Origin of the sequence: Bradyrhizobium sp. SRL28, from assembly GCF_018596315.1 — a bacterium.
Lineage (GTDB): Bacteria > Pseudomonadota > Alphaproteobacteria > Rhizobiales > Xanthobacteraceae > Bradyrhizobium.
Window position 1 is genome coordinate 1 of sequence record NZ_JAHEAG010000008.1, and the last position, 109,548, is coordinate 109,548.

Consider the following 109,548-nt stretch of genomic DNA (forward strand, 5'->3'; position numbering starts at 1 on the left):
CCCAATCTGGACGTTCTGAATGGAGGCGAGCCAACGCCTGCTGCCAAGGCGTCTCCCGACTGGCCTGCGTTGAAGGGCGCGTGTGCGTCGGCCGGCGGCGGTATCACTTACTGCGGCGAGCGCCACGACTCATATGCTTCTGCGCCCGACGCATTCTTGCGTCATCATGCCAGCCGCCATCACCGGTCGTGACTCGATCGCGCAGTACAGCGCTGCGCGCGGCCCCACGGCCGCGTGGCGCGCTGTGGCGCAAGGCCAACCTGATCAGGAAACGATGGCGATCTCTCTTTCCGATCCCGACTGCTCCCTCCAGATGACCAGGACGGCAATGAAGAGAGGCCCATGGTATGCGAACAGAAGTCGCCGATCACGGTGCCCAACGTTCCCAAGATCGCAGCGAACCAATTGAATATCTGCTAAGGGCGCCAACACCGGACGCAGCGGGCTCGTTCGATCACTTCGTCGGCGTGGGTGAGTAGCGGCCGTGTGGAACGCTCGGCCCTGTGTCTATCATGCCCAGATCCACGAGCGTGCGATGGAAGCGGCGCTTCTGTTCGGAAGGCGACGCAAAGTAGGTTTCCCGGCAATGGTCGAGCAAGCTGGCGCGGGTGGCAAATATCGGATCGAGCGGCAGACCTGCTTGCTGCAGGGCGACGGTTCCAAGGAAAGCGATATCCAGGTCCGCACCCGGTCCGGAAGCAAGGCGATCAGGGAAAATGTTCAGCGCCTCCATCGCATAAAATGTGCGGAACGCGCGCCGCGCATCGTTGGGGAGTTTGAGTTGCCGCTCGATCCGCTTCGCCACTACGGGCTGATGATCCCCGTAGTGCACGATGAGAACAGGACGTTTGGGAAAATTCGTTGTCAGCTCAAGCTTGAGCCTTTTCCAGGTTGAGGCTGTCTCCGCAAGCCTTGCGTAGTACTCGGCATATTGAGCGTCGGGAAGGCTTGAGGCGGCAAAGGCACGTTCCCTCTCGAACTGTCCGGACGCTGCCAGCCTTCGGTTGTGGGGGCCGTGATTGAAGTTGGTCAGTGCATATAGAAAGCGGGGCGCCGGGTCGTCAGCAATACCCTTCGTATGGGCTGCGAACGCCGCTTCCAGAAAAGTTGCATCGGAATTTGTCGTCTCGAACCGGCGGACGTCGAACGGTGGAGGGAAGTCGTCCGCAAAGATGCGTTCGCCAATGCCAATCGAACGATAAAATTCATCGTAGTTGAGAAAACTGCGACGGCAGCTCGACGCGAGCATGGTCCTGTACCCAAGCGCAGCCAACGCATGGGGAAGACTGTTGTGAAACCGGCCCGCGCCCTGCTTGAAAAGGTAATAGGCATTTGAACCGAAGCTTGCGCTTGAAAGACCGGTCAACAAACTAAATTCGGATTGCCACGAACCTCCGCCGAAAATGTCGACGTTAAGGATTCCATGGAGGCCATTCTTTGGGGATAGAAACGCTTCGACAGTCGGCTCAATCGGAAGTCCAAAAATGCGAGGATCGAAAATCGATTCATGCTGGATGACGATAATGTCGGGATATTCGGTTGTGCGCGCTGGTACGGCCGCCATTAGCGGCAACGGGTCATTTGCAATATCGCTCAGAGCCAATCCGCTGGCTTGCCGCCAGGAATGTGGATCGATTAGCGAAGCCATGAAGGTCGAGTAAAAGCACCGCCGCTGGGCCATGATCCGCTGGAAGGAAATGCCGCCGCCGCTTATCCTGAAGGCCGTTACAACGCAGATAAGCGTAACGCTGAATAAGAAAACTCTGACGTCTAAAGGAACTGGCGGCCCGGTCCCGTGGATCAGGGCAGCGATTGCGGCCAGGATGAGTGTGGCAGTTCCAGCCAGGACGGCAAATACGGCGCGCGGGTACTGCGATACAAAAAAGGGAGCTGTGCCTGCAAACATCAGTGGCAAGTCGGTTACGACAAGCTTAAGCGCGCTGTAATTATGTTTGATAGTTGATGCGGCGGTGATTGCTGCGGCCAGCACGCCGGCCAGCAGTATCGCTCTGTCGAAATCGCCAACGATGAATGAGATTGCCGCCGCGCTAAGGGAGAGCGTCGCGATCGCGAATGGCAGGTGCTCGGCGCTGCGTTCTGCCAGCAGAATGACACCGATAGCTGCGAGCAATATCAGGGTCAGGATCATGTGAGTAAGGTAGCTGGAGACGAGCGGAATTCAACCCGCGTCACCTGCCGGCAGCTTGCGATCTGATCGAGACGCCGAGTCGCATGGCCCTTTTCCGTATGCGTTCCAGCGATCGATCCATCGCCTTTGCAATCTGCTCAAGCGTCTTTTTGGATTTGGCTAATTCCAGCAAGCGACGATCGTCCTTGAAGGACCAGGATTTCCGAGCCATCGCCAAAAAGCTTCCTCTGCAGACAAACTGCAAGATGTGTACCCCAAGCAGTGAGTAGGTCGCCGGAAGCTCTCAAAGGTTCATTGAAGAGGGCGCCTGCGGCCTTGGGGAGCAAGCCTTGCCGAGGCTCTTGTAGAGCGCGCCGCTCGCTATCAGGCATTTTGTTAACCGCAGCTCTGTATCTTCGGGGCAATCGCGGATAGCCCCCAAGGCCCCGCGGGATTTAGTAACCGCGTAGGAAGCCCGCCAACTCAACCTGGCGGGCTTCTTTGGTTACGGGGAGCGTCTTGGCTGGTCGGCGGTTGTCTTGGCGGCGACGCAATCTTGCGAGGAGCGCGACAGTCCCGGCATCAGGCCATGCGGTGCAACGCCCGCGTGGCCTTTGTCTTGGGGGGGCGGGGCCGCCTCTAGGGTACGAAGCGGCCCCTGATCGCGCAGTACGCAGGCTAAACTTGGGGGGCCAATCTGCGCGACTGCAGCCACGCTAGGCTTGTTTGGATCGGCCGCAACAAAACTCGCATGTTAAGCTTGATGTTGGTCGCGGAGGTTAATTCTGGAACTCGGGAAGCATCAGGCGAACAGGTCCGGGGCCGCTGTCGGCATGATATCTGGCGGTTGCAGGCCCATCTCCTGCGCTGGCAGCAACACAATATGGTTGAGTAGGCCTGATGGTTGAGTAGGCTTGGCTCTACCGACGCGAGGGAGTGAACGATGAAGGTGCGTTGCTGCATCGTCGGCGGTGGGCCGGCCGGCATGATGCTCGGTTACCTGCTCGGACGCGCCGGCATTGATGTCGTGGTGCTGGAGAAGCACGCGGACTTCTTCCGCGATTTTCGCGGCGACACCGTGCATCCCTCCACGCTGCAGGTGATGGACGAACTTGGGCTGATCGACGGTTTTCTGAAACTGCCGCATCAGCGCCTGCAGAAGATGGAGGGGATGTTCGGCGGCGAGACGGTGCGGATCGCCGATCTGAGCCGGCTTCATGTGAAATATCCTTTCATCGCCTTCATGCCGCAGTGGGACTTTCTCAATTTCCTGCGCGAGAGCGGCAAGCGGTTTGCTTCGTTCAAGGTGATGATGTCGACGGAAGCGGTCGATCTGCTGCGTGAGGGCGAGCGCGTCACGGGCGTGAAGGCGAAGACGCCGGACGGCGTGATCGATATCGCGGCCGACCTGACGGTTGCCTGCGACGGCCGCCATTCGCTGGTGCGCGAACGCGCCGGGCTCGCGGTCGAGGAAATCGGCGCGCCGATGGACGTGCTGTGGTTTCGCGCCGGCAAACGCGAGAATGAAACCGAAAACCTGTTTGCCCGTGTCGATCCCGGCAAGATGATGGTGACCTTCGATCGCGGCGACTACTGGCAATGCGCCTTCGTCATTTCCAAGGGGCAGTACGAGGCCGTGAAGGCGAGGGGACTGCCCGCGCTGCTCGACGATATCGCGCGGATGGCGCCGATCCTCAAATCGGGGCTGGCCGACGTGAAGAGCTGGGACGACATGAAGCTGCTGACGGTGGCGGTCAACCGGCTGAAGCGCTGGACCCGGCCGGGACTCTTGTGCATCGGCGACGCCGCGCATGCGATGTCACCAATCGGCGGCGTCGGCGTCAATCTCGCGGTGCAGGACGCAGTGGCGGCCGCCAACCTGTTGGCGGCGAAGCTCGCGGGCGGCTGCCCGCCGGAGGACGAACTCGACGCCGTGCGCTGCCGCCGCGAGTTTCCAGTGCGGATGACGCAGCGGATGCAGGTCGTGGTTCAGAACAACATCGTCAGCGCCGCGCTCAAGCCCGGCAATCAGCCGCTGAAGGTCCCACTCGTCATGCGGCTGGTCACCGCCGTGCCATGGCTACAGGGCCTCACGGCGCGATTTGTCGGCCTCGGGGTGCGGCCCGAACATGTGCAGTCGCCGATTCGTGGTTGATAGGCCGATTCGGCGCCGCTGGAGGACGTTCCCCGGCGAGCAGGGCGGCAGCAAAAAGCCCCGGACGATGCCGGGGCTTTGAGCTCGCGAGAGGTAGTCGGGATCAGTATTTCGCGACGACGGGAGCCGCGCCTCCGAAGCGATAGTTGATGCCGACGCGGGCGATATGGCCCGTGTTATCGAATGATGTTGACGTCGAGAATGCCGGGGAGAAGATCGGCGAAAGCCCGGTCACCGTGGTATTGCCGAGATCATAGTAGAGGTATTCGGCCTTCAGGCTCCAGTTCGGCACGAAGCCCCACTCGAAGCCAGCACCGGCCGTCCAGCCGAAGCGGGTATCGTCACTGGTGCCCGTGAACACGCCGCCGCCAGTTGCGGCGAAGGAGGTCGTTACCGTGTGACGGACATCCGCATAGGCGAGACCGCCGGTGCCGTAGAACATCCAGTTGTTCACGGCAAAGCCCAGCCGGCCACGCACGGTGCCGAACCAGTTCATGTCAGTTGCAGCGGTTTGGAACGAACCCGGAATCGGGCCGCCCGCGAAGAAGTTAAGCGGCCCCACGGTGTAAGCGCGATCCCAGTCGACCCACGAAATGTCCGCCTCGACGCCCCACACCAGGTTGTTGACCTGATAGTTGAAGCCGATTTGCCCACCGGCCATTCCGCCATTCTGGCGTTGGTTTACGCCGAACGGCGCCGCGCCGAAAGCCGCCGGTGACGGAAGGAAATTGGTGAAGCTGTCGCGTTCATTCGAGCCCCAGCCGGCATGTGCACCGATATAGAAGCCGGTCCAGTTGTAGACGGAGGCAACGGCCACCGGAGCCTTCGTGTACGGGCGGGCGGCCAGATCGGCGGCCGAGGCGCTGACAGTGCCGACAACCAAGGCAGCAGCGGCGATAGCGAACTTTTTCATCATTTCCTCCAATCCAGACAAGCAACGCGAGCAATGCATGCTGTCATACATATCGCAGGAGTCGCGCCAAAGCTGTCACCGACACGCCACAGTCGTGGAACTTCCAACACCGTTACACCAATAGATTGCCGAAGGACGGCCGCTATTCGGCTCCGAAAGGTGAAAAAACGGGGAGATTTGAGCGATTGGGCTGTTCGGTCGGCGCCGGGAACTACTTTCCCGACGAATCGCGTTCCTTCAGCGTTAAGGGCGGCCTAACAAACAGCCCGCCTATCCCATAACAGAGTACCCGCCATCGACGGGAATTGCCGCGCCGGTGACGAAATCGGAGGCGGGCGAGGCGAGGAAGACCGCTATCCCGGCGAAATCATCGATGGCGCCCCAGCGCGCCGCAGGCGTCCGCGCCAGCACGCGGTCGTGCAGGCCGTCGATCTCCTTGCGGGCGCGCTTGGTGAGATCGGTGTCGATCCAGCCCGGCAGCACGGCGTTGGCCTGGATGTTGTCGGCCGCCCAGGCGCAGGCGCAGGAACGGGTGAACTGCACGATGCCGCCCTTGCTGGCGGCATAGGCCGGCGTGAAGCTGGCGCCGAAGATCGACATCATCGACCCGATATTGATGATCTTGCCGCCGCCGGCCGCCTTCATGGCGGGATAGACCGCCTGCGAGCACAGGAAGGCGCTGGTGAGGTTGGTCTGGATCACGCTGTTCCACTCGGCGATATCGAGCGCGTGCGGCGGCTTGCGAATATTGATGCCGGCATTGTTGACGAGAATGTCGATCCGGCCGAGCTCGCCGGCGACGCGGCTGACCATGGCGGCGACCGCGGCCTTGTCCGTGACGTCGGCCGCGACCGCAATCGCCTTGGCGCCACCTTGCTTAAGCTCCGCAACCGCCTCCGCCGACTTGGCCTCGTTGCGGCCCACCACCGCGATCGCCGCGCCGGCTTCCGCCAATCCCCTGGCCATGCCGAGCCCGATGCCGCCATTGCCGCCGGTGACGATGGCTACCTTGCCGGAGAGATCGAAGGGTTCTGTCTTCATGGTTGTTGTCCAACTTTCTGTAGGATGGTGGAGCGAAGCGATACCCATCGATCACAACGACGAAAGTTGATGGGTATCGCTTCGCTCCACCCATCCTACGAATCTAGCGGTTGCCCTGCCAGATCAGGATCAGGCCGACGGCGCCGAGCACCGCGCCATATCCGGCCCATTGCAGTTGGTTGATCATGAAGCTCGATGGCGGCCAGGGAATCGCGCCGGTGCCTTGCCCGATCCACAGCAAGCCGATGGCAAGCGCCAGAAAGCCGATGATCGAAAGCGATCTGGCCATGGATTCCTCCCGTCGTCATGTCGGCCCTGGGCGCAGCCGCGCGGCTTGTTGTGCGTCGCCGCAAGGAAACCGTTGCCCGCGGCGGCGCAGCTTCCGATCGAATACAAAGCCGGCCGGCTTCGCAAGGCCGGAAGTCGTTGCGCTGCGATCCCAGGTGCCATCACGAATCGCCGGACGGTCATCTCACGCTGGCGCTTGTCTTCGCGCTGGTCTTTACGCTTGTCACGCCTCATGGCCGCGGCATGCGGATTTGCGCGGCTTCGAGCCGGCTGAAATCGCACGGCTGGAGACGGCGACACCTACGGCAAGCGCGCGGACGACCCGTCGCTTCTGATATCAGGCATCGGCCGTGCCGAGGCGATGGCCTATCGCGATGCGCGCGGGCAGGCGATGACGGATCCGGACTGGTCCGAGATCGAGTGCTGGCTGCGGCGGGCGTACCGGTTGCTGAAGGCGGCCGTGGCTGGGGGGCTAAGAAGGTTCGAAAAGCTCCCAAATCCGAACAACAAAAAAGCCCCGGACGATGCCGGGGCTTTTGAGCTGCGATCTAGCAGAGATCAGTATCGTGCAGATCAGTACTTGGCCGCGATCGGGGCGCCGCTCCAGTTGAAGCGGTAGACCAGCGACGTGCTGATGGTCTGTACGAAGGGCTTGAAGGTGATGTCGAAGCCGGTCGGCACGTTAGTACCATCGACCCTTTCCTGAAGATTCTTGCGGTCAAGATAGGCCGCACGATATTCCGTCTTCATGAACCAGCCGGGAGCGTTGATACCGAAGAAGTTCAGGTTGTTCTCGACGCCGCCGCCGACGAACCAGCCGCCGGTATTGAAGCTGTCGGTGTGCAGCCCCACCGGAGTGCCGGAGTTGGAGCCCAGCAAGGTGCTGCCCGTCCAGTAGGTCCCGGTATAGCCGCCGTTGATGTACGAGAGAACGTTCGGAGCAACGAGGTAGCCAACACGAGCACCGGCTGCCCAAGCTGTCTCCATCTTTGTGGTACCGACAGCGAATATGCTTGCATCCCCGATGTTGCCCTTGAGGCTGCCGAACGTACCATCGCCGAAGATGCCGAATACCCACGACGGACCGGTCTGCCAATCATAGCCGGCACCCACGGTGCCGAACCAGCCATCTCCGCCCGTCCGGGTGTTGGTACAAACGACGCAAGCCCCCGTCGCGGTGTTATCCACGCCGCCATTCGCAGACCAGATTCCGCCGCCGCCGCCGCCGAAAATGTAGAAGCCAGTCCAGCTCGGAGCCATCGCCACCGGCGCTGGAGCCTTGGCGTAAGGGCGGGCACCGAGATCAGCTGCCGAGGCCGACCCGGTGAATGCCGCCAGCGCGGTCAGAGCGATCACTAACTTCTTCATGTCCCAATTCCCTTAGTTCAAAGCGTCAAAGCCGCCGCTCTAACAAGTGCGCGAGCACCCGATTCCCAAAACCCAGTGTCGTGACTATACGCGGTCTCGCCCAAAAAGCTGTTGCGGGGGGAGCACAGCTACCGGAAAACGAATGACCGCAAATTGCCCGGAAAACGGGCAAATTCGGGCGCTAACCGGCCGGAAATGCTGGAAATCGCCCGAAAGTTGCCTCTAACGGTAAAATCAGACGTCCAGCAGGTCGTCGCTGGCGAATTCCGCCTTGTCGGAGATGAAGGCGAACCGCGCCTCGGCCTTGGTTCCCATCAGCCGCTCGACAGAATCGGCGGTGCCTTCGCGGTCGTCGGCCAAGAGCACCACGCGGAGCAGGGTGCGCCTGGCCGGATCCATGGTGGTTTCCTTGAGCTGCGCCGGCATCATCTCGCCGAGGCCTTTGAAGCGACCGACATCGACCTTGGCGTTGGCGTTGAACTCGCTCTTCAAGAGCGTGTCCTTGTGGGCGTCGTCGCGGGCGTAGATCGTCTTGGCGCCATGGGTGAGCCGATAGAGCGGCGGCACCGCCAGATAGAGATGGCCCTCGTCGATCAGCCGCGGCGTCTGGCGGTAGAAGAATGTGATCAGGAGCGAGGCGATATGCGCGCCGTCGACGTCGGCGTCGGTCATGATGATGATGCGGGAATAGCGCAGATCTTCTTCGCGATAATGCGCGAGCGTGCCGCAACCGATCGCCTGCATCAGATCGGCGAGCTGCGCATTCGCAGTCAGCTTGTCCTTGCCGGCGGAAGCGACGTTGAGGATTTTTCCGCGCAGGGGCAGCACCGCCTGGGTCTTGCGGTCGCGCGCCTGTTTTGCGCTGCCGCCCGCCGAGTCGCCTTCGACGATGAACAGTTCGGAGCCTTCGGTGGCTGTGTTGGTGCAATCGGCAAGCTTGCCGGGCAGGCGGAGCTTCTTCACGGCGGTCTTGCGTGACGTCTCCTTCTCGGCGCGGCGGCGCAGCCGTTCGTCGGCGCGCTCGACGACGAAATCCAGCAGCTTGTTGGCCTGCAGCGGATTGCCCGACAGCCAGTGATCGAACGGATCCTTGATCGCCTGTTCGACGATCTTCTGCGCTTCCGCCGTGGCGAGCCGGTCTTTGGTCTGGCCCTGGAATTCGGGCTCGCGCACGAACACCGAGAGCATCACGGCAGCTCCCACCATGACGTCTTCCGACGTGACGGGCGCGGCGCGCTTGCCTTGGCCGATACGCTCGGCGTGGTCTTTCAGGCCACGCAGCATCGCGCTGCGCATGCCGGACTCGTGCGTGCCGCCATCCGGCGTCGGCACCGTGTTGCAGTAGGAGGAGAGGAAGCCGTCGGCGTCCGCCGTCCAGGCCACCGCCCATTCGCAGGCGCCATGGGCGCCGTTGCGGCCCGATTTGCCGGAGAAGATATCCGGATGCACCAGCGTGTCGGCGTGAATCGCGGCGCCGAGATAGTCCTTCAGGCCGCCCGGGAAGTGGAAGCTATCCTCGGCCGGCACATCCTCGATGCCCTTCAGCAGCGCGGGATCGCAGCGCCAGCGGATCTCGACGCCGCCGAACAGGTAGGCTTTCGAGCGCGTCATCTTGAACAGGCGCTGCGGCTTGAAAGCGGCTTTGGCGCCGAAAATATCGGTGTCCGGCTTGAAGCGGATGCGGGTGCCGCGGCGGTTGTTGATCTTGCCGAGGTCCTCGAGCTTGCCCTTGGGATGGCCGCGCTCGAAACTCATCCGGTAGAGCTTCTGGCTGCGCGCGACTTCGACCTCGAGCCGTGAGGACAGCGCGTTGACCACGGAGACGCCGACGCCGTGCAGGCCGCCCGAGGTCTCGTAGACCTTGGAGTCGAATTTGCCGCCGGAATGCAGCGTGCACATGATGACTTCGAGCGCGGACTTCTTCGGAAATTTCGGATGCGGATCGACGGGAATGCCGCGGCCGTTATCGGTCACGGTCAGAAAACCGTCGGCGCTCAATTCCACCTCGATGAACGAGGCGTGCCCTGCCAGAGCTTCGTCCATGGCGTTGTCGATGACTTCGGCGAACAGATGGTGCAGCGCCTTTTCGTCGGTGCCGCCGATATACATGCCGGGACGGCGGCGCACCGGCTCCAATCCTTCCAGCACTTCGATGTCGGCCGCGGTATAGCCGGCCTCGGCGCTGGTCGCCCGCGACGCGGTCTTGGGCGCGGCGCGGCCCTTCGATTCCGCCCCAAAGAGGTCGTTGGCAGATCTGGGTTTTGCAGCTGATTTCAATGACTTGGACATGGCTCTTTAGGTGTTGCGGCAGCGCGCGGCAGCGAATCGGTTGCTGTAACTATGCCACGGATGGGCTCAAAAAGTGACGGCTGGGCTGCAAAGCGTCGCGGCCGGGAGGTTCACGGCCGGACCACGCGGTCAAAATATCGCAATGCCAGCGAGGGCTCCCCCTTGCATTCTCGTCAGGGTTGCTCGAATGTTTTGCCGGGTGGGGGACTGTAAATGATCATCAGGCTATTGCTGGCCGTCGCAATCGCGGCGCCGTGTGTCGGTTGCGCCTCCGTGACGCGCGGAACGACCGAGAATATTTCCATTTCGAGCACACCGGCGGGCGCGACCGCCGAGATCGCTGGGCTAGATATTCCAACAAGTTGCGTCACTCCGTGCGTGGTTCAGGCGAAGCGCAACGCCGACATCACCGTAACGGTGAACAAGGAAGGATATGAGCCCCAGATCATTCCGCTGACCAAGGAAATCCCCGGTACCGGCGCGGCGGGTTTCGCGGGCAATGTCCTTCTCGGCGGCCTGGTCGGGATGGGCGTCGACGCCGCCACCGGTGCCGCACTGGATCACAAGCCGAATCCGGTCATCGTGACCCTGCAACCGGTCGCTCCGCAGGCCCGCCGGCCGCGGCCGCCAAGACGGGTGCCGCCGCCGCAGAGCTGAGTCCCGTTACTCAGCCTTTGCCGTCCGGATCGGGATTATCATCGTGGACGGCACCAGCGCCGCCGCCATGGGCAGCGCGCGCCATGGACGAGGTTCAAAAAGTGACAGTCGAGTCCCCCGGTAGCGGGGGCCAAAGACCCCTCAAGGTGGTGGAGTATGAGGTCAATCACGCCGCGTGCCGGCCTTTGTGACTTGAAGTCACGTAAGGGGGTGGCGTACCTGTTTCCGGGCTTTGAATCTGCGAAAGCTTCATCAGCGGAAACGGGGCGGGAGGGCCTTTCGGAATATGGAAGATTTTGCGCGTGCCCTGGTTGATTTCGTGCGCGACAATCAGGCCTGGGCCGCCCCGATCGTTCTCGTGCTGGCGTTTGGCGAATCCCTCGCCTTCATCTCGCTGCTCGTGCCGGCCTGGGGGGCGCTGGTTGCAATCGGTGCGCTGATCGGCGTCAGTGGCATCAGTTTCTGGCCGGTCTGGCTGGCCGGCGGCATAGGCGCGGCGCTGGGCGATTGGGTCTCGTACTGGTTCGGCTACAAATACAAGGAACACGTCGCCGAGATGTGGCCGCTGTCGCGCTATCCGGAGATCCTGCCGCGGGGCGAGGCTTTCGTCCAAAAATGGGGCGTGCCCTCGATTTTCATCGGCCGGTTCTTCGGGCCGCTGCGCGCCTCGGTGCCGCTCGCCGCCGGCATTTTCGAGATGTCCTACTGGCCGTTCCAGATCGCCAATTTCGTGTCGGCGCTGGTGTGGTCGGCCGTCCTGCTGCTGGTCGGCGACGTGATGGGGAAACTCGCCGAATGGCTGTGGCGGGTGACGTAGGGGCAGGCCGGAATAAGGCGTTGGTGGGGGTGTTAGCCACGAAGATGCGGGCCACGGATTGGAGCCACCTTTTGGCTGGCGTCGCTTTGCCGTCGTCGCGCTAGCGTAAAGCGTTAGTAGAATCGGCGGTAACCAAGAGGGCGCGTCAAGAACGCGGGGGAATCCCGCAATCGCACTCATCGACTCACTGGGAGAACATCACTATGGAATTGACACGTCGTCACGCACTCGCAGGCGCTGCAGCGCTCGCCGCCACGCCGCTCTTGCCGAAAGCGCCCGCCAGGGCGGCTGCGCCGGTGGCGGACAAGCAGGCGCCGAGTTTCTATCGCTACAAGGTGGGCGATGCCCAGGTGACGGCGATCTCTGATGGCGTCAACAACTTCGCGCTGCCCGATACGTTCGTGCTCAACGTCAAGAAGGACGAAGTCAACGCGGCGCTCGAAAAGAACTTCATGCCGAAGGACAAGATGTCGATCCAGTTCGCGCCACTGGTCATCAATACCGGCGGCAAGCTGGTCGTGGTCGACACCGGCAACGGCGCTGCCGCCTTTGCATCGAGCAAGGGCAATGTCGGGCAGTTCGGGGCCAACATGGTCGCCGCGGGGTTCGACCCCAAGGCGGTCGACATGGTGGTGATCTCGCATTTTCACGGCGACCACATCAACGGGCTCCTGACCGCCGAGAACACGCTGGCATTCCCCAATGCCGAGGTGCTGGTGCCGGCGGCGGAGTGGAAATATTTCATGGATGACGGCGAGATGAGCCGTGCGCCGGAAGGGCGGATGCAGACGGTGTTCAAGAATGCCCGTCGCGTGTTCGAGGCGGGACTGAACAAGAAGGCGACGCCCTATGAGTGGGGCAAGGAAGTCGCACCGGGACTGACGGCGGTCGAAACCATCGGCCACACGCCGGGCCACACCTCCTACGTTCTCGCGTCAGGCTCCGACAAGGTGTTCATCCAGTCCGACGTCACCAACCTGCCGGCGCTGTTCGTCACCAATCCGGGCTGGCACCTAATGTTCGACCAGGATCCGGCGCTGGCGGAAAAGACCCGCCGCCGGGTCTACGACATGCTGGTGGCCGACAAGATGCGGGTCCAGGGCTTCCACTATCCGTTTCCGGCCAATGGCTTCGTCGAGAAGGACGGCAACGGTTACCGGCTGATCCCGGCGCCGTGGAATCCGGTGATCTGACACGGAGTGTCATTCCGGGATGGTGCGTTAGCACCAGACCCGGAATCTCGAGATTCCGGGTTCGCTCGCTTCGCTCCCGCCCCGGAATGACGTGGAAAAACTTGACGTCAGGTGGGCGCGGCCTTATAGCCGCGCCCATGATTATCGCCGCGACCATGACCATCGCCCGCCGCCGCCGCATTATCGCGGTATGGGCGGACGTCTGCGTTTAAGATCGTCGCCTCTGCCGCCGGATCGGGTCCCGCGGCTTCTTCCTTTTCCAGAAAACGCGGTCTGAACTGGCGGCTCCTACGTCAAGCAGGAGTTTGAGATGTATACGCCTCCACCGTTCAAATCCGACCGCGCCGCGAGCCTGGCGTTCGCGGAAGCGCGCGGCTTTGGGCTGGCCTGCGCGTGGGACGGCAAAAAGCCGGTCGCCTCGTCGCTGCCGTTCTATCTGACCTCGGCCAATGACGGCACGCCGCGCGCAGCCTTCCACGTCGCGCGTCACAATCCGCTGATAAAGCTCGCGGACGGCACGACGTCCTGGCTGCTGGCCGTCAACGGCGCGGATGCCTATGTGTCGCCGGACTGGTACGTCTCGCCGGACCAGGTGCCGACCTGGCTCTATCAGGCGGTGCATCTGACCGGCCCGGTGCGGGCGATGTCCGACGACGAACTCGCCGCGCAGATCGAGGCGCTCAGCGCCAAGTTCGAGGAGCGGCTGTTGCCGAAAAAGCCATGGCTGTCGTCGAAGATGACGGCCGGGCGTCTGGAAGCGATGAAGAAAGCGATTGTGGGCCTCGAGATGACGGTTGAAGAAGTTGAGGGCAGCTTCAAGCTGAACCAGCACAAATCCGAGGCCGACTATGCGGCGGTTGCCGGATCGCTTGCCACGCAAGCCGACACCGGCGCGCAGCAGATCGCGCATTTGATGAAACAGGCACGGCCCAACGCGTTTGCAGACCAAGAGGCCTTTGCCAACGAAACGAACCAGTTCGAAAGGACCGTGCCATGACCCTCACCGACAGCCACCAGCCCAAGATCACCGACAAGACCGCCGGCGCCTCGACCAAGCCCGCCGTGTTCGTCGACGGCGCCTCCGGAACGACGGGGCTCGGCATTCAGGAGCGCCTTCGGCTGCAGAACGACGTCGTGGTGAAAAGCATTGCCGAGGACAAGCGCAAGGATGCGGGCGCCAAGCGGGCGCTGATGGAGGAAGTGGATCTCGTCATCCTCTGCCTGCCTGATGATGCCGCGAAGGAAACCGTAGCCTTGATCGACAGCATGGGCGCTGCGGCCCCGAAGGTGCTCGACGCATCGACGGCGTTCCGGGTCGCCCCCGACTGGGCTTACGGTTTTCCGGAGCTCACGCCTGATCAGGCCGACAAAATCCGGACCGCCCGGAAGGTCTCCAATCCCGGCTGCTATCCGACCGGCGGGATTGCGCTGCTGCGGCCGCTGGTCGATGCCGGACTGTTGCCTGCGGACTATCCCGTCACCATCAACGCGGTGAGCGGCTATTCGGGCGGCGGCAAGTCGATGATCGCAAATTTCGAGGATGGCAGCGCGCCGTCCTTCGAATTGTATGGCCTCGGCTTCGAGCACAAGCATCTGCCGGAGACGCAGCTTTACTCACAACTGACGCGGCGGCCGATCTTCGTGCCGTCGGTCGGCAATTATCGGCAGGGCATGCTGGTCTCGGTGCCGTTGCATCTCGACACGCTGACGGGCAAGCCGAGCGGTTCAGACTTGCACGCCGCGCTGGCGAAACGCTACGCGGGAAGCAAGTACGTCTCGGTCATGCCGCTCGAAAACGCGGCGACCAAGGGCGGACGGATCGAGCCCGAGGCGCTCAACGAGACCAACAAGCTCGAACTCTACGTCTTTGCCAGTGACAAACATCGCCAGGCCGTTCTGGTCGCGCGGCTCGACAATCTCGGCAAGGGCGCGTCGGGAGCTGCGGTGCAGAACATGCGGCTGATGCTGGGCCTTGCCGACAAGTAAGTGATCCAGCGTTCTCGCAAAGGAGAGCACGGTGGACGAGGACGCGCGTGCGTTCGCAGACTTGATGCGCGCGCCACGGCCGCGGGCTTTCGCTGCCGTGGCGGTACAAGACAAGCAAACGATTTCGCCTGAAAGGAGCGTGCGATGGGCATGAAGAAGATCGGCATTCTCGGTGCCTCCGGTTACACCGGAGCCGACGCGGTGCGCCTGTTGGCGCGGCACCCGAACGCCGAGATCACGGCGCTCACCGCCAACACCCATGCGGGCAAAGCGATGGGCGACGTCTTTCCGCATTTCTTCATGCTCGATCTGCCGAAACTGGTTGAATGGGAGAAGGTCGACTGGAGCAAGCTCGACGCGGTGTTCTGCGGGCTGCCGCACGGCACCACGCAGGAGATCATCGCGGCGGTTCTCAAAGCCAACCCCAGGATCAAGATCCTCGACATGTCCGCCGATTTCCGGCTGCGCGACAAGGATACTTACGCGCAGTGGTACGGCCATGAACACCGGGCGCTGGAATTGCAGGGCGAGGCCGTCTACGGCCTGACCGAGTTCTACCGGGAGAAAATCGCATCCGCGCGTCTCGTCGCCTGTCCCGGCTGCTATCCGACGGCGGCGCTGCTGGCGCTCGTGCCGCTTGCGAAAGCCAAACTGATCGATGTCGATGACATCGTCATCGACGCGAAGTCGGGCGTCACCGGTGCCGGCCGCGGGCTGAAGCAGAACATGCTGTTCAGCGAGGCGGGCGAGGGGCTCTCGCCCTATTCGGTGGGCACCCATCGCCACGCGCCTGAAATTGAGCAGGAGATCGGCGTCGCCGCTGAATCCGCAGTGACGGTGAATTTCACCCCGCATCTGATCCCGATGGCGCGGGGCGAACTCTGCACGTCCTATGTCAGGCTCAACGGCGCGACGCCGGACGATTTGCGGGCTGCGCTGGAGAAGGCCTACGCCAACGAGCCCTTCGTGCGTGTCGCGAAGAAGGGTGTGCTGCCGCAGACCCAGAACGTGCGCGGCTCCAACTATGTGCAGATCGGCGTGGTCGCCGACCGCATCAAGAACCGGGCGATCGTGATTTCCACGCTCGACAATCTGGTAAAGGGTTCTGCTGGTCAGGCGATCCAGAACATGAACCTGATGTTCGGACTGCCCGAGACGGCAGGGCTGGAACAGATCGCGCTGTTTCCGTAACGCGAGGTGCTGTGGTGGACGAAGCCACGCTGCAATTCTACCGCGGCAACGCCGAGGCCTATGCCGGGCGCGAGATCACCTCGCGTCAGGCGAGGCTGACGTCGTTTCTGGCGTTGCTCCCACCGGGCGCTTGCATTCTCGAACTCGGCTGCGGCGCCGGCGGCGACACCGCGGTAATGCTGGCGCGCGGGTTCGACGTCCGCGCAACGGACGGATCGCCGGAAATGGCAGCTGTCGCTTCCAAGCGTCTCGGCCGCACCGTCGAGACGCTGCTGTTTCATGACCTCGGCGAGGTCGAGGCCTATGATGCCGTCTGGGCCAATGCCTGCCTGCTTCATGTGCCAAGGTCGGAGCTTGCGGATGTACTCGCGCGGATCTGGCGCGCGCTGAAGCCTGCGGGCTATTTCTTCGCAAGTTACAAGGAAGGCGATGGCGACGGCCGCGACACGCTCAATCGCTACTACAATTATCCGTCACCGGACTGGCTGCGCGCGACCTATGCCGAGGCGGGGAGCTGGAACTCGCTGTCGATCGAGAGCGGCGAAGTCAAAGGATTCGACGACAAGATGGCGTCGATGTTGTTCGTCGTGGCTCGAAAAGGCGGCTGAAGAACGGCTTCCAAGCCCGTGATATTGCCCGGATATTGCCCCAGTTCGTCGCGTGAGAGAAATCCCCGGAGGATGTGGCTGGCAGGCTACAGCTTTAAGATACGAATCCAGTAAGCACATCCCGAGTGCCAACAGCGCGTGTGTTGGAAAGTTTTGGGAATGCCGGACTGGGAATGCCGTAAATGAAAATGAAGAAGTACCTGTTGGCCACCGCTCTCGTTGGCCTGGGATCCGCCCCTTCGATCGCCGCAGACCTCGCCGCCCGCCCTTACACCAAAGCTCCCGCACTGGCCGCCGTCTACGACTGGACCGGCTTTTACATCGGCGTCAACGCCGGCGTCGGGCTTGGCCGTGATCGCTTTCAGCACGACTGGATCGGCGCAGGATCGCCCTATTCGTTCTACGTCTCGCCGCAGGGGGGCTTCGGCGGCGGCCAGGTCGGCTACAACTGGCAAACGGGTTCGGTGCTTGGACCCATCGTCTTCGGTGTCGAAGCTGATATTCAGGGTGCCGGCCTGAGCGATGATCGCACCAATTTTGCGATTCTCGGGGTCAATACAGCCTATCGCCAGAAGCTCGACTGGTTCGGGACCGCGCGCGGGCGCATCGGCATCGCCAATGGTCCGGTGCTGAGCTATGTGACCGCCGGCTACGCGTTCGGAAACGTCAAGACCGATGTGACCCAGTCGGCACCGGGCCTCACCTCGACGTTCTCGACTGACCGCACGCAGGGCGGATGGGTGGTCGGCAGCGGCGTCGAAGCGGCGCTGGGCGGCAACTGGACCGGAAAGATCGAGTATCTCTATCTCAATCTCGGTAACAAGACCGACGCTTCCACGCTGTTTGCTGCGGCTCCGATCAACACCGAAATTCGCGAGAACATCTTTCGGGTCGGCCTGAATTATCGGATCGGCGGCAAGGCTTCTGCGCCGGTCGCCACTGCCAATTGGGCCGGTTTCTATCTCGGCGGCAATTTCGGATCCGGCACCGGGCGCGATCGCAGCTCCATGAGCATTCCGGGGGCGGCGGTGCTTGAGACGTTCAACCTAGCTCCTGACGGGATCAATGGCGGCGTCCAGGCGGGTTACAACTGGCAGGCAGCCAGCTGGGTGGTTGGTCTGGAGGCCGATATTCAGGGCAGCACGCAGAAAGACAACAAGACTTGCGTGACCTTCTGTACCCCGGGTTTGGTTCTCGCGGCCTATGACGCCACGCTGCCGTGGTTCGGCACGGTGCGCGGGCGGCTGGGCTATTCGGTAGGCTCAACCCTGTTCTATGCGACCGGCGGTCTCGCTTACGGCAGCATCAAGACCAAGATCGCCACGAACTCGTTCGTCGGCCCGGTGACGCAATCGTTCTCGAACACCAATACCGGCTGGACCGCAGGTGCAGGCATCGAAACGCCCTTTACGCTGCTGGGATTGCTGGGCCCGAACTGGACCACCAAGACCGAGTATCTCTACGTCGACCTCGGCTCGACGTCGGACAGCTTCATCTTCGGTGTCGTTCCGGCGACGACAACCCGATCCGTGACCGAGCACGTCTTCCGCACCGGCATCAACTACCACTTCAATTCGCCAGTTGTTGCGAAGTACTGAGTGCTGCTTCAGAAGCGCCAACGAAAAACCCCGGGGCCGATGCCCCGGGGTTCTTGCTTTGGATTCGTGTACTGAGGTCGCCTCACACCACCTTGAAGATCGCCAGCGCCAGCACGGCTTGTGCGAGGAAGCCGACGGTGAAGGCCAGCGTGCGGAATACCGGCAGGCCGAGCGTGTAGACGATCAGATGGGCGACGCGGGCCCAGAAATACACGGCGCAGGCCATCACGGTCCATCTGTCGGAATAGTCGATGGCGTTGAGGATCAGGACCAGCGGCGCGAAGATGATCAGGTTTTCGATTGCGTTGTCATGCGCGAACATCAGCCGGTTGGCCCAGTCTGCGTGCGGCTTGTCGTTGCGCGAGGGGTTGGCCATGGCGCCGGAAAGGCCGCGTATCTGGCAGCGGTTGATGATGTAGGGAACCCACAACAGCCCGGTCAGAATCACGGTCAGAGTCAGCCAGAACAATTCGCGCGTCATTGGTTCCCCCTCAAACGATTTCGAATCCCGGCACGGGATGCATGATTATACCCAACAACGCGAGTCGGCGCTACGCGCGGACCCGGACGTAGCTGCCGGGCGCATCCTCGATCGGCGGCATCTCCTCGCAGCCGACCGCGCGCGCGGGCACCTGCTCGGCGTCCAGGCTCTCCAGCCATTGCCGCCAGTCGGGCCACCACGAGCCCTTGTGCTCGGTGGCATTCTTTAGCCAGTCGGCCAGCGTGACGTCCTTGATGTTGTCGTTGGTCCAGTACTGGTACTTGCCGCCGGCCGGCGGGTTGACCACGCCGGCGATGTGGCCGGAGCCGGACAGCACATATTTCACCGGGCCGCCGAAGAATTGCGAGCCGTAGAGCACTGAATCCGCCGGCGCGATGTGATCCTCTTTGGTCGCCAGATTGTAGACGGGCACCTTGACCTTCGACAGGTCGAGCAGCGTGTTGTCGAGCACCATGCTGCCGGTGGAGAGCCGGTTCTCCAGATAGCAGTTGCGCAGATAATAGGAATGGTTGGCCGCCGGCATCCGCGTGGCGTCGGAATTCCAGTGGAGCAGGTCGAAGGCGGAGGGCGCCTGTCCCTTCAGATAGTTGCTGACGACATAGGACCAGATCAGGTCGTTGGAGCGCAGCATGTTGAAGGCCATCGCCATCTTGCTGCCTTCGAGCACACCGGCGGCGTGCATGTCGCGTTCGAGCGCCGTGATCTGGTCTTCATCGACGAAGACCAGGAGATCGCCGGCATGGGTGAAGTCGACCTGCGCCGCAAAGAACGTCGCTGACGTGACGCGCTGGCGCCGCTTCTCCGCGAGCCAGGCCAGCGTGGAGGCGAGCAGGGTGCCGCCGACGCAGTACCCGGCGGTGTGGACCTTCATCTCGCCCGTTACCTTTTCGATGATGTCCATCGCGGTGAGCGGGCCTTCCTTCATGTAGTCGTCGAAGGTTTTCTTGCCGAGTTCCTTGTCCGGATTGACCCAGGAGATCACGAACACGGTGATGCCCTGGTCGACGCACCATTTGATGTAGGATTTTTCCGGCTTGAGATCGAGAATGTAGAACTTGTTGATCCAGGGCGGCACGATCAGCAGCGGCGTGCGCAGCACCGTCTCCGTGGTCGGCGTGTACTGGATCAGCTGCATCAGCTCGTTCTGGAAGATCACCTTGCCCGGCGTCGTCGCCATGTTGATTCCGACGACGAGGTTCGTCGGGTCGGATTGGCGGATGCGCAGGGAGCCGCGGCCGGCTTCGATGTCTTCGGCCAGCATCCTCATGCCGCGCACGAGATTGTCGCCGTTCGATGCCAGCGTCTCGCGCAGCACTTCGGGGTTGGTGAGAATGAAATTCGACGGCGCGATCGCGTTGGTGATCTGCTGAACGTAGAACTCGGCCTTCTTGCGCGTGTGCGGATCGACGCCTTCGGCGTTCTTCACCAGTTCTTGCGCCCATTGCGCGGTGAGCAGATAGAGCTGCAGCACGAAATCGAAGAACTGGTTCGACTTCCACTCCGGATCCTTGAAACGCTTGTCGCGCGGCGACGGCTCGATCGCAGGCTTGGCCGCTTCGCCGGCCATGCGGCGGGCGGCCTGGCCCCAGAGATCGAGATAGGCCTTGCCCATCCTGGTCTGCAGGTCTTCGGCGCGTTGCGTGTCCGTCAACCAGTATTCGGCCACCTTGGTGAAGGTCTTGATGACCTCACCGATTTCGTTGGGCGGCTTGTCCTTCGGCTCTCCACCCTCGCGCGGCTTGAGATAGGCCGCGAGCGCCTGGCCGCTCGTCTCCATCGCCTTCGCGATGTTCATGGCGAAGGCTTCGGCGTTGAAGGTTTTCGCAGACTGCGTTTCGGAGTTGACGTCACTCATATCAAGGACACTATAGGTTCATTTCGCGTTCGTCACCGCGTCGATTGATGGCAAGAGGGTTGGGGTTAACCCTGTTGCACTGCGATAAAGTTTGTGTGTTCACACAAGTTGCACACATTGCGGCCGCACCGATCACATTTGCTCTTTGGGCTTTAATCGTTTCGAGCGACAATGGTTTGAACGGTTCTAGCGAAATCAACGCCGCGGGACGATTTGGCGTTGCAAGGCTCGTACCAGCGCATAGATCCATCGCGATGCAGGGGTGCGCAGGTAGTTGGGGATTTTTGGACGGATGCCGGCTGATCGAACGATAAGGCTGTGGTCGATTGCCGCGCTGGTCGCATCGGCATTGGCGCTCGGCGGCTGCTCGACCCAGATCGCGGATATGCCGGGCGTTGGCCTGCCGGTCGACGCGCCCGAGCGTCCGAAGGAGGCCGGTGGCTATCTACCGGTTCATGACTTGCCGCCGGACCGCAACGAGGAGGCCATGAAGCCAGCCGAACTGGCTAAAATCCAGTCGGAACTGACGGCCGCCCGCGACCGTCAGGCGACGGCTTCCACCCCGCCGGCTTCCACCTCGCCAAAGCCCGCCAAGAAGTAAGAAGGCCGTCATTTCGACGCGCTGTCCTGGCGCGAACCGGCCGCCCCCCGGATCAGGTCCGGAGCGGAGGTGCTTGAAAACGCCATAAAAACTGGCGCCGCCGGGCTCCCGTGGTAAAAGAACCCAATTCAACCGCATTGCGGGTCCAGAGCTCAGAGGATCTCGCGCCTGAATTCGCTCTAAATCCTTGATTGAGCGCGACTTCTGACCGAAACCCAATCCGGTTTCGATAGCCGCGAAGGTTCCGTCCGATTCTGTCCTGCCGGTTGTCGGAGCAAGGGTCCAATGGAAGATTTTTATCGCATCCGTCGTCTGCCACCTTACGTATTCGAGAAGGTCAACCAGGCCAAGGCGGCCGCGCGGAATGCGGGGGCCGACATCATCGACATGGGCATGGGTAATCCGGACCTGCCGACGCCACCCCATGTGATCGAGAAGCTGAAGGAGACGCTGGGCAAACCGCGGACCGATCGCTACTCGGCCTCACGCGGCATCAACGGGCTGCGCAAGGCACAAGCCGCCTATTACGCGCGGCGGTTCGGCGTGAAGCTCAATCCGGACACCCAGGTCGTCGCCACGCTCGGTTCCAAGGAAGGTTTTGCCAACGTAGCCCAAGCGATCACCGCGCCCGGCGACGTCGTGCTGTGCCCCAATCCGAGCTACCCCATTCACGCCTTCGGCTTCCTGATGGCAGGCGGCGTGATCCGCTCGGTGCCTTCGGAACCGACGCCGCAGTTTTTCGAGGCCGTGGAACGCGCGATCATCCATTCGATCCCGAAGCCGATCGCGCTGATCGTCTGCTACCCCTCCAATCCGACCGCCTATGTCGCCGACCTCGATTTCTACCGGGATCTGGTGGCGTTCGCGAAGAAACACGAGATATTCATCCTGTCGGACCTGGCCTATGCCGAGGTCTATTTCGACGAAAATAGCCCGCCGCCCTCGGTGCTGCAGGTTCCCGGCGCGATCGACGTCACGGTCGAGTTCACCTCGATGTCGAAGACGTTCTCGATGGCGGGCTGGCGCATGGGTTTTGCCGTCGGCAACGAGCGGATCATCGCAGCCCTGGCGCGGGTGAAATCCTACCTCGACTACGGCGCGTTCACGCCGGTTCAAGTCGCCGCCACCGCCGCGCTGAACGGGCCGGACGATTGCATCAAGGAAATGCGCGATACCTACCGCAAGCGCCGCGACGCGCTGGTCGAATCGTTTGGCCGGGCGGGCTGGGAGATTCCGCCGCCGCAGGCCTCGATGTTCGCCTGGGCGCCGCTGCCCAAGACCTTCGAGAGCGTCGGCAGCATGCAGTTCGCAACCCTGATGGTGGAGAAGTCAGGCGTGGTGGTTTCGCCCGGCGTCGCCTTCGGCGAGCATGGCGAGGGCTATGTCCGCATCGCCATGGTGGAAAACGAGCAACGTATCCGCCAGGCCGCCCGCGGGGTGCGTCGCTTCCTTGAAAGCGGCATTGAAACGTTGCACAACGTAGTTCCTCTCGCCAACCGGCGCTAATTCCTTCTATTGCAGGTTCTCTCATTCATGGTCGCACCCCTGAGAGTGGGTATCGCGGGGCTCGGCACCGTTGGTGCCGAAGTCGTCCGCCTCATCGAAGAGCAGTCGCGGACGCTGTCCGAGCGCAGCGGGCGGGGTGTGCGCGTCGTTGCCGTCACCGCGCGCTCGAAGGCGAAAAAGCGCTCGCTGGACCTGCGCGGCATCGACTGGGCCAAAAGCCCGCTGGCGCTGGCCTCTGACCCCAACGTCGATTGCTTCGTCGAACTGATGGGCGGCTCCGGCGAGCCGGCGCTGTCGGCGATCGAGGCCGCGCTGAAATCCGGCAAGTCGGTGGTGACAGCCAACAAGGCGCTGATCGCCAAGCATGGCGTGCGGCTGGCAAAGGCGGCCGAAAAGCACGGCGGCGCGTTGAATTACGAGGCGGCGGTGGGCGCTGCCATTCCGGTCATCAAGACCCTTCGTGAGGGGCTTTCCGGCACCGGCGTCAACCGCGTCTACGGCATCCTCAACGGCACCTGCAATTACATCCTGACCCGGATGGAGCAGGAGGGTCTGTCGTTTGCCGAATGCCTCAAGGACGCGCAGCGGCTCGGCTATGCCGAGGCCAATCCGTCGTTCGACGTCGATGGCCACGACACCGCGCAGAAGCTGGCGATCCTGGCGAGCCTCGCCTTCGGCACCAAGGTGGCGCAGAGCGCGGTCTATGTCGAAGGCATCTCCTCGATCGCGCCGGAAGATCTGCGTGCGGCCGAGGAACTCGGCTACCGCGTCAAACTGCTCGGCGTGGCGGTGCGGACCGCCAAGGGCATCGAGCAGCGGGTGCATCCGACCATGGTGCCGAAATCGTCCTCGATCGCGCAGGTGATGGGCGTCACCAATGCTGTCACCATCGACGGCGAAGGCATCCCGCCGATCACGCTGGTAGGGCCGGGCGCCGGCGGTGCCGCGACGGCGTCTGCCGTGGTGGCCGATATCGCCGACGTCGCGCGCGGCATTCGCGCAAAGCCGTTCGGGCGACCGGTGGAGCGGCTGCGCGAAACCAGCAAGGCGCCGATGGAGCGCCACGAGGGCGGTTACTACATCCGCCTGATGGCGCGTGACCTCGCCGGCACCGCCGCCACTATCGCCACCCGCCTTGCCGAACAGAAGATTTCGCTGGAATCGATCGTGCAGCGCCATCCGGAAGGCGTCGATGCGAACGGCTCTGCGAAGAAAGCGTCACCAGTTCCGGTGATCCTGATTACCTACGCCACGTCAGAGGATGCGGTGTATCGTGCGCTCGAAGCCGTTCAGCGCGACAAGGTGATCAGTGGCCGGCCGCAGGTGATACGGATCGAGAAAAACTGACGCGGGATCCGAATGGATCGCGCGCCAAATTGATGGCGGACCGAGAGGCCCGTGCAGGTTTTAGAGGAGTAAGCCGATGTCGACCCATATTTCCGTTCCGCCGCAATTGCTGCTCGAGCGCATCCTGACGCTCGAAATCGTGCGGGTGACGGAACGTGCCGCGGTTTCGGCCGCGCGGTTGCGCGGCCACGGCCAGGAGAAAGCGGCGGACCAGGCTGCCGTCGATGCGATGCGCCGCGAACTCAACAAGCTGCCGATCGAAGGCACCATCGTGATCGGCGAGGGCGAGCGCGACGAGGCGCCGATGCTGTTCATCGGCGAGAAGGTCGGGCTGAACGCAGGTCCGCAGGTCGATATCGCCGTCGACCCGCTGGAAGGCACCACGCTCTGCGCCAAGAACATGCCGGGCGCGATCGCGACCATGGCGATGGCCGATGGCGGCACGCTGTTGCATGCGCCCGACGTCTACATGGAGAAGCTCGCGGTCGGCCCGGGCTATAGCAAGGGCGTGGTCGAGCTCGACGCGTCGCCTGCCGACAATGTCCGTCGCCTGGCGAAAGCCAAGGGCGTCGAGCCTGCCGCGATCACGGTGCTGGTGCTCGATCGCCCGCGCCACGCCGATATCATCGCCGGCGTCCGCTCGACCGGCGCCGCGGTGCGGCTGATCACCGACGGCGACGTGGCGGGCGTGATCCATTGCGCCGATCCTGACAATACCGGCGTCGACATGTATATCGGCACCGGCGGCGCACCCGAGGGCGTGCTGGCCGCGGCGGCGCTGCGCTGCATCGGCGGCCAGATGCAGTGCCGGCTGATCCTCGACAGCGACGAGAAGCGGGAGCGCGCGCGCAAGATGGGCGTGATCGATCCGAAGATGATCTACGGCATCGAGGACATGGTGCGGGGCGACTGCCTGTTTGCGGCAACCGGCGTCACCACGGGCTCGCTGCTGTCGGGCGTCAAGTTCCGCAAGGACGTCATCGAGACCGAAACGGTGGTGATGCGCTCGGTCACCGGCACGGTGCGCTACATCAAGGCCGAGCACCGGCAGCTGGATAAGTTTCACCTGGATTGAGTTGTCATTCGCCGGTGCGCGATTGCGCACCTGAGGGCGCGAAGCGAACCCGGAATCCATTCATCGGCGGAGCTGGCGGCAAAATGGATTCCGGGCTCGCGCGTTGCGCGCCCCGGAATGACAGAAGTGGGGAGGCGACCAATGTCCGACGTGTCCGCGGTGAAGGCCCTGGTGTTCGACGTGTTCGGCACCGTCGTTGACTGGCGCACCAGCCTCATCAACGATTTCACCAAATGGTCGGAGACCTCGGGCATCCGGGCGGACTGGACCGCCTTGGTCGATGGCTGGCGCGGCGTCTACATGGCCTCGATGGACGAGGTCCGAAAGCATCCCGAGCGTGGCTATCAGATCCTGGATACGCTGCACCGGCGGTCGCTGGAAAAACTGGTCGCCGATATGTCGATCCAGGGACTGAGCGACGTCGATCTACACTACCTGACGATGGGCTGGCACCGCCTGCATCCCTGGCCCGACAGCGTGCCCGGCCTGACTCGGTTGAAGAAGAAATACATCATCTCGCCGCTCTCCAACGGCAACGTCGCGTTGTTGACCAACATGGCGAAGTTCGCAGGTCTTCCGTGGGACCTCGTCATGTCGGCGGAATTGTTCGAGCACTACAAGCCCGATCCCGAAACCTATCTCGGCGCCGCCAAACTGCTTTGCCTGCCGCCGGAGCAGGTGATGATGGTTGCTGCCCACAACGGCGACCTGAAGGCTGCGCAGCAGAACGGCCTCAAGACCGCCTTCGTCGCGCGTCCCACCGAATACGGCCCGCACCAGAAGTACGATTTCGAGGCCAAGGGCGACTGGGACATCGTCGCCAAGGATTTTGGCGGGATTGCCGACCGGCTGGGGTGCTAGCGAAGACAAGCCACGTCAGCACTTCGGCGTCGCTATGCGCTGCCTCCCACGTGCAGAAGGCCTCGACTGCATCTCCACGGTCCGCGCCAGACGTTCAACCGCGGGAACGATCGTCTGACGCGAGTGGCCACTGAAACCAAGCACCAGTGCAGATCGCGGCGATGCAGCAAGGTATAGGCGGCTCATGGGCCGGACGACGACGCCATGTTGGCGTCCGGCGCGCTCGATGGCCACGTCCGAGAGGCCTCGCCGCGTGAAGGCCACGAGGTGCATACCCTGGTCCGGCGCATTGACCATCAGGTCGGTGCCGAGTTGGCTCTCCAGAGCGGCAACCAGCTCATCGCGCTGGTCCCGATACAGCAAGCGCATGCGACGAATATGCGCGGCGAAGTGGCCTTCTTCCATGAAGGCGGCAACCACGGCTTGGCTTAAGGTCGATGGCTGCCGGTCCATCAAATAGCGGGCGGCAACGAACGACCGCAGCAGCGCATGCGGGATGACGGCGTAACCGATCCGCAAGCCTGGAAAGAGCGCCTTGTTGAGTGTGCCGACATAAAGGACACGCTCGCCTTCATCGAGCCCCTGAAGCGAGGCAAGCGGCCGGCCGCCATATCGGAATTCGCTGGCATAGTCGTCCTCGACGATCCATGCATTCTTCTTTCGTGCCCAGGCGAGAAGTTCAAGACGACGGGCCATCGAGAGCACGACACCTGTCGGGAATTGGTGGGAGGGCGTCACGAACACGGCACAGGCGTTCGGCGCCGATTTGATACCTGAGCCGACGTCGATGCCTTGTGCATCGACAGGGATCGGATGGACCGTGGCGCCCGCGGCCAGCAGGGCCTGTCGCGTCAGCGGATAGCCTGGGTCCTCGACCCAGACCTCCCTGTTCCGGTTCGGAAGGATCCGGATGACGATGTCGATCGCCTGCTGCGTTCCGGCCGTTACGACGATCTGGTCGGGATCGCAGTTCACCGCCCGCGCTGCCTGCAGATAATCGCAGATTGCTTTTCGAAGTTCGATCGAGCCGCGCGGGTCGGAATATCCAAAATGGTTCGGAGCTAGCGACCGAAAGGTACGTGCGCTCAGTTTGCGCCACAGCTCGAGCGTTCTGTCGTCGATCAGCGTGCGCCCCAGGTTGAATGGCCGCTCATCGCTCTGCACCGTGACGTCGACGAAATCGCTGAAGGGCTGCATTTGTACGGCGCTCGGCGTGATCGCCGCCGCGGGTTTCATGCGTCTTTGTGGGTTTCCCACGATCGGTTCGGGAAGATCAGGCGATATGTAGGTGCCGGACCCGTGCTGGCCGGACGTATACCCTTCGGCGAGTAGCTGCTCGTAGGCGGCGACCGCGGCCGAACGTGAAACGCCGAGCTGCGTGGCAAGCTCTCGCGTGGATGGCAATTTCGTTCCCGGCCGCAAGCGTCGTGACAGGATCGCCGAGCGAAACTGCAGATAGAGCTGGCGGAAGAGCGGCGTGTCGCTCGTGCGGACGATCTCGAACGCATAAAGGTCTGCCCAGCTTTGTCGGCTTTTCATGTCGGCATCCGGTTTTGGGTCAGCGCAAAAGTGGTATCGCAATCTTGCGAGAAGTGGACCTTTTCGACAAACCACTAGTCAGGCTATGCCGACGTGAAGGGCGCTTCAAGCCGGTGCGACCGCCGGGTGCGCGCTTTCAACCCCGGCTTCACGGAGGTCTGCATGAGTTCGCCTCAACTGCGCCGCGCCGATCGCGCGATGTCCGAGCCGCGAGCATATGCAATGCTGGAGCGCGCGTTCAGTGGACAGCTCGCGACCATCGGGGCGGATGGCTATCCCTATTGCATTCCGCTGCTCTACATCTGGATGGACGGCGAAATATACGTTCATACCGGCAGCGCCACGGGACATTTGCGGGCGAACGTCGAACGCGAGCCACGGATTTGCTTTGAGATCGACGAGCCGAACGAGGTGTTCGATTACGGCCGTTTTGAATGCGATTCCGGTTTGGCGTATCAAAGCGTGATCGTGTTCGGAAAAATTCGGATCGCCGAGGAAAGGGCGGTCAAGCAACGCTTCTGCGAGGCGCTGATGGAAAAATACGGCAAGCCGGACAGCAAGCGGCCCAAGGGCTTTTTCCCGCGCATCGACATGATCACGGTTTACGCCATTGCTGTCGAGCGGATGACGGGCAAGGAAATGGCTCTACCAGCGCTCTCCGAGCAATGGCCTGCGAAAGACAGAACCAAAACGCCGAACGCGCATCCGTGACGCCAAGAATGCGCTGCCTATCCCGCTCCGCCCTGGATCACGCCGAACCAGCCGAGCCCTCTATACGTCTCGTAGCCAGGCGTAGCGTGGAAGGCGACCAGCGCGCCGGAGCGGTCCTGATGGAAGCCGGAGCGCCGGCCCTCCAGGGGAAGCGAGACGCGTTCAGTGAGCAGGCCCTGGCCGTCGGACGCCGCGATCACCCGGAAATTCGAATCGACCAGCAGCACGCGGGCCTTGTCGGCGGCGCCGACGCGCACGCCCTGGACGATGGCGCGGGCTTGCGGCTCCCAATCGAAATGGACCGCCAGCACGCCGGTCGGCTTGCCGTTGGCTTTGCCGCCTTCGCGAACGCTGGCGCAATAGGTGACGACCTGGGCGTTGCCGAGCAAAGGCTGGCATTCGACGTCGCCGACGGCGTATTCGTCGCCGGTTCGCAAGGCACGCGCCGCCCGGAACCACTTGGTGTGCGCCACGTTCTGGCCCACGACGTTGAAACGACCGGCGCGGCCATTGGCGCGCACAGTGCCGTCGAGATCGCACAGCCAGAGATCGAGATAGACGGTGTAGGCACCGAGGATCACGGCCATCCGTTCCGAGACATGGGCAACAGTGGCAGCCTCCGGCGCGGACGCGCAATCGACGACGGCCGAGTCGGTCGCCCACCAGCGCACGTCGCAGGTGCGCTCATAGAGATTGCGGTCGATCAATTCGATGGCGTTCAGCGACAGGTCGACCATGCGCTCGCCGCGCGAGCGGTCGGCCATCTGCGCGATCGAGTTCATCAGATTGCCGGTCCGGTTGGTGAGCTGGCTTTCGAGCTCGCGGGCGATGGTTTCGACCTGCTGGCCGACGTTGCGGACTTCCTGCGCCACCACGGCGAAGCCGGCTCCTTGTGCGCCTGCGCGCGAGCTCTCGATCAGCGCGTTCAGCGCCAGCATCTTCATCTGGTTGGTGATCTTCTGGATCGACTTGGTCTTCTCGCAGGCGACCTGGTTGACCTCGGCGGTCAATCTGGCGATCAGCGCGGAAACGTCGGCTTCATCCTCGGCGCCCGCTGAATTACCGGGCTGTTTTGCGATGGTTGCGGTCTGGGAGCGAAGCGCGACGGACATTGGCGGGACTTCCTCAGTCTTTGTGCGGCCAATCTTCTGCGGATTGGCGAGACTCAACGGGAGTTTGTTGGACTCCTTTGTCGGGGATCATGGCTAACGATTGGTTTATGTTTCGCCGTCCCGCGGGTAGTATTGCGGGGACAAGTTGCATCTTCTTTGTGCAAGTCGTTTTTGTCGGCATAAGCTCAAAGCTGACGTGGCCGAGGTTGTGTCAACCTGGCCGTAGCGATTCGTGCGCCGCGGCGCCACGCCATCGCCCCGGCTTGCGTTTGCCGAGCGGCGGCTTTGCCCCTATGTCTCGAAGGCATCATGACGCTCCCCGCATCCGCACTTCCCGTTGAACTGCCGCCGGCGTTTCTCGGCGTATTGCGTTCGGCAACCGGCAAATTGTGGCGCGACCGGCTCGATGCCCGGGGGGCGGCGCGGGCGCTGGCGATCACGCAGCGCTACCAATTACCGGAGATGCTGGCGCGCCTGCTGGCGGGCCGCGATGTCGGGATCGACGAGGTCGAGGACTTTCTCGATCCGACCATCCGCAAACTGATGCCCGATCCCCATACCGTGACGCAGATGGAGACGGCGGCGAGGCGCATTGCCGACGCGGCCGCGCGCGCCGAGAAGGTCGCGATCTTCGGCGATTACGACGTCGATGGCGCGACCTCGGCGGCGCTGCTGGCCTGGCATTTGCGCCATTGCGGGCTCGATCCCTTGATCCACATCCCTGACCGCATCTTCGAGGGCTATGGCCCCAACGTCGAGGCGGTGCGCGCGCTTGCCGGCAAAGGCGCGACGCTGCTCGTCACCGTCGATTGCGGCACCACCAGCCTTGAGCCGCTGGCGGAAGCACGGAAGCTCGGCATGTCCGTGGTCGTTATCGACCACCACCAGACCGGCGACGAATTGCCCGAGGTCGACGCGCTGGTGAATCCGAACCGGCCGGATGATCTCTCCGGCCTTGGCCATCTCGCAGCCGTCGGCCTCGTGCTGATCACGCTGGTGGCGGTGAACCGGGAACTGCGCGGCCGCGGCTTCTGGACCGCCGAACAGCCCGAGCCGGATCTGCTCGGCATGCTACACCATGTGGCGCTCGGCACCGTCGCCGACGTCGCGCCTTTGACAGGGCTCAACCGCGCCTTCGTCGCCAAGGGCTTGATCGCGATGCGCCGCCGCGACCATGTCGGTCATACCGCGCTGATGGATGTGGCGCGGCTGAACGGCCCGCCCGAAGCCTGGCATCTCGGCTTCATGCTGGGGCCGCGCATCAATGCGGGAGGGCGGATCGGGCGCGCTGATTTAGGCGTGCGGCTGCTCCTGGAAGGCGACGTCTCGGAGGCCGCGCGGATCGCGGCCGAACTCGACCGGCTCAACAGCGAGCGCCGCATCATCGAGCAGGCGGCGGAGGCGCAAGCCGAGGCTGAAGCGTTGGCTTCGCTCGGGCTTGAGGACAAGGGCGCGGTGATCGTGACCGCCGCCGAGGGCTGGCACCCCGGCATCGTCGGGCTGGTCGCCTCGCGGCTGAAGGAGAAGTTTGCACGTCCCGCCTTTGCGATCGCGCTGGAGCCGGGCGGCATCGGCACCGGCTCGGGCCGCTCGATCTCGGGCGTCGATCTCGGCAAGGCGGTGCGGCAGGCGGTGAAGGAAAAACTGCTGATGAAGGGCGGCGGCCACGCCATGGCCGCGGGCGTGACGCTGCGCAAGGAGAAGCTTGCGGAATTTCGCGCCTTCATGGAAAGCGCGCTGGCCGAGGACGTCGCCAGTTCCCGTCACGAGAACGAGTTGTTTATCGATGGCGCCGTCAGCGCGCGCAGCGTCACCGTGGAGTTCGCCAACATGCTAAACCGCGCCGGGCCGTTCGGGGCGGCCAATCCGGAGCCCGTGATCGCGCTGCCGGCGCATCAGCTGGTCTATGCCGATGAAGTGGGACAGGCGCATCTGCGCGTGCGCTTCAAGTCAGGCGACGGCGCCATCGTCAACGGCATCGCGTTCCGCTCGATCGGCCAGAAGCTCGGCCACGCGCTGACGCAAAACCGCGGCCAGCCCCTGCATGTCGCGGGCTCGCTCGCGGTCGATCGCTTTCAGGGCTCGGAACGCGTGCAATTGCGCGTGGTCGACGTAGCGGTGCCGGACCCGGGACCGGCCGTGATCAGGTAGTTCAATAACCAAGAACAACAAACGGGAGAAGACATGACAGGGCAGGTTCAGGGCAAGGTCGTGCTGGTGACGGGCGGCGCATCCGGCATTGGCGAAGCGGTTTCCGAATTGCTGGCGCGCGAGGGCGCCTCGGTCGCGGTGACCGATGTCGACGATTTGAAAGGCCCCGAGGTCGTGGCGCGGATCAAGAAGGCGGGTGGGGAGGCGAGCTTTTGGCATCACGACGTCACCAGCGAGGAGCGCTGGATCGAGGTGGTGGCCGATGTCATGAAGCGCTACGGCCGGCTCGACGTGCTGGTCTCGAACGCCGGCATCGGCATTTCCGTACCGTCGATCACCGAGATGTCGCTTTCGGACTGGAGGCGGCAGACCGCGATCAATCTCGACGGCGTGTTCCTGTCGGTGAAGCATTGCCTGCCACTGATGCGCAAGACCGGCGGCGGCTCCGTCATCATGATGTCGTCGCTCGCGGGCCTGCGCGGCGCAGCCGGCCTTTCCGGCTATTGCGCGACCAAGGGCGGCGTGCGGCTGTTCGCCAAGGCGATCGCGATGGAGTGCGCCACGTTTGGCGACGGCATCCGCGTCAACTCGGTGCATCCCGGCATTATCGACACGCCGATCTGGGGCAAGATTCCGACGGAGGCCGCGGGCGCCGGGCAGAACGCGCCGATCGATCCCGAGGAGCGTGCGAAACTTGTAACGCCGCTCGGCCGCGCCGGGGAGGCCGAGGAGATCGCGCAGGGGGTTTTGTATCTGGCGTCCGATGCCTCGCGCTACGTCACGGGGACTGAGCTCGTCATCGATGGCGGCATGCATGCAGGCGGTGTCGTGCGGAGGGCCTAGCCGTCATTGCGAGGAGCGTAAGCGACGAAGCAATCCATCCCACCGTTATGCCCTTCGCTCGCAATGACGGCTGGACTTAACCGCCCTGCCTCAACCGCGCCAGCACCTTCAGCCCGCCATAGCCGTCGGCAGGCAGCAGCCCCATCTTGGTCTGATAATCTTTCACCGCCTTCATCGTGTCGTTGCCGACACGGCCGTCGGTGCCGCCGGTGTCGAAGCCGGCCTTGGTCAGCCGCGTCTGCAGCTCCTGTACTTCGGGAAGCGTCAGCGCGCGCTCGGAGCCGGGGAACGGGTTGATGAACGGCGGCGCTCCTAAAATGCGGTCGCCGAGATGGCAGATCGCCAGCGCGTAGTTCATCGACGGGTTGTAGCTTTTTACCGAATAGAAATTCGGACCCAGCAGGAATGACGGACCGCCGGCGACCGGCACCCACATCTGTGCGGATGCATTCGGCTGCGGGAACGGCTTGCCATCGGCGCGCGTCACGCCGGCGCTGGCCCATGCCGCGTAGGTCCGGCTGCCGCTCGAAGACCCTCCGGCGCTGCGGACTTCATAGCCCCAATGCTCGCCGCGGTGATACTTGCCGCGGTTGAGCAGATAGCGCGCGCTGGAGCCGAGTGCGTCGTCGGGCTTGCCGAACGGCGAGACGCGGCCGTCCTTGTCGTAGTCCATGCCGACGTTGAGCCAGACTTCCGGCATCCATTGCGTGTGGCCCATCGCGCCGGCCCAGGATCCCCGCATTTCCTCCGGCGTGCCCCAGCCGCGGTCGACGATCTTCAAGGCATTGATCAGCTCGGTTTCCCAATAGGCGCGGCGGCGCGGTTCGTTCCAGGCCAGCGCTGCAAGCGCCGGAAAGATCGGACGCATGTGGTTCTGCTGCACCAGCGGATCGCCATAGGCGGATTCAACGCCCCACAGCGCCAGCAGCGTGCCGCGCTCGACGCCAAAATCCTGCTCGATCCGCGCAAACAGCGCCTCGTGCTTCTTCAGGGCCTCGCGGCCGTGGATGATGCGCCAGTCGGAGGCGCGGCGATTGATGTATTGCCAGATCTGCTCGTGGAACTCCGGCTGCTTCTGCATCTGCCGGAACACGCTCATGTCGGGCTCGATGCGGCCCATCACCCGCGTCCAGGTCCCGTCCGAAATGCCTTTTGCCAGCGCGCGCGCGCGAAAATTGTCGCGCCACTGGTCGAAGCCGGGCGGCGCCGCGAACGCAGGAAGCCCCGTGGCGAGCAGGGCGCCAGCGCCGATGCCTCCTTGCAGCACGGCGCGGCGGGTTGGGGTCTGGGAATCAGGCTGTTTCATGCCCGCAGTCTAGCGGCGCGGCGGGCCAGCGCCAAAAGCCATGACGCCGCGGGAACCCGAGATTCCTCACAGATCGGTGGCGATTTTGGCCAGCCAGCGGCGGATCATGGCCTGGTCCTTGGCGGACAGCCCGGCCACCAGCCGCCGCTCGATTATTTGCGCGTGCCGCCGGCATTTGTCGAGCAGGGCTGCACCGCGTCGCGTCACCGTCCACTGCAGCACCCGGCCATGAACGGGGTGCGGGGTCTTCTTGATGGCGCCGTCGCGCTCGAGATTGCGGATGATGACACCTGTGGTCTGCGGCGTCAGCATCGCCACCCGCGCGAGATCGGCACCCGACAGGCCCGGATAAGCGCGCAGCATGGTCAGGACGACGAATTGCGGCGAGGTGACGCCGAGTTCGGCCAGCGCCCGCTCCATCGCCAGCCGCGTCGCAGCCTGGGCTTGCCGCAGCAGGTAGGCGAGGTAGCCTTGCTCGCCGCGCTTGCCCTCGCCGGGCGGCGGCGGTCGCTGCAGCGGCGCGGGATTGTCGGCGGATGCTTGCCGCGATTTTTTCGCCGGTGCATTTCGCGATCGTGCCGTCGTGTTCCGTAGTGCCTTGCGCGGCATATCAGTGCTCTTATAATAAATCAGAGCACTGATAACACGAGGCACAAAAGATGTCACACGCCCGCAAAGAGTACAAAGACTTCATGTCGCTGACGCCAGATGCCTACGAGGCCGTGCTGGCGCTCAGCCAGGTCGCGGGCAAGGCTGGCATAGACAAGCAACTGCTCGAACTGATCAAGCTGCGCGCCTCGCAGATCAATGGCTGCGCCTTCTGCGTGCAGTATCACATCCTGGAGGGCGAGAAGCTCGGCGTGCCCACCGACAAGCTCAACCTCGTGGTGGTCTGGCGCGAGGCGCCGCAGTTCTCGCAGCAGGAGCGTGCGGCACTGGCCTGGACGGAAGCGCTGACCTTGCTCAGCGACGGCGTCAGCGACGAGGTCTATGCAGAGGCGAGTAGCGAATTCTCCGAGAAGGAGCTCGCCTATCTCACGTCGGCGGTGGCTTCGATCAACGTCTGGAACCGGTTCGGCGCGGCGTTCCGCTGGACGCCGCCGACGCGGAAGCAGTCTGTCGGCGCGGCGGCTTCGTAAAAACTGGCATGACGATGGCGCCGTTCGCTCGCCTGCGCGCCGGCTCCCAAAATCCGCAGTTGCTATGCAACGGTCGGAAGGAGCCGCCCCACTTCTTCCTGCAGATCGGCAATCGCCCTACGATCCCCGGAGAGGTGTCGCAGCAGGCATCGCTGGAACAGCCCATCAAACAGTGCATAAAGGGCCCCCGGGGAGACGGCAGGCTGTCGACCACCGAGTGAGGCAAAGCGCGACGCGATGCGCCACACCATGTCTTCCAGGCTCTTGTCGATCTCGGTTACGTCGTCGCGAAAGGCTTCTTCAAACAGAGACTGCGAGCGAAGGTCGTACCAAAGGCGATGCATCTGCGCCTCGTCGCGAACCGTCTCACCGAGCTTTTCCAGAAAACCCTTCAACAATTCGTCGCGGCTTTGCGCCGCCGACGTGATCCGGTCGTACCGCGTAACGCACTTCGCCTTGTAGTGACGAACGCAACAGCAGATCAGGTCGACCTTGTCGGTGAAGTAATAGTGCAGCACACCGTGCGTAAACTCCGACTTCTGTGCGATCTCGCGCAGGCTGGTCCTCGCATAGCCGAGCTCAGCCAGGGTTTCCAACGCAGCCTCGGCAAGTTCGATTCGGCGTGCACTGAATTTATCGACACGCGATCGTTCGATTCGATCCGACGGTTTGCTTAGCCGGCTCGGCGTTTCAATTTTCCGCTGCCTCTCTGCAAATTGCTTGCGCACGTCCAAAACTCCGAATCGCCGCGTCACTTCGGCGGCAATAATGCCCTGAAGTGCCTTCCGAAATCATCCTCGTCCCTCCCTGTTAAGGATTGCTTGACAAGTGTCAAGATTTTTGACAATCGTCAAGATAATCTTGGACATTTGTCAAGTTTTCGGAGTTCACGGCCGGAAGAAGCCGTTCATCGGGAGAAAGCGATCGCGGCGCGCCTCGGCGCGCCACAACGGAAATCACAAGGGGAGGAGCTACGATGAGTGCGAAGAATCTGGCTGGCCGCAAGGCTCTGGTCACTGGTGGCGCGCGAGGCATCGGCGCTGCGATAGCAGAGGCGTTGGCGAACGCCGGCGCGTCGGTGATGATCGGCGATATTCTCGCCGATCTCGGCAAAGACACTGCCGGCCGTCTTGCAAAGACAGGCGCCAAAACAGGCTTTGTGGAACTGAACGTCACCGACGACGCGCAATGGGAAAAGGCTGTTGCAGCCACCGTCGCCACGCTCGGTGGCTACGACATCCTGATCAACAATGCCGGCATCGAGATTACCTCGCTCGTCGTCGATCTCAAGGCTGAGGATCTGCGCCGGATGTGCGACGTCAACATCGTCGGCACCGGTCTCGGCATGAAACATGCGTTTCGCGCGATGCGGCCTGGCGGAAGTGCAGGTGCCGGCGGCGCCATCGTCAATATCGCATCGGTCGCAGCTACGATCGCATTCCCGGCTATTGCCGGGTACTCCGGCACCAAATCGGCTGTCGACCGCATGACGCGGATAGCCGCCGTCGAAGCCGGCAAGCTCGGTTACGGCGTGCGGGTCAACTGTCTCTATCCCGGGCTTGTTCCCACCGACATGGGAATGCAACTGGCCAACGACATCGTTGCCGCAGGACTAGCACCGGACGTCAGTGCCGCCGTCGGCTCGGTCGTCGAACAGACACCGCTTGGCCGGTTGGGCGAGGTCGGCGACATGGCCGACGCCGCTGTTTTCCTTTGCTCGAACGAGGCGCGCTTTATCACCGGCGCCGGCCTGCCGGTCGACGGCGGCATGGGCACGTAAATTACCAAGCGCCAAGACCAAAAATTCGAACAGAAATTCGGGAGGATATGGACATGAGCGAGAAGAAGCCTGTCGTCGTCTATGGCGTCTCGGGGTATACGGGGCGTCTGGTTTGCGAATATCTGCGGGAATACAACATTCCCTTCATTGCCGCCGGCCGCGACGCCGCCAAAGTGAAAGCCGTCGTCGAGAAAATTCCCGGCATCGAAACCGCGGACTATGAGATTGCCGAGGTTGAGCACACGGTCGAAGCGCTGACCAAACTGTTCAAGGGCGCGAAGTTCGTCAGCAATATGGTCGGCCCATTCATCAAGTATGGCCCGGAAGTTGTCGAAGCTTGCCTTGCCGCCGGCTGTCATTATTCCGATACGACCGGCGAGCAGGACTGGGTGCTGCTGGCGCAGGAACGCTGGGGAGAAAAATTCGCGGCAAAAGGATTGCTGCTCGCGCCCAACATCGCGCAGATGTACACGACGGGTGAAATTGCAGCGAACATATGCCTCGAAACGCCCGGCCTCGATACGCTCGACATCCTCGTGCTGTGGAAGGGGTTTCCGACCTATGCCTCGACGCAGACGATTTTCACCATCCTCAAGGCGAACTGGTACTATCTCGTCCAGAACAAATTTGTCGAATGGGATGTGACGGCCAATTTCGAGGTCAACGTTCCCGGTCAGCATGAGGGCGCCATCGCCGTGCCGTGGGGCGGCACTGCGCATCCGGTCTGGTTCAAGAACGATCCACGCGTATCCAACTGCAGGGTACTCGGCGGCGTCATGCAGCGCGATGTCATGCTAGGCGTGGTTCAAACCCAGCAGATGGTGAAAGAGAAGATCAAGCCGCTGCCGCCCGACCAGCAGGAGAAGGCGCTGGCCGACATCGCAGCAACGGTGCAAGCAACCATGCCGCCGCGCGAAAATCCGCGCATCAACACCTCGATCGATTCGGTCTATGCATCGGGACCGCTCGGTCGCGCCCATTGCGTGATCCACGGGAACTGCAACTACAAGCAGACCGGAATGCTGCAGGCCTATGTAGCCTTCTCGCTGCTGCAGACCGCTCCCAGGAAGGTTGGCTTTGCCTCCGCTTGTCAGGCGTTCGGGCATCGGGAACTGCTGGGCCAATTGCGAAGCTTCGGATTGGTGATGAACCCAATTCTGACGGTGCACAATTGATGCAACCGGGTGGCGCGCACGACGGCGCCATCCGCCTTCTTTCCGGGAGGTAGTCCATGCGACTTGTCGACTATCTGGATAAGGGCGCGTCGCTTGGTGCTGATGCGCCATGCCTGACCATGGACGGAAACGACCTGAGCTATGGTGACGTGCAGCGCCTTAGCTATCGGATCGCGCGCGGACTCGCCAATTCCGGCGTCGCCCCGGGGGAGAAAGTCGCGATCCTGTCCGGCAACGATCCGACCGCCTTTGCCTGCGTGTTCGGTATTTCGCGCGCCGGGGCCGTCTGGTGTCCGATCAATCCACGTAATGAGGCCGCGGAAAACCAGTTCATTTTAGATGCGTTCGATTGCAGCCTGTTGCTGTTTCACAGCGGCTTCGCGCCGATGGTCGACAAAATGCGGCCTGACCTGCCGAAGCTGCGCAAGCTCGTATGTCTCGACACCGAGACGTCTTTCGCGCCGTCGTTCGAGCGCTGGCTTGCCGATGTCGATGACCAGCCATTTCATCGCGATCCCATCGACGATCTTGCGCTGATACCCGGCACCGGCGGAACGACCGGTAAACCCAAAGGTGTGATGCTCTCGGGGCGCAACATCGAAACGATGACTGCGTTGACCCTGATGGGCTATCCGTTCAAGGGGCGTCCAAGCTATCTTGCACTCGCACCGCTGACGCACGCCGCCGGCGTGCTGTGTTTTCCCATCATGACGCTCGGAGGCCGGGTAGTGATCATGCATCATCCGGACATCGGGGAGTTCCTCGATCTGATTGCACGCTACCGGATCACGCACACATTCCTCCCGCCAACCGTCATCTACATGCTGCTGGACCATCCGAAGCTCGGAAGCGCCGATCTCAGCTCGCTGCAATGCTTCTGGTACGGCGCGGCCCCGATTTCGGTGGCGCGCCTGACCGAGGCGCTGGAACGGATCGGCCCGATGGCCCAGCTCTTTGGGCAGACCGAAGCGCCGATGATGATCTCGATGATGCCGCCTGGGGACCATTACAACGCCGACGGTTCGGTCGCTACTGGACGTCTGTCGTCGGCGGGCCGTGTCGGGCCGCTGGTTCAGGTTGCGATCATGGATGGCGACGGCAATCTGATGTCTACCGGAGAACGCGGCGAAATCGTCGTTCGTGGGTCGCTGGTGATGGATGGGTATTACAAGAACGCCGAAGCAACGGCGGAGGCCTCCGTGCACGGTTGGCATCATACGGGTGACATCGGATACCTGGACGCGGACAATTTCCTCTACATCGTCGATCGCGCCAAAGACATGATCATTACTGGCGGCTTCAACGTCTATTCCGTCGAGGTCGAGAATGCTCTTCAGGCCCACGAATCCATTCAGGATTGTGCCGTCATCGGTTTGCCGGACGAGAAGTGGGGCGAACGTGTTGTCGCTGTGGTGCAGCCGAGAGCAGGGCGCACCGTCGATGTCGCCGCGGTATCGGCTTTTGTGAAGCAGCGGGTCGGAAGCGTCAAAACGCCGAAGCAGATTGAAGTCTGGGATGACCTTCCGCGCTCCAAGGTCGGCAAGGTGCTGAAATCCGACATCCGCGCCAGAATGCTGGCAAGCGGGAAGACATGAATATGGCTGGGCAAGGTAATCCTTAGCAGGGTCTGCATCAGCCGCATCGAGGCGAATGCTGGCGCAGCTTCGGTGTGAGTTGATGGAGGGCAGATGGTTGGCCGCCGGCTTGTCGTCTTGCGGGCGCGGTGATCGATGGACAAACACCCGCCGACGTTATCGCGCGCTTTTCCAATCTCGCCTTTATTTCTGCACTATTTGAGCAGCAAATGGTGCCCAGTGTGACGCTTTGGAGGACTGGCTGTGCCGAAGTCCGGGGTGGCGTTGTTACTTGTGGGGTTACTCGGGTCTGTGCTGGGCGGTTGCATGCAAGCGACGCTCTCCCCAACGTCGAATGCCAGCTTGACCCCAAGGGACCGGCAGTTGCTGGCCCATCCGCCTTATGCGCGGGCGGACATTCCCGAAACCTATCGCCGGCATATTGTAGACTATATGCGCAAAGAGCAGCCGGGCACGATCCTGGTCGATAGCAATGCACGCTATCTGTATTACGTCCTGCCGGGAGGCAAGGCGGTCCGCTACGGCGTGACGGTGGGAGAGGAAGCGCTGGCCTGGTCCGGTGTCGCGACCGTTGGCCGTATGGCTGAATGGCCCGACTGGATTCCGACAGCGGAGATCCAGGCTCGGCTTGGCCCTTACCCAAAGCGAATCGCCGGAGGCCCGGAAAATCCGCTCGGCGCGCGGGCGATCTACCTTTACCAGGGCAACAAGGACACCCTGTACCGTATCCACGGCACCAACCAGCCGGAATATATCGGCCAAGCCATCTCGTCCGGCTGCATCCGCATGACCAACGAGGACGTCATCGATCTCGTGAATCGGGTGAAGCCAGGTGCGATCGTCGTCGTCCTCCCGCCAGGTCGGAGTGCGTGAACGGGGCCTATAGACCTGCAGATGGGACGCGCATGACGTCTCGTTGCGTGAATCCGAAACGCAAGCACACGTGGCAGCGGCGTGTGTATCTTGCCGCTGCGAGTCTGGCCGTGCTGGTCGCGGCCGGGGACGATGCGGGCGCGAGAGGCGGCGAACGCGCGATTGAGTCCATCGAGACGCGCAGCGCCAGCGAGCCGCTCATGGCCATCGTTTCGCTCCGCAACCAGCGGATCTCCGTCTATGATGCCAAGGGGTGGATCCTGCGGGCGCCGGTGTCGAGCGGCACGAAGGGACGCGAGACGCCCGCCGGGATCTTCAGCGTCATTCAGAAAGTAGAGGAGCATTACTCGAACCTGTATGACGACGCCTTCATGCCGCACATGCAGCGCATCACCTGGTCCGGTATCGCACTCCATGGCGGCGTCCTGCCGGGGCGTCCGGCGTCCCATGGCTGTATCCGGCTGCCCTTCGACTTTGCCGAACGCCTGTTCGACGCGACCGCGATGGGCATGCGGGTGATCGTGGCGCCAACCGATGTAGCGCCCGTCGAGTTTGCCCATCCGGTTCCATTTCAACCCAAGCCGGAAGCCGGCGCCATGGCCGCGGCTCGCACGGCAGAGGCGCAAGAGGCGGCGAGGAAAGCGGCCGAGGCGCGATTAGCCGCCGGGACGGCCTTGCGCGAGGCCACGCAGGCCAGGGCGCCGGTTCGCACTGCGGAAAATCTGAAGCGCAGGGCCGAGGCGCAACTGGCGGCCGCCGAGACCAAACTTGGCGCTGGCCTCTCGGCGGAGGTAAAGGAGCAGGCTGAGGAGGCCAAGGCGCAGGCCGTCGCCAAAATCGCGGAGCTGCAGCTGCAATGGAACGTCGCCAACGCGGATCTGCAACAGAGGCTCGACGCCGTCACGCTTACGCGTGAAGCCGCCGTCGCGGCCGAGGCTGCGCGCGTCGCGGCAGCCGAGGCGGTGCGCGAGATCGCACGCGAACTCCAGCCAATATCAGTGTTGATCAGCCGCAAGAGCCAGCGGCTTTATGTCCGTCAAGCATTCAAGCCCATCCTCGAAAGTCCGGTCACGATTGCAGATCCCGACCGTCCAATCGGTACGCATGTCTTCACCGCCACCGAGCGCGCGACCGACGATGCCAAGGTGCGATGGAGCGTCGTCTCATTGGAGGGCGGTCGTTCGGCCAATGCCGCGGTTGAGCCCCGCGACCGGGCGCGCGGGAGCAGCGGTCGCGACGTTGAGCCGGTGCCGACGGACCCGGACAGCGCAAAGGCCGCGCTCGGCCGCATCGCCATTCCGCAGGACGTATTGGATAGCATCGGCAACATTACGCCGCGATCTTCCGTGATCGTCACGGACGAGGCGATGAGTTCGGAAACGGGCAAGGGAACGGAATTCGTGGTGCTGTTGAGCGGCGAGCCGCAAGGCGGCATCAAGAGGCGGCGACGCAGTCCGGGGGCTGACTTCCGCTATTCGCGCCCACGCAGCCAGCCTTTCTGGCACACGCCGTTCGGGCACTCGCCTTTCGGGAATCCCATGACCTGGTGAGCCCGTTCTTCTTGCGGCAACTCGAACTTCACGTCGAGTGCAGGGCCACATCCTAGTTCTCCCGGCCTTCCCGGGCATTGTGGCGAAGGACGTCCTCCGGCAACGCGTGCGCCACCGCGGCGGCGACCGGAGGATCGGTGCCGATCTCGCGGCCGCGGGCGCGGATCAGCCGTTCATAGGACGCGATCAGGGTGCTGTACGGGTTGACCCAGATCCAGCCGTCGCGCGTGAACACCTGCACGTCGAAGTGAAGATGGTAGGACGTGCCGTTCGGAAAATCGAGATAGTTGGAGACCACGCCGATCTTTTCGCCCTCGGCGACCCGGCGGCCGTTGAGAATGCCGTCTGCGTCCATCGCTGACGGGTTCATGTGCATGTAGCGAAAGCGGATGTGCTCGTTGCGGGTGTTGATCTGCAGCGTGGCCGCCTGCTGCTTCAGGGAGCGGATCAGGATGCCGTCGCGGACGGCCACGACGGCCTGCTTTCTCGGATGGCAGCTGCTTTCGCTGTTGCTGTTCGGCGGGCAGGGTGCCGGACGGACGTCCTGGCCCTGGTGCCCAAAGCCAGCGGCGCATTGCCCGACCTGAAAGCTGCGGGCTTCGCAAAAATTGTCCCGCCACGGATAAACGCCGCGGCCCACCTCGGAATTTTTCCTGCTGAAGGATTGCGAGCGGATCGCGGCCGGGGCTTTCTCGAGCGGAAAGCGGATTTGCGAATAGGCGACGAAATCGGCGCGTCCGCCGCGCCGGCGTACGCTGCTACGGGCGATGATGTCGCCGCCCGGGTAATAGGTGAAGTCGGGCGAAAGCGCCGTCGGGCGTTCAGCGATCTCCGACGGAATGTCGCGACGCGGCTGCGCCGGTTGTCCGCCCGCGATGCGCAAGGCTTTCAGAAAGCGCTCGGCTATGGGATAGGCCTCGCGGCAGGCCAGCCGCCGCGCCCGCGGCGTCGAGTCGAGACACTGGATCGACACCACATAGGGCACGCCGAAGCGCGTGAAGGCGTAGCGCACATAGCCTTCGCGGATGAAGCGGCGCATGCCGGGGAACTGCGCCGCCAGCGCCTTGACCGGCTCGCCCCTGCCGCCAAGCGGATCGGCGAGGTCGTAGGCGAGGATCGAGCCGGTGATCTGCACTTCGACCGGCTTGGCGAAGGTCCGCGAGCCGCCTGCGCCGGGCTGCAGCGAAAACACCGCGTCGTAGCCGGCCGGACCGGCGTGAAACAGATCTGCGGGGCGGAAATCGGCCTGGTAGCGCGACAGCGGAAGCTGTGTGCCGTCGGCCTGGCCTTCGAGGTAGCCCGCGGTATCGAACGGCAACAGCACCGGCACCGAACTGCGTCCGATCCCGGCGAACAGGCTTGCGTTGACGGCGTTCAGTTGCACCAGCGCGGGCGTTGCGCGCGGATCCCATGCCGGCACGCGCCGCTGGCCGGCGAACGTGAAGCGGGAAGCGATCGCTGGTCGGGTGCCGATCTCGGTGCGGAGCTGATCGACAACCGCCCGCCATTCGACGCGGACGGCTGATATCGAGGGCGTCCTGAACTCTTCGGCGGCAGCGCCGGTGACCGCTGGTGCGAGCCAACACAGGGCTGCCAGCCAACGCCCAAGCAAGCCGACAGCTTTCCTGCCCACTGCATCGCCCCCCGGCGCGTGCCCCGTAGTTCTAGAGTTCCGGTTCTGATTGAATCAGAACGGAAACTCTAGCTTCTGTCTTGACGCGTTTTCTTCACGCGAACCGGTGCCCACTTCGCTTGAAAACGCTATAGCGCGCGGTCTCAATCCTTCGCGCGTTCGACGTAAGAGCCGTCCTCGGTCATGACCACGATCCGCGTTCCCGTTCCGATATGCGGCGGCACAGCGGTGCGAACGCCGTTGGAGAGGATAGCAGGTTTGTAGGAAGAAGACGCGGTCTGACCCTTGGTGACCGGCTCGGTTTCCACGACTTCCAGCGTCGCGCGCTGCGGGAGCTGGATCGCGACCGGATTCATGTCGTGAAGCGACAGCTTCACGGTCATGTTCTCCTGCAGATAGGGCGCGGACGAACCGACGATTTCCTTGGAGACCTGGACCTGATCGTAAGTCTCGGCATTCATGAAATGGAAGCCGTCGGCATCTTCATACAGATAATTGAAATTGTGATCCTCGACGGTCGCCTTCTCGACCTGGTCGGTGGTCTTGTAGCGTTCCGAAATCTTCACGCCATCGCCAATCCGGCGCATTTCGATCTGGCTGACCGGAGTTCCCTTGCCGGGATGAATGTTTTCGGCGGTGAGGACGACATAAAGCCTGCCGTCCTGCTCGATGATGTTGCCCTTGCGAATAGAACTGGCGATGACTTTCAAAGCTGTTTTCCTGAATTTCTGGCCTTCCGGCCAATCCGGACATCGTGTCCAAGGGGCCAAATCGGGCGGTTTCGGGCTGCAACATACTGATTTTGCCCGTCGATGCCAGCGTTTTGCGGCCATTCCGGCGGGTCGCCCGAGGCCGCAAACGGCCCGGTTTCACCGCGTTTATTGGAAGACGCTGCAAGGCCATGACGATCCGCGACGATGCCGATGGCCTTGCAGGTAAATTTCCAAGGGCACGCAGAAGCCCGAAAGCTCAGCGAGTTACGCTGGGTTTCTAAGCGAATGGACAAGGTGCGTATCTTTCGACATGAAATGACGGGGTTTAGCTGAATCGCGTCGCCTCCCGGCCCTTGGCGGGGTGATGCAAAGAAAGTCGAATAATATCAATGGCGTTAGTCGGTTCCCTGCACCTGTTGATTGGTTCGGTGGGCGCGCCTCCGCGGTGGCCGGCTCGGAAGCATTGCTGATGGCAGACATCGACCAGCCGTCGCCATGGTGGTCGCCCGCGCGGCATGCCGATCGAAAGCCGTTCCTGATGGCCCGGAGCGCGATCACGAGGGCGGTGCGGGCCTGGTTCGACGAGCAGGGTTTTAGCGAAGTCGAGACCGGAATTCTCCAGGTGTCGCCCGGCAACGAGACGCATCTGCATGCCCCGCGCACCGAGATTGTCGGCGGCGACGGCACGCGCGCGACGCGCTATTTGCGGACCTCGCCGGAGTTCGCCGCCAAGAAACTGCTCGCCGCCGGTGAAGCCAAAATCTTTGAGTTCGCGCGCGTGTTCCGCGACCGCGAGCGCGGCGATCTGCATTTACCCGAATTCACGATGCTGGAATGGTACCGCGCGGAAGCGAGTTACGATGCGATCATGGCTGATACCATCGTCGTGATCGCGCATGCGGCGCAGGCGACCGGAATCGGCCGGTTTTCGTTTCGCGGCAGAACGGCCGATCCATTCGCCGAGCCGGAACTGTTGACGGTGGCACAGGCATTCGAGCGCTTTGCCGGGATCGATCTGTTGGCCACGATCAGCAATGGCGAGGGCGATCGTGGGGCGCTTGCGGCCGGGGCGAGCGCGCGGGTACGGGTCACGGACGACGACACCTGGTCGGACATTTTCAGCAAGGTGCTGGTCGAGCATGTCGAACCGAAGCTGGGGCAGGGGCGTTTGACTGTGTTGTTTGAATATCCGTCGCCGGAAGCAGCCCTTGCGCGGACGAAGGCGGCCGATCCGCGCGTCGCCGAACGTTTTGAGGTCTATGCCTGCGGCGTCGAGCTTGCCAACGGATTTGGCGAATTGACCGACGCGGCTGAGCAGCGCCGCCGTTTCGCCGCAGCCATGGACGAGAAGGCGCGGCGCTATGGCGAGCGCTATCCGCTCGACGAGGATTTTCTCGCAGCGGTCGCTGCGATGCCGCCATCGAGCGGCGTAGCCCTCGGTTTCGATCGGCTGGTGATGCTGGCCAGCGGCGCGCTGCGGGTGGATCAGGTGGTGTGGACGCCACCGGCAGGAGAGCCATGAACAGGATCGATCCGAAACTGGCGGCAACGCTGCGGCAGCCCGCCGATCTCGTCGAGCGCGGGTTGGCGAAGGCTGCCGATCTCGCCGACCTCGAACGTGTCGCCGCGCGCTATGCCATCGCCGTGACGCCCGATATCGCCGGCCTGATCGACACTGGAAATCCCGATGATCCGATCGCGCGGCAATTCATTCCGAATGCGCTCGAACTGGTGGAAGCTCCCGGCGAGAACGCCGATCCGATCGGCGACGACGCGCATTCGCCCGTTCCCGGCATCGTCCACCGCTATCCCGATCGCGTACTGTTCAAGCTGGTGCATGTCTGCGCGGTCTATTGCCGGTTCTGCTTTCGCCGCGAGATGGTCGGGCCGGGCAAGGCCACGGCGCTGTCGGAGGCGGCCTATCGCGACGCTCTGGACTATATCCGCAGCCACACGGAAATCTGGGAAGTCATCCTGACCGGCGGCGATCCGCTGATGCTGTCGCCTCGGCGGCTTTCCGAGATCATGGCAGACCTCGCGAGCCTCGATCACGTCAAGATCGTTCGCATCCATACCCGCGTGCCGGTGGCGGCGCCTGCGCGGATCGATGAGGACATGATCAAAGCGTTGCGCGTTGACGGCGCGACGACCTGGATCGCCGTTCATGCCAATCATCCGCGCGAACTGTCGGGCGAGGCGCGCTTAGCCTGCGCGCGGCTGGCTGATGCCGGCATTCCCCTGGTGAGCCAGACGGTGCTGCTCCGCGGTGTCAACGACGATGCGGCTGTTCTGGAAGCGCTGATGCGGGCCTTCGTCGAAAACCGGATCAAGCCGTATTACCTGCATCATGGCGACCTTGCGCCGGGAACCGCACATCTGCGCACCACGATCGCAGAGGGCCAGGAACTCATGCGACGCTTGCGGGGCCGCGTCTCGGGCCTGTGCCAGCCGGAATATGTGCTCGATATTCCCGGCGGCCACGGAAAGGCGCCGATTGGCCCGAATTATTTGTCGCATGCAAGTTCCAGGGAATCTGATCTATCCTCGGAAACGCAGTATCGTATCGTCGACTATTGCGGCGACGTTCACCTCTATCCGCCAAAGCCGTGACCTGCGATGGCGGAGGACGGCGAGGGAAAACGGGAGCCGCCGGAAGATGAGGGCCATCGCGGAATCGAAAACGCCGTGCTGCTCGGCTTCTTCGTGGTGCTGGTGGCCGCCGGAATCTGGTTGCTCGGCACCATGGCCGATGTACGAAAGGCGCAGGACTGCGCCGGGCAGGGACGCCGCAATTGCGCAACGATCGACGCGCCGGAACGGACGCGATAAATGAACCTAGTAGGCGGGAGATCAGGATGCAAAAAACAGTCTTGTCAGTCGCGCTGATGGTCCTGCTCGGCATGCCTGCCGCGTTCGCACAGGGTGGGACGTCGACAATGCCGAAGAGTAGTCCGAGTGCCGGCGGAGTTCCGGAGGCGCCGATCGGACACCGTCAACCCCGCCGCGGCGACGTTCCCAGCGAGAAGAACCTTAGCGATCCCAATGATCCGCTGAGCAAGGAAAACGCAGCGCTCGACCGCAAGATCAAGAGCATCTGCCGCGGCTGCTAGACGAGTGAGCGGCTACACCGCCCAAGCAGCAGTTCCAAGACCGCGTCGGCAGGCATGCCCACCGTTCCCAGGTATGTCTGTTTCGGGCGATAAAACGGACATTCGCCCCGGACGCAGCAAGCAGCCATGAAAGTCAGAAGCAGGGCGGGCGCGCAGACCGCGTGCCCCGCTTCACGATGATTCAGTCCGAGCGGCTAGGCCGAACGCTCACGGAATTCGCCGCCTCGCGCTTCCCGTCTGGTCTCGACCGCGTCAGCCAACAGGTTCAGCGCGGACACCGTCGTATCCCAGTCGATACAGCCGTCAGTGATGCTCTGGCCGTAGGCGAGCTTCTTTCCCGGCACCACGTCCTGGCGGCCGGCGACGAGATTGCTCTCGATCATCACGCCGGTGATGCGTTGTTCGCCGTCGGCGATCTGGCGTGCGATATCGGCAACGACGACCGGCTGGTTCTCCGGCTTCTTGTTGCTGTTGGCGTGGCTGGTGTCGATCATGAGCCGCGGCGCCACGCCGGCACGGACAAGTTCGACGCAGGCGGCATCGACGCTTTCCCGGTCGTAGTTCGGCTGGTGGCCTCCGCGCAGGATGATGTGACAGTCCTCGTTGCCGGTGGTTGCAGCGATCGCCGAGCGGCCACCCTTGGTGACCGCCATGAAATGGTGCGGATGCGAGGCCGACTTCACGGCATCAGCTGCGATGCGGATATTGCCGTCGGTGCCGTTCTTGAAGCCGACCGGGCACGAGAGACCGGACGCCAGCTCGCGATGGATCTGGCTCTCGGTCGTGCGCGCGCCGATCGCCGCCCATGCCATCAGGTCGGCGATGTATTGCGGCGTCGTCATGTCGAGGAATTCGGTCCCGGCCGGCAGGCCGAGATTGTTCACGGCGGACAGCACGTTGCGGGCAAGCCTGAGCCCCTTGTTGATATCGAAACTGCCATCGAGGTTGGGGTCGTTGATGAGCCCTTTCCATCCGACCGTAGTACGCGGCTTCTCGAAATAGACGCGCATCACGATCTCGAGGCGGTCGGCGAGTTTTTCGCGCAAGGCGGCGAGGCGCTCGGCGTACTCGACGGCGGCGACGGGATCGTGCACCGAGCAGGGGCCGACCACGACCAGCAGGCGGTCGTCGGTCCCGTTCAGGATGGCGTGGATGGCGTTGCGCGCCGCCATCGCCACCCGCGTCGCGGTCAAGGTGCGCGGTATCTCACCCATCACCTCCTGCGGCGTACTCAGCTCTTTCAGTTCGCTAATTCGAAGATCGTCGGTGGTGCTCAACACGGCTGTGGCTCCTGTTCGTTGGGAACCTGCCGGCCAATAAAAAAGCCGCCAGGTTTGGCGGCTGTTCGGACATCTTGGCTTCAATTCGTCAGATTGAGCACGATCCTCCCACCGCCAGCGAGCTGTCGTAGCTAAAATACCAAAAGCTGTTGGCGGCGATCATGATCATGGCGGGCTCTATAGCGTACCGGTCCGGGCTTGTCACCCCCATAATCGGCGGCTTCAGAACTTGCGCGGGGCGAGCGCCATGCCGGAAGCCGACGACGTTCAGCCTGGCTCGGGCGCGGACGAAAATCCCTCCGAGGACGTCCTGATGCGGTTGCGGCCGAACACATAGACCGCCGACGTCGCGAGCAACAACGCCAAGCCGATCAGAATGGAGGTCAGGCCGAGCGGAATGAGAAGCAGCGACGCGTTGCGGTCGGGATTGACGAACCAGTGATGGAGCGAGGTCAGCACGAAAGCAGCCCCGGCGAAGCCGGCCCCGCTGCCCACGAGCAGCAGGGCCCACATCCGCCGCAACTGGCTCAGCCGCTCACGCGCGATCTCTGTACGCGGCGCATGGTGGCGGCCGACGCGCCGCACCAGCCGAATCGCAAACCCGATCGAACTGAAGCCGATCAGCAGGCTGGCCGTTCCGAGCAGCATTCGCGTATTGGGGCCGAGATCGGGATGTTTCTGCAATGTCAGCAGCGGAAAATCGAATGCGGCATGCAATGCGATCGGTGCGAACAGTGCCAGGCACCAGCTCGAGATCCGGGCCCAGTCGCGATGATGCCGATGCGCGCCGAGCGCGGTGCCGGCGCGCGCGATCGCGATGTAGGCGCCTGCGATGATGCCGAGCGCACCGTGAAACGGCACCGTCAGCACGCTGCGCAACGCGGCGAGCGAACGCCACATGTCGGAGTGCTGCACGAGATAAGCGAGGTTTTCGTAAGCCGCGAAGCCGAGGCCCGCCGCCGCGCCGTAGACTACGGTGTCCATCGGGTCCGCAAAGGTGCGGCGACGGATCGAGACGAGGATGATGACCAGAATTTTGACGATCTCTTCGGGCGCGGCGACCCCGAAGATCGAACGCAGGCCCTGCGTCATCCAGGGGTTTCCCGGCACCGCGAGGATTGCCGCAAACGGGGCGCGCGCAATTCCCAGCAGGGAAATGCTGGCGGCTCCGAGTATGAAAGCGAGCCATACCCGCGCGGGCGAGCCCGGGCGCTCGTCGGCGGCGATGACCAGCCAGAGCAACAGCAACGCCGGTGCGATGGCGGCAACGCCGATCGATGTGGGGAGGGCCTGCAGCAACAACATGTGGGAATTTTACCTCGTCAGGCGATCAAATGGCCGCAAATTCAGTTGTTTGCAAGAAAAGCTGAACGCGACTCGTTGTCGCCAAGCGTAATTCGAAATCCGGCCCTTGGGAGGCTATGCGGCCTTGCTGCTGATCTTGCCCCGGACCAGCAGCAACCCCGCCAGCGCGACAAGCGCGAAGCCGGCGCCGGCCAGGAACGTGCCCTGCGGCCCCGTGATGTCCCAGAGCGCGCCTGCAATGATGCTGGCCGCAAGCATCGCCAGACCGCCGAGCAGGTTGAAGAATCCGTAGGCCGTGCCGCGCAACTCGGCCGGCGCGGTATCCGCAACGAGGGCGGCCAGCAACCCCTGCGTCAGTCCCATGTGCAGGCCCCAGAGCACGACGCCAAGCGCAACGCCGCCGATCGACGGCAGCAGGGCCAACGCGATGTCAGCGGCGATCAGCACCAGAATGCCGGCCGCCAGCACGGCCGTGCGGCTGATGCGATCCGAGATCACGCCGGCGGGATAGGCCGCGACGGCATAGACCACATTCATCGCCACCAGCACGGCGGGCACCAGCATGATCGGCAGCCCGACATTCTGGGCGCGCAGAATCAGGAATGCCTCGCTGAAGCGCGCCAGCGTGAATACGCTCGCCACCGCCACCACCCACCAATAGGCCGGCCCGAGGTTCCTGATCTCAGCCAGGCTGATCGGATTGCGCACGGCGCGCAGCTCTTTCGGCCGCTCGGGCTCACGCACGGCGAAGACGATCAGCGCCAGCGCCAGGAAGGCGGGGATCACGGCAAACCAGAACACGGCCTTGAAGTTGTCCGCCGTCCACCACATCAGGCCGATGGCGAGCAGGGGGCCCACGAAGGCGCCGACCGTGTCCAGCGATTGGCGCAGGCCAAAACTTGCGCCGCGCAGATGAACTGGCGTGAAGTCCGCCACAAGCGCATCGCGGGGGGCGCCGCGAATGCCCTTGCCGATCCGATCGACGAAACGCGCGGCGACCAGCCACGCGATGGTTGGCGCAAGCGGAAAAATTGGCTTGGTGAAGGCGGCGAGACCATAACCGAAGGCTGCGAGCCATTTGCGCTTGCCGAGCCAGTCCGAGAGCGCGCCGGAGAAGATTTTAACGATAGAGGCGGTCGCCTCGGCGATGCCTTCGATGACGCCGACCGTCACCATCGATGCGCCAAGCACCGTAACCAGGTAGATTGGCAGCAGGGCGTGGATCATCTCCGACGAGATGTCCATCAGCATCGAGACAAACCCCAGGGCCCATACGCCTGCCGGAATATCCCTGATCGAATATCTCGGCTTGGTTTCAGCAGCCATGTCGTCTCTCGCACCGCCTCATCGCGCCAACAGCCGCCGGCACGCTTCGACAAAGACTTCGGCCCCCGTGACGATGTCGGCGTCAGCGGTGTTTTCGGTCCAGTGGTGCGAGATGCCGCCGATCGAGGGCACGAACAGCATGCCGGCCGGCATCACGGTCGCGAGGGTCTGGGCGTCGTGACCGGCGCCGCTCGGCATGCGGAGTGACCTGCCGCCGGCAAACGTTGCGCTGGCTTGTTCGATGGCTTCCTGAAAGGAGATATCCATCATCGCGGGCGCACCGGTGCGAATGCGCTCCACGGCGACGCTGCAGCGGCCCTGCTTGTCGACTTCCGCGGCCATGCTGCGGAGGAGATCCTCCAGCCGCGCTATCACGGCCGGATCATCGTCGCGAATCTGGAACAGCATTTCGGCAGCGCCCGGGATGATGCTGGGCGCGCCGGGATCGAGGGTAATGCGGCCGGTGGTCCACACCGTGCGCGGACCGCAGGCGGCGGGGAAGCGATCGTCGATATCGACGCAAAACCTCGCGAGCGCGAGGCCCGCATCCCTGCGGATGGCCATCCGCGTGGTGCCGGCATGGTTTTGTTCGCCGGTGAAGGCGATGCGGTATTGCCAGATCCCGACGATGGACGTGACGATTCCGATTCCGAGACCGCTGCTTTCGAGCGTCTCGCCCTGTTCGATATGGGCTTCGAGATATCCGATATGCCGCCCGCGTTCGCATCGCGCGCGGGCACGGCCGGCGAGGCCGGCCTCGCGCAGTGCGTCACGCATGCTCTTGCCGCTGTTGCGGTCGCGGGCTGCGTCGATATCGGCTTCGGTGACGCCGCCGACATAGGACCGGCTGCCGAGGAAGTGTCCGAAATGCGCTTCCTCGTCGCACCAGGACGCAACTTCGACAGCGCCGTTCATATTCGGATCGCGATTGATGACGCGGGCGGCTTCGAGCGCATAGACCACGCCCAGCGGGCCATCGAGCCAGCCCGCGTAGTTCTGGCTTTCCAGATGCGACCCCGCCAATAGCTTCGGTCCGGGCTTCGTGCTGATGCCGAGGACGTTGCCGATGCCGTCGATCTCGCCTGTGAGGCCGGCCTCGGGAAGGCGCTGCTCCAGCCATTGCAAAGAACGTATGTGCGGTTCCGAGAACGTCGGCTTGTGGACACCGGTTTTATACGCGCCGATTGCACGCAGTGCGTGAAGATCGGCGAGAACACGCGTGCCGTCGACACGCGAGAGATGGTCAATCATAGGATGTAGTACCTGCTAGCCCGTAGTTCTCCGGGGTAGAACAAAGTTCCTCACGTTTTCGCGATAGTAGAACAAAGTTCCGTGAACGTCGCCAGTCCGCGTCGATTATCCCCCTGACAGCAGCGCCAACGCGATGATTGCAAGCCATGCCACGATGACGAGCGCCGCCACTGCGCCAGCGGTTATCTTCGCTTTCTCCTTTAGCGTGTAGTCGTGCATTTTTCTCGCAAGCGTATGGGAGGCGTTCAGGCTTTGCTGGAGGATATTCGATCACTCGCATCAAAGAAATAGTTCGCGTTTTGCGAGTGGAAGCGCGGTGCGAGCAGGAAATGGCCCCAGCGCCGTGGGAGCGCCAACGGCCGCCGTTTCGGCCGGTCGTCGACCGCGGCTGCGAGCGAACCGAAAGGCCTTACTTCAGGCGTGATGGAAAGCCGCTTCTAGCGCCCGGAACGGGGCTCTAGATTTTTTTATTTGACGCGTTTTCTTGACGCGAACCGGTCTCCACCCCGGATCAAGTCCGGGGCAGGCTTTCGCTGGAAGACGCTCTAGCGGCGCTGGGAGAGTTCGCCTCGCCGCATGCCGACCATGGCGCGATCTTCGGTCAGCCGGTTTTTCATGGCGGCGACGACCTCATTGGCAAACGCAATTTGAGGATCGGTCGGCCTTCGGTGGGTATCATGCCCGGGCTTCGAATGCATCGAGCCGATGCTCGAAGTTCGCGAGATTAGCGAATTCTTTCGCGCGGGGATCGACGTCAGGCTGGACTTAGGCCAGGCGAACGCGGCCTTGATTCTTCCGTCGATAGGCCAGGAAGCCAACGCCGAAGAAGCCCAATACCATCATTGCCCAGGTAGAGGGTTCGGGAACGGTCGCAACTGCGGCCACCGCGTTGAAGCTATCCGCGCCAGCATCTACGTTCGACAGGCTCGCAGAAATGCCGATTCGGAAGGCGCCTGACCCAGCTAAATTGAAGACTGCGTTGAGGGCCGCTTGCTCGTCAGCAGAAACACCGATGACGTAGCCGGCCTTACCGTTTCCGGGATCACCACTTGTGATGTGAATCGGAGCATTGATGCTGATCGATCCAACGGCGCCAATATTGTTATAAAACGTCAACGTCAGGGCATCGATATCAATCTGTGACTTACTCGCATTGCCCGGTTCAATCGCATTGAAAAGCAATTGCACCTGCGATGCGTTAGTCCAATGAAGATCATTAAGGGTCGGAGCCCCGAATTTTTGGTTATCACTGGTGGGGCTCGCAAGATCGGGGCCCGTAAACGTCAACACACCGTTGACAACTGACGTAGCGCCCGTTTCCGTCGATTGGTTGCCCTTCGAGTCGAGGGTAATGATGCGGTTGGCGTTCCCAAAGCCCTGAGCAGTAAGCTCTGAAACACCAATCAAATAGAGGTGGGCGTTGGCCTGCGATGCAGTGAGCGAGGTGGAAGCAAGCACAGTAAGGGAAGCAATTGCTGCGAACCTATTTAATTTTCCCATGACTCAACTCCATTAAATTATCCGCGATAAATTAATTAATTCTTGTTATTATATTGCCCAACTTTAAGGCAGTCAATTGGGTCGGGAAAAAGTGGTAATTACCTCAGTATCGCGTGGATTGCGCTCATGAAAGCAATGATTTGTGGGATTGCGGGGTCGGAAAATAACGCGCTACCTTTAAATGCCTATTTTTTTGCCTGCAACTCGCACTTGCGGGTTTCGGGCTGGCGCTCGAAAGGGCAGGCCGCTTCCCTGATTTAATTTTAGGTGGCCGGCGGCGGCTCGCCGGCATCGCCGACGCTCCGCGCGACGGTGCCGACACGTCGCCGATAAGTCAGCCGGCTCAAGCACTCGCTTGATGAACTCGTCGTCGGTGAAGAACAATAACGCGGCCAAGACTGATAGGAAAACACGACGACAGCGACGACCCGATGGGCCAAAAAATAATCGCGCGATAGCAGCGGGTTTGCCACTTTTCCACATTTCGTTTGGCGCATTGTTGTTGCAAGCCTTTTCCCGAACCTGGCAAACCGCAGGGGCGAGCAAGCCGAAATTGGTGGCTGTTCGGAGCGAGACGCATGTGACTGGCGCGAGATGGCAGAGCTGACTGTTTCTTCCCGTAACTTGTCCGTTGACGATGCGCCGAAAGTTGCGGCCGCGATTTCGCAGCTTGAAAAGATCGGATTGAAGCCGCTTTTCCCGCAAGGGGAATTCCCAAGGCTCGCACGCGAGATGGCGGAGGAATTCGAAGGCACCAGCATTCCGGAGCCGCCCTTGCCTGTGACTTGGGTCGATCTCGCGCTGAGCGGACCGGCGCAGGTGTTTGCGAATGCGATTCACTTCCAGGACCACTGTTTCGACGGGGCGGGCGAGGCTGACTATGCTGAGGTCGTGGCCTCGATCATGGCCCTGGCGGGAGAGGAGTGGCCCGGCGCGACCGTCTCTGCGACAAAAGTCATGAGGCAGGCGCCACACGGCCCCTCCGCGCATGGAGATTGCTATTCACGGGCAGGGGAGCAGCGCGCCCTTTGACCTGGTCGCGGCCAAGGACTTCGACTGGTCGGTTGTGACCCGTCTCAACGAGCGACTGCCAGCGGGGCCAACAGGCCGGTTCGCGGCATTCTTCGACGGCAATGCCATCATCGTCTACCTGACGCCCGATCAGATCGAGGCGTTGGGCAAGGTATTCGGGCACGACTTTATTTCCGAGATAAAGCCGCTGGAGGAACGACTGCCTCCGCATGGCCCCAGACAGCGAATTCCAAGCCTTCTGAACCGCTGCCTGTCTGGGCAATGGTCATCGGTTTGCCGATAGGTCTCTTTGCAGGAAGTCAGCTGACTGCCATGATGTTGAGAGGAGCGCCGTATACTATTTCGGGCTCAGCCCCCGTCGCCCTTGCAAACGCGCCGCTCGAATTCACGTTCCTGGTCGCGATGTACATCGGCGGCGTTGGACTCTTTCTCGGCTGCCTCCCTTATCTGATGGCCAGGAGATGGCGTGCTCTCAGGCGGTCACGCAGAGGCGCGGCCTTTCGGACAGCCAAGTTTCCCTGATGTCGCCGGCCGGCGTGATCGAGCCGCCGGCAACAGCGGAAACGTCACCTGCCTCGTCGGGCGCGTGTTTTTGAGAAGTCGGCTGGTGGGTCAACGAGCTTGGGGGAGGGGCCTGGCAATATTCAGTCCCGCACATCAAACCCCGAGCCTCGTGAGGAGGGTCCGTCAGGTATCTGGCGGAAAGTAGCACCGCAACGTGACGCGAAGTGCGAGGTAAAGCCCGACGCAGGTCGTGATTGCAATAGCGGCCGTATTCATTTCCTGTCCTTCCTTCTGGCGCACTGATGTCTGTTTTTCCCGACTATGCAGCGGACGGAACTTGGACCGGGAAAGTGGTTCCCTTAGGCCGTGAAAATGGTCGCCTTGGGCTTTGAAAGTGTTTGCAACGTGATAGCGCTCCCTGGCGAAAGGGATTTCAACTTCGGCTTGATGCTTGAAAAGTCGATATCATTTTGGATTTCTTCGTCTTCTTGAACTTGCTTGCAGCAGTTTGTGTGCAGCATAACGTGCAACAGTGTGGGGCTGTCATCCGCCACTCGGTGCGCCAGAGCGTCGCAACGTTGTCCAAGTAATCAAGGAATAGCGCCTCCAACCGCGTCGTAAACGGCGATCGACAGCGTGCGGTCAGGAAGTCGGTAGCCGGCAGGAAGTGCAGTTCTTGCGCGGTCGCCAAAGCCTTGTGAAACGAGTCCGAGCCATTCGAATTTAAACGGCCCCCACCGGGGGCCGCCAACCCGAACGATACGGGTTTTCTTCCAGCAGTCGGGGGGGCGCCTTTCGGCTGGAAGCACTGGAATCGACGCTCTGCCAAGCCGATTGTTCCTTGGTCAACAGTTCGGGGCACGGAAATTCAGGATTACGCCCTGTCCTCTCGCCACTTGCAATTTTTTCCCACTACATTGCTCCGACGGAGCGGTCCAAAGGGGACCGTCTAAATGCCCATTTTGGCGCCGGACATGGTTCACTACGATCTGAAGCGGCGGGGGGAATTTGCTGGCAGGGGGTTGCTCGCCCCGTCCGCCCGCGACGGCACAGAGCCTGAAGCCCAATGCACGCTGGGCCAAGCCATCGGTCGGACTGCCAACCGGCTCCCAAATCAGCCTGCGATCGTTTCCGCCACGTTTGCGCCTCTGACGTACCGCGATCTTCAGCGCCAGTTGGACGGCATCCGCCGGCAGTTGCGTTTGGCTGGGTTCGATTGCAACGCCCGGATCGGGATACTCATGCCGAACGGCGCGGACGTGGTTCTCACCATCGTTGCAGTAGCCTGCTGCAGCATCGCGGTTCCTCTTGATCCGCGGCTGTCCCAAGTGGAGATCGATCAGCGTCTCGACATGCTGCGCCTGAACGCTCTTCTCGTGCCGCAAGGCAGTGTCTCTGAAGCTCGCCAGGCCGCCGAGCGGAGAAGGCTCGCCATCATCGAAGCCGCTCCGGTCGGACACGGTCAGCTTGGACTTAATATCGCAGTGCGGGTCTCCGACTTCCCTGCGATCGACGCTGAGCCTGATCCAGGCTCGCCCGCCTTCATCCTGCAGACGTCGGGCACGACCGCGCAGCCAAAGCTCATTCCGTTCAGCCATAGCAATATGCTGGCGGCGGCCGCACGGCTTCAGGCCTGGTTCGGCCTCACACACTGGGACCGTTGCCTGAGCGTGTCGTCCCCTTACTATTCCCATGGACTCAAAGTAACGGTCTTCACACCGCTGCTGACGGGCGGCAGCATTGCCATCCCGACCAACAATGCTGTCGTGGCGCTGGATGAGTGGCTCGATGTCCTGCGGCCGACTTGGTACTCAGCAGGTCCTACGCTTCACACGGCTGTGCTGGACAAGGCAACAGGCCTTGAGAATGCGCGGGCGGCGCACACTCTGCGGTTCGTCGTATCGGGTGGCGCGCCGCTGCTGAAGGAGGTGCAGGACGACCTGCAGCGCATTTTGGGCGTGCCGGTGCTGGAGCATTACGGCTCCAGCGAAGCCGCGCAAATCGCCGCCAACCTGCCGCCGCCCGGGCCGAACAGGCCAGGGACTTGCGGGCAACCCAGGCCTGATACCGTGGCCATTGTTGGTGAGGATGGACAACCCTTGCCAGCCGGCGAGCGGGGTGAGATCTGGGTGCGTGGTCCCACCGTGATATCTGGCTATCTCGATGCGCCGGAACTCAATCGAGCTGCTTTCAGAGAGGGCTGGTTTCGCACGGGCGATATCGGCAGCCTCGACGGAGATGGCTTCCTGACCCTGCACGGCCGCCTGAGTGAAATAATCAACCGCGGCGGTGAGAAGATTGCCCCTGCTGAGATCGAAGCGGCGCTACTACACCATCCAGCCATAGCTGAAGCTGCCGCTTTCGCAATCGCCCATCCACGCCTTGGCGATGACGTCGCGGCCGCCGTCATTCCACATCCTGGCGCGCAGACGACGCCTGCGGAGCTACGACAGTTCCTGCAACGCGAGTTGGCCTCGTTCAAGATTCCGCGGCACATTCTGTTCCTCGACCAACTGCCAAAGGGAGCGACGGGAAAGGTCCAACGGCGACGGCTGCGCGAGCAGCTCGACGAGCAGTTGGTTAATCAGCGGGCGATGCCGCTGCCTGCGGTGGAGAAAGGGCCATTGGATCTGGAGGCTGAATTGCTGATCTTATGGCGTAGGCTGCTCAAGTCCGAGACTGTGACGGTCGACGATGATTTTTTTGCCAGCGGGGGTGACTCCCTTCTGGCGATGGAAATGCTCATCGAGGTCGAGCGGCTCGTCGGCCACCCCGTACCGGAAACGATCCTGTTCGGGGCAGAAACCATCCGGCAACTTGCCCCCAAAATCGCCATGCAGACGGGCACGCCGGCGACGCCGTTCTTCCAGCTCCATACCGGTGGCGATCGGCCGCCCCTGTTCTTCTTCAATGGGGACCTCGTCAGCGGCCACGCGGGTGTGCGGCGGATGGTGGAGCTTTTCGCGCCCGATCACCCGATCATCTCCATCGATCCCCATGGTCTTCGTGGGGAGCCGATTCCGCTGTCGATCGAGGAGATGGCCGCCGACCGCCTGCCGCATATTCTGGAGAGGCAGACCAGCGGTCCTTTCCTCCTGGGCGGCAAATGCAACGGCGCCATGGTGGCGTTCGAAACAGCCCGCCTGCTGATGGCAGCTGGCCACAAGGTCGATATGGTTGCGATGGTCGACCCGCCGACCGTCAGTGCCCGTCCGGTGTCGCGGGCGATCATCGGGCTGATGAAGCCCATAGTTTCGCCTTACCTTCTGCGCTGGACGTTTGAACGAATGGCGCAGCTGGAGCGAGATGCCAAACGATATTCCAAGGCATCGATGAGCGAGCGGAATACGATTGCCAAGCCGGAGATTCCGCCGGTGTTGTGGGACGCTTATTCAACCGCAATGGCGCAATATCTTCCGGCACCGCTCGAGGTCCCTGTGACTTTTTACGCGGCCGAACACGACGGCCAGGCGTGGCGGCATCTCAGCTCTCAACTCGAAGTGATCCAGGTGCCTGGGGGACATCATGGCTGCCTGACTATCGGCGCTGAACTGCTGGTTGACCATCTGCGGCAAAGAATTGATGTTCTGGCTGACGGCGCGCCTCCGCCATTGAACCGCACACGTCGCGGACGCCCGGCTGGATTGGCATGTGACGATAATCAGGACGCTCGTGAGTCGCGAGGTCGATACATTCAGTCCGCGAGATGACGGTGACTTGAAAGTCCAGTGCACGAACCGACCTGATGCCGCGATGGGCCAATGTCGGCTTTGACCTCGGTGACGGATGTCCTCTGGTGCGGTATGTCCGCGAAGTGCAAGGAGCCGTCATTTCAGCAGACCCGAGGCACCCAGCGGGCGACGCTCGGAAGCACCATCCGTAAAGTGCCGCGAGAATGATCCGACGGCGGAGAGGCGCAAAGCTAACGCGGTACCCCTAATAGAACTACAACCCAACATTGCTTTAGCATGCCCAACATAATAGGGTCGGGCATCATGACGGGAAATGTCGAAATCACCGTGTGGTAGACAACGCGAGTGCCGTCGGCAGGCATCGAGCTTGAAGGAGGCCGCACTTTTTTGTCGGTCTCATGTTCTCCGAAAATGCAATCCATTGGAGCGCAATGAGGCGCGCGTTGCTGCGCCTTCAACCAATCTTCTCGGGAGGACGCTATGAAGCGCACTTTGATCTCAGCAATAGGCTTCGCTTTCCTTCTGACGTGGGCTCAGCCAGCGCCAACGCAGGATTTAGCCTCTCAGCTTGTTGGAGTGTGGAAGTGGACCAGCCAAAGCGTCAAAGAAGTAGCGACAGGCAAGATTAGCCACCCCTACGGAGAGAAGCCGGCTGGCCACATCGTGTACACGAAGGGCGGACACGTTGCGTTTGTCCTTGCGGGCGACAACCGCAAAGCCCCCGCGGGGGCCAGTGCCACGGACGCCGAACGTATCAACTTGTTCAACACGATAGCCGCCGGCAGCGGGACCTATAAGGTCGAAGGCAACACAATAATCGTGACCTACGAGGCGTCATGGAACCAGACGTGGACCGGCATCACTCAAAAGCGCCAGTTCGAGATCGTGGGAAATAAGCTTACGGTGACATCGGAGCCGACCAAAAATCTGTCAGGCCAAGACATCATCTTTGTCGTGACTTACGAACGAGTCGAGTAGGGGGCGCGCATCAAACGCTTTGCCGACGTCCATAGACACGACGCAACACAGCACAAGCTGCCGGTGTCACCGAGAAACTGGTTGATCCGGACGTGCTGTCACGGTTTTCCCGATAGATCCAGGTTCGACCAAATCGCGCAAAAAGCCAAATCAAACCATAGCCATTTTTGGACTTTGGCGCTCCCTAGCGAAACGCCACTTTCAAACAAAAACAATCGCTTACCGGTGTAAATCCGCATATGGCGGGCATGGCGCGATAATGCGAATTTTCTGCATTCTCAACCCTGGCCGGCGAACGGGCAGGGGACGCCTGTCCTTCCTGGCGGCGCTTCAACGGTTGACCGATATCGCCGATCGCACCACGCTGCCGGCCATGCGCGCGACGATGACAACCAAGGTTCCGATCGCGACCAACTCGGCCGGCGTGCGCTATGTCGCGGTGTCGCTGCCGCGGATCGATTGCCTGCTCGCCGACCAGCCGGGCAGGTATTTTGCGCCAGGGGACGAGCCGCCGCCGACCAGGTCCGATCTCTCGGCGCGGACCTGGTCGCGGTTTCAACGTCGCCGGCTGACGTCGGCCGAAAAGCAACGGCTGCGGCGGGCGCTGATGGGCGGCGCGGCGCGCGAGCCGGCCTAGTCGCCACCGCCGCCTTCACTGCACAATGGCGATACATCGCAAATAAAAAGCCGCCCGCAGGCGGCCTCTCAAATCAATCCGGATGACAGTGGATCACGCGGCCAACAATGCTGGCTTCGACTTACGCCGATACGCCATGAAGCCAACACCCGCGAAGCCGAGGATCATCATGGCCCAGGTCGAGGGCTCGGGGACGGCGGCGGTAACGTCAAAAACTATGTTGCCGCCGAAGATCCCTAAAGACTGGGCACCGCCTTCTGGCTTAGCCAACCCTGCTGAGGCAATGTACTTACCATCGATGAACGTAATTTCTGGAGCAGAGGAAAATCCAGGCAGCGACTCGTAGGTAAAATTGGCATCACCTCCAAATGAGCCGACCCAATACCAATTGCCCGCTGTCAAACCAATTGCTGCGATCGACGTGTAAGACCAGTCGGCATTGCCGATTGTCGGACCACCCTGAAAAACGGTGGCCGACGCGAGCAGCGTATCCGTGTGGTCCCACAGTCCGACGAGAACCGAACCACCACTTGAGGGAATCCAAGAATTCCATGCCGCAAGTCCGATGACCGAGATGTCGGTATTCGCCTTAAAGAGATACCCGAGAGTCCCTGGAAAGTTGGATTGGATGGAGGGGGTGCCGGATCAAAATCAATCCCGACGCTAACTGCGCGAGATTCCGTACCCGAGGCGCAAAGAACCAGCGCCAGCAATATTCCGAACAACCGAATTCTCATTAAAGCCCCCAATTAATTAAAAAATCACCCCGAGGCTACGGTCCCATTTGGAACCTGACAAGCGGGTGCGCCAACGCGCCACCGTAGTTGTACGGACATGAACGAAAGCGGTGTGAAGGCAACCCTTCATCCAGCCGCCAGAGCGTGGAAGCAACACGGGACAGATCGTCAATTGCAGGTGAGACTCGCAAAAGCTCGATCGCTGCATGATCGAATGATCGCGATTGACCAGTCTCAGGTCTGGACCGTTGGCCAGTCGTTCAATGCGCTAGCCGCCCGGTCCCCAACCTCCTTTGTGCAGGTGGATAGCGAAACTGCTCAACTCAAACTACAAGCATACATGGAGATTTGGAATGCATCGCAGGCTCTTGACCTAGACTGATCTTGTCGCGCACAGGGGCGGGTGATCGCTGGCCTAGCCGATCAGCACCACGCCGCCGCGCAGGATCCCACGCGCCAATTACCACCAGGAAGAGGGATCCCGCGCGATGTCGGATAATCCATTGAGTGATGAAAACATAGCCGAGAGACTCGTGCTGGTGCGAAAAGCCGTTTCCGGCACGCAGACTGCATTTTGTCAGCGGATCGGGATTTCAGCGGCGCGCTGGAACAATTTCGAGCGGGGTCTGCCCTTGTCAAAGAGCGTTGGCATTCTGCTCGTGCAAAAGGTTCCCGGCCTTACTCTGGACTGGCTGTTTTTGGGTAAAGCGGATGGACTGCCGCTGCAACTTCGGGATGAGTTAGAGTCCGCCAAACGGAAGGATCCCGAGCGATGAGCGAGACCGTCGACCTGGAGACGACGAAGATCCGAGCGTGACCTGCGACCACGACGACATTGATGCCGACATCCTGACCGGCCGCGCGATCTGTCACCCCTTCGGCTTGAAAAAGTAATCCTCCTGGCCCGTCCGAAACGACCATTGATTTCATTGGTGTCTTTAGGGAAGGAGTGAGTGGTGGTAGATTTATGCACTCCGGCGAATTGCCGGGCGCGTGGGCCGGTTTGAAAATGTCGGCCGACTGCTGCGATGCCGGAGGCGCGGGTTGAGCTTTGCTCGCGTATAATGCGCGTCCAGTAACGCACGGTGCGGACCATGAGCACAGCTGTTTTGGCCAATAAAATTGCGGCGGCAGCCCTCGTCGTCTCCATCGCCGCGTTCGGCGTCTCCATCCGTAGCTGCGCAATTTCGGAAGAGGCACAGGTACAATCCAGAACGCAATTCAAGCAAGAGAGACAACTAATTCTGACCGCTACGTTTCAAAAAAACGACAAGGAAGATTGCACCTCAACAATAAAGGTGACCCCTATTGGGTCGGACTTCAAATTCCAAGCTGGATATGCGGTTCTACCGCCAAGCATGTTTAAGGAGCCTATACCAATCGCCAACGACGGCACTTTTCTGCGAATGGGAGACATTTGCTTTCGGCTGCAAGCCTTTGTGAAATCACAGGTTAAACCCGAAAAGGGAGCAATAAAAGTCGGCGAGGGGGCTATACCGCTGATTATAAAGTCGTCTTATGCCGTAAGAGGAATGGCTTATGATGATGTTTCTTTGTATGTTCTTGATACCATGATCATGGTACGGGAAGAGGAATCGGATCCTGTTTGGATTTCGTTCAAAGGGTTGTCATTCGCAGAGCGCATGTCGCCATTTGCGACCGTTGACCGCAACTTGCTCGACAGCCTCATGAACTCCCGAGGATTCAGCCTCCCTCCCCGAACACCGTAAGATCTTGCTCGGGCGCCGCCACCCAGCGGAGTACGGTCGCTAGGTTGGCGTTGGGTCCCCGATTGGCGGTCCCGGAAAAATTCCCAGACAGTCCGGCTTGCGTATCACAGCGCATTGATTCACAAGGGGAAATCGAGAGCCGGCTAAAATGTTTCTACTCCTTGGGTTGCGGACTCGAACCGGCTGTTACCGTCACCTCTCGCGATCGAACAGCTCCAGCATCGGCAGCAGATTGACGTTCAAGGTCTGGCCGTCGGAAAGCGCGATCACGATGCAATAACCGACCAGGTCGAGCGCACACACATGGACACCATCACGCCCGCGCTCGCCTGGCCGGCCTCTGGCGCCGCGCATCGCGCCGAGCATCCAGTCGCTGCCGCTGCCCGGCGCATGGCCGGGATTGTCGACCTTGGCGATCCAGGTGCTGCCATGCTGCGCGACGCAGTCCATCGCGCGATAGTCGGTGGCCTTCGGATCGTACAGCCCGCGCGCCTGGCCGCCGGGCAAATGTGCCGTTGACGGCACATTTCGCAGCTGATCGCCGAGGCTCTGCACGCGATTGAGGATTTCCGCGGCGTTGTCGCCGCCGACTGCGTTGCCGTAGTCGTCGAGCAACATTCGCGTGTCGTTCATGGCAAGAAGCCCATTTTCTGCGACGTCGGCGCGACGCGATCGTCGGCCGCCATTGCCTTGCGGCCCTCGATCATGATGCGCAATAGATCATCGGAAAATCGTTCGACGGCGTCGCTCCTGCGCTCGCCGGATGAATAGGTCAGCGCGACCACCAAGTTTTTGATCAACGGCCAGACCGATGCCACCGGGAGATAATCGAATTCGCGCGCGCCGCGCTCGGCGATTTGGTCGAGCGTCTTGCGCAACTGCTCAATGTTTTCAGGATTCGGCGCTTTGGGTTTCGGCCGCGGCCGCGTTGGCACCGGTGCCGGCGGCGGTGACGGTGTGCTTGTCCGTTCCGTTACCGCCGCCGGTGACCGCCGCGCCTCTTCGATCAACGCGTTGGCCCGAGCCCGCATGATCTCGGCCTCGCGCAGCTTCATCTTGTGCGACATCGCCTCGCGCTCGCCTTCCGCCCAGCCGAGCGGCGGCTCGATGTCGTCGAATTCGTTTTCATCGTCGTAATGGTTGCTCATGACGCGGCCTCCTACCAGGTGACCGAGTTGACGATCGCCGCCGCGCCGGTCCGCCGCAGCTTCCAGCCGGTCCATTGGATCGAGCGCAACGCGACCGCGTCGATCTGGAATAGGCTCGCCATCGGCGCCGCCACGGTGTTCGGCGTGCCGACGGCCGACAGCGGCAACGGCACGGTTTCCATATGCAGCACCGCCTCGCCGCTGGCGCTAAACCTGATGTCGTCGACCAGCAGCACCAGCGCGCCGGCGTCAATCGCGCCGACACTGCCGACCGCCATGAAGCCAGAGCTGATGATGTCGAGGCCCGCGGCCCGCATCCGCAGTGCCTGCACCGGATTGGCGACGAACACCACCTGGGCGTCTGGCGCATTGGCGCCGACCGCGGCGGTGAGCGCGCCGAGATCGGCCAGCATGGCGTCGGTGAGCGGCGTCGCGGCCGATTTGGTGATCGGCGTGACGCCGTTGAAAATGCCGGCCGGCTTGTCCGGCGTCGCCGCGTCGGCGGAAAGCAGCGCCTGGTCGAGCAGCGCGCCGAGATCGTGCTGCAACGCCTGGCGCACGATCAGCTCGATCTCGGGAATCGAATAGTTTTGCATTTCCTCGGTGAACGTGCTCAGCGCCGCCAGCTTGTACGGCGTCAGCGTCGTCGCGGTGAGCCCGAGCGATGCGACCGGGATCGGTTTGCCTTCGCCGATCCAGCCGCCGACCAGCGCGAACGGGTGCACGCGTGACGGAATTTTCCTCGGCTTGACGCCGGTCAGCGTCAGCGCGCGCTGGCTCAGTGCGGCAAACGCCGAGGTCGCCGCCATGCTGTCGATGAAATCGACGTTCGACGCGATCACCAGCTCCTGCGCCCAGCCGGGGACCGTCGTCATCGCCGGCGAGGTTGCCGCCTTGGCGATGTAGAGCGCGGTCGGCTCACAGCCGGGATAGACGCGCTCGACCAGCGCCGGGCTGTTTTCGGTGTGCACGCCGCGGCGGCGCAGGATTTCGCAGGTCGCGGCGCGCACGATCACGTCGCGCGGTTTCAACTGCTTGCGCGCTACCGCAGGCGGCAGTCGTGTTTTCGATGATGGCGGGGGAAAGCTGAGGGCGGTTGCATGTCGCATGGCTCATGCTCCTTCGCGGGCTGAGTGATGGACAAGCGGCGCGAGGATGCGCTCGCTGAGCGTGGAAATCAATTCGGTTTTGGCAGTGGATTGCCGATCCGGCGCAATTGCGCTGGTGCCCCCGATTGCCGATCATCAACGGTTCAAAGGGGATTCTCTCGCGATGGATATCATGCTCGGTTTGGCCGCGGCGGCCAAGGCTCTCGAAATTGCTAAGCAATTGAAGGAGGTCAACAAGCAACTGAGCGAAGCCGAATTCAAGCTCAAAATCGCCGAGCTTTATGAATCGTTGGCGGACGTCAAAATGGCATTGGCTGACGCCAAGGAAGAGCTCGCCACCAAGGAAAAGCTGGATCGCTATCGGTTAGTGGACTACGGCGGCCAGACCTTCGTTTATGAACTCAAGGCGTCGGAGGTGGGCGAGGAAAGCCCGCAACACCGCATCTGCGCGGCATGTTACCAACAAGGCAAAATCGGACATCTCCAATTCGAGTTTCATTCTGTGGACAGCGGACAGGATTGGTTCGAGTGCTCGGTTTGCAAAGACCGTCGGGCATATGGTGGGGCACGCCGCTAGGCGGCCCAGGTTGCATCACCGGCTGCGCAGCGCGGCGCGAAAATCCCGCATCCGGATCGCGACGATCGCGGCCAGCATTTCGGGGTTGTTGTGGTAGGACGGCCGGTGGCCACCGCGGGTCCTGGCATGCGGACTGGCCGGCTCAAGCTTCAACGTGGCCATGATCTGCGGCAGCTCGGCCGCGATGGCGTGCTGCCATTGATGCAGTCTGACTTTGGCGATTCCGAACGCCTCGGAAACCTCGGCCAGCGACTGCCCGGTGAACTCGCGATATAGGACCGCCTCGACCATCTGGCGGTTATGCCGGCTTGCCGGCAGCAGCCGGGCGATCTTGGTCCATTGCGCCTCGGTCATCGCCGATTTGGAACGCATGTTCTGGCCTCCAAAAAGTGCCTTGCGATGCGATTTATCACAGATCGCGAAACGAACGAGCGGGTGACGGATTTTGAGGGCACCGTTCGGGGCTCGGGAGGGGCAAAAGTTCCAAGACCGCCCCCCGTCATCAGTCGATGAAGTCGCTGACCATTTGAAAATACATCCAAAAGGCCAACATCAGGGCGGCTAGGCACAAAAGCCAGAACCCGATGTGCCGGTGCATTGGCGGTTCTCGCATTGATCCACTCTGGGATCAGGATCAACCGCCGCTCTGGCTCAACCTTTGATTTCGATCAACAAGGCATCACCGCCGCTGCCTGGTGGTGGTCATGATCTATCCTCCTTTGCTGGCAGCCGGCCGGTGCGGTTTCCAGATCGATTCACCCGATCAACGATCGCTGTTGGATTCGTCGTCGCATCAGCACCGCATACTCGGCGTGGTGCGTGTCATCCAGGGCCGGCAGCCGCTCCCAACCCTCAGCCTCGAACCGCTCGACGTCGTCGTGCAGCACATAGCGAAACAGCTCGGAAGAGTCCGCTTGCTCGATCGCTGCGCTGGTCGCGGGTGCAGGTGTTACGCTAGGAGTTACGCTAAGCCGGTGGCGATAAGCCTGTTGCTTGCAGGCTGGTGAGCAGAACCGCGCTGTTGATCGCTGCGGCTGGTAAGGCTTGCGGCATTGCTCACAGATTCCGGTGCGGTGGTTGATAGTGTTGTCACCATCACCTGTGCCCTGGTTGCGCCTGTGAATCACAGTGCAGCCCTGGTGCCTGGCATCGAATCGGAACCAGCCGAAATTGTCCTTGCTGCCGTGCTTGGATTTCGGAAACCATTTCACCCTGCCGATCGTCACGATGTCTGAGCAATGGACGAGGTACGGTGTCGCTTGCAACGTCGACACCCAATCGGTTTCCAATAGCAGCCAGGTCGGCGCGATGCGCTCGAAGTGCTGAATCAGCCGGTGCATCAAGTCGCGGCTGTAAGGTGGATTGGTAATGATCGAATCGATCACGCCGTAGGAATCGAGCGCCAGCGCATCCTGGCCGGTTGCGATATCGCCAGCATAGTTGCAACGCAGGCCGTGGGATTCCAGGTGGCGGATCAGGTCACCATCGCCGCAACAGGGCTCGGCAAAGGTTCGGATTCCACCGAGGTACGGAATCAGCGGCAGCACCGCCTTTGCTGGTGTTGGGTAGAAATCGCGCGGGATGCGCTCGAAATGGTCGCAGCGTTTACCCATCTGCCTACCTCATCGGCAGATCCTCCACTGTTGCGAATGGCCGGGGAATAATCCATCGTCGAAGGATCGAACGTCGGGACGCTCTAAAATCTTTTGCGCATCGCGGGCGTCAACGCGGCCGCCGCGGGGCAGGATGTAAAATTCATCGCCATCATGGCCGTGCATGAGCATTAGCCGGGTGTCGGCTCGATGCAGCAAATCGATGGCTTGGCGAAATCGCAGGACATGGTTTCTTGCCTTCATCGCTTCCTCCTCTCGTTGGTTTCTCGCTGTCGTGGCAGCCTCGATCTCAGCGAGGACTCCAGGCGCGTAGATTGATCACGCATGGCGATAGACGCCGTGGACCGCGCGATCCGGCCCTGGCCGTGCAACTCCTCGCCCCAATGATCGGAGCGTTTCGCCGCCAGCACAGTGCGCGGTGCGGCAGCGGTCGCATTGAATGCATTGCAGCCGGAGCGCGGTCATGATCTCCCCCGCGCTTTCGGCGGACCGGCCTCGGCCGCGGCCACTTCCACCACAAGCCGCAGTGCGCCCGGCGCGCACTGCAACACTTCGGGCTCGAACCAGCTGCGGATTTTGTCGGCAACGAACCGGGTCGTCACCACGACGGTCAGCACGCCGTCGTTAGTCAACGTCGTGTGCAGCACCTTGCCGGTGAACCAGCCGGCAACGTTGTCCTCGCCGATGCACCGGCGCAACGCCTCGACGTCGAGCGGGCCGAGCGGGCGATCCGCACGCGAGCGCGGCCCGCTCGGGTCGGTGGCGGTGACCGGTGCAAGAGTTTTTTCTGAGTTCTTTAAGAGTTCGGGTGCAATGGGTTGCACCGTTTTTGCGCAATGGGTTGCACCGTTTTGCGCAATGGGTTGCACCGTTTCTCCGTCTAAACGGTGCAATGGGTTGCAGGGTTTTGCCTCGTCAAAGGGTGCAATGGGTTGCACCGTTTTGGTGACGAGCAAGTAGCGGTTGGAGCAGCCGCGGCCGCCACCGCGCATGATCACGAGATCGCCGGTTCGTTGCAAAGCGTTGATCGCATAATGCACCATCCTGCGCGACAAGCCGGTGGCGGTCGCCAATGTCGGAATCGAGGGCCACGCGATCAGCTGGCCGCTACGGTTGAACTCGGCGGCATTGGTTCGATCGGCGAGTTCGTCAATGATCTTGATCCAGGCGCCGCCGGGAAGCCGGTTGCTGCGCACCTGCTTGCGCCATTCGCCGATCGTCGCGGTGCGATTCATCCGGGCTCCTCGGTTGGAGGGCCGGCCTTGACGAATGCGCTGTACGGGACAACTTTATCGAGATTGCGAAAAGTCGTTCATGGTGATCCCGCCGGCGCCTTCCCCCAGGCGTCGGCGTTCTATTCTGCTGCGGTGGCGGTTGGTGCTGTCGGCTGTCGAAACATCTGTGCGGCCCTTTCCTTGGGTTCGATTCCCCCTGAAAGCTGGTCGCGCAGCAGCACATAACCCCTACACCGTTACACCCCGGCCCGCAAGAATATTGTTACCAAATGATATCGGGCATGCTATGCCATGATTGGCAACGCCTGGGGAAAGACCGATGGCCAAGAAAGCGAAGCAATCCACCGAACGACCGACCGTGGGTGTGCGGCTGCCGCCCGCATTGCGCGAAAGCATGATGGCAGTGGCCAGGAAAAAGAAAATCCGCTTGGCGGAAGAAATCCGGCATAGGCTTTCGAGCTATGACCAGATGGAAGAGGATTTGGTAGCGGCGATTTCCGACGAGCGAGCGCAAATGTTGATCGAGATGCGCAGTGTGCTCACCGATGATTTTATCGACAAGATCGCTGAGCGCATTTTCTCCCACAACAACCTCGACAGGATCGCCGCACACGTTGCTGAAATTCTCGCCGAGAAACTCAATCGCGCGGCGTGAAAGCCTTCGCAGGAGGATGTGCGATGTCGCGAAAAACCGGAGACGAATGCACGTTTCGGCAGCGCGACTTGAAAGAAGCGATCAAGGCCGCGCGCAACGCTGGGTTGGAACACTTCCGCGTCGATATCGACAAGCGCGGCACCATCAGCATCGTGCCGACGGCGCCGGGTGAGGCGGCCCAAAAACAGGGGACACCAAACGAATGGGACGACGTTCTGCACGACAAGTAAAGCTGCCGCTCTATGTGCAGCATTTTATCGACCGGCACGATCACGCGCGTTTCTATTTCCGGCGCAAGGGCTGGCCGTCGGCAGCGTTGCCAGGGTTGCCGTGGTCACCGGAATTCATGGCGGCCTATGAGGCGGCGTAAAGCGCGAGCCTAACCAACCAGTGCCGCTCGGCGTGGTCAGGTCGCGGCCGGGATCGGTATCAGCGGCGCTCGCCGCCTATTATCAGGCCTCGGCTTGGACGCATGATCTTGCCGATAGTTCGCGCGAGTGGCGGCGGCGTATCCTGGAAAAGTTTCGCGAGGAATACGGCGCGCGGTCGCTGCGCGATTTCGAGCGCAAGCATTTCCAGGCGTTGCTGCGCAAGCGCACGGCTAACGCCCAGCGCAATTTTGTGATGGCACTGCGCGGGTTCATGGCGTTTGCGGTGAAGGCCGAATTGATCGATGAGGACCCGACGCAAGGCGTGGTCAAGGACAAAGCTAAAAAGGGCAAAGGCCACGTCACCTGGACCGAGGCGATGATCGAGCAATATCGCGAGCGGCACCAGCTCGGGACACAGGCGCGGCTCACCATGGAAATTATGCTGAACCTCGGCGTCCGAGTGTCGGACGCGCGGCGGATCGGACCACCGGACGTTCGCGACGGCTGGCTGATGGACTTTGAACCGCAGAAAACCCGCAACTCCACCGGTATGACGGTGACGGCGCCGCTCGCCGATGACCTGGTCGAGGCGATTGCGGCGACCACGGTGATCGGGACCAAAACCTATCTGGTGCACTCAGGTGGCAAGGCGCACGGCTCGGCCAAGTCGCTTTCCAACAAGGTCCGGGACTGGTGCGACCAGGCCGGGTTGCCGGACTGTTCCAGCCATGGCCTGCGCAAGGCCTGTCTGACACGGCTCGCTAATCTGGGTCTCGACACCCGCACCATCATGGGGCTCTCGGGCCACACCAACGAGGCCGAGGTGGCGAGATATGTCGAGGCCTACAATCGGCGCGTAGCAGCGGCGCGAGCGGTGGCCGCGATCAACACCTTGCGAACCAAAGGTGCACAGACGAGTGTCAACCCGGCCGACTGAGGTTGACACAGCGGCGAAAAAACCAAACGACTTCAATAGGGAAAGTTCAAAATGGCGCTCCCTAGCGGAATCGAACCGCTCTCTCCACCGTGAAAGGGTGGCGTCCTAACCGATAGACGAAGGGAGCAAAACGACCGGAAAATCAATGCGTTAAGCGCTTGATGGGCCGTGTTGGCCGCCGGCCGCCAAGTTTCATGGCGGCGGCGACGGGCGAACGTATAGTGGCGTTTGGGCGGGTGGGCAAGCCGCTCGAAAACCTGTTTTTGCGGTCGTTTGCGACCTCGATCGACAGCCGGGCGCGCCACGGCCTTGCAACGGATTTTAAAGCCGCATGTCGTAAGGTTGTGACGGGGGAACTTCCGACATGGCCTTGCTATCGAGCAAAAAGCGCGAGTCGCGGAAATCATTGAGCCAGCCCGGATGGATCACGCTCGAGGGCGGTTTTGCCGCGCGGCAATGCGTGGTGCGGGATCTATCCACGACGGGGGCGAAGGTCACGATCGACGATCCCAACACGCTGCCGACGAAGTTGCGGCTGGCGTTTTCGCGCGACGCCAGGACCGGACGCCGCTGCGAAGTGGTCTGGCGCCGCGGCAAATCGGTCGGTGTCAAGTTCGTCCGCTAGTCTGGCACTGATCGGCAAGCGGCGATAAAAGGCGGGATGCGAAAATCCCTCCTTGTCATGTTTGCTGTGGTGCTGGCTTCGATTACCGCTCGCGCCGAGCAACCCCGTCTTGAGAAGGCCGACAAGGCCGCATCATCGGGCAAGTCGCTTCCGCTGAAGCGCTCAAATTCAGCCAATGCCTGCGCGGAGTACGGCGCGGGTTTCGTCAGAATCGAAGGTACCAACACCTGCATGAAGATCGGCGGCGCGGTGAGCGTCGGCGGCGGTGTGTCCGGCGGCTCGCGCTGACCTTAAGTCATCGGCGGTGCGACGAACTGCGTGAAGCCGGGGCGTGCCGCGAATTGCGAAAACCAGCGTTCGAGGTTCGGCAGTTCCGGCTTGGTGACGCCTTCGACACCGAGCCAGCGCCGCGCATAGGCACCGAGCGCGATATCGGCGATCGTGAACTGATCGCCTTCGATGAAGCGCCGGCTCGCCAGTTGTGCCTCGACGATCCGCCACACGACGGCCTCGGCGTCGACATCCTTCTGGATCGCGACCATGTCGCGCTTCTCGACCGGCGTCCGCACCAGCGCCCAGAACACCGGCCGGTCGACCGGCTGCAGCGTCGACAGCGTCCAGTCGAGCCAGCGGTCGACGCTGGCGCGCGCTTTCGGCTGCGAGGGATAGATCGGCGCATTCCCGCCGTAGGCCATGCAGAGATAGCGCATCACGGAATTGGATTCCCACAGCACGTAGTCGCCGTCGACCAGCGTGGGGATGCGGCCATTCGGGTTCATCGCCAGATAGGCCGCCTCGTTGTTCTTGCCGAACTGCATGCCGGCGTCGATGCGCTCATAGCCGAGATCGAGTTCGGCCAGGCACCACAGCACTTTTTGAACGTTGACCGAATTGGCCCGGCCCCAGATGGTGAGTTGTTGTTTGTTGTTATTGTTGGTCACGCGTTGTCGCTCCCGCTGATCTGCTTGACGCGTTCATAGCTGAAGATCAGCAAAAAAGCGCGGGATTCGTGCAGCCCGCCCAAACAAACAAGCCCGCCCAAACAAAAAAGGCTCGCCGTGATGCGGCGGAGCCTGATCTGTGCGTCACGCGTGGCTGCTCAGCCCATCAACGGCCGAAGAACAACCACAGAAGGATGATCACCGGAATCGGCACACCAACCAGCCAAAGCAAAAGTCCTTTTCCCATCTCAGCCTCCTCGATTCGATTTCTTAACCGCCACGACAACGCGCGTAGTAGCGCCCTGTTCCTAAGCAGAATTGTACTCAGGCGAGGGAACGTTTCATGAGGTGGGAATTTCCGAGAGCGACAGTCCAATCCGAAACAGCGAGTAGCCGTCGCGGTCGACCGCCTCGCGCACTTCGGCGTTGACATCGTCAGAATGGCGGCTGCGCGTCAGCCGCCATTCGCTTTCACGCGCGCCGTCAGGAAACGGCGTTGTACAAGGCTTACCAGTGGCCGGTGTTCGGCATCGACGTCCACGGCTCCGCCGGCGGTTTCGGTTCGCCCTTCTGCAACAGTTCGATCGAATGCAGATCCGGCGAGCGCACGAAGGCCATGTTGCCGTCGCGCGGCGGCCGGTTGATGGTGATGCCGGCCTTCATCAGGCGGTCGCAGGTCGCGTAGATGTCGTCGACCTCGTAGGCGAGGTGGCCGAAATGGCGGTCCTCGCCGTACTTCTCCTCATCCCAATTGTAAGTGAGTTCGACCAGCGGCGCGCCGCGGTTCTGCGGCGCGGCCTTGAACAGGCCTTCGTCCTCGGGCGCGCACAGGAACACCAGCGTGAACCGGCCCTTGTCGTTGTCGACCCGGCGTACTTCCTTCAGCCCCAGCGCGTCCTGGTAAAACTTCATCGCGGTGTCGAGATTGCGAACGCGCAGCATTGTGTGGAGATAGCGCATATCAGTGGACTCCTTGAGAACGTTTGTTGTTTTTCAGGCGTTGGAGGCGCTCTGGAGGGCTCTAAATAGCAGCAAAATGCAGGAGAGGGCACCGATAAAGCGCGGGTCGTCTGCAGCCGTTGGCACCTTCCTTCCCTTTGTGTTCGTGGCTTTCCGAGCGCCTTCTACGTGAAGAGGTGGTCTCGAAGAGTTATCCCAGCAGCGGAAAGGACCCCACATGCGAAAGACAGGACTTACGCTCGCTGCCGTCGCCGCGCTTGCGACAACCGCTGTGGTCAATCCCGAGCGGAAGCGCGTGGCGGCCGTAATGCTGCAATCGGCTTCGGCGTAGGCGCAGGCGTTCTAGGCGCCGCAGCAAGGAAGAGTCCGGAGCAATCCGGGCTTTTTCTTTGTCTGGTTTCGCCAGCGCCTATGTGAATCTGTTTCGCGAAGCAGCATCGACCGCCGGAAATCCGCCAGCTTGATTACCTCAAGGAAACGATGGTTTCAGGGGCAGGAACTTTTAACGTCATAAATCGTTATTGGTCATGGATTACGAAACGCACGAGAAGCTGCGGCCCACGAAAGAAGAGCGTGAGGCAAAGAAAGAGCAGGCCCGCAAGGACGCAGAGAAGGCACTTATTGCACGTAAGAAGGCTGACGAGGCCTTCCGTGCAAACTTCGAGCGGCTCAAGGCAGAACGGCGTGCCCGTGAGTCTGATGAAATAAAGTCATAGCGCACTCTCGGCGCTCCAGTGGTGTCGTGAAGGGCGGATGTACCCCTCATGACAGTGAAGGCCTCCAGCTTCGGCTCGGAGGTCTTTTGCGTTTGACGCTCGCTTGAAATCGGCTCACGATTCAACCACGCAAACAATTCAGCCTGTGAAGCGTGGCGGCCGGCGTATCGGCGCCGGTCGGCCGAAGGGCACGTATAAATACGGAGCGCCAACCGTTCCTGCTTGCCTGCCATCAAACTCGCGGGCGAGGTTTAAGCCTTCATTCGCAAAGCAAAGTGCAATCTGCCGTTGTTCCTTGTGGGTAAGCCAAGCGAAGCGCAATGATTGTGCCATAGATTTGTCTTAGGCTTGGACTTGGGGACGACACCCGGCGTCAGCAGGGTGATCATTGATGGAGGTTAGGATGCCCAGACAATTCGGCTTGAAGGCAACATCGGCAGCCGCGCGGTCGGCGTCAGCGGCATCATCATCAGCTACGCCGGGCCTGGGTGCATCGGCGGCTGCGTCGAAGAGCCGTTCGCTGAGCAGTTCTCAAGCGTCAAAGCTCTCTTCCCAGCGCTCGGAGCTGCCGTTCTCGCCTGCGAGCTGGCGGGGCAGCCTTGGTCGGCGATCGATCTCTCAAGACTGAAGCTACACGCCACCGGCAAGGGCAACGCCAGGAAGCCAGAGATGCAGGCTGCCGAGAAGGCGAGATGGGGGCGTCGACCTGAAAGACGATGAAGCTGACGCCGTGAGGGCTGGAGCATATGCGCTGGACAGCGGCCTCTTTGGGTAGAGGGCCTCTGTTCGGCGGCTCCGTGAAGACGTTGCGGTCCGTGTTCGCGCACGCGCCATTGCGGACCGGAAACCAGATGTTCGTCCGGCTTCTTTACTTGCTTCTCGAGCTTCTCTTCCTTGCTACCGGATCGTCGGTGCTTCAGTTATTTGGTAGGAAGGACCCCGGTGAACTCGCCTCATGACTTACCGGCGTTGCGTTTTGGATCTTGGCCGGCCTCGCAATCCTCATCCTTGCAGGGTTTTAACCGCCAACTATCAGGTCATTGAGACTCCCGAACAGTGCGAGGAGCCTTTGGCCGGTCATTCCGACGGCAGCGATGATGGCCAAGGCGATGAACCCAGCGATGAGGCTGTATTCGATTGCGGTCGCGCCGTTCTCGTTGCGCAGAAACTTCCGAAGCATTCCTTGTCTCCCGAGCTTTGACAGAAATGGGTGTGGCACGCCAAAGTTGCTGCTACGAGAACCGAAACCGTAAAATTGTAAGGTCTCTGAAGCTGCGGCTCCAAGCGGATGAAGTGGTTTAAGCGCATTCGCGAGCCTTGTTGTCGGGCGAACGTCTCTTTGCCGATATTGACGAGCCAGGAAGCCGCGTCCCAGCGTGATCCCTCACACATACCCGATTGGCTGTCCCCTCCATTGTCGCGGCAACGGAGGATCAACCATGTTGCTGATCAACGGCCTGCTCATCCTCGCGATGATTTTCTTCTTCGTGCTTCCGATTACCGACGCCAGGACGGCCCGGATGAAATTGTCCGTGGTGTCCAGCCTCGGCGTATTGCTGGCGGTATCGGTTGTCGTGCCGCGCCTGATGCACTAACAAAAGCTGCCCGCTTCGATGCGCGGGTGACGGGCGCCTGCGACGGCGGGCGGTTGGCTGACGCGGGGGCAGCGGGGGGCGTCGACATGATTATCGTGACTGGCAGCATCCTGGCGCGCGAGGACACTTTCGACGACGTGCTCCGTTCCTGCCTGGAGCATGTCGAGCGCTCCCGCAAGGAGCCCGGCTGCATCTCGCATGACGTGCATGTCGACTGCCAGAACCCGATGCGGCTGTTCTTCTTCGAGCAATGGGCTGACGAGGCGGCGTTGCGCACGCATTTTGCCGTCGAAGGCTCGAAGGCGTTTGTAAGATCGCTCAAGGGCCGGATCGTCGAAACGACGGGGACGACGATCTATCGCGCGGAGGCGATACCGCGATAGGAAAGCGCGGCGCTAGAGCAGGGGATTGTACATCCAGTCTTCGGGCCAGAACCTGTTTCCAATCCAACCGAGACCTGCCGCCACGGCAAAAAAGACGATCGCGGTCGCGATCAGTTCGTCGATCGCGAAGGCTGTGGCCAGCGGCGGGCCGGCCAGATGCGCCGTCAGCATGGCAATGCCGATCCCGATGCCGAACAGCACGGCTTGAATGATCCAGATCATGATTTCCCGAAGCGCCATCATGCCTCGACGATAGCGATGCCTCAACGATAGCGCCGGTGCAGGCCCGTCCGATGTGACCGGACGCACAGTGTTGTTCTGATGGAACGCTAGCCTTTGCGCATCCGCTTCACTTCGGGAGGTTGAAATGCTGGCGTGGGTTTTATTGGTCGCGAATATGCCGACGATCGTGTGTACGATTTGCTCTGCCTTCCTCGCTTACAAGGAAAGGCCGCAATGGATCTGGTTCGCAGGATTGGCGGTGCTCGCCGGCATAGGCGGCCTGCTGACGCTCGGCGTCGTGCACGCACAACAGCTTGCATGGCGCGCGTGAGAGAGAAGGGCCGGACGCAGCCTGGCCCTCCGCGCAAGATTGATATTCCCCCGTCAGGTCAGACCTTGACGTCCAGCAGGGGCGGTTCGTCGGGCGGCACATCCGCAAGGGCCGCCTCCACGGCAGCTGCCTTGGCGTGATAGACGGCCTGAAGATCCTGGTTGATCGTATTCGGCGGCGCCTTCGCGTTCTGATCGACGACGAGTTGTATTCTGGCCTGCGTCACTTCAACCGGTATTGGATAAATGACCATGGGATTGACCCTCCTGGGCCAACCCTGTCAGGCGCCTGTTTACGCTTTGTAAATAGGTTGGGTTAACGGCGCAGCATTTGAGGGAGGCTCGGTAAATGGAGGCTTAAGTTTCCATGACCGGCGTCAGAAAATTTATAGCGCTTTCGAGCGAAAGCTTGCCTCGGACTTGATCGGGGGACACCGGTTCGCGTCAAGAGGGCGCGTCAAAACGAAAAACGGAAGCCCGGCGCAGCTTCAATCGAAACCGAAACAATCTAGTGCATCTGTTCCAGCCGCTCGGCGTAGAGGCGGAATTCCTCGGCCATCTCGATCAGCTTCTTCGAGGCTTCCGGATCCTTGACGGCTTCGGCGAGCTGCCGGGCTTTGTTGGACTGGTCTCGATAGTGGTCGGCTTGGGTCATCGCGGCACCTTTTTAGATAAGTACGGGCTGCGCCAAAAAGGTTCGACATCAGGCACGCGATCGGACATGGCAGGAGATGAGGGACAAGAAAATCCGCGCGGGATCGATCGGATGGGTGAGATGAGGAAGCGGCGAGGTAACGCTATTTTAACAAGGCAACGGTGCCGGAAAACGCGCCCCCTGTTCGTTCTTTGAGAACAAAAGGAGTCTTGCTCTCGATCGTGCTCGATCCCGCGATCGACGCCGGATCGGTTCCTCGCGGAAATGCAGATAGCCTGTTCAGTTAGGTTAAGACCCAAATCGCGTTGTGTGCATTCGGGGTTACGATAGGGATGGCCCAGAGGAAAAAGCAGGCCATGGTGCCTTCGTTTCACAACGCGGTTTCACAACGCGGACGAATCGACCCACCGGCGCGTCATGGCGGTCGGCCTGCTGTTTTGCCTTGCCTTGGTCGTGATCAGTTTCTCATTGCCGCCGCAAGCTGAAAGCGGCCATGTCCTGGTGGCCATGTCCCTGGTCAAGGCCGACAGGCTGGTCCGCACCGCGGGCGAACCGCACAAGGCGAACTAACGCCCGATGATTCGGCGCTCAACGGTCCGGCAATTTTTCGCCTGGCGATTTGTGCCAAGTCGCAATGGCGATGAAGCCGGCATAGCCGATCACATTGATCAGAATTTCCATCCACGCGGGCATGACGCACCTTTCCCCGCTAATAAACTCCTCAAGGGCCGTATTTGTTCCTGCGCAATCCGATGATCAGACCTGCCCGATCGCATGGCTCGGTGATCGCGTGTAATGTAGGCCGTCCGCTTCACAATTAAAAACCCCGCCTACATCCGAAGATGTAGACGGGGTCTTTCGTGCTTTCACCTCTCGCAAGGTTGCTGCACTTGTAAGGAAAACGTCGAGATGGCGTCTTCGTTCCTGCCATTCCGAAAATTCTCTCCGAAATTCTTCGAAAATTCTCTTGGCGAATTCTCTTTCGGTTCCACGCGACATATTGCAATGGCACGAAGGCCGAGCAGCTTCTCGCGGGTCCGCCTTAACGCCAGAACGAAGGCCGGCTGGTTCCGTTCAGTGCGTTGGTCAGGGTCGTCTCATAATATTCCTCACGCTCGCGTTCGAACTTCTGCTGGGTTTCCCTGAAGCTCGCGACGCGCGCTGCGATTTCGGCGCGGTCGCGCGCGAGTCTTTCTTCCTTCTCCGTCATCGCCCATCCGTTTTCTTGTTTGATTCGTGCCCCGCCATCATTGGCGCGCGCGAATGGGGCGTGAATGCGGAAGCGGGGTTGCACCATTGCGATCACCTGCCGCCTTCGAAGCGAAGGCGGTGGATAAAATGTGCTGCACCTTGTCGCTCACGCGGGTTCCCGTTAGCGAAAGGACAACGGGAGGTTCCAATGGCAAAGATTGATCTGGATTCACTTGGTATCGAAGAACTCGCTGGTCTGCGCGAGAACGCGACCGACAAGCTGTTCGAGAAAGTCGCCGTGCGCCGCGCCGAGCTCGAAGCAGAACTGGAAAAGCTGGCCCAATACGGCAAGCCGGTGAAGAAGGCGGAAAGCGCACCCGCGCCGCCGAAGGCGAAGAAGACCGAAGAAGCCAAAGAGCCGAAGGAACAGGTTGCCAAGGCGCATGATCAAGGCAGCGTGACCAACGCAGCCGCGACACGGCAGCAGGATAAGGCGAGCGGCAATAAGGCGGCCTAATAGAGGCCGCTTTGACGATACGCATGCTGCGCGGCCGGGCAGGGCACATCGATCTGGCAATCCGAAGGGCCGTGCTATAGTTCGCACGGCCCAACCATTCGGAAATATCAGCGGTGATCGCCAAGGATTTGCGCAGCGGCGTCGAGCAGCTCGGCAACATGATTGCCGAAGCTTCGTGTATCGTTCCCTTTACCGGAGCCGGCATTTCCACCGAATGCGGCATTCCGGATTTCCGCTCTCCCGGCGGCCTGTGGACCCGCAACCGCCCGATCGCGTTCGACGAATTCGTTTCCAGCGCTGAGGCGCGGGCCGAGGCCTGGCGGCGGCGCTTTGCGATGGAAGAGACCTTTGCGGCGGCCAGGCCCGGCCGCGGGCATCGCGCGCTGGCCTCGCTCTACAAGGCCGGCAAGACGCCGGCGATCATCACCCAGAACATCGACAATCTGCACCAGGCGTCGGGCTTCAAAGCCGATGATGTGGTCGAACTGCATGGCAACACCACCTATGCCCGCTGCATCGGCTGCGGACATGCCTATGATCTTCCTTGGGTAAAGGCGCGTTTCGAAGAAACCGGCGATGCCCCCGACTGCACCATCTGCGACGAGCCGGTGAAGACCGCGACGATCTCGTTCGGACAGGCGATGCCGGAAGATGCGATGCGCCGCGCCACTGAACTGGCTCAGCAGTGCGACCTGTTTCTGGCGATCGGATCGTCGCTAGTCGTTTGGCCTGCCGCAGGTTTTCCGCTGATGGCCAGGAATTGCGGCGCGAAGCTCGTCATCATCAACAACGAGCCGACCGAACAGGACGATGTCGCCGATCTGGTGATCCGTTTCGACATCGGAGAAACGCTCGGACCGTTCGTAGGCAATTGATCGTCAACTGATTCGCGGTTGCGCAAGCCTGTTCATAGCCTCCGCAATTTTGTTTTTTTTAGCTATGCGCGGCAGTCGGGAGTGTTATCTTTTGATTCGAGAGATTCGCGCTGCGTTACCATGATGGTCATGGTAGGGCGCGTGTTCCGGTCCACGGTGGCGACAGTGGACCGCTTTTTTTGAATGTGTGGGGTCCGGGGTCATGGGGTCGGACGAATTTGGGTCCAAGAAGCTCGGGGGGCCGCCGTCAGGCGGGACAGAGCAAAACAGACTTGGACCGAGTGAATACACAACCGGCGCGCAACGCGATCCGGCGGTGGATGCGTTTTCGGGGCTAGGCGATGCCGCGGCCAACCTTGTCGAAATATCCGGCGTCATCAAATGGTTCGACGCCTCGAAGGGGTATGGTTTCATCATTCCCGACAATGGCTGGCCCGACGTGCTGCTGCACGTCACCGTGCTTAGGCGCGATGGCTACCAAACCGCCTATGAAGGCGCGCGGCTGGTGGTCGAATGCGTGCAGCGCGCCAAGGGCTATCAGGCGTTCCGGATCGTTTCGATGGACGAGTCCACCGCGATCCATCCGGCGCAAATGCTTCCGCCGCGGACCCATGTCAGCGTCACGCCGACCAGCGGTCTGGAGCGGGCCCAGGTCAAGTGGTTCAACCGGCTGCGCGGTTTCGGCTTCCTGACCTGCGGCGAGGGCACGCCCGACATTTTCGTCCATATGGAAACGTTGCGCCGATTCGGCATGACCGAGCTGCGTCCGGGCCAGTATGTGCTGGTGCGCTTTGGGCCCGGGTCCAAGGGCATGATGGCGGCCGAGATCCATCCCGAGACCGGCCCGTCGGCGCTGTCCTCGCATTGATCCCGCTGACGGAAATTTGAGCCGGACGCCGCGCGCCCGGCGGCGGCCTCTGGCATTTGCCGCAATCATCGGGTTAGGGTTTCCCCGGCAATTCCCAGATATCCGGCATGAGTGCTTTGATGAATTTCGCTTTGATGGTTGCGCGGCTTCGCATTGGCGGCCGCCTGATGACGTCGCTGGCCGCGGCCTCCGCTGTGCTCGTTATCCTCGGCGCCAATCCCGCCGCGAGGGCTGCGAGCTTTCAGCCGCTCGAGATCGCCACCAAGTCAGGCGTGCAGGTGTTCTCGGTCGAGATGGCGACGACGGAGGAGGAGAAGACCCAGGGGCTGATGTACCGGAAGGAGCTGCCCGACGGCAAAGGCATGCTGTTCGACTTCTCGCCTGAGCAGCAGATCTCGATGTGGATGAAGAACACCTACATCTCGCTCGACATGATCTTCATCCGCGCCGACGGCCGCATCCTGCGCATCGCCGAAAATACCGAGCCGCACTCCACCAAGATCATCTCCTCCGGGGGATTAGCCAAGGGCGTGCTGGAAGTGATTGCGGGCACCGCGCAAAAGTATGGAATTCAGCCCGGCGACCGGGTGGCGCACCCGCTCTTCAATAAGCGCTAAAGCCCTTCCAGATCGCCTTGATGGCCGGGGTTTAAGCGTGTATCGACGCATTTCCCAGCATCGGATCGGGGTATAGCGCAGCCTGGTAGCGCGGCAGTTTTGGGTACTGCAGGTCGTTGGTTCGAATCCAGCTGCCCCGACCAATAAAATCAATGACTTGCCGCGTCTTTTTAGGATTGAATCGACCCAGCGATCCCAATTGGGAAGGGGCAGGGGAAAACTTGTGACTGGTACGAAGATAGTCATTCTGGCGCGGCAGGCTCTGCTGCTGGGGCTGGCGCTTTGTTTTGCCACCACGGTCCTGAGTCGGACGGCCGCGGCCAATCCGGCGCAGATGATTTCTGACTTTCGGCTGAAGCACGGGGAGAAGCGCGTCACCCTGGATGCGACGCTCACGCGGATTGCACACGATCAGGCCCAGGCGATGGCCGCAAAGGACCAACTGGATCACGATGTCCTCGGCCGCTTCAATACGCGTGTCAGCCCGGCGGGCGCTGGCCGGGCCGCAGAGAACATCGCGTACGGCTATGACGGTTTTCCCAAAACCCTCGACCAGTGGATCAATTCGTCAGGGCACCGAAAAAACCTCCTGCTGCCCGGCGCCACGCGCGTCGGTGTTGCCAGCGTGAAAAGCGCGAAGACCGGTCGTATGTATTGGGCCATGGTGATCGCAGGCGACTATGAGCGCTCCAAGGCGCCCAAAAGTTCGCCAAAGAGTTCGCCGAAGGATTCGAAGCAGGCAAGCGCTGCGAAGCCCAAACCGCGTGCGGCCGAGGCCTGCCGGCTGAAGATTCTCAGCCTGTGTTTCTAGTGTGAAACCGCAACTTTCTGCCTTGCAGTATTGTTCTTGTTATGTTCTCTTTGGTCATTCTTCGGAGGTGACCAATGGACGTCGAGAAGCAACGGGAAATCATACGGCTCTGGAATCGCATGCGCCAGGTCGAGGGTCCGGTCGCGGAGGAAATCCGTATCCAGATACTGGAATGCTTTGCGCAGCCGGATTCGCCGGGCGCACGCATGAACGAGCGGCGCGCGGTGCTGGGTCGCGTGCCGGTTCGGACCGCGCAAATACATCGCATCGGCGAGCGCGGCAACAACGCAACGCTTTGACGGCTTCGCACCTCGGCGAGGTTGATTCGGCGGCCGTCAAGGTTGACGGAATCGACGCGGGATGCATGCTGCACGCATGTTGTCGCGTGTGCGCAATCATTTTCAAGGTGCGAAGTTCGCCCGCATGAGCAGCGGGACGTATTGCATCATCCGTGATCTCGGGCTGGTCAAGGGCGGCAAGGGGATGCGGCACCACGAGGTGCTCGTCACCTTCAGTGCCAAAGCCGCCTGGCGGTGGATGGCAGACGTCAGCAGGGACGCCGTCGGGACGAAGAAGCGCTCTGCCTGGCTTCAACGCGTTCCGGAACCCATGTCGGAGAATGCTTCGCAGCCCCAGCTGCTTGCGTCACCGCTGCGACGCCTGCCACGCCAATAGCCTGTGCTCGGCTAACGACATCGCCACCGACGTCACGTAGCCGGTGACGCCAAGCAGGATGACACCGGCGAACAGGTCGGCCGAGCGGAACGCGCGGGCCGACAGCAGCACCCAGTGGCCGAGCCCATCGAGGCCGGCCAGGATTTCGCAGACCACCGACAGAATCAGCGCCACCGTCAGGCTGAGCCGCATGCCGGCGAGAATGTCGGGGCTGGCGGAGGGCAGCGCGATCTTGAAGATCACGGCCAGCCGCGACATCTGCAGCGACCGCGCCACCTCGTAGAGCCGGGGCTCGACTGCCGCAAAACCATGGATGGTCGCCAGCATGATCGGCCAGATCGCGCCGAAGGCGATCACGAACAGCGCCATCGCCTGCGTTAGTCCGAGCATGGCGATCGCAACCGGAATGATCGCCGAGACGGGGAGCGGCCGCAAAAACTCCAGCGAGGGCGCGACATAGGTCCGCATCGTGCGCGACGAACCGATGATCGCGCCAATCGCGATGCCGGCAATGGAGGCGGCGAGCCAGCCATAGGCCATGTGTTCGAGCGTGCCCGCGAGCTTGCTCCAGAGATCGCCGGAGGAGAATCCGCGCATAAGCGCGGCCCATGCCCGGTCCGGCCCCGGCAGGAACACCGGCGAGACCAGTTTCAAATTGGCGATCAATTGCCAGAGCGCGATGAAGCCGGCCGCGACCGCAAAGCTCGCCACCCGCCAGATGAGTGCCGTGCGGTTCATGGGCTGTCTCCGCTCAACGCGGCGCGGCCGAACAGGCGGCGTTGGGCCACGGTCAGAAGGATGTTCAGCGCGTAGCCGATGATGCCGATCCAGACCAGGTACGCCAGCATCAGGTCAGGGCGCAGCGCCTGCTGCGCCAGCATGATGCCGGCACCCAGGCCGAGCGGGTTGATCGCGATTTCGACGGTGACGGCGACGATCAGGGCAATGCCGGCCGACAGGCGAAAGGCCACGAAGATCCGCGGCAGTGCGGCCGGGATGATGATCTTCCAGACCCGTTGCGCCGGCGGCAGCCGCAGCGCCCGCGCCACTTCCATCAGCCGCGGCTCGATGCTGCGCACGGCGGCACGGGAGAGAATCAGAATCGGCCAGACGCAAGCGAACGCCACGATCACGATTTCCATGCGGTAGCCGAAGCCGAGCGCGATCAGCGCAATCGGCAACAGCGCGATCGAGGGTATCGGACGGATCGCCTCGACGGTTACTTCCATAAGGCGGTTGAGGGTGTCCGAAATTCCAAAGGCGATGCCGAACGCCAGGCCAATGAGGGTGCCGATGGCGAGACCAGTGAACGCCGAGAACAGAGTGTCGCGGGTTGCCGTCAGGATCGAGAAATCGGCGAAGGCGCCAAAGAGCGCCATGACGATCGCGCTCGGCGGCGCCAGGCTGTCGCTTTGCAGGTGGATGGCGCGCGCCCAGACCTCGAACGCCACCAGCACCGCGAGCGGCAGCGCCAACGCCTTGGCGGAATTGCCCGTCACTGCTCGGTCGCCTTGATGAAATCGAACAATTGCCGCCGCAGCCGCAGGAATTCCGGATGCTCGCGGGTCGACAATTGGTCGCGCGGGCGCGGCAGGTTGACCGAAAGTTCGATGCCGATCCGGCCCGGATGCGGCAACAGGCCGATCACGCGGTCGCCGAGATAGATCGCCTCATCAAGGTCGTGGGTCACGAAGATTACGGTGGCGCCGCTCGCCGCCACCAGCGACAGGACCTCGTCCTGCAATCCCTGCCGCGTCATCGCATCCAGCGCGCCGAACGGCTCGTCCATCAGAAGCGTCTTCGGCTCCTGCGCGAGGCAGCGGGCGATCTGCAGGCGCTGCTGCATGCCGCCCGACATTTCGGACGGATATTTGCCGGCGTGGCCGGGCAGGCCGACGGTGCGCAGCAATTCCTCGATGCGGGCAGGGCGCTCGGCCGTCGGCATGCCGCCCGCTTCCAGCGCCAGCGAGACGTTGCCCGCCGCGGTACGCCACGGCAGCAGCGCCTTGCCGTAATCCTGGAACACGATCGCGATCTCGCGGCGCGGCTCGCGCATCGGCTGGCCGTCGAAATTCACTCTTCCGCCGGTCGGCTGGTAGAGCCCGGCCGCCAGACGCAGCGCCGTGGTCTTGCCGCAACCGGACGCGCCGACGATGCAGAGGAATTCGCCGGGCCGGACGCCGAGACTCAGATTTTCGATGATGGTCTTGCCGCCGAGTGCGAGCGTAACCCCGTCAAATGCGATCTGCGGTGTGGCAGTGTCGGATACGGCTTCGAGGCGTTTTGCGGCGCTTGCCATGGTTCAGCTCTCGTTGCCTGAGGGATAGACGAAGTCCATGGTCGAACGCAGATGCGCCGCCAGCATGGCCTGGGAGCCGGGAATATCGCGTGCGATGATCCGATCGGCGAGCAATTGATGGGCGCGGACGAACTTCTTGCCGCTATCGAACGAGCGCATCATCACGCGGCGGTAGCGGTAGGCCTGGTCGTAGAGATCGGAATGGGCCGATAGCATGCGTTTCGAGCCGCAGGCGGCCAATAACGCGGTATGAAAGCCCTTGTGCAGCCGGTCGAAATCCTCCGCTCCTTCGCGGAATTCATCACCGGTACGCTCGATGTGGCGGCGCATCTGGTGCAGCGCGCTGACGATGCCGGCCTCCCAGGCATCATCGCCGTGGGTGATCGCCAGCCTGACGGCCTCGATCTCGATCGCGGTGCGCATGGTGGTGATATCGAGCAGATCCTCGCGGCTGATGTCGGCGACACGAAAGCCGCGCTGCCCGGTGCCGACGATCAGCCCGCGCGACATCAGCCGTGACAGGCCTTCGCGGAGCGGCGTGGCGCCGATGTCATAGCGCTGCACGAGGTCGACGATGCCGAGACGCGATCCCGGCGCCAGATGACCGGCCAGGATGTCCTGCTCGACCAGCAGGGCCGCGCGCTCGCTCAGCGTGGCGGCCTCTACCGTCGATCGGCTCGGTTGGCGCTCGGACGCCGGCATCGCGAAATCCTCTACTTCAGGACCAGCTTCGACGTGTCGAGCTTGGATTGCAGCATCTTTTGCGTCGACATCACCTCGATCCACCAGGCGAGTTGCTCGGGCTTCAGCACCGGTTCGGAGCGGTTCGGCGGCGTCGCCTTGACCAGCTCGATCGGCTGCTTGGTGAATTTGGCAATCGAGTTCGATGCCTTTTCGCGGTCATTGTTGACGATGACGGCGGATTCGGCGAGTGCATCGCGGAATTTCTTGATCGCCGCGGCGTTCTTGTCGGCCCATTCGCGCGACGCCGCATAGAAGATGATGGGATCGGTACGCGCCAGTTCGACCGCGTAGCGTGCGCCGACCGAGCCGAGACCGGCATTGGTCATGCGGGTCACGAACGGCTCGGCGGTCAGCACGGCATCGACGCCGCCCGACTTGATGATGTCGGCCATGGTCGGGAAGGTGACCTCGACGAAGTTGACGCGCTTGGGATCAACGCCCTTCTCCACCAGCCATTTCACGAACAGCACGTGCAGAAAGGCATTCAGGCCGGGCGCGCCGACCTTCTTGCCGACGAAATCCTTCGGCTCGTTGATCGTGATGCCGTTGCGGACGAAGGCGGTGATGTTGCCATTTGTCACCGGGCTCATGATGGTTGCGCCGGCAATCGCAACGAGATCGAGGCCGCCATCGACCGCCTGCAGGAACACGGTCGAGGTCGGTCCTCCGATCTGGATCGAGTTCGACAGGATCGCCGCCGGGATATTCGAGTTGATGCCGATCGGCGTCATCTCGACCTCGAGCCCGTGCTTTTTGAAGATGCCTTCGTCGATCGCCACCATGGCGGAGGCGCAGTCCGATGTCGCCGTGCAGCCGACCTGGATCTTGGCTTGCGCAAAGGCGGTGCCGGTCAGCGCCACGCTGACCGCAAGGGCGGCAAGGACCTTTTTCACGACGATCTCCCCATGACACATTTTTCTGTCTTGTTTATCGATATTTTTTTTGATCATATATTTCATCGAAACACAAGGGGTGATCCAGTGAAACTCGCGACATTCAAATCCGGCGGACAGGAAAAGATCGGAATCGTGCATACGGGCGATACGCTTCTGTTTGATCTCGCAGCCGCCGCTAGCCGGAACGGAAGCGCCAATCCCGCCTTCGCATCGATGCTGGCATTGATCGATGCCGGAGACGCCGCGCTCGAACGGGCGGCAAAAATGTTCGACGCGCACGGCAAGGACGAGACGTTGTCGGTAAAGACCGAGACGGCCGAGATACTCGCGCCGGTCCCCGAGCCGCGGCAGATGCGGGACGGCATGTCGTTCCCGCTGCACATCCTGCAAGCCCCGCGCGGGCAGCTCAAACTCGCCGCGCGCGCCAAGGGCGACATGGCGGAGCTGGCGCGGATCGAGGCCGAACCGCTCGGTGAACTGCCGGAGGTCTACCGCAAGCAGCCGATCTACTACATCACCAACCGCTTCAGCGTCCGCGGCACCAACACCACGGTGAAATGGCCGCGTTACAGCCAGGTGATGGATTACGAACTCGAATTCGGCATCGTCACCAAAAGCAAGGGCGCCAACATCTCCGCCGCCAAGGCCAAAGACCACATCTTCGGCTATACGATCTTCAACGACTTTTCCGCGCGCGATGCCCAGCGCATCGAAATGGAAGGGCGGCTGGGGCCGGCGAAAGGCAAGAGTTTTGACGGCGGCAACGTGATGGGGCCGTGGATCGTCACGCCGGACGAGATCGGCGATCCCTACAAATTGAAGATGGAAGCGCGCGTCAACGGCGAGACGCGCTCGCAAGGGGTAAGCGAGGGCATGCTATTCTCGTTCGAGGAGATCATCGCCCATGTCAGCAGGGACGAGACCCTGATGCCCGGCGAGTTCATCGGATCGGGCACCGTCGGCAATGGCTGCGGCCTCGAACTCGGCTGGTATCTCGAACATGGCGACAGCATCGAGCTCGAAGTCGAAAAGATCGGCATTTTGAAGAACCGGGTTGAGCGGCAATAGGCTCTTCCGCCACGCTATCAAACAAGAACATCCAGCGAGGAAACGCCATGGCGCGCAAACTGATCGATATCTCCGTTCCCCTGCAAAACGACGTGCCGGCCGATCCGCCCGGCAATCATCCGACCATCCAGTATATCGATCACCAGCAGGGCCTGCCGCGGATGCTGCAGTTCTTCGACGGGCTGAAGGCGGAAGATCTGCCGGACGGCCAGGGGTGGGCGGTCGAGCAGGTATCGCTCTCCACCCACAACGGCACGCATCTGGACGCGCCCTGGCACTTCCATCCCACCATGAACCGCGGTGAGCGTGCATGGACCATCGACGAGGTGCCGCTGGAATGGTGTTTTCAGCCGGGCGTGAAACTCGACTTCCGGCATTTTCCGGACGGCTATGTTGCTACCGCCGCGGATGTCGAAGCTGAACTCAAGCGCATCGGGCATACGCTGTCGCCGCTGGAGATCGTCGTGGTCAACACCAGTGCTGGCGTCAAGTATGGCCGGCAGGATTACGTCACCTCCGGCTGCGGCATGGGGTACGAGGCGACGATGTATCTATTGGAGCGCGGCGTGCGGCTGACCGGCATCGACGGCTGGAGCTGGGACGCGCCGTTCATTTACACCGCGAAGAAATATGCCGAGACCAAGGATGCCAGTTTGATCTGGGAAGGTCACAAGGCCGGCCGCCACATCGGCTATTGCCACATCGAGAAGCTGCACAATCTCGAACAATTGCCGTCGAGCGGATTCATGGTGTCGTGCTTCCCGGTGAAGATCGAGCGCGCTTCCGCAGGCTGGACCCGGGCGGTCGCCATCCTCGACGGCTGAAGGTGGCAGGCGACAACAAACAAAAGCAGGGAGAGAACGGATGACGGATTTGCGCGCGCCGCGCTTGCGGGGATGCTTCTGCTGTGGCCCATCAAGTCCGTCACTCTCCAACCCAAGCCGGCGCGGCTTCGTGCTCGGTGCCGGCGCGCTGGCGTTGACGACGGCGGCAGGTATCAGCCGGGCAACGGCACAAACCGCCGACACAAAGCCGTTCCGGATTGACGTCCACCATCATCTGTCGCCGCCGACCTTTGTGACCGCGTCGAACGACGGCGGCTTCGGCGATCCCCTGATGAAGAACTGGACCATCGAGAAATCGCTCGCTGATATGGACAAGGCCGGCATCGCAACCGCGATGCTGTCCGTCACCACGCCCGCGGTCAATTTCACCAAGGGCGATCTGGCGCGAAAGCTCTGCCGCGAGTCGAATGAATATGCCGCGAAACTGGTCGCGGATTATCCCGCGCGGTTCGGCAATTTCGCGATGCTGCCGCTCACCGACACCGAAGGCAGCCTGCGCGAACTGACGTATGCGCTCGACACGCTCAAGGCCGACGGCATCGCCTTGATGACGAGCTACGGCGACAAGTGGCTCGGCGATCCGCTGTTCCTTCCGATCATGGAAGAACTCAATCGCCGCAAGGCGCTGGTCTACACCCATCCGACGGCGGCGAATTGCTGTGTGAACCTGGCGCCGACGCAGCCACCCGTCATGATCGAGTTCGGCACCGACACGACACGCACCATCGCCGACATCGTCTTCTCCGGCAATGCGCGGCGGTTTCCCGACATCCGCTGGATCTTCTCGCATGCGGGCGGGACCATGCCGTTCCTGATCGAGCGCTTCGTCCGTCATCCGCTGCTGGCGCCAAAGGCCAAGGAGACGGTGCCCGACGGCACGCTCACCGAGTTGAAGCGTTTCTTCTACGACACCGCGCAGACCTCCAACCGCGGTGCGATGTCGGCGCTGGCGGCAATCATTCCGCCGTCGCAGATCGTGTTCGGGACGGATTTCCCGTACCGCACCGGAATCGATCACGTGAAGGGCTTGCGAGAAGCAGGTGTGTTCACCGACGAACAGATCGCGGCAATCGAGCGCGGCAATGCGCTCAAGCTGTTACCGCGGCTCGCAAGCTAGTTTGGGGAGCGGGCCGGTCCACCGGTCACCTCGTGGAGCGATCCGCCAAAAGAAAAAGACGCACCGGATGGTCCGGCACGCCTTTGATTTTGTCTCTGATCCCCGCCTTAGGCGACGACGATCGGGCCTATGTCACCACCTGCAGACGCGGACGCCGTAGGGATTCCACCAGCAGCGCGGACCAGGGCGTACATAAACCGGCCCGCCATAGAAGCCTCGGCCTCGGCCGCCATAGAAGCCACGGCCGCCTCCGCGATAGAAGCCGCGGCCACCGCCGCGAAAGCCACGGCCGCCGCCTCTGCCGCCGCCTCGCCCGCCGCGCGCCTCAGCCGATGTGGTCGTTCCGCCGACCAGAATGGCAGAGGTGCTGGCCACGTAGACGAACAACAAAGCTAACGCTGCGAGGCAGCGGGTCAGGATATTGTAGCGTTTAGCCATTCGAGAATCTCCGGGTCACTTCCAGACATCTGGACTTCGGCACTATCTCACTTAGACGTGCGACAAAGCTTTCGGTTCAGATGTGAAGACAATATTTCTACTAAGGTTCTTGCGGGCTTTCGGGACTTTATTAAGAAGGGCAGGTAAGGTCAAGTTGCAGGCGTTTTGTAGAGGATTCTTGCGTTGCGTCGTTCATCTTCCTGAATGTTTGCTGAACGCTGATGGTTGTGCGTTGCAGAATTTAGAGAGAAGCTACGGCAAAGCCACGCCAGCATCTTGATGTCGACACGATCTCCCTTTTTCAGCGCACGACGACCCCCGCCTTAACGAGTACCCATGCCCAAAAAACACACTTATGTCCTTGGCCTGAACACTTACGACCATGATGTCAGCGCCTGCCTGTTGCGCGACGGCGCCATCGCCTTTGCGATCGCCAAGGAGCGGATCACGCGGGCCAAGCACGCATCGGGCTTCTACAAAGAAGTGATCGATTATTGCCTCGAGGCCGAGGGCATCACGCTCGATGACGTCGATCTGATCGTGCGCAATTGCTACATCCTGCCGGTCCAGGAAATGGAGGAGCGGCTGGTCTATTTCGACGCGCCGGGTTTCCTTCCGGATTTCGAGCGGGGCGACGCGGCCAAGCACCCGCTGTATCTGTCGCGTCAGGACAAAGTGGTCACGATCTCCCATCACCTCGCGCACGCCTACAGCGCGTTCGCAGTGTCGCCGTTCGAGGATGGCGTCGTGATGATCGTCGATGGCGTCGGCAGCTACCGCTCCGACGTCATGGAAGCCTTTCCGGCCAGCGACACGGCGACGCCGCTCGCGCGTGAGTCGGAGAGCTACTACAAGTTCAGCGGCGCGACGCTGGAATGCCTGAAGAAGGTCTGGATGGAGCCGGATCGCGGCTTCCTCAGCGACGAATTCTACAACATGCCCGGTCTCGGCGCGCTCTACAGCCGCGCCTCGACTTACATTTTCGGCGACTGGAACAAGTGCGGCGAACTGATGGGTCTGGCACCCTATGGCCGCCGCGACCAGGTCAAGCATCTGCTCGAGCTGAACGACGGCAAGCTGGACGTGCCGCACTGGACCGCTGACTTCAAGCAGCCTTACGTGTTCGAACCCGGCAGCAACTGGGAAAAGAGCCCTGCGATGCGGCACTGGGAAGATCTCGCCTGGCGCACGCAGGACGACACCGAGAACGTGTTGCTTGCCCGCGCCCGCTGGCTGCGTGAAACCACTGGTGCAAAGAACCTCTGCATGGCCGGCGGTGTCGCGCTGAACTGCGTGGCGAACGGGCGGGTCGCCCGCGAAGCGGGTTTTGAGAATGTCTGGATCCAGCCCGCGGCGGGCGACGACGGCATTGCGATCGGCTGCGCCTATTACGGCTGGCTCGAAATCCTGAAGCAGCGCCGCGACTTCGTGATGGATCATTCCTATGTCGGCAAGCGCTACAGCGATAAGGAAGCCGCCACGGAATTGCAGAAATTCCTCGTGCGCATCCAGGTCGATGCCGTCAAGAGCGACAATGTCTGCCGTGACACCGCAAAGCTGCTCGCCGACCAGAAGGTGATCGGTTGGTTTCAGGACCGGTCGGAGTTCGGACCGCGCGCGCTCGGCAACCGCAGCCTGATCGCGGATCCGCGCAAGCCTGAGATGAAGGACATCCTCAACAGCCGCGTCAAGCACCGGCAGGCGTTCCGGCCGTTCGCGCCGATCGTGCTGGCCGAGCGCATGAAGGAAATTTTTGAAGGCGACGAAGACTCGCCCTTCATGCTGATCGCCAAGCCGGTGCGCCCCGAGTGGCGGGACAAGATTCCGGCGATCGTGCATGTCGATGGCACCGCGCGGGTGCAGACCGTGCGCGAAGAAACCAATCCGATGCTCTATCGCCTGCTGAAGGAGTTCGAGGCGCTGACCGGTGTTCCCGTGCTGATCAACACCTCATTCAACATCAAGGGCGAGCCGATCGTGGAAACGCCGCAGGATGCCGTGAACTGCTTTCTGACCACGGGCGTCGATCATCTGGTCATCCACGATACGATCGTGTCGAAGACCACCATGCACAAGGTGGTCGCCCCGCTGGTCACTATCTACGCCGACGTGCGGACGCTGGTGGCGTCGACAGCGCAGCCGGCCTGAGCGGCTGCCGGAGACCAGCCGGGAGCCGCTCAGGCGGCTTTCGGCGCCGCCGGCTTGAGCGGCTTGTCCTGCCGCTTCGACCAGGAAATGTAGTAGGCGACGACCGTCATGATCGCGATGCCGGTTATGCTGACGAGGATCTGCACGAATAGCGAGCCCGAACTCAGCGACAGTTGGAAATGTCCAACAAAGGACAGGAACACGCCGACGCAGAACACGGCAAGCGACTGCTGACCGCAGACCACCAGGGGATCGAAAATTTTCCACTCCAGGCCCGGCCATTCCTTTGGCACGAAACGGATGACCAGGATCACGATCACTACGAAGTGCAGGAAGCGATAGGGCGCAAGGTTGGTCTTGTCGTTCGGATTGAACGTCGAATACAGCCACTGCGGGAACATCTCGCCGAACGTCGGAAACTTGCCGGCCATGGTCATGACCAAAGCCAGGATCATGTAGGCGATGCAGAAATACAGTGTGATCGGCGAGTTGATGATGTGCAGATTCTTGCGGGCACCACCGAGCGCGCACCATGCGCCGAATATGAACAGCACCTGCCAGGCGAACGGATTGAAGTACCAGGTGCCGGTCGGGTAGGCGGGCAGGTTCCAGCCGGTCTGCCGCGACACCAGCCACAGCGCGATCGCGGCCACCATGGTCCAGTTGGGCTGGCGCAGCATGATCCACAACACCGGCGGAAACAGCCCCATCAGCACGATGTAGAGCGGCAGCACGTCGAGGTTGACCGGCTTGAACTTCAGGAACAGGCCCTGCCGCAGCGTTTCGGTCGCGTTGTCGATAAGGCCGGCGACGTTGAAGTCGTTGACCAGTTGGGAATCGCCAAAACGCAATGCGAGATAGCTGATCGAGGCGATATAGATCACGAACAGGATGATATGGGCGACATAGAGCTGCCAGACGCGCTTGGTCAGCCGCGTGGCGCCGACGATGAAGCCGCGTTCCAGCATCATCCGGGCATAAACGAAGGAAGCGGTATAGCCGGAAATGAAAACGAACAGGTCGGCGGCGTCGGAAAACCCGTAATTGCGGGTGGTGATCCAGTTCACGACGTTGTCTGGAATGTGGTCCAGATAGATCGCCCAGTTTGCGACCCCGCGAAACAGGTCGAGCCGGAGGTCGCGTCCTTTGTCGGGCAGGGTGGCGTTGATTTTCATGGCTGCAGTTTCGCAGTGATGCTTTCGGGAGGATGGCGCCGCAAGACGGGGTTCCGGGCGCCGGATGGCCCTAGATTGTCACAGTACGGCATAATGACTATACCGGTACGGAAATGGTACATCCGGATTTCTGGAATCACCGATCAAGTTTCCTGAAAGGTGTCTCTATACTATCCCGGCCGTTTCCACCAACCGCTACCATGTCGCATACGCTTAAGGACCCGACCATCCATGACCGCACGCATTTTTAAGCCCGCCAAAAACGCGATGCAATCGGGCAGGGCCATGACCCGGGAATGGCAGCTCGATTACGAGCCCGAGCAGCCCCGGGCGGTCGAGCCGCTGATGGGCTGGACCTCGTCGGGTGACATGAAGCAGCAGCTCACCCTGCACTTCGACACCAAGGAAGACGCGATCGCCTATTGCGAGCGCAAGGGCATTGCCTACCAGGTGATCGAGCCCAAGGATTCGGTACGCCGGCCGGCCGCCTACGCCGACAATTTCGCCTTCAAGCGCGTCGAACCCTGGACGCACTAGGCTGAACGAAGCCGGGAGTCCGGACGAGGACTACTGTGCCGGATCGGATGCCGCTGGATAGTTGGGAATCGGCAGCGGCGCGTCCTTCGCGACGCCAAGCACCGGGAAGGTCCTGATGTTGCGCACTTCAGGCATCGCGGAAAACTGCAGAAGCTGCTGGTGCATGCCCTCGACGTTTCGCGCCACGCATTTGAGCAGATAGTCGGCGTCGCCCGAAATCCGCCAGGACTGCAGGACGAGCGGCACCGCCGCGATCGATTTTTCGAACGCCTGCAGCGGAGCCTGGGCCTGGCTCTGCAACTGGATCAGGACAAAGGAAATCACCTCGTAGCCCAGGAGCGTTTCGTCGAGTGTGGCTCTGACGGCGCTGACATAGCCGCGCTCGCGAAGTGCGCGAACGCGCCGCCGGCACGGAGGCTCCGAGAGGCCGACCCGCTCAGCCAGTTCGTTGTTGCGGATACGTCCATCCCTTTGCAGCTCGGACAGTATCTTCAGGTCGATGTCGTCGAGGGGTTGGCGTTCCGTCATGGACTCCTCTTGGGCATCATCGGCGCTCCAGCCTGGCAGGCGCGGTGACGTCAGGGGAGGGCGCGCGTTTGGCTCGGGCCGGGTCAGGTGCCGCGCCGGGGGCGACGCTCGATAGCACCAGCTTTTCGTGGGCGGCGACGATGGCGTCCTTGGTGAGCCGCCCGCCGGGCCGGTACCAGGTGGTGAGGCCGGTCAACAAGGCCAGGATCGCAAATGTCGCCACTTGGACGTCTACGACCTCGAACTCGCCTTCGGCGACGCCCTCGCTGAGTATTTCCGCCAGCCGCTGCTCATAGGCGCCGCGCAGTGCCACGATCTCTTCGTAATTTTTCGGCTCCAGGCTTCGCAGCTCGGAATTGGCGATGAAGACCTCGCGCTTCCTGGTCATGTGATAGGTGACGTGAAAGGCTGTGAAGGCGCGGAGCTTGTCGACCGGCCGCTGTTTTCCCTGCAGGGCGCGATCGAGTTGGCGAAGCAATTCGTTGATGTGGTCCCGCACCAGCTCGAACAGCAATTCCTGCTTGGTCGAGATGTGGTTGTAGAGCGATCCTGACTGGATCCCGACCTCGGCGGCGAGCTGGCGCAGGCTCATGGCCGCGTAGCCGTGCTCGAAGATCAGGCGCAGCCCGGCTTTGCGGATCGCCTCCATCGTCTTGGGGCCGTGAGAACCGATCGTTCGCGCCATGGGGCCTCTGGGCATTCGCCGCCTGTGGAAACGAGCGGTCGATCGTATAATTATGGCATGAAACGATAGTGATTTCAATCATCTGTAGTCTTCATTGAATCTTGTCAGGTTCCACTTGCAGGTAAGTTAAAAAAACGTATGATCGTTTAATTCGAAGAAAAACCAAGGGTGGAATGATGGCCTCGAACAGGGCGCTGCTTCTCAACTTCGATCTCGGCGAGACCGCGGATGCGATACGCGAGACGGTGCATGCGTTTTCGCAGAACGAGATCGCGCCGCGCGCCGCCGAAATCGACCGCAGCAACCAGTTTCCGCGCGACCTCTGGCCCAAGATCGGCGCGCTCGGCCTGCACGGCATCACCGTCGAGGAGGAATATGGCGGCACCGGCCTGGGCTATCTCGAGCACTGCATCGCGGTCGAGGAAATGTCGCGGGCGTCGGCCGCGGTTGGGCTTTCCTATGGCGCGCATTCCAACCTCTGCGTCAACCAGATCCGCCGCAACGGCAATGAAACACAGAAGCGGAAATATCTGCCGAAGCTGATTTCGGGCGAACATGTCGGCTCCTTGGCGATGTCGGAGCCCGGCGCCGGAAGCGACGTGGTGTCGATGAAGACCCGCGCCGACAAAAAGGGCGACCGCTTTGTGCTGAACGGCAACAAGATGTGGATCACCAACGGACCGGTGGCGGACACGCTGGTGGTCTATGCCAAGACCGACCTCAACGCCGGTCCGCGCGGCATGACCGCCTTCATCATCGAAAAGGGCATGAAGGGATTTTCCACCGCGCAGAAACTCGACAAGCTCGGCATGCGTGGCTCCGACACCTGCGAACTGGTGTTTGAAGACTGCGAAGTCCCGGAAGAGAACGTGCTGAGCGAAGTCGGCCGCGGCGTCAACGTGTTGATGAGCGGCCTCGATTACGAACGCGCGGTGCTGGCGGCGGGGCCGATCGGCATCATGCAGGCCTGCATGGACGTGGTGCTGCCTTATGTGCACGAGCGCAAGCAGTTCGGCGAGCCGATCGGCACCTTCCAATTGGTGCAGGGCAAGATAGCCGACATGTACACCACCATGAACGCCTCGCGGGCCTATGTGTATGCGGTGGCCAAGGCCTGTGACCGCGGCGAGACCACCCGCGAGGACGCGGCCGGCGCCATTCTCTACGCGGCGGAAAAAGCCACCCAATGCGCGCTCGACGCCATCCAGCTCCTCGGCGGCAACGGTTACATCAACGACTACCCGACCGGTCGCCTGCTGCGCGACGCCAAGCTCTATGAAATCGGCGCCGGGACCAGCGAAATCCGCCGCATGCTGATTGGCCGGGAACTATTCGAAAAGACCGCCTGAACTTCACATTCCGGCCAAGATGGTACAGGCTGCATCCTCTTCGAACGTACCGTCCTGAAGCACTCCCGACGGCTCTCCAGCATCCAAAGAAACGCCGACCATGCCGCTTCATTCCACCATCGATCCTCAATCGTCCGAGTTTGCCCGCAACGCCGACGTGATGCGCGGTCTGGTAACCGAACTGCGCGAGAAGCTGAAGGTTGTCTCCGGCGGTGGTGGCGAGACGTCGCGCAAGCGGCATACCTCGCGCGGCAAGATGCTGGCGCGCGAGCGCGTCGACTTGCTGGTCGATCCCGGCACCGCCTTCCTCGAATTGTCGCCGCTCGCCGCCAACGGCCTCTATGGCGGGGACGTGCATTCCGCCAGCGTCATTACCGGGGTGGGGCGTATTTCGGGGCGCGAATGCGTCATCGTCGCCAATGATGCCACCATCAAGGGCGGCACGTACTATCCGATGACCGTGAAGAAGCATCTGCGCGCTCAGGATATCGCGCGGCAGAACAATCTGCCCTGCGTCTACATGGTCGATTCCGGCGGTGCCTTCCTGCCGATGCAGGAAGAGATCTTTCCGGACGAGCGGCATTTCGGCCGCATCTTCTACAACCAGGCGCAGATGTCCGCGCAGGGCATTCCGCAGATCGCGATCGTCATGGGCTCCTGCACCGCCGGCGGCGCCTATGTGCCGGCGATGTCGGACGAGAGCATCATCGTGCGCAACCAGGGCACGATCTTCCTCGGCGGCCCGCCGCTGGTGAAGGCCGCGACCGGCGAGGTGGTGACGGCCGAAGAACTCGGAGGCGCAGATGTGCATTCCCGGCATTCCGGCGTTACCGATCACTATGCACAGAACGATGCCCATGCGATCGGGATCGCCCGGCGGATCGTCGCCACGCTGAAGCAGCCGACACGCGCTGCGCTCAACATGCGCGAGCCGCGGGAGCCGTTGTTTCCGGCGGAGGAAATTTATGGCGTGGTCTCCGCCGACGGCCGCAAACCGTTCGATGTGCACGACATCATCGCGCGGGTTGTCGATGGCTCCGAGTTCGACGAATTCAAGAAGCTTTATGGCACGACGCTGATCTGCGGCTTTGCCCATATCTGGGGTTATCCTGTCGGCATCATCGCCAACAACGGCATCCTGTTCAGCGAGAGTTCGCTGAAGGGCGCGCATTTCATTGAGTTGTGCTGCCAGCGCAATATCCCCCTGGTGTTTCTGCAGAACATCACCGGCTTCATGGTCGGCAAGAAATACGAGGCCGGCGGCATCGCGCGCGACGGCGCCAAGCTGGTGACCGCGGTGGCGACCGCCGGCGTGCCGAAATTCACCGTCGTGATCGGCGGCTCCTACGGCGCCGGTAATTACGGCATGTGCGGGCGATCCTATAGCCCGCGCTTTCTCTGGCTGTGGCCGAATGCCCGCATCTCGGTGATGGGTGGCGAGCAGGCCTCCATGGTGCTCAGTCAAGTCCGGCGCGACAATATCGAGGCCAAGGGCGAGACGTGGTCGGCGGAAGAAGAGGAAAAATTCCGGGCGCCGATCCGCGCGCAATATGAACACCAGGGCAATCCGTATTACGCAACGGCGCGGCTGTGGGACGACGGCGTGATTGATCCCGCCGACACGCGGCTGGTACTCGGCCTTGGATTATCGGCGGCGGCGAATGCGCCGATCGAACCCACGAAATTCGGCCTGTTCAGGATGTGATGATGGACCGCTCGAAACTTTACCGGCGTTTTCGCACGCTCCTGATCGCCAACCGCGGCGAAATCGCCTGCCGCGTGATTCGCTCGGCCCACGCCATGGGCCTGCGCACCGTTGCCGTCTATTCGGAGGCGGATCGGGAAGCCATGCACGTCGCCATGGCCGACGAGGCCGTGCTGCTGGGACCGGCGCGGGCGCGCGACAGCTATCTCAATATCGAACGCGTGATCGCAGCCGCGCGGCAGACCGGCGCCGAAGCCATCCATCCCGGCTACGGCTTCCTCTCTGAAAATGCCGAGTTCGCGCAAGCCTGCCTGGATGCCGGGCTGGTGTTCGTCGGTCCGACGGCCGAGATGATGACCGCGATGGGCTCGAAGTCGGGCTCGAAAGCGCTGATGGAAAAGGCCGGCGTGCCGCTGGTGCCCGGCTATCACGGCGAGGCACAGGACGAGGCGACGCTCGCAGAATCCGCCGACAAGATCGGTTTTCCAGTGCTGGTGAAAGCGTCCGCCGGCGGCGGCGGGCGGGGCATGCGCGTGGTAAATTCGGCCGGAGAACTTGCGGCCGCGATCGTCAGCGCCAAGCGCGAGGCCAAGGCGGCGTTCGGCGACGACCGCATGCTGATCGAAAAATTCGTCCAGAACCCGCGTCACATCGAGGTCCAGATCATCGGCGACAGCCATGGCAATCTGCTCTCGCTCTGGGAGCGCGAATGCACGCTGCAGCGTCGACACCAGAAGGTGATCGAGGAAGCGCCGTCGCCGACGCTTGACGCCACGCAGCGCGAGACTGTTTGCGCTGCCGCACGCAAGGCGGCCGCTGCCGTGAACTATGTTGGCGCCGGCACCATCGAATTCGTCTCCGACGGCAAGGAAGTGTTCTTCATCGAGATGAATACCCGCCTGCAGGTCGAGCATCCCGTGACCGAGCTGATTACCGGCGTCGATCTGGTGGAATGGCAATTGCGGGTAGCGTTCGGCGAAAAGCTGCCGCTGGCGCAGGATGAGATCAGGCTGAACGGCCACGCCATCGAGGCGCGGGTCTATGCCGAAAATCCGCAGAAGAATTTTATGCCTTCGGTCGGCCGGATCAAGACCTGGCGCACGCCTGATGCCGTCGACGGCCTGCGGATCGATGCCGGCTATCGCGATGGCGATACGGTGTCGCCCTACTATGACGCTATGCTGGCCAAGGTGATCGCGTGGGCGCCGACGCGGCAGGCTGCCATCGAGCGGCTCAACCGCGGTCTGGAAGAGACTGACGTCCGTGGCATCGTCACCAACATCCCGTTCCTGTCGGCGCTCATCACGCACCCGAACGTGCGCGCCAACACCATCGACACCGGCTTCATCGAGCGCGAACTGAAGAAGCTGACGGAAGCCTCAAGCGCCCTCGGCGATCTCGAGCTTTGCGCCGCGGTGGCTGCGATCGTCGTCGAGGAGCAGAAGGCCGCGCGCCGGGAAGCGCATTCGCCGTGGCAAACCTTCGGCTGGATGCCGGTCGGGCAGCGGCAACGGGTCTTTTCGTTCCGACAGGGGCAGGGCGCCGAAATCAAGGTGACGCTGCGCTATGGCAACGGAGCATCGACAGTATCGTTCGGCAAACACCAGTTCGTGTTCGCAACCTCACCTGCCGAGAGCGGTGGCTTCGACCTGACGATCGACGGCATGAAATCGCGCGTTACCTCCGTGATCGAGGGCCATGAGCTTTACCTGCGCACCCGCAACGGCCGCTTCGACCTGCACTGGGTCGATCCGTTCGGCGGCGAGACTGAGGAGCAGGTCGGCGAGGACAAGATCGTGGCGCCGTTGCCGGGCACTGTGGTCGCGCTATTGGCCGAAGAGGGCGCAACGCTGGAGAAGGGCGCTGCGATCCTCACGCTGGAAGTCATGAAGATGGAGCAGACCCTGCGCGCGCCCTTTGCGGGCGTGTTGAAGAAGATCAAGTGCAAGGTCGGCGATATCGTCGGTGAAGGCGTCGAGCTTGCCGAAATCGAACCGGCGGCGTCATGAGCGATCGCGTCTACATCGTCGAAGTCGGCCCGCGCGATGGGCTGCAGAACGAGAAGACCCCGATCAGCGTCGCTGATCGGATCGCTTTCGTCGAGGCGCTGATCGGTGCGGGCCTTCATACCGTCGAGGTCGGCGCCTTCGTCTCGCCCAAGGCGATCCCGCAGATGGTGGGCTCGGCCGAGGTCCTGCGCGGCGTCAGCCATCACGTGAATTGTGAACTGCCGGTGCTGGTGCCGAACGAGAAGGGCTACGAGGCATCACAGGCTGCAGGCGCCAAACTGATCGCGGTGTTCGCCGCGGCGTCGGAGAGTTTTTCCCGCGCCAACATCAATTGCTCGATCGCAGAATCGATCGACCGTTTCAAGCCGGTGCTCGCCCGCGCCAAGGCTGACGGCGTCAGGGTGCGCGGCTATATCTCCACCGTGCTCGGCTGCCCCTATGAGGGCGAGATCAAGCCGCAGGCGGTGGTCGATGTCGCAAAAGTGCTGTGGGAGCTCGGCTGTTACGAAATTTCCCTCGGCGACACCATCGGCGTCGGTACGCCCCTGAAGGCGCGGCACCTGTTGCGCGCGGTGGCCGGCCATGTGCCGATGCCTAAGCTCGCGATGCATTTCCACGACACCTATGGGCAGGCGCTCGCCAACCTCTATGCCGGGATGGAGGAGGGCTGCCGCGTAATCGATTCCGCCGCCGGCGGCCTTGGCGGTTGCCCCTACGCCCCCGGCGCGACGGGGAACGTCGCGACCGAAGACGTGGTCTACATGCTCGAGGGCATGGGCATTGCGACCGGGGTCGATATGCCCAAGCTCGTCACGGCGACCAACGTGGTAAGCGGGCTGATCGGCCGTCCGCCGGTCAGCCGCGTGGCGGCAGCGTTGAACGCGAAGATGCGGGCCGGCAAGTAGACCGATAAATTCCGTTGTTTGCCGGAGTAGCTATTTCGTCGAACGACGGGCTCCGAGCGGCCAATCGTAGCCGGACATCGGCCGGCAATTCTGCTATATAATCAGTTCGCTTTCCCCGAGCTTGGGGGTGCCTCTTGAGCGGCGAGCACGTAGAGCGCCGGTTGGCAGCTATTTTGGCGGCGGATGTCGCGGGCTCTTGCCGCTTAATTGGGATCGACGAAGAAGGCACGCTGGCGCAACTGAAAGCAATCAGAAAGACGATCTTCGATCCAAAAGTCGCTGAGCGTCACGGACGCATCGTCAAGAATACAGGGGACGGCGCCCTCGTTGAGTTCGCCAGCGTCGTCGATGCCGTCCGATGCGCCGACGAAATCCAGCGCAGCATGGCGGAGCAAAATACCGATGTGCCGCAGGACAAGCGGATCGAATTTCGCATCGGCATTCACGTCGGTGATATTATCATCGCAGACGATGATATCTTTGGTGATGGGGTCAATATCGCGGTGCGTCTCGAAGGGGTCGCAGAACCGGGCGGGATTTGCATTTCCGACGATGCCCGCCGGCAGATTCGGGGCAAGGTTGAGAGCACCTTGGAGGATATGGGTTCGCAATCCTTGAAGAATATTGCCGAACCGATGCGGGCTTGGCGCGTGCGCATCGGCCCAAGCTCCTCGCCGGCAACAAAACCGCCGACCGAGACTGCGCGGCCCCTCGCGCTCCCGGACAAACCCTCCATCGCGGTACTGCCGTTTGAGAACATGAGCGGCGATCCAGAACAGGATTATTTCGCCGACGGCATGGTGGAAGACATCATCACGGGACTGTCGCGTTTAAAGTCCCTGTTCGTCATCGCGCGACAATCCACCTTTACGTACAAAGGCAAAGCGGTCGATATCAAGCAAGTCGGACGTGAACTTGGCGTTCGCTACGTGCTTGAGGGCAGTGTGCGCAAGGTTGGGAATCGCGTCCGCATCACCGGACAGCTCATCGATGCCGCAACAGGAGTGCATCTCTGGGCGGATCGGTTCGACAGCCTGCTTGAAGATATTTTCGATCTGCAGGATCGGGTGACGAGCAGCGTGATCGGCGCAATCGCTCCTCAACTGCAGCGCGCCGAGATCGAGCGCGCACAGCGCAAACCGACCGGAAACCTTCAGGCTTACGACTACTATCTTCGCGCGCTCGCCAGCTTTTATAAATTCACCAGAGAAGCGCACCTTGAAGCCCTCACGCTCGCGGAAATTGCCTGCGATATGGATCCCGAGTTCGCCGCAGCGTACGCACTCGGCGCTCGTTGCTATCTACAAAGGAAAGCTTTCGGCTGGAGCTCCGATGCCTCTCAGGAACGAGTTGAAGCCCGGCGTCTCGCGAGGCGGGCGATCGAACTCGATCAGGACGATCCATCGGTGCTTGCACCGGCCGGACATGCGCTCGCTTTCGTAGTGGGCGAGGTCGAGGAAGGCGCGGCGCTCCTCTCGCGGGCGATAAATCTAGATCCAAATCAGGCTATCGCGCGACATTGGAGGGGGTGGGTCCACCTTTTTTCCGGGGAAATTGACGCCGCGATCGAGCAATTCCAAGTCGCGCTGCGTTTGAGCCCGCTGGATCCATCGATCTTCACTGCCCAGACCGGGATGGCTTATGCTCATTTTCTCGCTGGCCGCAATGAGGAGGCCTCATCGTGGGCGACAGCCGCCATCAGACAGCAGCCCAAATTTATGCCCGCACAATGCATTCTGGCGGCATGCCATGCGATGTCTGGACAGGTTGAGGAAGCACGAGAGGCCGGTGTGCGCGCAATGCAACTAGACCCAACCCTACGCATTTCCGGAATCAAGAACTCGGCGCCATATCGTCGAGCTGAAGATATCGAAAAATTGGCGCAGGCTTTCCGGATCGCTGGTGTGCCGGAATGACTGGCACATCGTATCATGTCGCCGCGATAAGGAATTTAGTTGCTACCGAGGCATAGTGGGCATTGGTTCTAGCCAGCACCAGTCAACCTCGATTTAAGAGTGCGCGCCCTGGCAGGCTCGCAGCGTTGTTAACGTTGCGAGCCCTCGGTCAAGTGTGGCGGCGGCGCTGAATGCGAAGATGCGGGCCGCGAAGTAGATCCGTTACGCGGCCTTTAAGCCGACGTTGGGCAGTATCGGCCGGTTCTTCAGCGCTTTCGCCATCATGGCCTCGACCTCTGCCTTCTCCTGCGGCAGCAGCGCAAGGCGCGGCGGACGGGTCAGTGCGGTGCCACGGCCCGTGATGTGCTCGCAAAGCTTGATGCACTGGACGAGGTCTGGACGGGCATCGAGGTGCAACAGCGGCATGAACCATTCGTAGAGCGGCATCGCATCGGCATAGCGTCCCGCCTTGGCGAGGCGGAACAGGGTCTCGCCCTCGCGCGGGAAGGCGTTCGACATGCCGGAGACCCAGCCGACGGCGCCCATGGCCACGCTCTCGACGATGACGTCGTCGAGGCCGGCGAACAGCACGAAGCGATCGCCGACCATGTTGCGGGTGTCGATGAAGCGTCGCGTGTCGCCGGAGGAATCCTTGAAGCAGACGACGGTTTCGACATCCGCCAGCGAAGCCAGAATGTCCGGCGTGACGTCGTTCTTGTAGATCGGCGGATTGTTGTAGAGCATGACAGGCAGATCGGTCGCCGTGGCTACCGAGCGGAAATGCGCGGCGGTCTCGTGCGGCTTGGAGGAATAGACCAGCGCTGGCATCACCATCACGCCGTCGATGCCAACGCGCGCCGCTTCCTTGGCGGTCTCGACGGCGAAGGCGGTGGTGAACTCGGCGATGCCGCACAGCACGGGGACGCGGCCGGCCGCGACGGATTTCGCCGTCTCCATGATGGCGATCTTTTCCTTGCGCTCCAGCGAGGTGTTCTCGCCGACGGATCCGCAGACGATCAATCCGGACACGCCGTCGCGGATCAGGCCATCCATGACCTTGGCTGTCGCATCGATATTGAGCGACAGATCATCGTTGAATTGCGTGGTAACGGCCGGGAAGACGCCTTCCCAGGAAATGAGTGGGCTCATTGTTTGGCTCCGATTGAAATTTTCCCGGCGGAAGTCACATCCGCCGGGCTTTGGCTTGGAAACGATGGGTGGGATCAGAGCGTCGCGCCGACTTTTCGCAGCTCGGCGAGGACGGGCGCCTTGGGCAGCCAGATCTTGTCGAACTCGGCAATGACGGCTTCGGTATCGCCGGCCGGGACCTGACGGATCGGGATCGGCGCGTTCTTGAAGTTTTCGACCAGTTTCGGCTCATTGCCGGCCAGTTCGTCGATCTGCGCATCGAGCGTCGATTTGACGGTCTTGGTGATCAGCTCACGGTCGGCAGCCGGCAACGACTGCCAGACACGGCCGGAGACGACCGCCGCCATCGGCATGAAGACGGCATTCATCTGCAGGATGACTTTCGCAACCTTGTCGAAGCGCTGGTTCCAGGAGAACTCCAGGTCCGCCTCGAGGCCGTCCACCTGGCCGTTCGCCATGGCGTCGAACACCTGGGGCGTCGGAATCGGCGTCGGCGCAGCGCCGAGCGACGAATAGAAATCGCGATAGACCGGCGTCGGGTTGATGCGCAGCTTCATGCCCTTGATGTCGGCGAGACCAGTCAAATCCTTCGCCGAGAAAATCGCGCGCATGCCGGTGATGCCCCAGCCCAAGCCGATCGTTCCGGTTTCCTGCGGCAGCACCTCGAACAGCTTGATCGCCGCCGGATGGCGGACGAATTTGGCGACCGAGGGCGTCGAGCGGACAATGTAGGGCGCATTGATCGCCGCGATATGCGGTACGCGCGAGCCGAGTTCGGCGGCCTGGATAAAGCCCATGTCGAGTGCGCCGGACTGCAATTGCTGCATCATCGCCGGCTCGTTGCCGAGCTGGCCGGAATGAAACACCGTCATGGTCAGGCGGCCGTTGGTGGCCGCCTTGAGATCGTCGCCGAGCTTCAGCGCCGCCTTGTTCCAGGAATGGCCGTTAGGCGTGATCAGGCCGAGGCGGAATTCCTTGGCCTGGGCCAGCGCCAGCGACGGCGCGAACAGCGGCACGGCCGCGCTGGCGGCGAGAAAGCGGCGACGTGAAAGAGTCATGGCAAGGCTCCTGAAGGGTTGGCGGGTCTACTTGATGAGGACGAGGGAGAGGGACGGGTAGAGCGAGAGCAGCACCAGCAGGACGCAGCTGATGACGAAGAACGGCAGCGTCACCATGAACATCTTGCCGGGCTTGGCGCCGGTGACGGCGGCGGCGACGAAGAAGCAGAGGCCGACGGGCGGTGACAGCAATCCGAGCACCAGGTTGATCACCACGACCACGCCGAAGTGACGCGGATCGATGTGATAGATGTCGGTCGCGACCGGCAGCAGGATCGGCACCGTCATGATCAGGCCGGGAATGCCGTCGATAACCGTGCCGATCAGCAGCAGGATCGCGTTGCAGATCAGCATGAAGCTGACCGGATCCTTGGCGACCGACTGGATCCAGCCGGCCGTCTCCTGCGGTACCTTGCCGAAGATCAGCACCCAGGAGAACACGGCTGCGGCCGCGACCAGGAACAGCACGATCGCCGAATAGATCCCGGCGCGCAGCATCATCTGCGGCAATTGCGAAAACTCGAACTCTTTGGTCCAGTATTTTCCGATCAAGGCCGCGGCGACCGCGCCGACGGCCGCGGACTCCGTCGCGTTGGCCAGCCCGCCGAGGATGCTGCCGACGATCACGATCGGGATCAGCAAGGTCGGCGATGTCCGCAGGATCGTCGCCACCCGCTGCCGCGGCGTCTGGTAGTCGGCCTTGGGATAATTGTAGATGTATCCCATCAGCGCGATGACGATGCAGAACATCGCGGTGAGGATCACGCCCGGCACGATGCCGGCAATCAGCATGTCGCTGACCGATACCTGCGCCAGCACGCTGTAGACGACGAACATCACCGACGGCGGAATGATCGGCCCGAGCATGCCGCCATAGGCGGTCAGTCCCGCCGCAAAAGTCTTGTCGTAGCCCTTCTTCTCCATCTCCGGCACCATGATCTGCGCCATGATCGCGACCTGTGCGGTCGCCGAACCGAGGATGGAAGAGATGAACATGTTGGCGAGGATATTGACGTAGGCGAGCCCGCCCTTCAGCGAGCCGACAAAGGCCATCGCCATGTCGACGATACGCCGCGTGATGCCGCCGCCATTCATGATCTCGCCGATCAGGATGAACAGAGGTATGGCGATCAGGCCGTAGCTGTCGACGCCTCCGAAGAGCTGCAGCGGGTAGGACTGGAACAGCACCGGATTGCCCGATGCGATGATGTAGACGAAACCGGCAAGGCAAAGACACAGCCCAATCGGCACCCCGACCAGCATGATCGCGATAAAGGCGGCCGAGGTGATCATTAGTTGACCCCGTCGAGCTCGGAGAGCTGAAAGCCCTTCGGCGGCGTTCGCGGGATCAGTTCGAGATCCTCCAGGAGGTTTGCCAGGCCGTGGACGGTCATCGACACCGCGAAGATCGGCAGCGTCAGGTAGACGACCCAGGTCGGCCAGTTCAGCGTCTGCGTGCGCTCGGTGTAGAGAAAGTTGAAGGTCTCGGCGGCGAGCTTGCGTGCATCGAAGCCGGCGCGGGCAAGCCCGATCGGATCCATCCAGAGGAAGCAGGTGGCGATCAGGGCCACGCCGAACACGACGACCATGCCCGTCGCAATGACTTTTGCGATCTTCTGATTCTGCGTCGAGAGGCGCTCGGTCATCATGGAGACGGCGAAATCGAGCCGCAGGCGCGTCATGGCGGACGCGCCGATGAAGGTCAGCCAGACCACGCAATAGACGGCTGACTCATCGATCCAATAGATCGGGAAGTGCGAATAGCGGGTGACGACGTTCACCAGGATCAAGGCCGTCAGCAGATACATCAGGCCTATCAAGGCGATGCGCTCGAAAGCGAGCAGGAGGCTGGAAGCCCTGACAACGACCCGCCGGGCGCTGAACGCCGGCGCATCCGCAATCGCCTGCTCGATCATGAAGAGCCCCGCTACCCCATTCAGATTTATCGTGCACTTCAAAAATGTATAATTTATACAATCTTGTCAAATGGAGATTGTGAAGGCCCGTTAGCTTTTGCTGGGTCGGGACCACCTCAACATGCGAAATTGGTGCCGCCTCGATCAGAAAGGCCGGACATGACGACGGAAGATCAAATGAAGGGACCCCTGAAGCACCGGACGCTGTCGGCTGCGATCGTCGACCAGCTCAGGCAGGCGATTCTCGACGGGACCTATCCGGCCGGCTCTCAACTGCGGCAAGACGCGCTGGGCGATATCTACGGGGTGAGCCGCATTCCCGTGCGCGAGGCGCTGTTTCAGCTCGAGGCCGAAGGGCTGGTGCGTATAGTCCCGCAAAAAGGCGCGATCGTCTCGGAGCTGTCGCTGGACGAAATCAACGACGTGTTCGATCTCCGAGGGATCATGGAGCCGCGGCTTTTGGCGCAGTCGGCGCCGCATTTTGTGGAAGAAGACTTTGCCGGGCTGGACGATATCCAGAAGCGCTTCGAGAAGGCGATCAAGGCGGGCAATGTCAGCGAGTGGGGGCAGCTCAATGCCGACTTTCACATGGCGCTCTACGTTCACGCGCGCCAGCCCCGCACCAAGGCGATCGTCGTGGCGCTGCTGCAAACCAGCGACCGCTACACGCGCCTGCAGCTCTCCAACACCAAGGCGATGGGGACAGCCGAAAAAGAGCATGCCCACCTGATCGCGCTATGCCGCGCGCTGCAGATCGACGAGGCTTGCCGGTTTCTGGAGCAGCATATTGAAGCGGTGAGGACGGATCTGCTGCAGGTGGTCGGCGGCGGCTCGATTGCGGCGCGAGCCGGGCGTTGAAGCGAATAGAGGGTAATGGCCTGACCCCCGTCATTTCCTGCGACAAACGCACAGCGTTTGCGCAAGCGCGCGATGCTTAAGCATCGGCCGGCGGTTCGAGATTCCCCGATGCGCTATCGCGCATCTTGGGGTCTGGCGCTCACGCCCCAGTCCGGAATCACGGGAGGGCTGAATCCGTCACCGGCAAGAGACGGCGGAGCGCGTTTTGCCCGCTTCCTCTTGCCTACTTCTTCTTGCCCTTGCCTTTGCGCGCGGCGTAACGGGCGTCGCGCTTGGCCTTCTGCTCAGCCTCCAGCGCCACCTGCCTGGCGGCTTCTTCTTCCTTTTCGCGCGCGATCCGGGCGGCCTCTGCCGCGGCGGCCTCGGCCTCGATACGTTTCTGCTCGGCCTTTGCCGCTTCCTTGGCCTCCCTCGCCTTGGCGCGGGCGGCGGCTTGGGCTTCGCGCTCGGCTTGACGGCGCTTCACCTCGGGATCGTCGAGGCCCGGCTTGGCGCGAAACTTGTTCAAAATGTCCTGCCGCGCCTGCATCGCGGCCTTTTGGCGGTCCGCGAAGTTCGGTTCCTTGAATCCACTCATAAAAAAGGCCTTGTCGCTTTCACTCTCGGGGTTGGTCGCGCCACACGCGCGGATGGCGCCTAGGTAAGTGAACCCGGGGCAAAATGCCAGCGTCGAAAGGGGGGCGGCAGAGCAGGGGAGGCTTGCATGAACAGCAAACGGCCCAAACTGACGCTGATGAGCAGGATTACGACAGCCTGGCTGCTCTACGAGATGGCAACGGCGACCGAAGCCTCAAGCTGGGCGCTGGCGATGGTCGGCTCGCTGGTGATGCTCGCTTCGGAGAAATGACCGTCCCTAGAAGCTATCGCGACGCCCACCGGGTCCGAGAACGCGTGCGACCGTCATCACTGTCATCGCGACCCGATCCGCGGTTCGCTGCGCCTCCAGCCTGTCGCGGGCATTTTCCCTGATCATGATCTCGATCAGTTCGAGCCGCCTGGTCTCGTCGACCGCTTCCGCCAGCAATTGTTTGTATCTGATGTAGTCGTAGCCCGTTTCCTGCATGTCCATCGCACGCCCCGCACACGCGCTCACCCCGAACGTGCAGTGTCGATCAAGGGTTGTGAGTCCGCAACGGATTTACGTGAGTTATACCCATTTCCTCATCCATCGGGCTCGCGCACAAAGCCGTGTAATGTGAACCAGTTCACAGGGGCTGTGACAGGTCGTTCCTATCTTCCGGGCTTCTCAAGCAGGAGCGACCGCCATGCCCCGGTGGACCCGCAAATACGTCGTTCTCGCCGCCGCCGTCGCGCTGGCCTTCATAGGCTTCGTCGTGATCGGCGTGTCCTATCCCGAGCCAGCCGCCAGCGCAGCCCTTGGTCCTGACTGGCAGTGCAGCCGGCTGGCCTTCGTCTT

General features: G+C 62.0%; 114 protein-coding genes, 2 tRNA genes and 1 pseudogene (1 of these 117 only partly in view). 66 read left to right on the forward strand and 51 right to left on the reverse strand.

Going from position 1 to position 109,548, the window contains the following annotated elements; genetic code table 11:
* Positions 1-454: 454 nt before the first annotated feature.
* Positions 455-2,149, reverse strand: a complete 1,695-nt coding sequence (locus KIP88_RS18560) for a sulfatase-like hydrolase/transferase (RefSeq protein WP_214489398.1) — start codon at positions 2,147-2,149, stop codon at positions 455-457.
* 922 nt (positions 2,150-3,071) lie between these two features.
* On the opposite strand from KIP88_RS18560, the gene KIP88_RS18565 reads away from it, so the two are divergent.
* The gene (locus KIP88_RS18565) at positions 3,072-4,283 is read left to right on the forward strand and encodes an FAD-dependent oxidoreductase (protein ID WP_214489399.1); all 1,212 of its coding nucleotides are present in this window, start codon (positions 3,072-3,074) and stop codon (positions 4,281-4,283) included.
* 103 nt (positions 4,284-4,386) lie between these two features.
* Here KIP88_RS18565 and KIP88_RS18570 read toward each other — a convergent pair whose 3' ends face one another.
* The 5 genes from KIP88_RS18570 to parE all read right to left on the reverse strand — a co-directional run bounded on the left by KIP88_RS18570 (position 4,387) and on the right by parE (position 10,182).
* Positions 4,387-5,247 (reverse strand): outer membrane protein, encoded by an 861-nt coding sequence (locus tag KIP88_RS18570; RefSeq protein WP_249790865.1) that lies wholly within the window; start codon positions 5,245-5,247, stop codon positions 4,387-4,389.
* Positions 5,248-5,466: 219 nt separating this feature from the next.
* Entirely contained in the window at positions 5,467-6,237 is a 771-nt protein-coding gene (locus KIP88_RS18575; protein ID WP_214489400.1) for an SDR family NAD(P)-dependent oxidoreductase, read from the reverse strand.
* A gap of 103 nt (positions 6,238-6,340) precedes the next feature.
* Complete coding sequence (locus tag KIP88_RS18580) at positions 6,341-6,526, reverse strand: hypothetical protein (RefSeq protein ID WP_214489401.1); 186 nt, start codon at positions 6,524-6,526, stop codon at positions 6,341-6,343.
* Positions 6,527-7,098: 572 nt separating this feature from the next.
* Entirely contained in the window at positions 7,099-7,893 is a 795-nt protein-coding gene (locus KIP88_RS18585) for an outer membrane protein (protein ID WP_214489402.1), read from the reverse strand.
* 234 nt (positions 7,894-8,127) lie between these two features.
* Positions 8,128-10,182 carry a DNA topoisomerase IV subunit B gene (parE, locus tag KIP88_RS18590; protein WP_214489403.1) on the reverse strand — a complete coding sequence of 685 codons (2,055 nt, stop codon included), beginning with the start codon at positions 10,180-10,182 and terminating at the stop codon, positions 8,128-8,130.
* A gap of 213 nt (positions 10,183-10,395) precedes the next feature.
* Between parE and KIP88_RS18595 the strand changes: the two genes are divergently transcribed.
* The 8 genes from KIP88_RS18595 (at position 10,396) to KIP88_RS18630 (ending at position 18,232) form a co-directional block, all read left to right on the forward strand.
* Positions 10,396-10,839, forward strand: a complete 444-nt coding sequence (locus tag KIP88_RS18595) for a PEGA domain-containing protein (RefSeq protein ID WP_214489404.1) — start codon at positions 10,396-10,398, stop codon at positions 10,837-10,839.
* Positions 10,840-11,125: 286 nt separating this feature from the next.
* The gene (locus tag KIP88_RS18600; RefSeq protein ID WP_214489405.1) at positions 11,126-11,656 is read left to right on the forward strand and encodes a DedA family protein; all 531 of its coding nucleotides are present in this window, start codon (positions 11,126-11,128) and stop codon (positions 11,654-11,656) included.
* Between the two features lie 203 nt (positions 11,657-11,859).
* Positions 11,860-12,849 (forward strand): MBL fold metallo-hydrolase, encoded by a 990-nt coding sequence (locus tag KIP88_RS18605; RefSeq protein WP_214489406.1) that lies wholly within the window; start codon positions 11,860-11,862, stop codon positions 12,847-12,849.
* Positions 12,850-13,159: 310 nt separating this feature from the next.
* Positions 13,160-13,846 carry an FMN-binding negative transcriptional regulator gene (locus KIP88_RS18610; protein WP_214489407.1) on the forward strand — a complete coding sequence of 229 codons (687 nt, stop codon included), beginning with the start codon at positions 13,160-13,162 and terminating at the stop codon, positions 13,844-13,846.
* Positions 13,843-14,835, forward strand: coding sequence for an N-acetyl-gamma-glutamyl-phosphate reductase (gene argC / locus KIP88_RS18615; protein ID WP_214489408.1), 993 nt, complete (start codon positions 13,843-13,845; stop codon positions 14,833-14,835). The genes KIP88_RS18610 and argC (KIP88_RS18615) overlap by 4 nt, the downstream gene beginning before the upstream one ends.
* A 144-nt stretch (positions 14,836-14,979) precedes the next feature.
* The gene (argC, locus tag KIP88_RS18620; protein ID WP_214489409.1) at positions 14,980-16,026 is read left to right on the forward strand and encodes an N-acetyl-gamma-glutamyl-phosphate reductase; all 1,047 of its coding nucleotides are present in this window, start codon (positions 14,980-14,982) and stop codon (positions 16,024-16,026) included.
* Positions 16,027-16,040: 14 nt separating this feature from the next.
* Positions 16,041-16,634, forward strand: a complete 594-nt coding sequence (locus KIP88_RS18625) for a bifunctional 2-polyprenyl-6-hydroxyphenol methylase/3-demethylubiquinol 3-O-methyltransferase UbiG (protein ID WP_214489410.1) — start codon at positions 16,041-16,043, stop codon at positions 16,632-16,634.
* A gap of 188 nt (positions 16,635-16,822) precedes the next feature.
* Positions 16,823-18,232, forward strand: coding sequence for an outer membrane protein (locus KIP88_RS18630; protein WP_214489622.1), 1,410 nt, complete (start codon positions 16,823-16,825; stop codon positions 18,230-18,232).
* 82 nt (positions 18,233-18,314) lie between these two features.
* Here KIP88_RS18630 and KIP88_RS18635 read toward each other — a convergent pair whose 3' ends face one another.
* Both KIP88_RS18635 and KIP88_RS18640 read right to left on the reverse strand, forming a co-directional pair.
* Entirely contained in the window at positions 18,315-18,713 is a 399-nt protein-coding gene (locus KIP88_RS18635; protein ID WP_214489411.1) for an MAPEG family protein, read from the reverse strand.
* Positions 18,714-18,783: 70 nt separating this feature from the next.
* On the reverse strand, positions 18,784-20,589 hold the full coding sequence (locus KIP88_RS18640; protein ID WP_214489412.1) for an alpha/beta hydrolase: 1,806 nt from the start codon (positions 20,587-20,589) through the stop codon (positions 18,784-18,786).
* 292 nt (positions 20,590-20,881) lie between these two features.
* Here KIP88_RS18640 and KIP88_RS18645 point away from each other — a divergent pair, with 292 nt between their 5' ends.
* From KIP88_RS18645 to KIP88_RS18665, 5 genes are all read left to right on the forward strand, one after another.
* On the forward strand, positions 20,882-21,190 hold the full coding sequence (locus KIP88_RS18645) for a hypothetical protein (protein ID WP_214489413.1): 309 nt from the start codon (positions 20,882-20,884) through the stop codon (positions 21,188-21,190).
* 285 nt (positions 21,191-21,475) lie between these two features.
* A complete protein-coding gene (locus KIP88_RS18650; RefSeq protein WP_214489414.1) occupies positions 21,476-22,696 on the forward strand; it encodes an LL-diaminopimelate aminotransferase in 1,221 nt (406 codons plus the stop codon).
* Positions 22,697-22,723: 27 nt separating this feature from the next.
* Positions 22,724-24,043 carry a homoserine dehydrogenase gene (locus KIP88_RS18655; RefSeq protein WP_214489415.1) on the forward strand — a complete coding sequence of 440 codons (1,320 nt, stop codon included), beginning with the start codon at positions 22,724-22,726 and terminating at the stop codon, positions 24,041-24,043.
* A gap of 76 nt (positions 24,044-24,119) precedes the next feature.
* The gene (gene glpX / locus KIP88_RS18660) at positions 24,120-25,118 is read left to right on the forward strand and encodes a class II fructose-bisphosphatase (RefSeq protein WP_214489416.1); all 999 of its coding nucleotides are present in this window, start codon (positions 24,120-24,122) and stop codon (positions 25,116-25,118) included.
* Positions 25,119-25,259: 141 nt separating this feature from the next.
* On the forward strand, positions 25,260-25,979 hold the full coding sequence (locus KIP88_RS18665) for a haloacid dehalogenase type II (RefSeq protein WP_214489417.1): 720 nt from the start codon (positions 25,260-25,262) through the stop codon (positions 25,977-25,979).
* A 15-nt stretch (positions 25,980-25,994) separates the two neighbouring features.
* On the opposite strand, the gene KIP88_RS18670 is transcribed toward KIP88_RS18665, so the two are convergent.
* Positions 25,995-27,518, reverse strand: coding sequence for a PLP-dependent aminotransferase family protein (locus tag KIP88_RS18670; protein ID WP_214489418.1), 1,524 nt, complete (start codon positions 27,516-27,518; stop codon positions 25,995-25,997).
* A 162-nt stretch (positions 27,519-27,680) separates the two neighbouring features.
* Here KIP88_RS18670 and KIP88_RS18675 point away from each other — a divergent pair, with 162 nt between their 5' ends.
* A complete protein-coding gene (locus KIP88_RS18675; protein WP_214489419.1) occupies positions 27,681-28,229 on the forward strand; it encodes a pyridoxamine 5'-phosphate oxidase family protein in 549 nt (182 codons plus the stop codon).
* 17 nt (positions 28,230-28,246) lie between these two features.
* Here the strand turns inward: KIP88_RS18675 and KIP88_RS18680 are convergent, their stop codons facing one another.
* Entirely contained in the window at positions 28,247-29,341 is a 1,095-nt protein-coding gene (locus tag KIP88_RS18680) for a methyl-accepting chemotaxis protein (protein WP_214489420.1), read from the reverse strand.
* 309 nt (positions 29,342-29,650) lie between these two features.
* On the opposite strand from KIP88_RS18680, the gene recJ reads away from it, so the two are divergent.
* Together recJ and KIP88_RS18690 are read left to right on the forward strand one after the other, a co-directional pair.
* A complete protein-coding gene (gene recJ / locus KIP88_RS18685; protein WP_214489421.1) occupies positions 29,651-31,492 on the forward strand; it encodes a single-stranded-DNA-specific exonuclease RecJ in 1,842 nt (613 codons plus the stop codon).
* 33 nt (positions 31,493-31,525) lie between these two features.
* A complete protein-coding gene (locus tag KIP88_RS18690; RefSeq protein ID WP_214489422.1) occupies positions 31,526-32,335 on the forward strand; it encodes an SDR family NAD(P)-dependent oxidoreductase in 810 nt (269 codons plus the stop codon).
* Positions 32,336-32,411: 76 nt separating this feature from the next.
* On the opposite strand, the gene KIP88_RS18695 is transcribed toward KIP88_RS18690, so the two are convergent.
* A complete protein-coding gene (locus tag KIP88_RS18695) occupies positions 32,412-33,641 on the reverse strand; it encodes a lytic murein transglycosylase (protein ID WP_214489423.1) in 1,230 nt (409 codons plus the stop codon).
* 66 nt (positions 33,642-33,707) lie between these two features.
* Positions 33,708-34,250 carry a MarR family winged helix-turn-helix transcriptional regulator gene (locus KIP88_RS18700; RefSeq protein WP_214489424.1) on the reverse strand — a complete coding sequence of 181 codons (543 nt, stop codon included), beginning with the start codon at positions 34,248-34,250 and terminating at the stop codon, positions 33,708-33,710.
* Positions 34,251-34,300: 50 nt separating this feature from the next.
* On the opposite strand from KIP88_RS18700, the gene KIP88_RS18705 reads away from it, so the two are divergent.
* On the forward strand, positions 34,301-34,780 hold the full coding sequence (locus KIP88_RS18705; protein WP_214489425.1) for a carboxymuconolactone decarboxylase family protein: 480 nt from the start codon (positions 34,301-34,303) through the stop codon (positions 34,778-34,780).
* A 62-nt stretch (positions 34,781-34,842) separates the two neighbouring features.
* On the opposite strand, the gene KIP88_RS18710 is transcribed toward KIP88_RS18705, so the two are convergent.
* Positions 34,843-35,508: a TetR/AcrR family transcriptional regulator gene (locus KIP88_RS18710; protein WP_249790866.1), complete on the reverse strand. Its 666-nt coding sequence runs from the start codon at positions 35,506-35,508 to the stop codon at positions 34,843-34,845.
* A gap of 248 nt (positions 35,509-35,756) precedes the next feature.
* Here KIP88_RS18710 and KIP88_RS18715 point away from each other — a divergent pair, with 248 nt between their 5' ends.
* The 5 genes from KIP88_RS18715 (at position 35,757) to KIP88_RS18735 (ending at position 41,753) form a co-directional block, all read left to right on the forward strand.
* Positions 35,757-36,560, forward strand: a complete 804-nt coding sequence (locus KIP88_RS18715) for an SDR family NAD(P)-dependent oxidoreductase (RefSeq protein WP_214489426.1) — start codon at positions 35,757-35,759, stop codon at positions 36,558-36,560.
* A 53-nt stretch (positions 36,561-36,613) separates the two neighbouring features.
* Positions 36,614-37,735 carry a DUF5938 domain-containing protein gene (locus KIP88_RS18720; RefSeq protein ID WP_214489427.1) on the forward strand — a complete coding sequence of 374 codons (1,122 nt, stop codon included), beginning with the start codon at positions 36,614-36,616 and terminating at the stop codon, positions 37,733-37,735.
* A gap of 56 nt (positions 37,736-37,791) precedes the next feature.
* A complete protein-coding gene (locus tag KIP88_RS18725) occupies positions 37,792-39,330 on the forward strand; it encodes an AMP-binding protein (protein WP_214489428.1) in 1,539 nt (512 codons plus the stop codon).
* A gap of 306 nt (positions 39,331-39,636) precedes the next feature.
* Positions 39,637-40,203: a L,D-transpeptidase gene (locus KIP88_RS18730; protein WP_249790867.1), complete on the forward strand. Its 567-nt coding sequence runs from the start codon at positions 39,637-39,639 to the stop codon at positions 40,201-40,203.
* 32 nt (positions 40,204-40,235) lie between these two features.
* Positions 40,236-41,753: a L,D-transpeptidase family protein gene (locus KIP88_RS18735; protein WP_214489430.1), complete on the forward strand. Its 1,518-nt coding sequence runs from the start codon at positions 40,236-40,238 to the stop codon at positions 41,751-41,753.
* A gap of 52 nt (positions 41,754-41,805) precedes the next feature.
* Here KIP88_RS18735 and KIP88_RS18740 read toward each other — a convergent pair whose 3' ends face one another.
* Positions 41,806-43,386 carry a M23 family metallopeptidase gene (locus tag KIP88_RS18740; protein WP_214489431.1) on the reverse strand — a complete coding sequence of 527 codons (1,581 nt, stop codon included), beginning with the start codon at positions 43,384-43,386 and terminating at the stop codon, positions 41,806-41,808.
* Between the two features lie 143 nt (positions 43,387-43,529).
* On the reverse strand, positions 43,530-44,096 hold the full coding sequence (efp, locus tag KIP88_RS18745; RefSeq protein ID WP_214489432.1) for an elongation factor P: 567 nt from the start codon (positions 44,094-44,096) through the stop codon (positions 43,530-43,532).
* Between the two features lie 472 nt (positions 44,097-44,568).
* Here efp and epmA point away from each other — a divergent pair, with 472 nt between their 5' ends.
* Genes epmA through KIP88_RS18765 form a run of 4 tightly spaced genes read left to right on the forward strand, consistent with a single transcriptional unit; the run spans position 44,569 to position 47,209 of the window.
* Positions 44,569-45,621: an EF-P lysine aminoacylase EpmA gene (epmA, locus tag KIP88_RS18750; protein WP_214489433.1), complete on the forward strand. Its 1,053-nt coding sequence runs from the start codon at positions 44,569-44,571 to the stop codon at positions 45,619-45,621.
* Complete coding sequence (locus KIP88_RS18755) at positions 45,618-46,709, forward strand: lysine-2,3-aminomutase-like protein (protein WP_214489434.1); 1,092 nt, start codon at positions 45,618-45,620, stop codon at positions 46,707-46,709. Before epmA ends, KIP88_RS18755 begins: the two co-directional genes overlap by 4 nt.
* 6 nt (positions 46,710-46,715) lie before the next feature.
* Complete coding sequence (locus tag KIP88_RS18760) at positions 46,716-46,928, forward strand: hypothetical protein (protein WP_214489435.1); 213 nt, start codon at positions 46,716-46,718, stop codon at positions 46,926-46,928.
* Between the two features lie 26 nt (positions 46,929-46,954).
* Entirely contained in the window at positions 46,955-47,209 is a 255-nt protein-coding gene (locus tag KIP88_RS18765) for a hypothetical protein (RefSeq protein WP_214489436.1), read from the forward strand.
* Positions 47,210-47,403: 194 nt separating this feature from the next.
* On the opposite strand, the gene KIP88_RS18770 is transcribed toward KIP88_RS18765, so the two are convergent.
* The 5 genes from KIP88_RS18770 to KIP88_RS18790 all read right to left on the reverse strand — a co-directional run bounded on the left by KIP88_RS18770 (position 47,404) and on the right by KIP88_RS18790 (position 53,871).
* Positions 47,404-48,489: a 3-deoxy-7-phosphoheptulonate synthase gene (locus KIP88_RS18770; protein ID WP_214489437.1), complete on the reverse strand. Its 1,086-nt coding sequence runs from the start codon at positions 48,487-48,489 to the stop codon at positions 47,404-47,406.
* A 267-nt stretch (positions 48,490-48,756) separates the two neighbouring features.
* Positions 48,757-49,794, reverse strand: coding sequence for a PrsW family glutamic-type intramembrane protease (locus KIP88_RS18775; protein ID WP_214489438.1), 1,038 nt, complete (start codon positions 49,792-49,794; stop codon positions 48,757-48,759).
* A 114-nt stretch (positions 49,795-49,908) separates the two neighbouring features.
* Positions 49,909-51,120, reverse strand: coding sequence for an MFS transporter (locus KIP88_RS18780; protein ID WP_214489439.1), 1,212 nt, complete (start codon positions 51,118-51,120; stop codon positions 49,909-49,911).
* An 18-nt stretch (positions 51,121-51,138) separates the two neighbouring features.
* Positions 51,139-52,371 (reverse strand): Zn-dependent hydrolase, encoded by a 1,233-nt coding sequence (locus KIP88_RS18785; protein ID WP_214489440.1) that lies wholly within the window; start codon positions 52,369-52,371, stop codon positions 51,139-51,141.
* 765 nt (positions 52,372-53,136) lie between these two features.
* Complete coding sequence (locus tag KIP88_RS18790; RefSeq protein WP_214489441.1) at positions 53,137-53,871, reverse strand: PEP-CTERM sorting domain-containing protein; 735 nt, start codon at positions 53,869-53,871, stop codon at positions 53,137-53,139.
* A 594-nt stretch (positions 53,872-54,465) separates the two neighbouring features.
* Between KIP88_RS18790 and KIP88_RS18795 the strand changes: the two genes are divergently transcribed.
* The 5 genes from KIP88_RS18795 (at position 54,466) to KIP88_RS18815 (ending at position 60,714) form a co-directional block, all read left to right on the forward strand.
* Positions 54,466-54,903 (forward strand): hypothetical protein, encoded by a 438-nt coding sequence (locus tag KIP88_RS18795; protein WP_214489442.1) that lies wholly within the window; start codon positions 54,466-54,468, stop codon positions 54,901-54,903.
* Positions 54,860-55,186 carry a hypothetical protein gene (locus tag KIP88_RS18800; RefSeq protein WP_214489443.1) on the forward strand — a complete coding sequence of 109 codons (327 nt, stop codon included), beginning with the start codon at positions 54,860-54,862 and terminating at the stop codon, positions 55,184-55,186. Before KIP88_RS18795 ends, KIP88_RS18800 begins: the two co-directional genes overlap by 44 nt.
* A 1,174-nt stretch (positions 55,187-56,360) precedes the next feature.
* Entirely contained in the window at positions 56,361-59,117 is a 2,757-nt protein-coding gene (locus tag KIP88_RS18805; protein ID WP_249790868.1) for an AMP-binding protein, read from the forward strand.
* Between the two features lie 462 nt (positions 59,118-59,579).
* On the forward strand, positions 59,580-60,077 hold the full coding sequence (locus tag KIP88_RS18810; protein ID WP_214489444.1) for a lipocalin-like domain-containing protein: 498 nt from the start codon (positions 59,580-59,582) through the stop codon (positions 60,075-60,077).
* A gap of 259 nt (positions 60,078-60,336) precedes the next feature.
* Positions 60,337-60,714 (forward strand): hypothetical protein, encoded by a 378-nt coding sequence (locus KIP88_RS18815; RefSeq protein WP_214489445.1) that lies wholly within the window; start codon positions 60,337-60,339, stop codon positions 60,712-60,714.
* A gap of 93 nt (positions 60,715-60,807) precedes the next feature.
* Here the strand turns inward: KIP88_RS18815 and KIP88_RS48505 are convergent.
* Positions 60,808-60,912: pseudogene (locus tag KIP88_RS48505) on the reverse strand (PEPxxWA-CTERM sorting domain-containing protein); the annotation flags it as partial.
* Positions 60,913-61,939: 1,027 nt separating this feature from the next.
* Here KIP88_RS48505 and KIP88_RS18825 point away from each other — a divergent pair.
* Together KIP88_RS18825 and KIP88_RS18830 are read left to right on the forward strand one after the other, a co-directional pair.
* Positions 61,940-62,227 (forward strand): helix-turn-helix transcriptional regulator, encoded by a 288-nt coding sequence (locus KIP88_RS18825; protein WP_214489447.1) that lies wholly within the window; start codon positions 61,940-61,942, stop codon positions 62,225-62,227.
* A 318-nt stretch (positions 62,228-62,545) separates the two neighbouring features.
* A complete protein-coding gene (locus tag KIP88_RS18830; RefSeq protein ID WP_214489448.1) occupies positions 62,546-63,181 on the forward strand; it encodes a hypothetical protein in 636 nt (211 codons plus the stop codon).
* Between the two features lie 192 nt (positions 63,182-63,373).
* Here the strand turns inward: KIP88_RS18830 and KIP88_RS18835 are convergent, their stop codons facing one another.
* The 3 genes from KIP88_RS18835 to KIP88_RS18845 are packed head-to-tail and all read right to left on the reverse strand — an operon-like array spanning position 63,374 to position 65,438.
* Positions 63,374-63,814: a hypothetical protein gene (locus KIP88_RS18835; RefSeq protein ID WP_214489449.1), complete on the reverse strand. Its 441-nt coding sequence runs from the start codon at positions 63,812-63,814 to the stop codon at positions 63,374-63,376.
* Positions 63,811-64,329, reverse strand: a complete 519-nt coding sequence (locus tag KIP88_RS18840; RefSeq protein WP_214489450.1) for a hypothetical protein — start codon at positions 64,327-64,329, stop codon at positions 63,811-63,813. The genes KIP88_RS18835 and KIP88_RS18840 overlap by 4 nt, the downstream gene beginning before the upstream one ends.
* An 11-nt stretch (positions 64,330-64,340) precedes the next feature.
* Positions 64,341-65,438 carry a phage major capsid protein gene (locus KIP88_RS18845; RefSeq protein WP_214489451.1) on the reverse strand — a complete coding sequence of 366 codons (1,098 nt, stop codon included), beginning with the start codon at positions 65,436-65,438 and terminating at the stop codon, positions 64,341-64,343.
* A gap of 46 nt (positions 65,439-65,484) precedes the next feature.
* On the opposite strand from KIP88_RS18845, the gene KIP88_RS18850 reads away from it, so the two are divergent.
* Entirely contained in the window at positions 65,485-66,015 is a 531-nt protein-coding gene (locus KIP88_RS18850; protein ID WP_214489452.1) for a hypothetical protein, read from the forward strand.
* Between the two features lie 15 nt (positions 66,016-66,030).
* Here KIP88_RS18850 and KIP88_RS18855 read toward each other — a convergent pair whose 3' ends face one another.
* The 4 genes from KIP88_RS18855 to KIP88_RS18870 all read right to left on the reverse strand — a co-directional run bounded on the left by KIP88_RS18855 (position 66,031) and on the right by KIP88_RS18870 (position 68,863).
* Positions 66,031-66,387 carry a transposase gene (locus KIP88_RS18855; RefSeq protein ID WP_214489453.1) on the reverse strand — a complete coding sequence of 119 codons (357 nt, stop codon included), beginning with the start codon at positions 66,385-66,387 and terminating at the stop codon, positions 66,031-66,033.
* Positions 66,388-66,770: 383 nt separating this feature from the next.
* Entirely contained in the window at positions 66,771-67,628 is an 858-nt protein-coding gene (locus tag KIP88_RS18860; protein ID WP_214489454.1) for a hypothetical protein, read from the reverse strand.
* A gap of 9 nt (positions 67,629-67,637) precedes the next feature.
* Positions 67,638-67,871, reverse strand: coding sequence for a hypothetical protein (locus KIP88_RS18865; RefSeq protein ID WP_214489455.1), 234 nt, complete (start codon positions 67,869-67,871; stop codon positions 67,638-67,640).
* A 218-nt stretch (positions 67,872-68,089) separates the two neighbouring features.
* Positions 68,090-68,863, reverse strand: coding sequence for a hypothetical protein (locus KIP88_RS18870; RefSeq protein ID WP_214489456.1), 774 nt, complete (start codon positions 68,861-68,863; stop codon positions 68,090-68,092).
* Positions 68,864-69,182: 319 nt separating this feature from the next.
* Here KIP88_RS18870 and KIP88_RS18875 point away from each other — a divergent pair, with 319 nt between their 5' ends.
* From KIP88_RS18875 to KIP88_RS48185, 4 genes are all read left to right on the forward strand, one after another.
* Positions 69,183-69,518: a hypothetical protein gene (locus KIP88_RS18875; protein WP_214489457.1), complete on the forward strand. Its 336-nt coding sequence runs from the start codon at positions 69,183-69,185 to the stop codon at positions 69,516-69,518.
* Positions 69,519-69,586: 68 nt separating this feature from the next.
* A complete protein-coding gene (locus tag KIP88_RS18880) occupies positions 69,587-69,748 on the forward strand; it encodes a hypothetical protein (protein WP_214489458.1) in 162 nt (53 codons plus the stop codon).
* Positions 69,721-69,888: a hypothetical protein gene (locus KIP88_RS18885; RefSeq protein ID WP_214489459.1), complete on the forward strand. Its 168-nt coding sequence runs from the start codon at positions 69,721-69,723 to the stop codon at positions 69,886-69,888. Before KIP88_RS18880 ends, KIP88_RS18885 begins: the two co-directional genes overlap by 28 nt.
* Positions 69,889-69,908: 20 nt before the next feature.
* Entirely contained in the window at positions 69,909-70,826 is a 918-nt protein-coding gene (locus tag KIP88_RS48185; protein ID WP_214489460.1) for a site-specific integrase, read from the forward strand.
* A 52-nt stretch (positions 70,827-70,878) separates the two neighbouring features.
* Here KIP88_RS48185 and KIP88_RS18895 read toward each other — a convergent pair.
* Positions 70,879-70,953 (reverse strand) — tRNA-Glu (locus KIP88_RS18895).
* 237 nt (positions 70,954-71,190) lie between these two features.
* Here KIP88_RS18895 and KIP88_RS18900 point away from each other — a divergent pair.
* Positions 71,191-71,451 (forward strand): PilZ domain-containing protein, encoded by a 261-nt coding sequence (locus KIP88_RS18900; RefSeq protein WP_214489461.1) that lies wholly within the window; start codon positions 71,191-71,193, stop codon positions 71,449-71,451.
* 36 nt (positions 71,452-71,487) lie between these two features.
* The gene (locus tag KIP88_RS18905) at positions 71,488-71,739 is read left to right on the forward strand and encodes a porin (protein ID WP_214489462.1); all 252 of its coding nucleotides are present in this window, start codon (positions 71,488-71,490) and stop codon (positions 71,737-71,739) included.
* Between the two features lie 2 nt (positions 71,740-71,741).
* Here the strand turns inward: KIP88_RS18905 and KIP88_RS18910 are convergent, their stop codons facing one another.
* Positions 71,742-72,392, reverse strand: coding sequence for a glutathione S-transferase family protein (locus KIP88_RS18910; RefSeq protein WP_214489463.1), 651 nt, complete (start codon positions 72,390-72,392; stop codon positions 71,742-71,744).
* 507 nt (positions 72,393-72,899) lie between these two features.
* Complete coding sequence (locus KIP88_RS18915) at positions 72,900-73,352, reverse strand: VOC family protein (RefSeq protein WP_214489464.1); 453 nt, start codon at positions 73,350-73,352, stop codon at positions 72,900-72,902.
* Between the two features lie 527 nt (positions 73,353-73,879).
* Between KIP88_RS18915 and KIP88_RS18920 the strand changes: the two genes are divergently transcribed.
* Positions 73,880-74,068, forward strand: coding sequence for a hypothetical protein (locus KIP88_RS18920; protein WP_214489465.1), 189 nt, complete (start codon positions 73,880-73,882; stop codon positions 74,066-74,068).
* Positions 74,069-75,086: 1,018 nt separating this feature from the next.
* Here the strand turns inward: KIP88_RS18920 and KIP88_RS18925 are convergent.
* Positions 75,087-75,248 carry a Flp family type IVb pilin gene (locus tag KIP88_RS18925; protein ID WP_214489466.1) on the reverse strand — a complete coding sequence of 54 codons (162 nt, stop codon included), beginning with the start codon at positions 75,246-75,248 and terminating at the stop codon, positions 75,087-75,089.
* Positions 75,249-75,507: 259 nt separating this feature from the next.
* Between KIP88_RS18925 and KIP88_RS18930 the strand changes: the two genes are divergently transcribed.
* Together KIP88_RS18930 and KIP88_RS18935 are read left to right on the forward strand one after the other, a co-directional pair.
* On the forward strand, positions 75,508-75,663 hold the full coding sequence (locus KIP88_RS18930) for a hypothetical protein (protein ID WP_214489467.1): 156 nt from the start codon (positions 75,508-75,510) through the stop codon (positions 75,661-75,663).
* A gap of 86 nt (positions 75,664-75,749) precedes the next feature.
* Entirely contained in the window at positions 75,750-76,046 is a 297-nt protein-coding gene (locus tag KIP88_RS18935; protein ID WP_214489468.1) for a putative quinol monooxygenase, read from the forward strand.
* A gap of 12 nt (positions 76,047-76,058) precedes the next feature.
* Here the strand turns inward: KIP88_RS18935 and KIP88_RS18940 are convergent, their stop codons facing one another.
* Positions 76,059-76,286, reverse strand: coding sequence for a hypothetical protein (locus KIP88_RS18940; RefSeq protein ID WP_214489469.1), 228 nt, complete (start codon positions 76,284-76,286; stop codon positions 76,059-76,061).
* A 127-nt stretch (positions 76,287-76,413) separates the two neighbouring features.
* Between KIP88_RS18940 and KIP88_RS18945 the strand changes: the two genes are divergently transcribed.
* Positions 76,414-76,599, forward strand: coding sequence for a hypothetical protein (locus tag KIP88_RS18945; RefSeq protein WP_214489470.1), 186 nt, complete (start codon positions 76,414-76,416; stop codon positions 76,597-76,599).
* 58 nt (positions 76,600-76,657) lie between these two features.
* Here the strand turns inward: KIP88_RS18945 and KIP88_RS18950 are convergent, their stop codons facing one another.
* The gene (locus KIP88_RS18950; RefSeq protein WP_214489471.1) at positions 76,658-76,852 is read right to left on the reverse strand and encodes a hypothetical protein; all 195 of its coding nucleotides are present in this window, start codon (positions 76,850-76,852) and stop codon (positions 76,658-76,660) included.
* 254 nt (positions 76,853-77,106) lie between these two features.
* On the reverse strand, positions 77,107-77,253 hold the full coding sequence (locus KIP88_RS18955; RefSeq protein WP_214489472.1) for a hypothetical protein: 147 nt from the start codon (positions 77,251-77,253) through the stop codon (positions 77,107-77,109).
* 417 nt (positions 77,254-77,670) lie between these two features.
* Between KIP88_RS18955 and KIP88_RS18960 the strand changes: the two genes are divergently transcribed.
* Positions 77,671-77,823, forward strand: a complete 153-nt coding sequence (locus KIP88_RS18960) for a hypothetical protein (protein WP_214489473.1) — start codon at positions 77,671-77,673, stop codon at positions 77,821-77,823.
* 472 nt (positions 77,824-78,295) lie between these two features.
* On the opposite strand, the gene KIP88_RS18965 is transcribed toward KIP88_RS18960, so the two are convergent.
* Complete coding sequence (locus KIP88_RS18965) at positions 78,296-78,463, reverse strand: hypothetical protein (protein WP_214489474.1); 168 nt, start codon at positions 78,461-78,463, stop codon at positions 78,296-78,298.
* A gap of 189 nt (positions 78,464-78,652) precedes the next feature.
* Between KIP88_RS18965 and KIP88_RS18970 the strand changes: the two genes are divergently transcribed.
* The 7 genes from KIP88_RS18970 (at position 78,653) to KIP88_RS19000 (ending at position 82,431) form a co-directional block, all read left to right on the forward strand.
* Positions 78,653-78,961, forward strand: a complete 309-nt coding sequence (locus KIP88_RS18970; protein ID WP_214489475.1) for a hypothetical protein — start codon at positions 78,653-78,655, stop codon at positions 78,959-78,961.
* A 113-nt stretch (positions 78,962-79,074) separates the two neighbouring features.
* Positions 79,075-79,836 (forward strand): Sir2 family NAD-dependent protein deacetylase, encoded by a 762-nt coding sequence (locus KIP88_RS18975; protein ID WP_214489476.1) that lies wholly within the window; start codon positions 79,075-79,077, stop codon positions 79,834-79,836.
* Positions 79,837-80,038: 202 nt separating this feature from the next.
* Positions 80,039-80,704 carry a cold-shock protein gene (locus KIP88_RS18980; RefSeq protein WP_214489477.1) on the forward strand — a complete coding sequence of 222 codons (666 nt, stop codon included), beginning with the start codon at positions 80,039-80,041 and terminating at the stop codon, positions 80,702-80,704.
* Positions 80,705-80,871: 167 nt separating this feature from the next.
* Positions 80,872-81,321, forward strand: a complete 450-nt coding sequence (locus KIP88_RS18985; RefSeq protein ID WP_214489625.1) for a DUF192 domain-containing protein — start codon at positions 80,872-80,874, stop codon at positions 81,319-81,321.
* A gap of 66 nt (positions 81,322-81,387) precedes the next feature.
* A tRNA-Pro gene (locus KIP88_RS18990) sits at positions 81,388-81,464 on the forward strand.
* A gap of 80 nt (positions 81,465-81,544) precedes the next feature.
* Positions 81,545-82,132, forward strand: coding sequence for a CAP domain-containing protein (locus tag KIP88_RS18995; protein WP_374226480.1), 588 nt, complete (start codon positions 81,545-81,547; stop codon positions 82,130-82,132).
* Between the two features lie 74 nt (positions 82,133-82,206).
* Positions 82,207-82,431, forward strand: coding sequence for a hypothetical protein (locus KIP88_RS19000; RefSeq protein ID WP_214489635.1), 225 nt, complete (start codon positions 82,207-82,209; stop codon positions 82,429-82,431).
* Between the two features lie 346 nt (positions 82,432-82,777).
* Here KIP88_RS19000 and KIP88_RS19005 read toward each other — a convergent pair whose 3' ends face one another.
* From KIP88_RS19005 to KIP88_RS19025, 5 genes are read right to left on the reverse strand one after another with little or no spacing between them, the layout of a single operon-like run.
* On the reverse strand, positions 82,778-83,545 hold the full coding sequence (locus KIP88_RS19005; RefSeq protein ID WP_214489478.1) for an ABC transporter permease: 768 nt from the start codon (positions 83,543-83,545) through the stop codon (positions 82,778-82,780).
* Complete coding sequence (locus tag KIP88_RS19010) at positions 83,542-84,306, reverse strand: ABC transporter permease (RefSeq protein ID WP_214489479.1); 765 nt, start codon at positions 84,304-84,306, stop codon at positions 83,542-83,544. The genes KIP88_RS19005 and KIP88_RS19010 overlap by 4 nt, the downstream gene beginning before the upstream one ends.
* A complete protein-coding gene (locus tag KIP88_RS19015; protein WP_214489480.1) occupies positions 84,303-85,106 on the reverse strand; it encodes an ABC transporter ATP-binding protein in 804 nt (267 codons plus the stop codon). The genes KIP88_RS19010 and KIP88_RS19015 overlap by 4 nt, the downstream gene beginning before the upstream one ends.
* 3 nt (positions 85,107-85,109) lie before the next feature.
* A complete protein-coding gene (locus KIP88_RS19020) occupies positions 85,110-85,808 on the reverse strand; it encodes a GntR family transcriptional regulator (protein ID WP_214489481.1) in 699 nt (232 codons plus the stop codon).
* A gap of 11 nt (positions 85,809-85,819) precedes the next feature.
* Positions 85,820-86,743, reverse strand: coding sequence for an ABC transporter substrate-binding protein (locus KIP88_RS19025; protein ID WP_308163592.1), 924 nt, complete (start codon positions 86,741-86,743; stop codon positions 85,820-85,822).
* Between the two features lie 87 nt (positions 86,744-86,830).
* Between KIP88_RS19025 and KIP88_RS19030 the strand changes: the two genes are divergently transcribed.
* From KIP88_RS19030 to KIP88_RS19040, 3 genes are read left to right on the forward strand one after another with little or no spacing between them, the layout of a single operon-like run.
* Positions 86,831-87,814, forward strand: a complete 984-nt coding sequence (locus KIP88_RS19030) for a fumarylacetoacetate hydrolase family protein (RefSeq protein ID WP_214489483.1) — start codon at positions 86,831-86,833, stop codon at positions 87,812-87,814.
* 47 nt (positions 87,815-87,861) lie between these two features.
* On the forward strand, positions 87,862-88,638 hold the full coding sequence (locus KIP88_RS19035) for a cyclase family protein (RefSeq protein WP_214489484.1): 777 nt from the start codon (positions 87,862-87,864) through the stop codon (positions 88,636-88,638).
* Between the two features lie 40 nt (positions 88,639-88,678).
* On the forward strand, positions 88,679-89,776 hold the full coding sequence (locus tag KIP88_RS19040) for an amidohydrolase family protein (RefSeq protein ID WP_214489485.1): 1,098 nt from the start codon (positions 88,679-88,681) through the stop codon (positions 89,774-89,776).
* 132 nt (positions 89,777-89,908) lie between these two features.
* On the opposite strand, the gene KIP88_RS19045 is transcribed toward KIP88_RS19040, so the two are convergent.
* Positions 89,909-90,214: a hypothetical protein gene (locus KIP88_RS19045; protein WP_214489486.1), complete on the reverse strand. Its 306-nt coding sequence runs from the start codon at positions 90,212-90,214 to the stop codon at positions 89,909-89,911.
* A gap of 336 nt (positions 90,215-90,550) precedes the next feature.
* Between KIP88_RS19045 and KIP88_RS19050 the strand changes: the two genes are divergently transcribed.
* On the forward strand, positions 90,551-92,362 hold the full coding sequence (locus KIP88_RS19050; RefSeq protein WP_214489487.1) for a carbamoyltransferase C-terminal domain-containing protein: 1,812 nt from the start codon (positions 90,551-90,553) through the stop codon (positions 92,360-92,362).
* 29 nt (positions 92,363-92,391) lie between these two features.
* On the opposite strand, the gene KIP88_RS19055 is transcribed toward KIP88_RS19050, so the two are convergent.
* A complete protein-coding gene (locus tag KIP88_RS19055; RefSeq protein WP_214489488.1) occupies positions 92,392-93,537 on the reverse strand; it encodes an OpgC domain-containing protein in 1,146 nt (381 codons plus the stop codon).
* Positions 93,538-93,768: 231 nt separating this feature from the next.
* Between KIP88_RS19055 and KIP88_RS19060 the strand changes: the two genes are divergently transcribed.
* Positions 93,769-94,074 carry an ETC complex I subunit gene (locus tag KIP88_RS19060; RefSeq protein WP_214489489.1) on the forward strand — a complete coding sequence of 102 codons (306 nt, stop codon included), beginning with the start codon at positions 93,769-93,771 and terminating at the stop codon, positions 94,072-94,074.
* A 30-nt stretch (positions 94,075-94,104) separates the two neighbouring features.
* On the opposite strand, the gene KIP88_RS19065 is transcribed toward KIP88_RS19060, so the two are convergent.
* Both KIP88_RS19065 and KIP88_RS19070 read right to left on the reverse strand, forming a co-directional pair.
* A complete protein-coding gene (locus KIP88_RS19065; protein ID WP_214489490.1) occupies positions 94,105-94,602 on the reverse strand; it encodes an Lrp/AsnC family transcriptional regulator in 498 nt (165 codons plus the stop codon).
* A gap of 16 nt (positions 94,603-94,618) precedes the next feature.
* Positions 94,619-95,287: a TetR/AcrR family transcriptional regulator gene (locus tag KIP88_RS19070; protein ID WP_214489491.1), complete on the reverse strand. Its 669-nt coding sequence runs from the start codon at positions 95,285-95,287 to the stop codon at positions 94,619-94,621.
* Positions 95,288-95,463: 176 nt separating this feature from the next.
* Here KIP88_RS19070 and KIP88_RS19075 point away from each other — a divergent pair, with 176 nt between their 5' ends.
* The 5 genes from KIP88_RS19075 to KIP88_RS19095 all read left to right on the forward strand — a co-directional run bounded on the left by KIP88_RS19075 (position 95,464) and on the right by KIP88_RS19095 (position 103,171).
* Positions 95,464-96,636, forward strand: coding sequence for an isovaleryl-CoA dehydrogenase (locus KIP88_RS19075; RefSeq protein ID WP_214489492.1), 1,173 nt, complete (start codon positions 95,464-95,466; stop codon positions 96,634-96,636).
* Between the two features lie 100 nt (positions 96,637-96,736).
* A complete protein-coding gene (locus KIP88_RS19080; protein WP_214489493.1) occupies positions 96,737-98,341 on the forward strand; it encodes a carboxyl transferase domain-containing protein in 1,605 nt (534 codons plus the stop codon).
* 2 nt (positions 98,342-98,343) lie between these two features.
* A complete protein-coding gene (locus KIP88_RS19085) occupies positions 98,344-100,350 on the forward strand; it encodes an acetyl/propionyl/methylcrotonyl-CoA carboxylase subunit alpha (RefSeq protein ID WP_214489494.1) in 2,007 nt (668 codons plus the stop codon).
* Positions 100,347-101,255, forward strand: a complete 909-nt coding sequence (locus tag KIP88_RS19090) for a hydroxymethylglutaryl-CoA lyase (RefSeq protein ID WP_214489495.1) — start codon at positions 100,347-100,349, stop codon at positions 101,253-101,255. Before KIP88_RS19085 ends, KIP88_RS19090 begins: the two co-directional genes overlap by 4 nt.
* 134 nt (positions 101,256-101,389) lie before the next feature.
* The gene (locus KIP88_RS19095) at positions 101,390-103,171 is read left to right on the forward strand and encodes an adenylate/guanylate cyclase domain-containing protein (RefSeq protein ID WP_249790869.1); all 1,782 of its coding nucleotides are present in this window, start codon (positions 101,390-101,392) and stop codon (positions 103,169-103,171) included.
* A 201-nt stretch (positions 103,172-103,372) separates the two neighbouring features.
* On the opposite strand, the gene KIP88_RS19100 is transcribed toward KIP88_RS19095, so the two are convergent.
* From KIP88_RS19100 to KIP88_RS19115, 4 genes are all read right to left on the reverse strand, one after another.
* Positions 103,373-104,299 (reverse strand): dihydrodipicolinate synthase family protein, encoded by a 927-nt coding sequence (locus KIP88_RS19100; protein WP_214489496.1) that lies wholly within the window; start codon positions 104,297-104,299, stop codon positions 103,373-103,375.
* Positions 104,300-104,373: 74 nt separating this feature from the next.
* Positions 104,374-105,357, reverse strand: coding sequence for a TRAP transporter substrate-binding protein (locus KIP88_RS19105; protein WP_214489497.1), 984 nt, complete (start codon positions 105,355-105,357; stop codon positions 104,374-104,376).
* Between the two features lie 27 nt (positions 105,358-105,384).
* Entirely contained in the window at positions 105,385-106,650 is a 1,266-nt protein-coding gene (locus tag KIP88_RS19110; RefSeq protein WP_214489498.1) for a TRAP transporter large permease, read from the reverse strand.
* Positions 106,650-107,273, reverse strand: a complete 624-nt coding sequence (locus KIP88_RS19115) for a TRAP transporter small permease (protein WP_214489499.1) — start codon at positions 107,271-107,273, stop codon at positions 106,650-106,652. Before KIP88_RS19115 ends, KIP88_RS19110 begins: the two co-directional genes overlap by 1 nt.
* Positions 107,274-107,450: 177 nt before the next feature.
* Here KIP88_RS19115 and KIP88_RS19120 point away from each other — a divergent pair, with 177 nt between their 5' ends.
* Positions 107,451-108,131, forward strand: coding sequence for a GntR family transcriptional regulator (locus KIP88_RS19120; protein ID WP_214489500.1), 681 nt, complete (start codon positions 107,451-107,453; stop codon positions 108,129-108,131).
* Between the two features lie 223 nt (positions 108,132-108,354).
* On the opposite strand, the gene KIP88_RS19125 is transcribed toward KIP88_RS19120, so the two are convergent.
* The gene (locus tag KIP88_RS19125) at positions 108,355-108,708 is read right to left on the reverse strand and encodes a DUF6481 family protein (protein ID WP_214489501.1); all 354 of its coding nucleotides are present in this window, start codon (positions 108,706-108,708) and stop codon (positions 108,355-108,357) included.
* Between the two features lie 126 nt (positions 108,709-108,834).
* Between KIP88_RS19125 and KIP88_RS19130 the strand changes: the two genes are divergently transcribed.
* The gene (locus KIP88_RS19130; protein WP_214489502.1) at positions 108,835-108,978 is read left to right on the forward strand and encodes a hypothetical protein; all 144 of its coding nucleotides are present in this window, start codon (positions 108,835-108,837) and stop codon (positions 108,976-108,978) included.
* 6 nt (positions 108,979-108,984) lie between these two features.
* Here KIP88_RS19130 and KIP88_RS19135 read toward each other — a convergent pair whose 3' ends face one another.
* Positions 108,985-109,200 carry a hypothetical protein gene (locus KIP88_RS19135; RefSeq protein ID WP_214489503.1) on the reverse strand — a complete coding sequence of 72 codons (216 nt, stop codon included), beginning with the start codon at positions 109,198-109,200 and terminating at the stop codon, positions 108,985-108,987.
* A gap of 196 nt (positions 109,201-109,396) precedes the next feature.
* Here KIP88_RS19135 and KIP88_RS19140 point away from each other — a divergent pair, with 196 nt between their 5' ends.
* Positions 109,397-109,548 carry the 5' portion of a hypothetical protein gene (locus KIP88_RS19140; protein WP_214489504.1) on the forward strand. Its footprint extends 85 nt past the window's final position, so the window shows 152 of its 237 coding nt (coding positions 1-152); it begins with the start codon at positions 109,397-109,399; its stop codon lies off the right edge, out of view.

What these genes read in the sequence shown, in the direction of transcription:
- KIP88_RS18560 (WP_214489398.1), bottom strand. Translation starts at nt 2,149, where the DNA reads ATGATCCTGACCCTGATATTGCTCGCAGCTATCGGTGTCATTCTGCTG.
- KIP88_RS18565 (WP_214489399.1), top strand. Translation starts at nt 3,072, where the DNA reads ATGAAGGTGCGTTGCTGCATCGTCGGCGGTGGGCCGGCCGGCATGATG.
- KIP88_RS18570 (WP_249790865.1), bottom strand. Translation starts at nt 5,247, where the DNA reads ATGTATGACAGCATGCATTGCTCGCGTTGCTTGTCTGGATTGGAGGAA.
- KIP88_RS18575 (WP_214489400.1), bottom strand. Translation starts at nt 6,237, where the DNA reads ATGAAGACAGAACCCTTCGATCTCTCCGGCAAGGTAGCCATCGTCACC.
- KIP88_RS18580 (WP_214489401.1), bottom strand. Translation starts at nt 6,526, where the DNA reads ATGGCCAGATCGCTTTCGATCATCGGCTTTCTGGCGCTTGCCATCGGC.
- KIP88_RS18585 (WP_214489402.1), bottom strand. Translation starts at nt 7,893, where the DNA reads ATGAAGAAGTTAGTGATCGCTCTGACCGCGCTGGCGGCATTCACCGGG.
- parE (WP_214489403.1), bottom strand. Translation starts at nt 10,182, where the DNA reads ATGTCCAAGTCATTGAAATCAGCTGCAAAACCCAGATCTGCCAACGAC.
- KIP88_RS18595 (WP_214489404.1), top strand. Translation starts at nt 10,396, where the DNA reads ATGATCATCAGGCTATTGCTGGCCGTCGCAATCGCGGCGCCGTGTGTC.
- KIP88_RS18600 (WP_214489405.1), top strand. Translation starts at nt 11,126, where the DNA reads ATGGAAGATTTTGCGCGTGCCCTGGTTGATTTCGTGCGCGACAATCAG.
- KIP88_RS18605 (WP_214489406.1), top strand. Translation starts at nt 11,860, where the DNA reads ATGGAATTGACACGTCGTCACGCACTCGCAGGCGCTGCAGCGCTCGCC.
- KIP88_RS18610 (WP_214489407.1), top strand. Translation starts at nt 13,160, where the DNA reads ATGTATACGCCTCCACCGTTCAAATCCGACCGCGCCGCGAGCCTGGCG.
- argC (WP_214489408.1), top strand. Translation starts at nt 13,843, where the DNA reads ATGACCCTCACCGACAGCCACCAGCCCAAGATCACCGACAAGACCGCC.
- argC (WP_214489409.1), top strand. Translation starts at nt 14,980, where the DNA reads ATGGGCATGAAGAAGATCGGCATTCTCGGTGCCTCCGGTTACACCGGA.
- KIP88_RS18630 (WP_214489622.1), top strand. Translation starts at nt 16,823, where the DNA reads ATGAAGAAGTACCTGTTGGCCACCGCTCTCGTTGGCCTGGGATCCGCC.
- KIP88_RS18635 (WP_214489411.1), bottom strand. Translation starts at nt 18,713, where the DNA reads ATGACGCGCGAATTGTTCTGGCTGACTCTGACCGTGATTCTGACCGGG.
- KIP88_RS18640 (WP_214489412.1), bottom strand. Translation starts at nt 20,589, where the DNA reads ATGAGTGACGTCAACTCCGAAACGCAGTCTGCGAAAACCTTCAACGCC.
- KIP88_RS18645 (WP_214489413.1), top strand. Translation starts at nt 20,882, where the DNA reads ATGCCGGCTGATCGAACGATAAGGCTGTGGTCGATTGCCGCGCTGGTC.
- KIP88_RS18650 (WP_214489414.1), top strand. Translation starts at nt 21,476, where the DNA reads ATGGAAGATTTTTATCGCATCCGTCGTCTGCCACCTTACGTATTCGAG.
- KIP88_RS18655 (WP_214489415.1), top strand. Translation starts at nt 22,724, where the DNA reads ATGGTCGCACCCCTGAGAGTGGGTATCGCGGGGCTCGGCACCGTTGGT.
- glpX (WP_214489416.1), top strand. Translation starts at nt 24,120, where the DNA reads ATGTCGACCCATATTTCCGTTCCGCCGCAATTGCTGCTCGAGCGCATC.
- KIP88_RS18665 (WP_214489417.1), top strand. Translation starts at nt 25,260, where the DNA reads ATGTCCGACGTGTCCGCGGTGAAGGCCCTGGTGTTCGACGTGTTCGGC.
- KIP88_RS18670 (WP_214489418.1), bottom strand. Translation starts at nt 27,518, where the DNA reads ATGAAAAGCCGACAAAGCTGGGCAGACCTTTATGCGTTCGAGATCGTC.
- KIP88_RS18675 (WP_214489419.1), top strand. Translation starts at nt 27,681, where the DNA reads ATGAGTTCGCCTCAACTGCGCCGCGCCGATCGCGCGATGTCCGAGCCG.
- KIP88_RS18680 (WP_214489420.1), bottom strand. Translation starts at nt 29,341, where the DNA reads ATGTCCGTCGCGCTTCGCTCCCAGACCGCAACCATCGCAAAACAGCCC.
- recJ (WP_214489421.1), top strand. Translation starts at nt 29,651, where the DNA reads ATGACGCTCCCCGCATCCGCACTTCCCGTTGAACTGCCGCCGGCGTTT.
- KIP88_RS18690 (WP_214489422.1), top strand. Translation starts at nt 31,526, where the DNA reads ATGACAGGGCAGGTTCAGGGCAAGGTCGTGCTGGTGACGGGCGGCGCA.
- KIP88_RS18695 (WP_214489423.1), bottom strand. Translation starts at nt 33,641, where the DNA reads ATGAAACAGCCTGATTCCCAGACCCCAACCCGCCGCGCCGTGCTGCAA.
- KIP88_RS18700 (WP_214489424.1), bottom strand. Translation starts at nt 34,250, where the DNA reads ATGCCGCGCAAGGCACTACGGAACACGACGGCACGATCGCGAAATGCA.
- KIP88_RS18705 (WP_214489425.1), top strand. Translation starts at nt 34,301, where the DNA reads ATGTCACACGCCCGCAAAGAGTACAAAGACTTCATGTCGCTGACGCCA.
- KIP88_RS18715 (WP_214489426.1), top strand. Translation starts at nt 35,757, where the DNA reads ATGAGTGCGAAGAATCTGGCTGGCCGCAAGGCTCTGGTCACTGGTGGC.
- KIP88_RS18720 (WP_214489427.1), top strand. Translation starts at nt 36,614, where the DNA reads ATGAGCGAGAAGAAGCCTGTCGTCGTCTATGGCGTCTCGGGGTATACG.
- KIP88_RS18725 (WP_214489428.1), top strand. Translation starts at nt 37,792, where the DNA reads ATGCGACTTGTCGACTATCTGGATAAGGGCGCGTCGCTTGGTGCTGAT.
- KIP88_RS18730 (WP_249790867.1), top strand. Translation starts at nt 39,637, where the DNA reads ATGCAAGCGACGCTCTCCCCAACGTCGAATGCCAGCTTGACCCCAAGG.
- KIP88_RS18735 (WP_214489430.1), top strand. Translation starts at nt 40,236, where the DNA reads ATGACGTCTCGTTGCGTGAATCCGAAACGCAAGCACACGTGGCAGCGG.
- epmA (WP_214489433.1), top strand. Translation starts at nt 44,569, where the DNA reads ATGGCAGACATCGACCAGCCGTCGCCATGGTGGTCGCCCGCGCGGCAT.
- KIP88_RS18755 (WP_214489434.1), top strand. Translation starts at nt 45,618, where the DNA reads ATGAACAGGATCGATCCGAAACTGGCGGCAACGCTGCGGCAGCCCGCC.
- KIP88_RS18760 (WP_214489435.1), top strand. Translation starts at nt 46,716, where the DNA reads ATGGCGGAGGACGGCGAGGGAAAACGGGAGCCGCCGGAAGATGAGGGC.
- KIP88_RS18765 (WP_214489436.1), top strand. Translation starts at nt 46,955, where the DNA reads ATGCAAAAAACAGTCTTGTCAGTCGCGCTGATGGTCCTGCTCGGCATG.
- KIP88_RS18775 (WP_214489438.1), bottom strand. Translation starts at nt 49,794, where the DNA reads ATGTTGTTGCTGCAGGCCCTCCCCACATCGATCGGCGTTGCCGCCATC.
- KIP88_RS18780 (WP_214489439.1), bottom strand. Translation starts at nt 51,120, where the DNA reads ATGGCTGCTGAAACCAAGCCGAGATATTCGATCAGGGATATTCCGGCA.
- KIP88_RS18785 (WP_214489440.1), bottom strand. Translation starts at nt 52,371, where the DNA reads ATGATTGACCATCTCTCGCGTGTCGACGGCACGCGTGTTCTCGCCGAT.
- KIP88_RS18790 (WP_214489441.1), bottom strand. Translation starts at nt 53,871, where the DNA reads ATGGGAAAATTAAATAGGTTCGCAGCAATTGCTTCCCTTACTGTGCTT.
- KIP88_RS18795 (WP_214489442.1), top strand. Translation starts at nt 54,466, where the DNA reads ATGGCAGAGCTGACTGTTTCTTCCCGTAACTTGTCCGTTGACGATGCG.
- KIP88_RS18800 (WP_214489443.1), top strand. Translation starts at nt 54,860, where the DNA reads ATGGAGATTGCTATTCACGGGCAGGGGAGCAGCGCGCCCTTTGACCTG.
- KIP88_RS18805 (WP_249790868.1), top strand. Translation starts at nt 56,361, where the DNA reads ATGCCCATTTTGGCGCCGGACATGGTTCACTACGATCTGAAGCGGCGG.
- KIP88_RS18810 (WP_214489444.1), top strand. Translation starts at nt 59,580, where the DNA reads ATGAAGCGCACTTTGATCTCAGCAATAGGCTTCGCTTTCCTTCTGACG.
- KIP88_RS18815 (WP_214489445.1), top strand. Translation starts at nt 60,337, where the DNA reads ATGCGAATTTTCTGCATTCTCAACCCTGGCCGGCGAACGGGCAGGGGA.
- KIP88_RS18825 (WP_214489447.1), top strand. Translation starts at nt 61,940, where the DNA reads ATGTCGGATAATCCATTGAGTGATGAAAACATAGCCGAGAGACTCGTG.
- KIP88_RS18830 (WP_214489448.1), top strand. Translation starts at nt 62,546, where the DNA reads ATGAGCACAGCTGTTTTGGCCAATAAAATTGCGGCGGCAGCCCTCGTC.
- KIP88_RS18835 (WP_214489449.1), bottom strand. Translation starts at nt 63,814, where the DNA reads ATGAACGACACGCGAATGTTGCTCGACGACTACGGCAACGCAGTCGGC.
- KIP88_RS18840 (WP_214489450.1), bottom strand. Translation starts at nt 64,329, where the DNA reads ATGAGCAACCATTACGACGATGAAAACGAATTCGACGACATCGAGCCG.
- KIP88_RS18845 (WP_214489451.1), bottom strand. Translation starts at nt 65,438, where the DNA reads ATGCGACATGCAACCGCCCTCAGCTTTCCCCCGCCATCATCGAAAACA.
- KIP88_RS18850 (WP_214489452.1), top strand. Translation starts at nt 65,485, where the DNA reads ATGCGCTCGCTGAGCGTGGAAATCAATTCGGTTTTGGCAGTGGATTGC.
- KIP88_RS18855 (WP_214489453.1), bottom strand. Translation starts at nt 66,387, where the DNA reads ATGCGTTCCAAATCGGCGATGACCGAGGCGCAATGGACCAAGATCGCC.
- KIP88_RS18860 (WP_214489454.1), bottom strand. Translation starts at nt 67,628, where the DNA reads ATGGGTAAACGCTGCGACCATTTCGAGCGCATCCCGCGCGATTTCTAC.
- KIP88_RS18865 (WP_214489455.1), bottom strand. Translation starts at nt 67,871, where the DNA reads ATGAAGGCAAGAAACCATGTCCTGCGATTTCGCCAAGCCATCGATTTG.
- KIP88_RS18870 (WP_214489456.1), bottom strand. Translation starts at nt 68,863, where the DNA reads ATGAATCGCACCGCGACGATCGGCGAATGGCGCAAGCAGGTGCGCAGC.
- KIP88_RS18875 (WP_214489457.1), top strand. Translation starts at nt 69,183, where the DNA reads ATGGCCAAGAAAGCGAAGCAATCCACCGAACGACCGACCGTGGGTGTG.
- KIP88_RS18885 (WP_214489459.1), top strand. Translation starts at nt 69,721, where the DNA reads ATGGGACGACGTTCTGCACGACAAGTAAAGCTGCCGCTCTATGTGCAG.
- KIP88_RS18900 (WP_214489461.1), top strand. Translation starts at nt 71,191, where the DNA reads ATGGCCTTGCTATCGAGCAAAAAGCGCGAGTCGCGGAAATCATTGAGC.
- KIP88_RS18905 (WP_214489462.1), top strand. Translation starts at nt 71,488, where the DNA reads ATGCGAAAATCCCTCCTTGTCATGTTTGCTGTGGTGCTGGCTTCGATT.
- KIP88_RS18915 (WP_214489464.1), bottom strand. Translation starts at nt 73,352, where the DNA reads ATGCGCTATCTCCACACAATGCTGCGCGTTCGCAATCTCGACACCGCG.
- KIP88_RS18920 (WP_214489465.1), top strand. Translation starts at nt 73,880, where the DNA reads ATGGATTACGAAACGCACGAGAAGCTGCGGCCCACGAAAGAAGAGCGT.
- KIP88_RS18925 (WP_214489466.1), bottom strand. Translation starts at nt 75,248, where the DNA reads ATGCTTCGGAAGTTTCTGCGCAACGAGAACGGCGCGACCGCAATCGAA.
- KIP88_RS18930 (WP_214489467.1), top strand. Translation starts at nt 75,508, where the DNA reads ATGTTGCTGATCAACGGCCTGCTCATCCTCGCGATGATTTTCTTCTTC.
- KIP88_RS18935 (WP_214489468.1), top strand. Translation starts at nt 75,750, where the DNA reads ATGATTATCGTGACTGGCAGCATCCTGGCGCGCGAGGACACTTTCGAC.
- KIP88_RS18940 (WP_214489469.1), bottom strand. Translation starts at nt 76,286, where the DNA reads ATGGCGCTTCGGGAAATCATGATCTGGATCATTCAAGCCGTGCTGTTC.
- KIP88_RS18945 (WP_214489470.1), top strand. Translation starts at nt 76,414, where the DNA reads ATGCTGGCGTGGGTTTTATTGGTCGCGAATATGCCGACGATCGTGTGT.
- KIP88_RS18950 (WP_214489471.1), bottom strand. Translation starts at nt 76,852, where the DNA reads ATGGTCATTTATCCAATACCGGTTGAAGTGACGCAGGCCAGAATACAA.
- KIP88_RS18955 (WP_214489472.1), bottom strand. Translation starts at nt 77,253, where the DNA reads ATGACCCAAGCCGACCACTATCGAGACCAGTCCAACAAAGCCCGGCAG.
- KIP88_RS18960 (WP_214489473.1), top strand. Translation starts at nt 77,671, where the DNA reads ATGGCGGTCGGCCTGCTGTTTTGCCTTGCCTTGGTCGTGATCAGTTTC.
- KIP88_RS18965 (WP_214489474.1), bottom strand. Translation starts at nt 78,463, where the DNA reads ATGACGGAGAAGGAAGAAAGACTCGCGCGCGACCGCGCCGAAATCGCA.
- KIP88_RS18970 (WP_214489475.1), top strand. Translation starts at nt 78,653, where the DNA reads ATGGCAAAGATTGATCTGGATTCACTTGGTATCGAAGAACTCGCTGGT.
- KIP88_RS18980 (WP_214489477.1), top strand. Translation starts at nt 80,039, where the DNA reads ATGGGGTCGGACGAATTTGGGTCCAAGAAGCTCGGGGGGCCGCCGTCA.
- KIP88_RS18985 (WP_214489625.1), top strand. Translation starts at nt 80,872, where the DNA reads ATGACGTCGCTGGCCGCGGCCTCCGCTGTGCTCGTTATCCTCGGCGCC.
- KIP88_RS19000 (WP_214489635.1), top strand. Translation starts at nt 82,207, where the DNA reads ATGGACGTCGAGAAGCAACGGGAAATCATACGGCTCTGGAATCGCATG.
- KIP88_RS19005 (WP_214489478.1), bottom strand. Translation starts at nt 83,545, where the DNA reads ATGAACCGCACGGCACTCATCTGGCGGGTGGCGAGCTTTGCGGTCGCG.
- KIP88_RS19015 (WP_214489480.1), bottom strand. Translation starts at nt 85,106, where the DNA reads ATGGCAAGCGCCGCAAAACGCCTCGAAGCCGTATCCGACACTGCCACA.
- KIP88_RS19020 (WP_214489481.1), bottom strand. Translation starts at nt 85,808, where the DNA reads ATGCCGGCGTCCGAGCGCCAACCGAGCCGATCGACGGTAGAGGCCGCC.
- KIP88_RS19035 (WP_214489484.1), top strand. Translation starts at nt 87,862, where the DNA reads ATGGCGCGCAAACTGATCGATATCTCCGTTCCCCTGCAAAACGACGTG.
- KIP88_RS19040 (WP_214489485.1), top strand. Translation starts at nt 88,679, where the DNA reads ATGACGGATTTGCGCGCGCCGCGCTTGCGGGGATGCTTCTGCTGTGGC.
- KIP88_RS19045 (WP_214489486.1), bottom strand. Translation starts at nt 90,214, where the DNA reads ATGGCTAAACGCTACAATATCCTGACCCGCTGCCTCGCAGCGTTAGCT.
- KIP88_RS19050 (WP_214489487.1), top strand. Translation starts at nt 90,551, where the DNA reads ATGCCCAAAAAACACACTTATGTCCTTGGCCTGAACACTTACGACCAT.
- KIP88_RS19055 (WP_214489488.1), bottom strand. Translation starts at nt 93,537, where the DNA reads ATGAAAATCAACGCCACCCTGCCCGACAAAGGACGCGACCTCCGGCTC.
- KIP88_RS19060 (WP_214489489.1), top strand. Translation starts at nt 93,769, where the DNA reads ATGACCGCACGCATTTTTAAGCCCGCCAAAAACGCGATGCAATCGGGC.
- KIP88_RS19065 (WP_214489490.1), bottom strand. Translation starts at nt 94,602, where the DNA reads ATGACGGAACGCCAACCCCTCGACGACATCGACCTGAAGATACTGTCC.
- KIP88_RS19070 (WP_214489491.1), bottom strand. Translation starts at nt 95,287, where the DNA reads ATGGCGCGAACGATCGGTTCTCACGGCCCCAAGACGATGGAGGCGATC.
- KIP88_RS19075 (WP_214489492.1), top strand. Translation starts at nt 95,464, where the DNA reads ATGGCCTCGAACAGGGCGCTGCTTCTCAACTTCGATCTCGGCGAGACC.
- KIP88_RS19080 (WP_214489493.1), top strand. Translation starts at nt 96,737, where the DNA reads ATGCCGCTTCATTCCACCATCGATCCTCAATCGTCCGAGTTTGCCCGC.
- KIP88_RS19085 (WP_214489494.1), top strand. Translation starts at nt 98,344, where the DNA reads ATGGACCGCTCGAAACTTTACCGGCGTTTTCGCACGCTCCTGATCGCC.
- KIP88_RS19090 (WP_214489495.1), top strand. Translation starts at nt 100,347, where the DNA reads ATGAGCGATCGCGTCTACATCGTCGAAGTCGGCCCGCGCGATGGGCTG.
- KIP88_RS19100 (WP_214489496.1), bottom strand. Translation starts at nt 104,299, where the DNA reads ATGAGCCCACTCATTTCCTGGGAAGGCGTCTTCCCGGCCGTTACCACG.
- KIP88_RS19105 (WP_214489497.1), bottom strand. Translation starts at nt 105,357, where the DNA reads ATGACTCTTTCACGTCGCCGCTTTCTCGCCGCCAGCGCGGCCGTGCCG.
- KIP88_RS19110 (WP_214489498.1), bottom strand. Translation starts at nt 106,650, where the DNA reads ATGATCACCTCGGCCGCCTTTATCGCGATCATGCTGGTCGGGGTGCCG.
- KIP88_RS19115 (WP_214489499.1), bottom strand. Translation starts at nt 107,273, where the DNA reads ATGATCGAGCAGGCGATTGCGGATGCGCCGGCGTTCAGCGCCCGGCGG.
- KIP88_RS19120 (WP_214489500.1), top strand. Translation starts at nt 107,451, where the DNA reads ATGAAGGGACCCCTGAAGCACCGGACGCTGTCGGCTGCGATCGTCGAC.
- KIP88_RS19125 (WP_214489501.1), bottom strand. Translation starts at nt 108,708, where the DNA reads ATGAGTGGATTCAAGGAACCGAACTTCGCGGACCGCCAAAAGGCCGCG.
- KIP88_RS19130 (WP_214489502.1), top strand. Translation starts at nt 108,835, where the DNA reads ATGAACAGCAAACGGCCCAAACTGACGCTGATGAGCAGGATTACGACA.
- KIP88_RS19135 (WP_214489503.1), bottom strand. Translation starts at nt 109,200, where the DNA reads ATGGACATGCAGGAAACGGGCTACGACTACATCAGATACAAACAATTG.